Genomic DNA, 115,343 nt, shown 5'->3' with positions numbered 1-115,343 from the left:
TGTTTTTCCGACGCATAAAAAAATCGGTGGCGCACCATTGAATGTAGCATTACGACTTTCTTCACTTGGCATAAACGCTGAAATAATAAGCAGAATTGGAAATGATGAAATTGGAACGGAATTACTAACTTACGTTCAAAAAAATGGAATTAATCCTGTTTTTATCCAAATTGATCCTCATTTAGAAACAGGGCAAGTACTCGTAAAATTAGACGATAAAGGATCTGCTTCTTATACCATTAAATATCCGGTCGCCTGGGATAAAATACGATGCAATCCCGAAATAGAAAATGCTGTAAAAAGAGCGGATGCATTTGTCTTTGGCAGTCTTGTTTGTAGAGATGTAACTTCTTGCAACACCTTGTTAGAGTTAATAAATTATGCAACCTACAAAATATTTGACGTCAATTTACGCTCTCCTTTTTACACAAAAAAAATACTAATTAGATTAATGTTACAGTCTGATTTCATAAAATTTAATGACGATGAGTTGTTTGAAATTTGCGCTTTCCTTCATTCACCGTATCATTCACTAGAACAAAACATTATTTTTATTGCAGAGCAAACAAATACAAAACACATCTGCGTAACCAAAGGTAGCCATGGAGCAGTTTTATATTACAACGAAAAAATGTATTATAATAGTGGTTATAAAATTGAGGTCATGGATACAGTAGGTTCTGGCGATTCGTTTTTAGCCGCATTACTTTATAAATTATTAAGCAATGAAGAACCCCAAAATGCAATTGATTTTGCTTGTGCCATGGGTGCTTTGGTAGCAAAAAACGAAGGCGCAAACCCAAAAATAACAGACAAAGTGATTCATACATTTATGAACCCGATAAAAAAATAATAAAAAATAATCCTGATATCAATAATAAAAAAAACATGAAACCTATTATCAAATCATTCTTATTTTCAGCTATGATACTATTCACAGCTGAAAATACTATAGCACAAAACATGTCTGTGAAAATGACTCAAAAAAATGACCCAAAATGGTGGAAAGAAGCCGTTGTATATCAAATATATCCTAGAAGTTTCAAGGATAGTGATGGTGATGGAGTTGGAGATTTAAAGGGAATCATATCTAAATTAGATTATGTTAAAAGCCTAGGAATAGATGCTGTTTGGCTTAATCCTATTTATACGTCTCCAAATGATGATAACGGCTATGACATTAGTAATTATCGTGAAATAATGAAGGATTTTGGAACTATGGAAGATTTTGATCTTTTATTGAAAGAAATGCACAAGCGAGGCATCAAACTTGTTATGGATTTAGTGGTAAATCATAGCAGCGACGAACATGAATGGTTCAAACAATCCAGAAGTTCTAGAGATAATAAATATAGAGATTATTACCATTGGTGGCCAGCCGAAAAAGGCAAACCACCTTATCGTTGGAGCTTTTTTGACGTGAATAGTGATGCTTGGAAATATGATGGGCAAACGAATTCCTATTACCTTCATTATTTTTCACAAAAACAACCCGATTTAAATTGGGAGAACCCAAAAGTCAGATATGAAGTGTATGACATGATGAAATTTTGGTTAGACAAAGGCATTGATGGTTTTAGAATGGATGCATTTCAGTTTGCTTCAAAAGACACAACTTGGCCAGAATTGCCAAAAGGATATGAAAAAAACATCATAAAATACTATGGAGTAGGTCCTCACTTACATGAATATTTACAAGAAATGAATAGAGAAGTATTTAGTAAATATGACATCATGACCGTTGCTGAAGGTGCTGGTAGCTCTCCTGAAGACGCCATGCAATTTGTAGATCCAGACCGAAAAGAATTAAACATGGCGTACCATTTTGAAAGTGTTGATATTGGTAAACATTTAAAAGATTTTGGCCTTGTAAAATATAAAGAAATTTTTTCTCGTTATGATGAAGCCTTTAAAAACAAAGGTTGGCTTTCTATTTTTCTAGCTAATCACGATCAACCCAGAATGGTCAGCAAGTTTGGTAATGATACTCCTGAATTTAGAGAAATTTCATCAAAAATGCTTTCGACTTTTGTGATGACAATGCGAGGAACTCCTTATTATTATTATGGAGATGAATTAGGAATGGACAACATCCGTTTCAATTCAATTGAAGACTATAAAGATGTGGACACCCGTAATAAATACATTGGTCTGAAAAACAAGGGCGGAGATCTTCAAGCTTTTTTAGAACAACAAAAACAAACTTCTAGAGAAAACGGAAGAACACCATTTCAATGGGACACAACTCAAAATGCGGGTTTTACTACTGGAACACCATGGCTGAAGGTAAATCCAAACTACAAAACTGTAAATGCTGAGGCACAAGAAAAAGACCCCAATTCTACATTAAACTATTTTAGAAAATTGGTAAAATTACGCAAACAGGAACCTGCATTTGTTTATGGAAAATACACGTTATTAGACAAGGAAAATCCAAACATATATGCTTACACAAGAGACCTAAATGGTAAAAAATTTCTTGTTTTATTGAATTTTTCTGATAAAGATGCAAATTATAATATTGGTTTTTCAACCCATAAGTCAAAAATTATTTTAGGTAATTATAAAAGTAGGAAAGGTATCAAAGCGAATATATTGCAACCTTATGAGGCGCAAATAATAGAACTAAAATAATGGTCCTACAATATTTAAATAGTAAAAAAAGAATTTAACTATCAATAGATATAAATAATTAAAGCTAAACTGTTTCTTGAAAATCGATTTACAATAATTAAATTGTAAGTTTGTTTTCAGGAAACAGTTTTATTATTTAAAAATTAGGCAATCATGAAAGAAACCACGCTTAAGCAAATTGCCACAGAACTTGGAATTTCTATTACAACAGTTTCAAAGGCGTTAAAAAATTATCCTGATGTTAGTGAATCTACTAAAAAAGCCGTTAAAGATTTAGCGATAGCATTGCACTACACCCCTAATAGCTTTGCCGTTAATCTAAGAACCAAAGAATCTAAAACCATAGGTCTAATACTCCCAACTGTTTTACACGATTTTTTTTCAAATGTGATCGATGGAATTCTTGAAGAAGCAGAAAAAAGAAATTATCTGGTTATTATTTTACAATCTAATGAAAAATATGAACTTGAAAAAAAACAAATTGATTTACTATTAAGTAAAAGAGTTGATGGAATATTACTTTCCTTATCTAATGAAACGGGAGAATTCCATCACCTCAAAACTGTTTTTGAACACAATACTCCCTTAGTACTTTTTGATAAAATTGCAAAAATAATCAACTGTTCAAAAGTTAGCATAAATGATAAAAAAGCGGCTTATGATGCTGTCACTTATCTTATAAAAAAAGGATATAAGAAAATTGCACATTTCAGAGGTTCGTACATGCCTCAAAATTCCATCGATCGTTTTTTAGGTTATAAAAAAGCACTCGAAGACCACGATATCACCTATGATTCATCATTAGTTTTTGTATGCGATAACAACACGGATTTCGAAGATGGATATGAAAATGCCAGAAAAGCAATGGCCGAGCAACCGGAGATTGATGCTGTTTTTGCAGTGACAGATTTGGTTGCAATTGGCGCAATCAAATATTTTAACGAAATGGGTATCAAAATCCCACAACAGATTGCCATTTTCGGCTTTAGTAATTGGTTTATGTCTTCCCTTATTACCCCAAAACTCAGTACCGTTGACCAACCCGGGTTTGAAATCGGAAGAACAGCAGCAGCAATTTTATTTGATGAAATCTATTCAAAAAAAAACAATCTACCAATAGTTTTTCAATCAATTGAATTAGAAACAAGCATAATCGAAAGGCAGTCAACATAAAAACAACAACCTAATCTGCTATTTATTTAATTTAACTAATCATTATTAATTTGTTTATTTTGCTAAAAACATAAAAAATTAGATTAAAATTAATATCTTGGTGACGAATATTTTATGTTGTTATACTACCCATCGACATAAAGTAAGATAAATATGTATAGCATTCACGTAGAATAATTTTGCTAAAAAATATTTTTCTAAACTAAAATAAGTACAAAATAGATTCATGAAAGATATTACCCTTAAAGAAATTGCGACTAAATTGGGAATTTCGATTACCACAGTTTCAAAAGCTTTGAAAAACTATCCAGATGTCAGTGCCAAAACAAAAAAAGCGGTAATTGATCTTGCGCAAACGCTACATTACACACCAAATAGTTTTGCAGTAAATTTAAGAACAAAAGAATCAAAAACAATTGGTTTAATTATTCCTGAAGTAGTACACCATTTTTTTTCGAATGTAGTTAACGCAATTATTGATGAAGCTGAAAAAAACGGTTATCTAGTCATCATCCTGCAATCCAACGAGTCTTTAGAACTAGAGAAAAAACAAGTTGAACTACTTATTAATAAGCGCGTTGATGGCATCATCATGTCCCTTTCAAACGAATCGAATAATGATGACCATATTAAGGAAATAATCAGGAGGAACATTCCTTTTGTTATGTTTGACAAAATCAATAAACTGACGACCTGCTCAAAAGTAATAATTAATGACCAAAAGGCGGCTTTTAATGCGGTCCAACACTTAATAGATACTGGTTGTAAAAGAATCGTTCATATCCGAGGTCCCTTAAACCCTCAAAATTCAATTGACCGATATATTGGCTATAAAAAAGCATTAGAAAAAAATCATATTCCTTTTGATGCTAAATTGGTTTATACTTGCGAAAAAGTTGCTTTTGAAGAAGGGTTCGCTTTTGCCAGACAGATAATAACGGAGCATCCTGACGTGGACGGAATCTTTGCAATTACAGATTTAGTAGCCGTTGGTGTTTTAACTTATTTTAACGATAACGACATTAAAATCCCTGAGCAAGTGGCCATAATCGGTTTCAGTAATTGGTTTATGTCTCAAGTTCTTACACCAAAATTAAGCAGTGTAGAACAACCCAGCCACGAAATGGGAGTTCAATCATTCGCTTTGCTATTGGAAGAAATGATTTGTCATAAAGAAGGTTTACACTATACGCCAAGAACTGTTGAGCTACAAACTTGTAATATAATCAGAGAATCTACGGTTAAACCATAGTCATTATTAATTTATTATAATCAAATACAGATTCACATAATCAGTACCTACTTTTTAGTGCAAAAAATCAATATTCCTTTTCAATCCTTTAAATTTTGCTCTTTTTAAAGGTGAATCTTTAAAAACGATCTTAAAAGTTTCTTCTGTAATTTCTTTCCAGTCTTTTTTGGTCATAGAAAGCAGTTCAGGATTTGGGTTAAATAAAGGTTCGTTATTCGCTTTTGAAAATTTATTCCATGGGCAAACATCTTGACAAACATCACATCCAAAAACCCAATCATCAAACTTTCCTTTCATCTCCTGAGGGATATTTTCTTTAAGTTCAATAGTAAAATAAGAAATACACTTGCTTCCGTCAACAATGTATGGAGCTACTATTGCTTGTGTAGGACAAGCATCTATACATGACGTACAAGTTCCACAATGATCTGTTGTAGCATTATCATATTCTAAATTTAAATCAACAATTAGTTCCGCAATGAAGTAAAAGGACCCTACTTTTTGCGTTAACAAATTACTGTTTTTACCTATCCATCCTAAACCACTTTTCGCAGCCCATGCTTTGTCCAGCACTGGCGCCGAGTCTACAAATGCACGCCCAGAAACATCACCGATAGAGGACTGGATCGCAAAAAGTAATTCTTTCAACTTTTCCTTGATGACAAAATGATAATCGTGCCCGTAAGCATACTTTGAGATTTTATAAGCATCTGTCGCAACGATTTGTGATTGCAATGTATCAGGATAATAATTCAGTAACAGTGAAATCACACTCCTAGCATCATCAACAAGTAACGTGGGGTCTAACCTTTTATCGAAATGATTTTCCATGTATGACATTTCACCATTTCGATTCTTGTTTAACCAATTTTCTAACCTAGGCGCTTCCTGTACTAAAAACTCAGCTTTCGAGATACCACAAGATAGAAAACCAAGGCGCTTTGCTTCGGATTTAATAAATTCTGTATATTTAGATTTATGAATTATAATAAAAAGATTAAGTTGCCACTCTACTTACTAGGACTAATTACTTCTCTTAACTTCTATTTTTATATGTGTTACGTGAACTTCGTTTGAAGCGATATCCTATCTTGCTTTTTGAAAAAAACGCTTTAGCGGATAGCAGGAAATAGCTTCAAAAACTAGAATAAACCTCTTTGAATATTGGTATTTATTTTTCCTAAATGCTTATACGCTTTATCTGTGACTTCCCTTCCTCGTGGTGTTCTCATAATGAAACCTTCTTGTATTAAGAAAGGCTCATAGACTTCCTCAATAGTTTCACTGCTTTCGGATACGGCTGTAGCCAAAGTTGATAAGCCAACCGGCCCACCTTTAAATTTATCAATGATTGTTAACAGTATTTTATTGTCCATTTCATCTAACCCGTGAGCGTCAACATTCAGCGCTTTTAAGGCATAACGAGCAATTTCAATATCAATTGTGCCATTCCCTTTAATTTGAGCAAAATCGCGCACTCTACGTAACAAAGCGTTAGCTATACGCGGAGTTCCCCTACTCCTGCCCGCAATTTCGATAGCCGCCTCCATCGATATTGGCATTTTGAATATACTGGCGCTTCTTTCTACAATGGATGTCAATAATTCAGTTGTATAGTATTGTAGACGGGAAGCAATCCCGAAACGAGCTCGCATAGGAGCCGTTAATAAACCGGATCGAGTTGTTGCTCCAATTAAGGTAAAGGGATTTAGATTAATTTGAACAGTTCTAGCATTCGGTCCCGATTCTATCATTATATCAATCTTAAAATCCTCCATCGCTGAATATAAATATTCCTCAACAATAGGACTTAAACGATGGATTTCATCTATAAACAATACATCTCTTTCTTCAAGATTAGTAAGCAAACCCGCTAAATCTCCCGGTTTGTCTAATACAGGTCCGGAAGTAATTTTAATTCCTACATTTAATTCATTGGCAAGAATATTAGCCAATGTTGTTTTCCCCAAACCCGGAGGACCATGAAAAAGTGTATGGTCAAGCGCTTCATTCCTTTGGTTAGCAGCCTGAACAAAAACTTTTAAGTTTTCTAATATTTGGTCTTGGCCGGCAAAATCATCAAAAGAGAGCGGTCTTAACCTTTTCTCCAGATCAATTTCTTCGGAATTATAACCATTCGTTGTTGGGTCTAAATTTTCATTCATTTAACAAAGATAGCAAAGCAATATTAAAATCTAAATTATAAACACCAAATGCAGAAAAAATTAAAAGAGGCAGTATAAAAAAAGGCGACACAAACAATAAACAATAGAAAAAGCCCATAAAAAAAGCCTCTACTTACGCAGAGGCTTGATCAAATATCTTTAATGATGTAAAACTTCTTCACCTTCTTTCATAGGGACATTTTGAGGTACAAAATCCACATCATGTGCAGGATTACTGTAGTCATAAGGCCAACGGTGTACTTCAGGAATCTCACCAGGCCAGTTACCATGAATATGTTCAACTGGCGCAGTCCATTCTAGAGTAGTAGATTTCCAAGGATTCTGTACTGACTTTTTACCGTAGAAAATACTGCTGAAAAAGTTGTACAAGAACACCAATTGAAAAACACCACCTATTAAAGCGAATGTCGTTATAAGAACGTTTACGTTTTGTAAATCATCAAATAATGGAAAATTAGTATTTGTATAATAACGTCTTGGCAATCCAGCTAAACCTATAAAGTGCATTGGAAAAAACACACCATAAGCACAAATTGCTGACACCCAAAAGTGAACATATCCTAAATTTTTATTAAGCATTCTTCCGTATAATCTAGGGAACCAGTGGTATACCCCAGCAAACATACCGTACAGTGCCGAAATCCCCATTACTAAGTGAAAGTGAGCTACAACAAAATAAGTATCATGCACGTTGATATCTAAAGTACTGTCTCCCAGAATAATTCCTGTCAATCCACCAGTAATAAAAGTAGAAACCATACCAATTGAAAATAACATTGCAGGATTCAATTGCAGGTTACCTTTCCATAGCGTTGTGATCCAGTTAAATGCTTTCACTGCAGAAGGAATGGCAATCAATAAAGTAGTAAAAGTAAATACAGAACCTAAAAACGGATTCATTCCTGAAATAAACATATGGTGACCCCAAACAATTGTCGATAGAAATGCGATAGCCAAAACTGACATAATCATAGCTCTGTAACCAAATATTGGTTTGCGTGAATTTGTCGCCATAACTTCAGAGACAATACCCATTGCCGGTAAAATTACGATATAAACTTCAGGGTGACCTAAGAACCAGAATAAGTGTTCAAACAATACCGGTGAACCACCTTGATAATGCAATACTTCCCCAGCAATATAAATATCAGACAAGAAGAAAGAAGTACCAAAACTTCTATCAAAAATCAATAACAAAGCAGCTGACAACAATACTGGAAATGAAATAACCCCAATAATAGCGGTTACAAAGAAACACCAAATTGTCAATGGCAATCTCGTCATTGTCATTCCTTTCGTTCTCAAATTAATAACTGTAACAATATAATTTAATGATCCCATTAAAGAAGATGCAATAAATATTGCCATAGAAACTAACCAAAGTGTCATTCCCATACCTGAACCTGGAATAGCTTGAGGCAATGCACTTAAAGGAGGATAGATTGTCCATCCCGACGATGCAGGACCCGCTTCAACGAATAAAGAACATAACATAATTACAGCTGACAAAAAGAACAACCAATACGATATCATATTCATGAATCCTGAAGCCATATCTCTGGCGCCAATTTGAAGCGGAATTAATAAGTTACTAAAGGTTCCACTTAGACCGGCGGTCAATACAAAGAAAACCATTATGGTTCCATGTATGGTGACTAATGCTAAATAAATATCATTGGCCATAACTCCGTCAGGAGCAAATTTATCACCTAATAATACATTAAATATTTTGAAAGATTCTTCAGGCCAAGCTAATTGCATTCTAAAAAGCATTGACATCCCCACACCAATAACACCCATGATAATACCAGTAATTAGGTATTGCTTGGAAATCATTTTATGATCGATACTAAATATATATTTAGTAATAAAAGTCTCTTTATGATGGTGTTCGTGTTCTAGATCGTGTCCGTGATCGTGAGCTTCTGCTGACATATACGTTTACTTTAAATTTTCTTAATAATTATTTCATTGCCATTTTAACAACAGCTGCCGCGGTATCCATACCTTTAGTAGAATCCATTCCTTTAACACCATCAACAGGACCTGTTGGAGTTTTCGCTGTTTTTACTTCTTGTACTATTGTAGCTTTATCCTGCAACCACTTTTTATAATCTTCTGGAGTGTCAACGATTATTTTCATTTGCATGTTGTAATGTGAAGCACCGCATATTTTATTACAAAGCAATAAATAATCAAAAGTATAAGGATCCAATGCTGTTTGTCCTTTTGCAACAAGCTCAATACTTTTCTTAGTTCTTATAGCATTAATATTCGCCACTTTTTCTACCATGTAAGGCAATTCTCTATACTCGTCGGTAGTATAGATCGGTGTAAAAGCGAATTCAGTTACCATACCTGGCACACAGTTCATTTGCGCTCTAAAATACGGCATATATGCAGAATGCAATACATCTTGCGAACGCATTTTGAAATGAATTTTTTTGCCTTTTGGTATATGCAACTCATTAATTACAATATCATCTTGTGCATAAGGATCCGATAAATCAACACCTAGTGTATTAACACCTTCTATTAATCTAACATTAGCTTTACCTAACACATTGTCAGGACCAGCGTACCTAGCCGTCCATTTAAATTGTTGCGCATATAATTCAATAACAACTGTATCCTCTTCATCATCGATGAACATAATATTTGTCCACGCATAAAGACCATAAAGAATTAAACCTGCAAGAACAACCGCTGGAATAACACTCCAAAGTGCTTCTAATCTATTGTTATCAGCAAAATACAATGCCTTTTGCCCTTTTTTACCCCTGTATTTAAAAGCAAAATAATGCAATAAAACCTGCGTTATAGCTTGGACTATAAATAAAAGTACCCACGAAATATTCATCAAACTATCCACTAAAGAGCCATGTTCTGAAGCGGGTGTATGAAGAACTAATGGCCCCCATTTAAACAAACCGTATATTGAGAATATATATAGGAATGCTAAGAAACCAAACATTAAATAACCCTGAACATTATTATCATCATCTGAGGCTACTTGTGAATCATCCGAATTTGCTCCCACTTGAGTAAGGTCAAATATTTTCGTCAATTGCCATAAAGCAACGGCTAATAAAACTAAAACTATAATTACCAACAAACTTGTCATCTGTTTACTTATTTTAAATATTAATAATGAAAATGTTTACTCTCTTCTATAAATGGATTTCTTTTTGGTAACAAAGGAGATTTAGTTAATGCTGAGAAAACAACATAAATAAATAATCCAAGGAAGAAAAGAACAGATGCAATTTCTGAAATACCAATGAACCATCTGTCTCCTACTGTTCCAGGCATAATCATATTAAAGAAATCTATATAATGTCCTAATAAAATTACAGTACCAGCCATTACTAAAATCCATGTAATCCTTTTGAAATCAGTATTAACTAATATTAAAATTGGAAAAACAAAATTCATAACTACCGCTCCAAAAAATGGAATATTATACAATTGAATTCTTGTTACGAAATAAGTAATCTCTTCTGGAATATTGGCATACCAAATCAACATGAATTGTGAAAACCATAAATAAGTCCAGAAAACACTGAATCCAAACATGAATTTAGCTAAATCATGAATATGACTTGTATTAACGTATTCTAAATATCCTTTTGACTTCAAATATAAAGATACTAAAGCTATCGTTGTAATCCCACTAACAAAGAAACTGGCAAAAACATACCACCCGAATAGCGTACTAGACCAATGAGGGTCGATTGACATAATCCAATCCCAAGACATTATAGATTCAGTAACTATGAAGAAAACTAGAAATGCCGCTGACATTTTGAAGTTCTTTTTATAGTTAAGATCATCAGAAGCTTGATCTTGAGCCAAACAGTTTTTTGCTGAAAAATAACGATATAAATTCCAACCAATCAAAAAGATTGCTGCTCTAATTATCCAAAAAGGAAAATTCAAATATCCTGATTTATTAGCAATGATTTTATCATGCGCAACAACTTCCGGATCTAACCATATAAATAAACTATTTGAGTGGAAAATATTTAATCCACAAACAACAAGTATTATAAAAAATATAACAGAACCTATTGGTAAATACGCTGTTATTCCTTGCATAACTCTAAATAAAACAGGAGACCAACCTGCTTGTGCAACTTGTTGTATGGCATAAAAAGCCAAAACTCCCATTGATAATAGCATAAAGAAAATACAAGCCACGTATAATGAGGCCCATGGCTTATTTTGCAATTGGTGCAAAACATGTTCGGCATGCGCTTTATGTTCAGCAGCTTCTTTAACTTCATTTATTTTTCCCATTTCAGCGTGAGCTTCTTCTGCAGGAATTGAAACTTCATGTTTTGCCTCACCATGACCACCATGAGTTTCTGAAGCAAGAATTTTTTCAACTTCTTGAATATCTTTTGGTGCAGTTAAAAAACCATATCCAATTCCCAATAGACCAACAGCCATTAAGACAAAAGAAAATGTTTTTAATTTACTTGAAAATGTATACATATCTATTACGATCAGTTTGTTCAACAATTATAATTTAGCTTTCAGATTAATAACATAAGATGATACTAACCAACGTTCATGTGAATTCAATTGGTTCGCATACGCTCCCATTGAATTTAAACCGTAAGTTTGAACATGAAAAACACTTCCTTCAGTTATAATCCTATCCTTATAGCTAGGAACACCAAGAAATTTACCTTGCGTAACTAATTTTCCTTTACCATTACCTTCGACACCATGACAAATAGCACAATAAATATCAAATAATTCTTTAGATTTTTCTACATCTTTTTCAGATATACTATCTAGAGGAGATTTTAAATTTAATTTAGCTAAATCATACCCTGCAGTAGAATTTTCATATTCATAAGGCTCGAAACCTCTATTTATTGTTCCTTCTGGAGGAAGCTGACCTTCCTTACCGTTCTTAAATGCACTAGATTCCTCATAAGTTTCATAACTTACTGGCTCATACATATTAGGCATGTATTGGTAATTAGGTTTCGAATTATTATGGCAAGACGAAACTAAAATAGTAATACAAATTAAAAATGTTATTTTATATAGACTTTTCATATCGACAATTAATTCTTTACAATTACTTTAACTTCTACCGCTCCTGTACTTTCAAAAAAGGAAATCAATTCATCCTCATTATCATTTACAGCAACCTCCATCAAAAAATGATCATCTGTAGTTCTTACATCTGGATTTTCAGCAACTTTAAAAGGCCATAATTTACTTCTCATATAAAAAGTAATAACCATTAAGTGAGCGGCGAAAAATACAGTTTCTTCAAACATAATTGGCACGAAAGCCGGCATGTTATCAATATAACTAAAACTTGGTTTACCACCAATATCTTGAGGCCAATCTTGAATCATTATATAGTTCATCATCCATGTTCCAAATGATAAACCTATTAATCCGTAGATAAAAGCGCAAATGGCTAATCTTGTAGGAGCAAGTCCCATCGCTTTATCCAAACCGTGAACAGGGAATGGGGAAAAAACTTCTTCAATATGATGATGAGCTGCTCTAGTTTTCTTAACCGCATCCATCAAAATATCATCGTCATTATAAATGGCGTATATTACTTTATTACTCATGATGTAAATCTTTATTAGCTTCTCTTTCTCTTTTGTAATTATCTCCAGTCCCTTTTAAAATTGTTTTTACTTCCGCTTGAGCTATCACTGGGAACGTTCTAGAATATAATAAAAACAAAACAAAGAAGAAACCTATTGTTCCAATGAAAATTCCAATATCAACAAACGTCGGCGAAAACATTGTCCATGAAGAAGGTAAATAATCTCTATGCAACGAAGTTACAATAATTACAAACCTTTCAAACCACATCCCAATATTTACAACAATTGAAATAATGAAAGAGAACATGATACTTGTTCTTAATTTTTTGAACCACATAAATTGCGGAGAAAAAACATTGCAAGTCATCATCGACCAATATGCCCACCAGTAAGGTCCGGTTGCTCTGTTCAAGAATGCATATTGCTCATATTCTACTCCTGAATACCAAGCTATGAAAAGCTCCGTAATATAGGCAACCCCAACAATAGAACCCGTAATCATGATTACAATGTTCATTAATTCTATATGCTGAATGGTAATATAAGCTTCAAGATTAGATACTTTTCTCATAATGATAAGCAAAGTGTTTACCATTGCAAATCCAGAGAAAACGGCTCCAGCAACAAAATAAGGAGGAAAAATTGTGGTATGCCATCCTGGAATTACTGAAGTAGCAAAATCCATCGACACGATAGTGTGTACAGAAAGTACAAGTGGAGTTGCTAAACCTGCTAGAACCAAAGAAACTTCTTCAAAACGTTGCCAGTCTTTTGCTCTACCACTCCATCCAAAACTCAATATAGAATATACTCTTTTATTAAAAGGAGTAATCGCTCTATCTCTCAACATCGCAAAATCCGGTAACAAACCAGTCCACCAGAAAACTAATGAAACAGAAAGATAAGTAGAAATTGCAAAAACGTCCCAAAGTAAAGGAGAGTTAAAATTCACCCATAAAGAACCAAATTGGTTCGGAATTGGTAAAACCCAATAGGCTAACCATGGACGTCCCATGTGGATAATTGGAAATAAACCCGCTTGTATTACAGAAAATATGGTCATTGCCTCCGCAGAACGGTTAATTGCCATTCTCCATCTTTGACGGAAAAGCAATAATACGGCTGAAATTAATGTTCCTGCGTGACCGATACCTACCCACCAAACGAAGTTAGTGATATCCCAAGCCCAGCCTACAGTTTTATTTAATCCCCATGTTCCAATACCCGTAGATACAGTATAAATAATACAACCTAATCCCCAAAGGAAGGCTATTAATGCAATTGAAAATACAATCCACCAATGTTTGTTTGCTTTACCTTCAACAGGCGCAGCTACATCTACAGTTACATCGTGATAAGATTTATCACCTATAACTAAGGGTTTTCTAATGGTTGCTTCGTAGTGAGACGACATAATCCTTTATATTGATTCTTAATTAATTATTTTTTGTACTAGGTATTTCTAACTTTAACATGATAAATCACATTTGGTTTTGTTCCAACATGCTCCAATAAATGATACATTCTATCGTCAGCAGCTAATTTAGTTACTTCGGCTTCTTTATCATTTACATCTCCAAATTTCATTGCCCCGGTAGAACAAGCATTTGAACAAGCGGTTTGGAATTCTCCATCTACGATTACTCTTCCTTCTCTTTTTGCATTTAAAATTGTTGCCTGTGTCATTTGAATACACATAGAACATTTTTCCATAACTCCACGAGAACGAACATTAACATCTGGGTTTAATACCATACGTCCTAAATCATCATTCATATGATAATCGAATTCACTGTTTTTGTTATATAAGAACCAGTTAAAACGACGTACTTTATAAGGACAGTTATTAGCACAGTAACGCGTACCAACACATCTGTTATAAGCCATTTGATTTTGACCTTGACGACCATGAGATGTTGCAGCAACTGGACAAACCGTTTCACAAGGTGCGTGATTACAATGCTGACACATTACCGGCTGGAAAGAAACTTGAGGATTATCTCCCGCTTTTTCCATTTCATTAAATGTAGATAATGAACTTGATAAACCAGCAATATTTTCTTTTCTTTCGTTATCTCCTGCAAATGTACTCTCAGAAGAATAATATCTGTCAATACGCAACCAGTGCATATCACGACTTCTTCTAACTTCTGCTTTTCCAACAACTGGAACGTTGTTTTCAGCATGACAAGCAATTACACAAGAACCACATCCGGTACAAGCATTCAAATCAATAGAAAGATTAAAGTGATGTCCTGTAGAACGATCAAATGAATCCCATAAATCTACTGATGTAGCCGCCACTTCTTTGTGATCTAAAGATACCATTGGTTGTTCATTCCAAAATTCAGCATCTTTAGTATTAAATATCTCTAAAGTAGTTTCTTTAATAATATCCCCTCTTCCCATTAATGTTTTTTGACCTTGAACACAAGCAAATTCGTGTTCTCCATCCGCTTTAACTAATGATACAGATTGCACATCATTAAAGCCTTTATATAATGAGTAAGCATTTAAACCTACTTGCATTTCTTCTTTTAGAGCCGCCTTACGTCCATAACCTAAAGCTAAACCTATAGTCCCCACAGCTTGTCCTGGCTGAACAATTACTGGAACATTTTCTAGTTTTACACCATCAACTGTTGTAATAGTAGCGTAACTACCATTCAAACCACCATTTGCAACGATTTCATTTGACAATCCTAATTTCTTAGCATCAGCATTCGAAACAGTAACGTAATTATCCCAAGAAACTCTTGTAATTGGATCCGGTAACTCTTGTAACCATGGGTTATTCGCTTGTTGTCCATCACCCAAACCTGTTTTAGTATACAATACTAATTCAAAAGCCTGTGCCGGTTTTGCCTGAGCCAATGCATTAGCAGCAGCAGAATAATCAGCTGAACCACCAGACACTGATGATGCAACACCAACATAAACACCGTCATGTAACACTTTATTCCAAGTAGAACCTAAAACGATTGTTGAAGCATTCGCTTTTACAAAATCGTAGTAAGAACCCGCAACACCATTCAAAGACAATAAAACTTCTTGAAATTGTTTAGTATTAAATAAAGGACGAATTGTCGGTTGTGTAATACTATAAGAGCCTTTTGTTAAACTCAAATCACCCCAAGACTCTAAATAATGTGGAGCCGGAGCTGCAATTGTGGAAAGTAAAGCAGTCTCATCCTCTTTCAAAGAGAAAGCAACCGATGTTTTTACTTTTTTAAGTGCTTCAACAAATGTTTTACTATCTGCTAAAGTATAAACTGGATTAACGCCACTCATAATTAAAGTATGAACACTTCCCGCCTTCATCTCCTTGATTAACTGAGCAACTTTTTCGTTAGAACCTTTTCTAATTTGTCTGGTACCTGAAATAGTGAACGCCTCACTAGTCAAAACTTGATTGATAGCTAAAACTAATAACTGCGCATTTTTATCTTGAATCCCAGAAACTAAAACTCCTTTAGAACCAGCCGCTTTCAACTGCTGAGCCGCTTTAGTAACTTCAGCCTTAAATTTATCATCTAAACTAACCGCTGCAGACGAACCAGTAATAATATTGTATATAAGCACTAATGCTTGCTTTTGATTAGCACTTGACATTGCAAAACGCTTGTCAGCAGCAGCACCAGATAAAGTCATATTTGATTCTAACTGAAAATGACGAGACATCTTTCCATTTTTAGGAATTCTGCCTTGAGCATAACCTGAATCATATCCACCACCTTGCCAATCTCCAAGAAAATCCGCACCAACCGAAACGATTAGTGAAACTTTTGAAAAATCATAATCAACCAAAGCCCTTTCACCATAAACACTCTCAAAAGCATCCAAAGCTTCAGACGAAGAAACCGCATCGTAAACAACATGCTTAGCATTTGGGTTTTTACCAATAAATTGCGCAATTAATGCCTCTGTCGAAGGACTTGCTAAAGTATTTGTCAGCAACACGACCTGACCGCCTTTTACTTTCGCATCAGCGATACTTGATTTAATTGTAGCATCAACAGCTGACCAAGTTGAATTTTTACCTTTAATTTTTGGTTCTTTCAAACGCATACTATCATACAATGACAATATTGACGCATGAATTCTAGCATTGGCAGAAAATTTTGCCCCCGCAATAGTGTTATTATCTATTTTAATAGGACGCCCTTCACGTGTTTTTACTAATAAATTAGCAAAATCAAAACCATCAAAAACAGAAGTTGCATAATAATCCGCTACCCCCGGAATGATCTGTTCTGGTTGCAACACATAAGGAATTGACTTGTGTACCGGACCTTCACAAGCTGCTAGCGTAGCTGCTGCAGTACTAAACCCAACGTACTTTAAAAAGTCACGACGTGATGTTGATGAAGATGACAAAGCATCATTATTTCCTAAAAATTCATCAGTAGGAATTTCTTCAACAAATTCGTTATTTTTAAGCGCCTCAACAATAGAACTATTTTCGTCTAGTTCTTCAACACTTTTCCAGTATTTTTTGTTTGATGACATATATAAATATTAAAATCTTAATAATTTGATTAATAGTGGCATTTACCACATTCTAAACCTCCCATTTGCGCTGCAGTCAATTTGTCTACACCGTATTTTTTAGAAAGTTCCTCATGAATTTTGGTGTAATATTCATTGCCTTCCATTTTAACTTCCGTTTTTCTGTGACAATTAATACACCAACCCATTGTAAGTGGAGAAAATTGTTTCATCACTTCATAAGTCTGCACAGGCCCATGACAGGTTTGACATTCAATACCAGCTACAGTTACGTGTTGCGAATGATTAAAGTAAACGAAATCTGGCAAATTGTGAATACGAATCCATTTTACAGGTTCGGTTTTTCCAGTATATTTTTGAGTAGATTGATCCCAACCTACTGCTTTATATAATTTTTGAATTTCACCATCATAAAAAGCCTTAGAATGATCTGGAGTTGCAGTTGTATCAGAAACCTCTGCAATGTTTTTATGACAATTCATACAAACATTTAAGGAAGGTATTCCCGAATGCTTACTAACTCTAGCAGAAGAGTGACAATACTTACAACTTATTCCGTTGCTGCCAGCATGTATTCTGTGAGAATAATGAATTGGCTGTATTGGCTCGTAATCTTGATCAACCCCAACCTGCATCAAGAAACCATATACCAGATATGCTCCTGTCAACAGTAAAAATATTGAAGACACCAAAACTAAAAATTGATTTTTCGCGAATGCTCTCCAAATTGGCATAGTAGGCTCTTTTGGAGCAACCACTATTCCATTTGCTTTTGCTACTTTCGACAATACTTTATTCACTAAGAACAACATCACAACTAACATAGCCATAACTAATCCTAATGCACCAAGAATGACATTGTTTGAAATAGCATTTTCTGGAGCAGCAGTTCCCGGAACTCCAGCAGTTCCAGTAGGCGGAGCAGTAGCTTCCACTTTTGGCTCTGAAGTATAAGCAATAATATTATCAATGTCAGCTGTTGATAATTGAGGAAAAGCGGTCATAACCGACTTGTTATTTTCTTCATACACTTTTACAGCAGCAGCATCCCCTGACTTTATCAGTTCAGAGCTATTGTGAATCCACTTGTAAAGCCATGCCATTTCATGCTTTGCAGATATACCTCTCAACATAGGTCCTGTTGCTTTAGCATCCAATTTATGACATGCTGCGCAATTTGCATTAAAAAGTTCTTTTCCCTTTACAGGGTCACCACCTGACGCAGCAACAGCATCTGCTGGAACTGGTGTTGCTGCTTCCGGAGCCGCAACTTGTGCAATTGATGTTAAGGAGAAAACTAAAGTAAGCCCTAAGCTTAAATATAATTTTCTTGTGATCGAATTATGGTTACCCACCTTTTTCATATAGTATAATGATTATCTACTAAAATTGGTACGGTTTTTTCTATTAATACTTTTAGAAAAAACTAATACATTCTTTAAAACTTGCACAAAAATACGACTTAAGAACTATTCACAAAACCTTAAAATAGTCTTAAATTCAATTTATATTAATTCTAAATAATATTTAATATTATGTTTCATTCTATAAATACTATTTTTGCATAAAAACAATCACATTATGAGAATTTTAGCTCCCAAACAAGTTATTTTTTACACTCTAAGTTTAATAATTACTTCATCCTGCATATATGCTCAAGACGCAAAACTTAGACTGAGTCAAGACCCTAAATTTGAGCAATTGTTAAACGAAAAGCGAAAATTAAATGTTTCAACCTCTGTAAATGACCGTTATAAAATTCAAATTTCTAGCGGGGACAGCGAAAATGCAAAAAAGATATTGCGGACCTTCAAGCAAGAATTTACTGATATAGACGGAACAATAGTATTTAACACCCCTAATTATAAAGTTTGGGTTGGTAATTTTAAAACCCGCATTGATGCGGAACGAAATTTAATCGATATTAGAAAAAAATACAAAAATGTACTTCTGATAAAACCAAGCAAATAATATCGGAATACTATTTAGTATAGAAAAGCACTTATAATTCTTTCAAAGAAAAGCAACCCAAATAAAGCTGTTTTATTTTTGATCTTTGAACATATTTAAGGGTGAAAAATCAGAGACATTTGCGCAGTATTCCCGACGAATACATAGGAGATCGGGGACTTTTCAGCAGCCTCCAATTATGAGTTGATTTTTTTGTTTGAGTAAAGTAGTCGCCCATCGTTGTAGGCGCAAAGTCAGAGACATTTGCGCAGCCTATATAACAACTTTTCTTCTTCGAAGAGCTGGACAAATGAGACTTATCCTGCAACTCGAAGAAGACGACAAACAAACCATCTTTAAACTCATTGATAAGATGCTCACCAATAAAAAAATTAAAGACTTTTTTGCTAAAAATGTAGCGACATTATAAAATAAGAAAACCTCGCAAAATTGCGAGGTTTTTTATTGACTTGACTTGTTTTATTTGCTCAACTTTGCGGGCACAGATTACAAATCTGCGCTATCGTTGCCGAGATATACGAACCATCAGGGTTTATCATCTTTAAGCTTAATAACGAAATCTTGATATACAACTGTACCTTTTACAATTTTACCATTAGATAGTTTTCTCTTATACGAGTTGTTTTTAAATTCGATAGTACTATTTTGAGAAGTATAATCTTCTTCATATTCCATCCTATATTTACCATTTAATTGTGACTGTTGTTGAATTAAAAAGGACGACAAAATTGATATAAAAATTAATAATTTCATTTCTTATATTTTATTAAATGATTTTTAAAATTTCACTTACAATGCCATAAATACCTATTAACTTAAAAGTATTCCGCTTAAAAAAAGTTTTAGTTCAGCAGGAAAAAACCCAGCATTTGCTAGGTTTTTTATGACTATTTGTGTTTATAGGTACGGTTGTAAAACCGCACAACCAGAAGTGCATTAGCCACCATTTGTTTTTTGAAAAAGATAAATAATAAATGAAATTATTATAATAACTACAATTCCTATTAATCTGTAGGAAAAAGAATTGTCATATAAATCATAAATATTTTTAACCTTTTTTATTGGATCATTTTTAATACTTATTACTGTAAGTATTAAAAATGCCATTAAAATTAAAATTGTTATTATCATTATTTTTTATTTAGTTTATCCATCCCTTTTCCCACTTCGTTAACACCGTTTTCAAACATAATTTTTTTAACACTATCGTCTCCAGAAACCCCTTTTAATACTTATTTAAAAAAAATGAACCTGTCTGAATAGCAGCGTTTTTAAGATCAAATTTACCTTCAACAGCATCATTAAGTATTGCTCCACCAGCTCCAATAGCAGACATCGTGCCTCCAACTGTTGCCAATCCTGCTGCTACTGGTTCCGCTCCACTCAACGCTGCAACACCTGCGCCCTTTGTCCTTGCATCACCTCCTTTTTGTAATGCTCCTGGTCCAAAATCTCCAATAGCGTCTATTACCCCTTTGTTTTCGCCAATATAAGTTCCTCCTTTTGTAGTGTAACTCGTATCGTCTAGATTCAATGGTTTTCCTCCATTTACTAAATAAGTCCCGTCTTTTTGAAAATTAACTACTTCACCAGTCTTTTCAGACCTTCCTGTTCCTGCTTCAAAAACTTGTTTTACATTGGAGTATTTTGCTTCTGCTTGTGCTTTTGTCTTTACATTAGAATGGTATATAATTTGTTGCTGTCCGTTTTTACCAGTAAAATTAATCCAGTCATCAGGAGCACGTCCATCAGGGTTATTTCCTTATTTTGAAAATATTTTGATTAAATAAGATATTAACCCTATTAAAACACCAAATAGAACAACTCCTAAAAATACTTTGAACATAATTTCTAAATTATCATAGATAATTCCGATTACGGCAAATGCTATCACACCAATTATTATATAAATAAATTCAGGGTTTTTATCTATAAAGAGTTTAATTTTTTTCATTTATTGTTTCTTTTTCTTTTCTTCTAATTTTGCAGCAGCAGTTGATGCAGCTCCAGATGAAACAGCAGCTGATGCAGTTGCTCTTATTCCTGCGTAAGTTTCCAGTTTCTTTATTGCTCCTTTTACGTCTGCTTTATTTTTAGGTATAAGATTAGATTTACCTCTAGCTATATTTTTTTCTGCATTAACTGCCGCTGCCATTCTTTTACCTGTTGATGAGTTTAACACTTTTTTCTCAACCATTCCACCGACGCCTGTCGCAATTCCTCCTGCTGCAACATCAATAGCAGTATCTTTTAAAGTAACTTTTCCGTTTTTAATACCTTGACTTGCTACACTTATTCCTGTATCTGTTGCCATTCCAATGCCAATTTTAGCAATAGTACCTGCATTTTTAACTTGTTTTAATGATGATATACCTCCACTCAAAGCTCCTGCTCCTGCTGAAACAGCAATAGAGGTTAAACTTACATTAGTCCAAGCATCAGAACCAGATTTCCCTTCAGCATAATTAACAGCAACTTGTAGACCATAATCTACACCAGCGCCTATTATCGCTCCCCATATACAAGAGGGACATCTACCATCAGGATCATCAAAAGAAACAGGATTATTGTAGCCGTATCCGTATGGATTTAAATTATCTGTATTATAAATTGCTCCACCAAGTTCAAGGTCATTGATGATAGACATATAAACTTCCTGTTGGTCGTCTTCATCAACTTTGCTATTATCGTTAGCAAATTTAAGGTCGTTAAATAAAGGATCTATTTGAGACCAACGTCCAATGTCTGGCATATAATTACGCCATCCATAATCATACATGTTAAGCCCCAACTCGTCTTGGTATTCTTTCCCGTTGTACTTATACTTCTAATTCTAGCTAAAATAAAAAAAATCCCGATTTCTCGGGATTTTAATTTTTAAAATATTAAAATTTTATTTTAATTTCTTTTTAACTGCTACTTCATGGTAAGATTCAATAACATCTCTTTCTTCAATGTCGTTATAACCTTTTACTTGAATACCACAATCGTATCCTTTAGCAACATCTCTAACATCATCTTTAAATCGTTTCAACGCTAATAACTCCCCAGTAAATACAACAACACCATCTCTGATAATTCTCATTTTGGCGTTTTTAACAATTTTACCGTCCATAACCATACTACCAGCAATAGAACCAACTTTAGAAATTTTGAATATTTCTCTAATTTCAGCTGTACCCAGAATTTCTTCTTTCATCTCTGGCGCAAGCATTCCTTCCATTGCATCTTTCAAGTCATCGATAGCGGCATAGATAATAGAATAATAACGAATATCAATTTCTTCTTTGTCTGCTAATTGTCTTGCATTTCCAGCAGGACGAACATTAAATCCGATAATGATCGCATCAGAAGCAGAGGCCAACATAACGTCAGTTTCTGTAATTGCCCCAACACCTTTATGGATAATATTGATTTGAATTTCTTCAGTAGATAATTTAGAGAACGAATCTGACAAGGCTTCAACAGAACCATCAACATCTCCTTTAAGGATGATGTTCAATTCTTTGAATTGACCCAATGCAATTCTACGTCCAATTTCGTCTAAGGTGATATGTCTTTGTGTACGTACGGACTGCTCACGCATTAATTGAGAACGTTTAGATGCAATTTGTTTTGCTTCTTTTTCGTCTTCAAAGATATTAAATTTATCACCTGCAGTTGCTGCACCATCTAAACCAAGAACAGAAACCGGAGTCGACGGACCCGCAACAGAAACGATATTTCCTCTCTCATCATGCATGGCTTTAATCTTACCATGATGTTTCCCAGCCAACATATAATCTCCAATTCTCAAAGTTCCATGCTGTACTAATATGGTAGAAACATATCCTTTTCCTTTATCTAAGAAAGCTTCAACAACAGTACCAGAAGCTGCTTTATTAGGATTAGATTTTAAATCTAAAAGTTCTGCCTCTAACAATACTTTTTCCAACAATTCTTTGACACCTGTTCCTACTTTTGCAGAGATATCATGGGACTGAATCTTTCCTCCCCAATCTTCAACAAGTAAGTTCATTCCTGCTAATTTTTCCTTGATTTTCTCAGGATTAGAATTTGGCTTATCTACTTTATTTATCGCAAAAATAATTGGCACACCTGCTGCTTGAGCATGGCTGATCGCTTCTTTTGTTTGTGGCATGATGTCATCATCAGCTGCAATTACAATAATAGCGATATCTGTAACTTGAGCACCACGCGCACGCATCGCTGTAAACGCTTCGTGACCTGGTGTATCTAAAAATGCAATTTTTTGTCCGTTATCTAATGTTACTCCGTAGGCACCAATATGTTGTGTAATTCCTCCAGATTCACCAGCAATAACATTCTCTTTACGAATATAATCCAGCAAAGATGTTTTACCGTGATCGACGTGACCCATTACAGTAACGATAGGTGCTCTAAAGACTAAGTCTTCTTCTTTATCAGCAACTACTTGAATTGCTTCTTCGATATCAACAGTTATAAATTCAACTTCGTAGCCAAATTCATCAGCTACAATAGTCAATGTTTCTGCATCAAGACGTTGGTTCATGGTAACCATGATTCCAAGCGACATACAAGTTCCAATAACTTTGGTAATTGGCACATCCATCATGATTGCAATTTCACCTACTGTAACAAACTCGGTAACTTTAATCGTTTTACTTCCTTCGTCAATAGCTCTTTGCTCATCATCTGATTTCTGACGGTGCGTATCTCTTTTGTCTCTTCTATATTTAGCCGCCTTAGATTTACCACCTTTTCCTTGTAGTTTTTCTAAAGTCTCTCTAATCTGATTTTTAACTTCCTCCTCTGTAGGCTCCACTTTTGCAACAATTGCAGGTCTGTTTCCTTTTACAAAACCAGGTCTTGCGCTTCTGTTTGCATTGAAACCTCCACCACCTACATTAGGTGTAATCTTGTTAGGATTTGGAGCACCGGGAACTCCCGGTGTTGCAGGCGGTCTTGGAGCACCTGGTTTAGGAGCAATCCTTTTACGCTTGTTTTTATTTGCATTAGCTGCAGCCGAACCTGGAGCACCCGGTTTATTCGGAGTGATTTTTGGTTCTTCTTTTTTCTTTTTGGGTTTATTGAATTGAGACAAATCAATTATTTGACCCGTCAATGTAGTCCCAGAAAGTTTTTGATATTGCGTTGTAATGGTTTCATCAACTGGCGCTTCATCCACTTTTTCAACTTTTACAGGTTCCGAAACAACCTCTTTCACGGGTTCTTTCTTCACTTCTTTTATTCCAATAATAGGCTTAACTTCTTTTTTGTCTGAAACAGGTTTTTCTTGCAACGGTTCTTTTGGAGCAGGTGCTTTTTCAACAGCCTCCTTTACAACAGGCTTTTCTTCTGTAACTTTTACAACAGGAACTTCAATCTTCTCTACGGCTTTCGGAGTTGGTACCGTAACAGGTTTTTTTGGATTAAGATCGATTTTACCAACTTGCACAGGTCCACTTATAACCGCTCTCGCTTTTATAACCTCTTGTTGTTTCAATCGCTCTTCATCCAGCTTACGCTTGTCCTCGATTTCTTTCTCTCGCTCCACACGTAAAGCTTCCTTTTCTTTTCTTTTCTCTTCCCCTACTTCTTTCGAAGCCTCTTTATTCCCTTTGTCACCAGCAAACTGACCGCACAAGACATTGTATACATCATCAGAAATTTTTGTGTTTGGATTTGCTTCTATGGCAATCCCTTTATCTTTTAGATAATCCACAGCTCTTTCTAAAGAAATATTCAACTCCCTTAAAACTTTGTTTATTCTAATAATTCTCTCTTCAGACATAAAACCTTTTTATTATTACCTTTTGTTGTGTTTCTTGACTGAACCCTAACTGCTTATAGGGAAAATAAAATCAAGATTTATTTTTTAAAAGAATTCAAGATTAACTCTCGAATTCTTCTTTCAATATTCTCATTACTTCCTGAATTGTTTCCTCTTCAAGATCTGTTCTTCTTACTAAATCTTCCACATCTTGTTTCAAAATACTTTTTGCAGTATCTAAACCAATTTTTGCAAATTCTTCAATAACCCAGCTTTCAATTTCATCTGAAAACTCTGTTAATTCAACATCATCATCATCAGTGGCTGCACCAGCAACATCACCTTCTCTGATAACATCTAATTCATATCCAGTTAACAAACCAGCTAACTTTATGTTATGCCCACCTCTACCAATTGCTTTAGAAACTTCTTCCAGTTTTAAGAACACTTCTGCTCTTTTTGTTTCTTCATTAATTTTGATAGAAGAAACTTTAGCTGGACTTAACGCTCTCGTTATAAACAATTGAATATTACTGGTATAGTTGATAACATCAATATTTTCATTTCCTAATTCACGAACGATGCCGTGAATACGAGAACCTTTCATACCTACACATGCTCCAACTGGGTCAATTCTGTCATCATAAGAATCTACGGCTACTTTTGCTTTTTCACCTGGAATTCTTACCACCTTTTTAACCATAATTAATCCGTCAAAAACCTCAGGAATTTCCTGTTCAAATAATTTTTCTAAAAACTTCTCTGAAGTTCTGGACATAATAATTTGAGGTTTATTCCCTTTCAATTCAACACTTTCAATTATACCTCGAACATTATCTCCTTTGCGGAAAAAATCTGAAGGTATTTGTTTTTCTTTTGGCAAAATGATTTCATTTCCTTCATCATCAACCAAAATTACAACTCTTGGACGTACATGATGCACTTCCGCTGTATAAATATCTCCAATTAAATCTTTAAATTGCTTGTAAAGATTCGTATTATCGTGTTCGTGAATTTTTGAAATTAAGTTTTGGCGTAAAGCTAAAATAGCTCTTCTTCCTAGATCAATTAATTTTACTTCCTCAGAAACTTCTTCGCCAATTTCAAAATCCGCTTCAATTTTTCTTGCTTCAGTCAAAGTAATCTCTTCGTTTTCAAAATCTAGATCCTCGTCAGCAACGATTACTCTTCTTCTCCAAATTTCCATATCTCCTTTATCAGGATTTATAATAATATCGAAATTATCATCTGAACCGTATTTTTTCTTCAATGCATTTCTAAATACATCTTCCAAAATTGCCATAAGCGTTACACGATCAATAAGTTTATCATCTTTAAACTCTGAGAATGAATCGATTAATGCTAAATTTTCCATGCGAATTCTTTAATTAAAATGTTACTGTAACAATTGCTTCTTTTATATCTGCGTAAGGTAATTTAAGTTCTTTTTGAACCGTTTCTTTCCCTTTTCCTAACTTTTTCGGTTCTCTCGCTTTCCACGACAAAATTACAAAATCATCATTAGCTTCTACTAATTCTGCCTCAATAATTTCTGACCCAGTCTTAACAATCAATGTTCTACCAATATTCTTCTTGTATTGACGTACAAATTTTAGAGCCGAACCAACTCCTACCGAAGCTACTTCTAAAGAAAAATCTTGTTCTTCCCTATCAATATTACTCTCTATTGCACGACTAAGGTCTATACAATCTTGTAAAACTACTCCATTATCGCCATCTATGGTCACAATTACCTTAAAAGCATCTGTAATAATTAAGTCAACTAGAAAAACCGAAGGCTTCTCTAAAAGGGCTTCCGCCAGCACTGTATTTACTTTTTCTTTAAATGTCATATTTTTTATAAAAAGAGGGGACACTTAGTCCCCTCATTATCTAGATTTTAATAAATAACGGTGCAAATATAGTGTTTTTTTTTATAAAAATAAATAATCAATTGCTGTTAAAATATTTCTTATCTTTATTAAGTCATAAAATAATAGTTTTTTTCCGATAATTTAAACATTTTACTTATGAAACGAATTTTAGTACCAACTGATTTTTCCAAACACGCAGAAGATGCTTTAAAGCTAGCAGCCCAAATCGCAAAAAAAACCAAATGTGAAATTTTCTTATTGCACATGTTGGAATTACCTGGTCAAATGAGCGATGCAATTTCAGGCGGTAGTGGTATCCCCGAAGTTATGTTGTTTATCAAAAAAGCAAACGAAACGCTGCAAAAAGTCAAGGAAAGCACATTATTGGACGGGATTTCGGTAACTGAAACGGTTCAATTTGAAAGAGCTTCACACGGTATATTATCATTCAGCAAAAAAAACAAAATCGATTTGATTATCATGGGCTCCCATGGATCTTCAGGAGTTGAAGAAATACTCATTGGCTCCAATACCGAAAAAGTGGTACGCCTTTCTGAGATTCCTGTTTTAGTCATTAAAAAAGATCCCGGAAAATTTGAAGCTAAGAATTTCGTCTTTGCCTCTGACTTCTCTCAGGAAATAAAAAAACCTTTTAAAAAAATGATTGAATTTACCAAGAATTTTGATGCAAATCTATTTTTAGTAATGATATGCACCCCTAATAGCTTCAAAACTACTATTGCCGCAGAAAAAATCATGAATGATTTTACCAAAGATTTTGACATAAAAAACTACTCTATGCACATTTTCAACGATGCAAATATTGAAAAAGGAATACTCAATTTTGCTAATTCTACTAATGCTGATTTAATCGGGCTCTGCACACATGGAAGAACTGGATTGGCGCATTTTTTTAACGGAAGTATTAGTGAAGACCTCGTAAATCATACTGTCAAACCCGTAATCACCTTCAAAATTTAGTTTTTTTTCAAAAAAAGGAAAAACCTAAAATACCTATACAATAAAAAAGCCTCTCAAAAAATGAGAGGCTTTTGTTGGTCTACAAGGACTCGAACCTTGAACGACTGCACCAAAAACAGTTGTGTTACCATTACACCATAGACCAATTCCAGTGCTGTTAAGCGAGTGCAAATTTAATACAAATTTTAAGCTACACAAATTTTTTAATGCGTTTTTTTCAAAAAATTTTCATTCTCTTCAACTCCAATCGAATATTATTTTAAAAACAACTAAAAACCAATCGATTACCAAAGTCTATTTTTTTTTTGAAAATTTTGTTAATGCTCGCATCATTCGACAAAAAAACATTTTCTTTGTAACTCAAAAAATTTAACTAAAATTTTAGTCTAAAATATGGTAACATTCAATTTCAATAAATGGAATACGATTATAGGTTGGTTTACATTTGTAATAGCATTAGTAACTTATACACTAACTGTTGAGCCTACCATGAGTTTTTGGGATTGTGGAGAATATATTGCAACTGCCGCCAAACTAGAGGTAGGACATCCACCGGGAGCTCCTTTATTCCAAATGATTGGAGCCTTTTTCGCCATGTTTGCCACGGATGATAAACATATTGCATTAATGGTCAACATGATGTCCGTTTTTTCAAGTGCCTTTACCATCTTATTTATGTATTGGTCTTCCACAATGGTTTTGAAAAAGCTAATTGCTAGATTTTCTGAAATAAACAAAGACAATGCGATCGTTATTCTTGGAAGTTCATTTGTAGGAGCGTTAGCCTATACATTCTCCGATAGTTTTTGGTTTAACGCAGTAGAAGCCGAAGTTTATGCTATGGCTTCTTTATTTATTTCCTTACTTTTTTGGCTGGGATTGCGTTGGGAACAAGACATGGATACGCCAAGAGGAAATAAATGGTTACTAATCATTTCTCTAGTTGTTGGACTTTCGTTTGGAGTTCACTTTATGGCTTTATTAACTATACCTGCTATAGGTTTTCTTTATTTTTTTAAACATTATAAAGAAGTTACTGTCAAAAATTTTATAATTGCCAATATTGTCGTTATTGCCATCTTATTATTTATCTTCAAGTTATTGCTCCCGTTGACTATGGCTTTCTTTGCAAAGACAGAAGTTTTCATGGTGAATGAATTAGGAATGCCATTTAATTCCGGAAGTATTTTTGTGGCACTACTTTTTATCGCTTTCTTTTACTTTGGTTTAAAATATACCAAGCAAAAAGGTTTGATCTTTTACAACACTATCATTCTTTGTATTTTGTTTATTTTAATTGGGTTCTCCACTTGGATGATGTTACCAATCAGAGCAAATGCCAATACCGTAATTAACGAAAATAAACCATCGGATGCAGCAGAAGTTCTGGCGTATTACAACAGAGAACAATATGGTGTAAATCCATTGTTTTACGGGCCTCAATACACGGAAACCTTTACTGGCCTTGACAAAGAACATCCTTACTTAGACAAAGCACCTAACTACGAAAGAGATTTAAAAACCGGTAAATACATTATTACAAATAATTTTAAAAATGCCGAGCAAAATAGTGACGACCATCAAAAAACTATTTTACCTCGAATGTGGAGTACCGAGCATGTAGCGAATTACATGAATTTCACCAGTCCTCCTGTATTCAAAATCAATCCGGATTATCCTTATGAGGATGATTTATCAAAATATGGTATTGATCCAAGCAAATTAACTGAAGAGGAATACAATAAAGCCATTGCACAGTTAAAAAATGAAGTTGAAAAAACGGTAAATGAATTCAGACAAGCGTATGCCCAAAAACAAATTGACAATGACGGTTATGTTTCTTTTCTAAAAAGTTACGGAGATTATTTAATTATTGAAAAACCAACAACTGTTGATAATTTAAGCTTCATGTTCGAATATCAATTTGGGTATATGTATTGGAGATATTTGATGTGGAATTTTGTTGGACGTCAAAGTGATGTGCAAGGAAAATACGATAATTTAGACGGAAATTGGATCAGTGGAATTAAATTCATTGATAATTTACATGTAGGTTCGCAAGATAATTTACCATCAGATGTACTAAATAATAAAGGTCGAAATGTATATTTCTTTTTACCATTTATACTTGGGCTAATCGGTTTGATGTATCATGCCAATAAAGATTTAAAGAGCTTTTATGTTTTACTTGCACTGTTCCTATTTACTGGAATTGCGTTAAAAATTTATTTGAACGAAAGGCCTTTCGAACCTCGTGAAAGAGATTATGCCTTAGTCGGATCGTTCTATGTATTTGCCATATGGATAGGATTTGGCGTCTATGCGCTCTACGAAAGTGCCCAGAAATACTTAGCGCCTAAAATTGCTGGCCCCTTACTTATTGCAGCGAGTTTATTAGCAGCTCCTGTCTTGATGGCTTCTCAAAACTGGGACGATCATGACCGTTCTAATAGATATACAGCGGTAGCAATGGCAAAAGCCTATTTAAAGTCTTGCGATAAGGATGCCATATTATTTACTATTGGCGATAATGATACCTTCCCTTTATGGTATGCCCAAGAAATAGAAAAGATAAGGACAGACGTAAAAATCGTAAACACGAGTCTTTTTATGACGGATTGGTATATTGATCAAATGAAAACTAAAACATATGAATCTGATCCCCTACCTATTTCCTTTACACACGACCAATATGTGGGCGACAAACTGGACTATGTAGCTCATATCCCAAAAGTGGAAAGCAGATGGGAAATAAAGGATTTTATCACGTTTATTAAAAATCCGAAATCTACTGTTGAAATGCAGAATGGGCAGACAATCCATTTTTATCCGACAAATAAAATTAGAATTCCTGTTGACAAAAACAGGATCATCAAGAACAAAGTTGTTTCAGCTAAATACAATGATTCTATTGTTCCTTACATAGATATTGACATAAAAGGAAATGCATTGTATAAAAACAGGCTAATGATGCTTGATATCGTTGCTAATAACAACTGGAAAAGACCAATCTATTTCAGCGGTGGAGCATTTGACAACGAAGATTACATATGGATGAAAGAATATCTTCAGCTAGACGGAATGGTTTATAAATTAGTTCCTATTAGAACGAAACTAAAAAAAGACGATGGACAAATGGACATGGGTCAAATTGACTCGGATAAAATGTACGCCAATGTTATGAAATGGGATTGGGGAAATAGTGATAGCCTCACCATATATCATGATCCTGAAACTAGAAGAAACAGTATCACTTATAGAATGAATCTTGCCCGATTGATGGATCAGTTAATTGCCGAAGGAAAGAAAGACAAAGCTAAAAACATCATCAATTTAGCCATGACCAAAATGCCATTGGATAAATTTGGATATTATTCACTAGTTGAACCATTTCCAAAAGGATATTATGCTATTGGCGAAAAAGCAAAAGCGCAACAACTTCTCGAAAAATTAATATCGAAATACAAAGAAAACCTTAATTACTACGGCAACTTGAGCGCATCTGAGCAAACAAGTATTGCAATTGACATTATAACTGATATCGAACGCTATAGAGGTTTGCTACAAGTAATGAAAGAAAGTGGAGACACCGCATTTTACAATCAGAACAGAACCTCTTTCAATACCTATATTAAAATGTTCGAACGTTTTGGTCGTGAGAAAGAGTAAATTCAAGTAAATATCATAATTATAAATTATAGCGATATTGAAAAATGTCGCTATTTTTTTTTACTTTTAAAATAAAAAAGATGAACTTTCTTTGGGTAAAAACGAATTGGACTATAAAGAAATTGTTTTCAAGCTATGTTTGGAATATACCCAATACTGCAAATAAAATATACCTAACGTTTGACGATGGGCCCATACCTGAAATTACCGAATGGGTTTTAGAAGAATTAAAAAAACACAAGGTTAAAGCAACTTTTTTCTGTATTGGAGATAATATTGAGAAACATCCCGAAATATTCGAAAAAGTAATTGGTGAAGGCCATACTATTGGAAATCACACTTTCAATCATTTGAATGGTTGGAAAACAGTAACCGAATCGTACATCAAAAATTTCCAACGATGCGAGGACACTATTCGAAAATTTGCAATCAACGATCTTATTTGTAAAATATTTCGTCCACCATATGGCAAAATAACAAGATCACAAGCAAAAACGATACAACAATCAGGTTATAAAATAATAATGTGGGATGTTCTAAGTGTAGATTTTGATTCCGCTTTATCTCGCGAAAAATGCTTAGAAAATGTACTTTCCAATGTAAGATCTGGGAGTATAATTGTTTTTCATGACAGCATAAAAGCCTTCAAAAACCTTGAATATGTACTACCCAAAACCTTAATATACTTAAAAGAAAATAATTTTGTCTGTGAAGTTTTAAAATAGCCGTAACAAAGAACTACAACTGCTCTTGAACAAGATTAATGATCGTATTGGCATCTAACTCCCCAGATTGTCTCCAGATCATTAAGCCTTCTTTATAAATCATCAACGTAGGAAGTCCTTTTATACGTAAAGCTTCTGCTAATTCCTGATTTTTATCCACATCAATTTTTATGACCTTTGCTTTATCGCCAAGAGCAGCCGCAACATCTCTGATTACAGGGTGCATCGAAACTGATGATTCATTCCAATCCGTATAAAAGTCAATCAACACAGGTATTTGTGCGTTTATAAGTTCTCCAAATTTTGACATAAAACCAAAAATTTAATTTTCTAAATTTACTAAAAAGAGATAATTATTATACAAATGTAACAATTTTAACGAATTAAGCTATCGCCTTACCCTTTTTTAGTTCAATGACGGTAATTTCAGGCATAATTCCTACTCTTCCCGGATACGCATGAAAGCCAAACCCTCTATTTACATAAACATATCTTCCTACATTCTCATACAAACCGGCCCATTGCGTATAAACGTATTGCGCCAAACTCCATTTGAAATAACCTGGAATTTCTATTCCAAATTGCATTCCATGTGTATGTCCGGATAAGGTAAGATGGAAGTTCTTATCGTGATTTTTGATTTCATAATCCCAATGGCTTGGATCGTGACTCATTAAAATTTTAAAATCCTCTTTATTTAATTGCTCAGAAGCTTTATTAATATCACCCGCTTTTTTAAAATTTTGTCCCCAATTCTCGACTCCAACTAATGCAATTTTATCGGTTCCTTTTTCAATAAAAGTATGCTCATTCAACATTAATTTGAAACCAATTTGTCCGTAAAGATTTTTTATGTCTTGAAAATTTTTCTCTTTGGCTGCCTCTGAAGGCCACGTCACATATTCGCCATAATCATGATTCCCTAAAACCGAATATTTACCATACTCATGTTTTTTGATTCGGTTAAAAGTTTCTATCCAAGGATGCATTTCCTTCGCATCTGTGTTGACAATATCACCGGTAAACAAAATCATATCCGAATTCTGTTCGTTAACTAAATCTATAGCATAATTTATCTTCTCGGGATTGTCAAAACTTCCGCTGTGAACATCCGATATTTGAGTAATGGTAAAGCCATCAAAAGCATCCGGCAGATCAGGAAAAAATACCTGCTGTCTGATAACCTTATAATTGTATTTACCCACCGTGACTCCATATATTAAAGACAAAAAAGGAACTGCCGCTAATGCTAATCCAACCTGACTTACAAATTTTCTTCTTGAAGCAAAAAAAGTGGTTTTATCATTATTCTCAATAAAATAATTCACTGAACCAGCTCCCACTCTAAAAACATCTTCTCCAAGTAATACAAGAGCCAAAACCATTTTAGGCACGTATACTAGAAGCACCAAACCCATAGTAAACATGGTTTGCTTCGTTTGACCCACTGAACGGTCAAATTGCATGAACGAATAAATAATAAATATAAAAAGCAGAAAACTAATAATTTGATAAGAGACCAAAACCCATTTCAATTTTATTAAAGTTCGTAATGCCTGAAATGTATAAAGCTCAATAACAACGAGGACAATACATAATAAAAGTATTCGAAGAATCATTTCTATAAAATTTTACACAAAATAACAAATTAAGAAAACAGTATGCGTTTTTATTAATCTAAATTTAACTAAAATTACACCAAATAAATATAAAACGGCTTTTTTATAAAAAAAGCTGATAAATTACTTTATCAGCTTTCCTTAAATTAAAACTATTGTTTTTCTAACTACCTTTTATAACCACTTTTCAGTTTAGGTTAGTAAAATAAAAGTATCAATTATTTTTTTGCTTTTGTAGCTTCCATTTTAGCCGGTTCCGCTTTCGTAATTTTAGCTGCTTTCTCTGCTTTTTTTGCTGCTCTAACTTCTTTCGCAGGAGTTGTTTTTGCAGGCGCCGTTTGCGCATTTACCATAACTGTTGTTCCTAAAACCATTGCAACTAACATCAATACTTTTTTCATGATTGTGATTTTTTTATTACTAATTTGTTTTTATTTATAGATCAAATGTAGTGTCACTAAATGAAGATTGAATGAAGATTTAGTGGTGCAAAAAACTTTAACTATTTATTAAGTTTTTCCTTATTTCCGAATCGCAACAGGAATGTTGTTCCTTCGTTTGGCTCTGAAGTAACTTCTATAATTATATGGTGAAAAATCGCAATACTTTCAGCAATGGCAAGTCCTAAACCGTGTCCATCCTCAGTAGAATTAATTCTTGTAAAACGATTAAATATTTGCTCAATCTGATTTTCTGTCATTCCAATTCCAGTATCCGAAATAGATAAGAAATAATTAGAATGAGAAAACCCATCAACAATAGTAACAATTCCATTGCTTTTATTGTATTTAATAGCATTTACTGTTAAATTATACAAAAGAATATGAATTAGCGTTTTATTCCCAACAAACTCATAGTTATGATGGATATCGATGTTTACAATTATTCCTTTTTCATCAATACGATCTTGCAAATCCTCATGCAAATCCTCAACTATTTCCCGTAAATTTATAACCTCGTTAGATTCGTACTGATGGTTCTCTATTCTTGAGATGAGTAATAAATTATTAATTACTTTTTTCAGCATATCGAGTGTTTTCAAAGATCCCGCGATTTTATCAACTGCGTTATCATCTAATGAATCATTTTGTAGGAGGTTTTCAAATTTATTTTTAAGCAAAGCTATTGGTGTCAAAAGCTCGTGAGAAACATTGGCAATGAACTGTTTTTCTTTTTTAAAAAGGTCACTGATTCTATTCATCATTTGGTTTAAAACTACATCTAACTCTTGAAAATCTGAAGAATGTGAAGTGATAGGAGTATGATCAAAAGTATCGGGTTCATTTATACGACGAATTTTTGTATCAATAATTTTATAAAATGGTTTCAAGAGATATTCTATGTAAAACGTATCTATCAAAAATGTAACAATTATCGTACTCAATAATACAATTAAAACAAAAAGCTTAATGATAAAAGTCAGTTCCTCGATTTCACTTAGACTACTCCCAATTTCAAGTTGATATCGCATTTTGCCGTAAAGAAATTGATAATGCAAAATCCTATAATCATCTTGCTCTCCCTCAATAATTCTAGACTCATTAATAAAAACCGTCTTATCTAGTTCTGAATTTTGAGGCAATCTGGATAATTGTAGAAATTCACTATGCAATGTGGAAAAACTAGCATAAGTTTCAGTGGTATCTTTTCTAATGATAAAATCGTTAATTTCTTCCTTATCTAAATGTTCTATAAATTTTTGCTTTTTTTCCAGTAAACTTCTATTGATATGCTTGTAAATTACTCGTTCTACTAAAACAGGAAGCATTAACCATAAGATCAGAATTACTAATAATCTAGTTATAGCATTGAAAATGGTTAACTGGTGTTTAATTTTCACTCCTAAATATTTAATCGTTTATTCTGTATCCTACACTCCTCACAGTCTCAAACCATTCTATGACCGCATGTTTATCTAATTTTTTCCTGAGATTACGCACATGAACATCAATAAAATTTGAATCAGAATTAACTTCTAAAATATCTCCCCAAATATGTTCAGTTAATTGCAATCTGGTAATAACTCGGTTTTTATTTAATACTAAATATTGAAAAATATCATATTCCTTCTTAGTAAGTTTAATTGGAATTCCACCATAATGCAATTTGTAATCTTGCAACTGCAAACTAAAACCATGAATATCCAGATTATTGGCCGTAAAACCATGAATCCGTCTAATAATTGCAAATAAACGAGCACCTAATTCTGTCAGAGCAAAAGGTTTCGTGAGATAATCATCTGCACCAAGCTGCAATCCGTTTATTCGATCTTCTAGTTCTCCACGAGCAGTAATGATAACAACGGCAATCTTTGACTGTGTTTTCCGAACAGATTTTAACACCTCAAAGCCACTACCATCAGGCAAACCTAGATCTAACAACATAATATCATAATCATTACTACAAATTTCGTCTAATGCTGTTTCGCAATTTTTAGAAATTCTGCAAACATATCCGCTAAACGAAAGATAATCTTTCAACTCAATGGCTAATTCAGGATTGTCTTCAACAATAAGAATATTCATAAATAATTGTATTATAATACTATTCAAAGTAACAAAATAATCCGAATGCAATTGTCTTAATAATTTAAAAAAAAACTCAAAATTGGTATAAAAAAAACTGATAAATAATTTTACCAGCTTTTTCATAATTAACCATTCTGTTTTGCAGACTTAGACATAAACCTTTTTTTATTTCTTTTGAAAGCAAAATAGAAACATCAGTTATTTTTTTTCTTTAGAACTCTCCATGGCTGGAGCCGCTACCTTTTTAGCTGCTTTGATTTTTTTGTGTTTTGGGTGTTTTACCAATTTCACTTCTTTAACCGGAACGGTTTTTGCTGGAAGTGTTCTAGCATTTACCATAACACTTGTTCCTAATAATACTGCAACTAACATCAATACTTTTTTCATGATTTCTAAATTTAATATTAATAATTTGTTATTTATAGATCAAATGTACTAGTGATAAATGAAGATAAAATGAAGATTTACTTTCATAGAAAAGTTTAACTTATTATTAAGTTTTGTAAAATATCCGTGAGCTACTTTTTTTTTGAAATAAAAGTCAGATTGAATTATCAAAAAAAAAAAAATGTCTTAATAAAAAAATGGTTGCCAAATAATATATTGACAACCAAAATAAAATTAAAACGACTAACAAAATAATACGATTCAATTATAAATTTTAAATAAATTAATTAACAACTAAATTCAAAGAAACTGTCAGCACATTCCCAGTTCCCGAAAACCTTGAAACCCAAGCTTCAAGATAATCATTAGTTGACATATCTACTTTTGTCAAAATAGTTCCACTATCAATATCACTTAAATTCACACCGCAATACACTTTAGACTGGTTGATGACAACCCCATTTTTAGCAACATAAAAAATGAATACTCCGTCCGTGGCAACTGATGACTGAAAAGAAAATATAGCGGCGGCAAGAAAATATCTTCTTTTTGATCCTTTATATATTAATTTATTATTCGTAGCTCCATCGGCAAATCTGTATAGAGTACCTGAAGTAGTTGTACCTGCTAATTTTACAGGAGTATTTAAACCTGTAATTGTTGTAGACGCTCCGGAACCAACATCATAATTAAAATTTACATCTCCTGAAGCGACGGCATCACCCTCAACAGGAATCCCTGAACTTCGCACATTCCATCGATCATTAAAAGAAAAACCCTTATAACTCCCAATTGTGTATCCTTTTACATATCCACTGGTATTTGTCCCTGTAAAAACTACCATTTCAAGTAGTGCATCGCCAGTTATTGTTGGATTTGAAGAAACGTCTAATCCGACACTAGTTCCATTCACTTCCGTGAAACCTCCACCTTTTTGAATTAATCCAAAAGTTCCTTGCAGTGTTTCGTAAGTCCCTGAATTATTCCCGAACCATCCAGCATTAGAAATCAATAATTTACTTACATCCTTATAAATAATTCCAGTTGTATTTGCTGTGTATTGAACAATACTAACAAAAACTAAGGAAAATCCATCAATTACACCAACACTCGAAGAACTAGCAACAATCGCATCTCTAAAAACTAAATTTTGCGTGCCGCCTCCGGTAATATTAAATACTTTTCCTGCCGCGGCTGTTAAAGTCAGCACTCTTACTGATCCACCAGTTGTACCTGTAAAAAGATCGCCAGACGCTTTAACTAACTTGTCCTCACTACTATCCTGACCAATAAGATACGCGTTATTTAATTCTATTGGAAAATCAAGATTAATTGTCCCGTTAATTTCATACAATGTACCAGTATCCAAAAGATATTTACTTCCGCCTCCTGCGGTTTTTTCTGCTGCTAAAACAGTTGCCAAAACATCAGTAGATTTTACACGTTTAAATTTAATCCTTCCATAGTTACCATCACTGTTAAGTTTATTCCAAGTCGAAAGACTATTGTCATAATGAAAAAACGATTTCAAATTTGTGTCATACACCATCAATCCGTCCGCCGGGGACACAATACCCATTCTTTCTACAGTAGTCATCCTAGGCGTTAGAAGTCCTTGAGTTGAAGATGTTAAGTCTAGAATCGAACTCGCATTTGGAGTAGTCGTTCCAATACCCACTTGGCCAAACATATTTGTCGTTATTATCATGAAAAATAAGAGACAGGCCTGCAATACCTTTTTTGTAGAGTAATTTTTTTTCATAATAAACGATTAAATAAAAGAACCGAAATCGGCATCCGAAATTTTAATGCAAAAATAAGAATTACATCGACTAAATACACATTTAATCGATGTAATTCTTATTATTTTTTAAAATACATTTAATTTCTTACAAATAAGAATTACTAATTTGTACAATAAATCATTAACTATATTTTTCTTATAAATAAACGATATCAATGATTTTCAATTAAATAATTTTAAATTTATTTAGACCTGCTTTTTTGCAATAGTCGTGTTTAAAAAAGTAACTGCAAAATAAGAATAAGGAAGAAATATTTCAATCTGTCACTCCTTTATCTGACAAGTTTTGTACTTTTGAAAACTTTACAAAATCACAATCATGTCACAACAAAAACGCCTTTTCCTTCTTGATGCTTATGCTTTAATCTTTCGCGGTTATTACGCTTTTATAAAAAACCCCCGAATTAACTCGAAAGGAATGGATACATCCGCCATTATGGGATTCATGAATTCATTGATGGATGTAATAAAAAGAGAAAAACCAGATCATTTAGCAGTTGCTTTTGATAATGGAGGCAGCCAATTACGAAATGACATATTCCCTGAATACAAAGCCCATCGTGATGCAACGCCAGAGGCAATAAAAATTGCTATTCCGTATATTCAAGATTTATTAAAAGCCATGCATATTCCCATTATTGAAGTTAAGGGTTATGAAGCCGATGATTTAATTGGAACCATTGCAAAACAGGCGGAAAAGCAGAACTACACAGTTTTTATGGTAACCCCCGACAAAGATTTTGCACAGTTGGTTTCTGAAAACATATTTATGTACAAACCCGCAAGAATGGGTAATGGAATTGAAATATGGGGTATACCGGAAGTATTGGCAAAATTTGAAATCGAAAGACCTGATCAAGTAATTGATTTTCTTGGGATGATGGGCGATACAGCAGATAATATTCCCGGATTGCCTGGCGTAGGCGAAGTTACCGCTAAAAAATTATTAAAGGAATTTGGCACCATGGAAAACCTTTTAGCTAATACAGACAAGCTAAAAGGAAAAATGAAAGAAAACATTGAGGCCAATAAAGAGAAAGGTTTATTATCTAAAACTTTGGCAACCATATTACTGGATTGTCCTGTAGTTTTTGATGAAACGGATTATGAATTATCAACTCCTGATGTAGAAAAAACAGATGCACTTTTCAATGAACTGGAATTCCGAAGAATGGCGGAACAATTTGACGCGATATTTAAAAAGGGTGGAACAGCAACAACAAGTGGCACGGTGGACGATGCAAAATTATATAAAAAGCCTCAACCAAAAAACGAGGAACAATTCAATCTTTTTGGCAGCACTATTCCCGATGACACATCAGAAGAAACACGTCATCAGTTTTATAATACATTAGAAAACACGGAGCATTCCTATCAGATAATTAAAGGTGATTTAGGAATTAAATTACTGCTTAAAAATTTGCTAAGCCAATCATCCGTTTGTTTTGATACGGAAACTACCGGACTTGATGCCTTGCATGCCGAATTAGTTGGAATTTCATTTTCCTATGAAAAAGGAAAAGGATTCTATGTTCCGTTTCCTGAAAACCAAGCAGAAGCACAAACTTTAATTGAGAAATTTATTCCGTTTTTTGAAAATGAAAACATCGAGAAAATTGGACAGAATTTAAAATATGATTTGAAAATTCTTTCTAACTACAATGTTACCGTAAAAGGAAAACTATTTGACACTATGATTGCGCATTACCTGATCAATCCGGATATGCGTCATAATATGGATATTTTATCCGAGACATATTTAAAATATTCTCCTCAATCTATTGAAGCTTTAATTGGAAAAAAAGGAAAGAACCAGAAATCAATGCGAGATATTGAACTGGAAGAAATCAAAGAATATGCCGTTGAAGATGCCGATGTCACATTGCAACTCAAGGAAATATTCACCCTGGAATTAGATAAAACGGGCACCAAAAAACTATTTGAAGACATTGAAATTCCATTAGTGAAAGTTTTGGCTGATATGGAAAAAGAAGGAATTCGGGTTGACGTTGACTTCCTAAAATCCCTTTCCAAAACACTAGATGACGATATTAAAATATTAGAAGCAAACATATTTGAAACTGCTGGCGAGACATTTAATTTGGCTTCGCCAAAACAGCTCGGTGACATTTTGTTTGATAAATTAAAAATTGGAAGACTTAAACAAAAGAAAACCAAAACAGGTCAATATGCTACAGGCGAAGAAATATTAAGTTATTTAGCAGCTGAAAATCCTATTGTAAAAGATATTCTGGATTGGCGACAATTGGTTAAGTTACAAAACACCTATGTGGAGGCTTTACCCAATCAAGTAGATAAGATTACGAATCGCATTCATACTGATTATATGCAAACCGTAGCAGCAACCGGACGTTTGAGTTCCAATAATCCGAATTTGCAAAATATTCCAATTCGTACGGAAAGAGGAAGACAAATTAGAAAAGCATTTGTAGCCCGAGATGAAAACTACACAATCGTTTCTGCCGATTATTCCCAAATAGAGCTCCGAATTATTGCGGCTTTAAGCGGTGAGGAAAATATGATAAAAGCGTTCCAGAATCATGAAGATATTCATAAATCTACGGCTTCAAAAGTGTTCAATGTTCCTTTGGAAGAAGTAACACGAGAACAACGTAGTCATGCGAAAACGGTGAATTTTGGAATTATATACGGAGTTTCTGCCTTCGGACTTAGTAATCAAACCTCACTTTCACGTTCTGAAAGTAAAGATTTAATTGACGCTTATTACAAAACGTATCCAAGACTGAAATCATACATACACGAGCAAGTAGAATTTGCAAGAGAGAATGGCTATGTTCAAACTATTCTTGGACGTCGTCGTTATTTAAAAGACATAAATTCCCAAAATGCAATTGTTCGAGGAGGTGCGGAACGAAATGCTACAAATGCGCCAATTCAGGGAAGCGCAGCGGATATCATCAAAATTGCGATGATCAATATTCATGAAAAATTAATTTCGGGTAATTGGAAAAGTAAAATGCTTTTGCAAGTTCATGATGAGCTTGTTTTTGATGTTCACAATAGTGAATTAGAAAAAATAAAACCAATGATAAAACACGAAATGGAAAATGCCTTTAAGCTTGATGTACCTTTGGATGTCGATTTAGGAGCGGGGAAAGATTGGCTGGAAGCGCATTAATATTTGAGTATTGTAACGTCCTAAAACAAGCTTAACTCTATAGCCAACTTGTTTTAGGATAATTCAATATTTAAAAAACATACACAATTCCAACCCCTAACATTTGTTTTAGTTGTGCTTTGGGCCCTTGGGTAACCTGAGTGCCATCCACTTCTTTTTTAGATTTTATATCGTCATCATAAACGATACGGGTGCCAATATTTGCTTTTACATATTGGTTTACAACCAAATCTAATAATAATTCGCAGTCCACATCGATATTCCCAAAATTATTGATGTAATCAGAATATAAACTTAATCGGTTTTCCAGATTGATATTTTTAAAAATTTCCTTCTTATAAAAACTGGTCATCAAAAAACCAAGTTCCGTTTTAGTTCTTTTCCCTTTCGTAATTAAAACGCCATTTGCATCATAAACGGCTTTAGTAACACCAAAAGCCCCTTGATTAGCCAGTCTTTGATCTAAAACTAAGGTTTTCTTAAATGTAAAAGGCGAAATATAAAACGTTCTCTTCTTTTCCTTATTTATATTTTCAGCTCCTACTCCTAAGAAAATATATGCAGGCGCAAATGGTTTTGATATGGCAATTTCTGTATTTGGATACGAGTAACCATTTGTAAACTGAGAGTTAAAATTAAACTTAGCCGAATGATACCAATTGGAAAGGGTATCTTGTCTGTAGCCAAATGTAGAATTAAATTGTAAGGCATCATCTGTTTTTCTGACTTCAATTCCGTCTTGTTTATTTAGGCCATAGCGAACAATAAGTTCATTTGACCATTTATAATTTTCTCTTGTATATACTTTTGAAAAATCTCCTTTTACCAAACCTGATATAGAACTTGTACCACCCGCACTCCAATTAACAAAGGCAATTTCAGAGATATAAAAGCCTAAAGTGTGTTTTTTTATCCAATGAGATAAAGGAATAAATGATCTTGTTGGTTGTATATCTAATGCCACTGTTAATGGTTCATCTGCAGTTACTTTTACAAGCGTTGTTACAGGCATAAGTTCCAGTATTATTGTCACTTGGGAAAAACTATTTGTGGCGATTGAGAATATAAATAAAAGAAGAGTGTAGGGCAGTAATTTCATTATGAGGCGGTTAAATTTAAGGGTGCAAAATAATTATTTTAATAATTTGAAAAAAGTATTTCTAGACTTTTAACGTCAATTTTGCAGTATTGTTGTAGTTCATCAACAGTTCCTTGTTCGATAAATTCATCCGGAATACCCAATATTTTTATTTTTGAAGTGTAATTATGTGAACAAGCAAACTCCACAATAGCACCACCAAACCCACCTTTAATAACACCGTCCTCTATTGTGATTACGGTTTCGAATTTTGCAAAAATAACATGTAACAAACTTTCATCTAATGGTTTGACAAAAGAAAAATCATAGTGCGCAATTGTTTCTGGATGCTGCATCTTGGCTATTGCCAAAGTAACATTGTTCCCAGTAGTCCCATTAGATAGAACAGCTACTTTCGATCCTTTCTGGAGACAAATAGCCTTGCCAATTTCTATTTTGTCATATTTTCCAAAATTTTTAGACTGCCAATCGGCAACCACACCACGACCACGAGGATATCTAATAAAAATAGGGTTATTTACTCCTAATTGTGCGGTATATAAAATATTTTGCAATCCAATTTCATTCAACGGGGAATAAATAATAATATTTGGAATGCAGCGCAAATAAGCTAAATCAAAAACCCCGTGATGCGTTGCACCATCTTCTCCCACTAATCCTGCCCTGTCCAAACAAAAAATAACGGGTAAATTTTGCAAAGCTACATCGTGTATGACTTGGTCGTAGGCTCTTTGCAAAAAAGTGGAATAGATATTACAAAAAACAACCATGCCTTGCGTCGCCATTCCTGCGGCTAATGTAACGGCGTGTTGTTCTGCAATTCCCACATCAAAAGCGCGTTTCGGTAGTGCGTCCATCATGAATTTGAGAGAACTTCCCGAAGGCATTGCAGGTGTGATTCCTATAATTTTTTTATTTTTTTTAGCCAAATCCAATACGGTCAAACCAAAAACATCCTGATATTTTGGAGGTAAATTCTCTTCGGATTTTATATGAATTTCACCCGTAATTGCGTCAAATTTCCCTGGAGCATGATATTTAACCTGATTTTCTTCCGCTTGTTGCAGTCCTTTGCCTTTGGTGGTAATGATATGAAGAAATTTTGGTCCTTTTACTTTTTGCAAACGTTTCAGTTCTTTGATAACGGCAAAGATGTCATGACCGTTGATAGGACCCGAATAATCAAAATTCAATGATTTGATCATGTTATTTTGCCTTGGGTTTTTTCCTTCTTTTACGGCAGTAAGATACTTTTTTAATGCACCAACACTTGGATCAATACCGATGGCGTTATCGTTAAGAATGACCAATAAATTAGTATTCGTAACTCCGGCATGATTTAATCCTTCAAAAGCCATTCCTGATGCGATAGAGGCATCTCCAATCACCGCAATATGTTGTTTATCGTAATCGCCTTTCAAATTAGAAGCAATTGCCATTCCTAACGCTGCTGAAATTGAAGTAGAAGAATGTCCTACGCCAAAAGCATCGTAAATACTTTCACTCCTTTTTGGGAAACCAGAAATACCACCGAGTTGCCTGTTAGTATGAAAATTTTCTCTTCTGCCCGTGAGTATTTTATGTCCGTAAGCCTGATGGCCTACGTCCCAAATCAATAAATCGTTTGGAGTGTCAAAAACATAATGCAAAGCAATAGTAAGTTCTACAACGCCTAAACTGGCTCCGAGGTGTCCTTCTTTAACAGATACAATATCGATAATAAAATTACGTAATTCCTGAGCAACTTGTGGAAGTTGGGCTTCGTCGAGCAGGCGTAAATCGGTTGGGTTATTTATGTTTGAAAGTAAATTATCTGACATAAAGCAAATGTACGAATTGAATTCTTATTTTTGTCGTTATGATAAATCCTTTCACCGACGAATATTTTATGAAAAAAGCTTTGCAGGAAGCAGAAATGGCTTTTGACAAAGATGAAATTCCTGTTGGTGCCATAATCGTAATTGATAATAAAGTCATTGCCAGAGGTCATAATTTAACTGAATTACTCAACGATGTTACAGCTCATGCCGAAATGCAATCCATCACTGCAGCAGCTAATTATCTTGGAGGGAAATATTTAATAGGATGCACCCTTTACGTAACACTGGAACCTTGCCAGATGTGTGCCGGCGCTTTGTATTGGAGTCAGATTTCAAAAATTGTTTTTGGTACTACCGATGAAAATCGCGGTTTTACAAAAATGGGAACACAATTGCATCCTAAAACTACTGTTGTTTCTGGAGTTCTTGCAAATGAAGCGTCGGAGCTAATGAAGCGATTTTTTGCTGCGAAAAGAAAATAAGTCTATTAACCCCAAATCCCTAGCCCAGATTACTTCACTTAATGTTTGTTTTCATAGGAGCTCAGTGAAGTTTGTTTGAAGTGAAAATCCTTTTATCCCAATTTTTAGAGATAAAAGATTATAACGCATAGCTGGAAATAGCTCCTAAAAAAAAAGACATAAAAAAACCGCCAATCTTGCGAAAGGCGGTTTTGATTTATTCAATAATAGCATTTTCCTTTTTATCGTAAAAATGATATTCTAAGTACGTGTAAGCGTCACGAGGTATGATTTTCACCCACTTTTTATGTTCAAGAAACCATTTTGAACGTAATGATGGAAAACCTTTGGTAAGGTATGCGGCCACAAATGGATGTACATTAAGTACCACTTCTTTGTGATTTTTTAAAAATCTTTCTAAATCGGAAGCAATTTTATCAATGATTAATATTGGCGCTTCAATTTCGCCATTTTCATTGTTTGGATCTTCTTCTCTAGTTTTAATATTTACTTCTGGTCTTACCCTCTGTCTTGTAATCTGGACTAATCCAAATTTGCTCGGAGGTAAGATTTTATGTTTTGCTTTATCATCGCTCATTTCTTCCCTTAGGAACTCGAACAAAACTTTACGATTTTCTGGATTAGACATATCGATAAAATCAACTACAATGATACCACCCATATCACGAAGACGTAATTGTCTAGCGATTTCGGCAGCAGCGATCATATTTACTTCCATTGCGGTGTCTTCCTGATTAGTGGCCTTATTAGAACGGTTTCCGCTGTTTACGTCTATAACGTGTAAAGCTTCAGTGTGTTCGATAATAAGATAAGCCCCTTTACTCATGGAAACTGTTTTCCCAAAGGATGTTTTGATTTGTCTCTCTATGTTGTATTTCTCAAAAATAGGCGTGTCATTTGATTGATAAAACTTAACAATTGATTGTTTTGAAGGTGCAATTTCTTGCAAATAATCCTTCGTTTGGTTGTACAACTCTTCATCATCAATTTGAATACCACTAAAGGTATCATTAAACACGTCTCTTAATATCGAAGAGGCTCTGTTGAGTTCTCCTAATACTTTTGACGGATGATGAGCAGTCGGTAATTTTTTACACATTGCAGTCCATCTGCTAAGCAGGTTCTGCAAATCTTTTTCTAATTCGGCTGTATTTTTGCCTTCGGCTACTGTGCGAACAATAACACCAAATCCTTTTGGCTTGATGGATTGTACTAATCGTTTCAAACGGTCTTTTTCTTTTTTGTCTTCTATTTTTTGTGAAATAGAAACGCGGTCAGAAAAGGGAACCAGAACAATAAAACGTCCGGCAAGAGAAAGCTCTGCGCTAATTCTAGGTCCTTTGGTAGATATTGGTTCTTTGACGACTTGTACTAAAACAGATTGATTGGCACTTAATACATCCGTAATAGTACCATCTTTGTCTATTTCTTTTTCAAACTGAAAGTTTTTTAGGGAGAAATCTTTTAATTTACCTGCGCTTACAAGTTTTATGAATTTCAATTGGGAAGCTAAATTTGGTCCTAAGTCATGATAATGTAAAAAGGCATCTTTTTCGAAGCCTACATTTACAAAAGCAGCGTTAAGTCCGGCAACTGGTTTTCGTATTTTGGCAATAAAAATATCGCCTACTTGAAAGTTGCTTTTTTCTTCCTGTTTGTGTAATTCAATTAGTTTTCCATCTTTTAATAAGGCAAAATCTACGGCTTCAGAACTGGATCGGATGATTAATTCTTTATTCACGCTGTAAATTTTTTATCTATTCGCCAAAGCGAACAAATGGATTAAACAATATTTTAACAGGTATTGAACCCGGGGAAAATTAGCTGGCAGCTTGCAGTGTTGCGTTTGCAGTTAACTGCATACTAAAACCTGAATACTGATTACTAACTTTCGATTTCAATGAACTTTTAAAAAGAAAAAAGTAGTTTAAAACTACTTTTTCTTTTTGTGACGGTTAGCTCTCGCTCTTTTTTTACGTTTGTGAGTCGCTACCTTATGTCTCTTTCTTTTTTTACCGCTTGGCATATCTTGAAGATTTTATGATTAATTAATTATGTTATTTTGCTTCGTTATTTATTTTCACTCCTTCAACAAAAACTTTTGCCGGTTTAAATGCAGGAATATTGTGTGCAGGAATTTTTATTGTTGTATTTTTTGAGATATTTCTACCCGTTTTTTCTGCTCTAGTTTTTACAATAAAACTTCCAAAACCTCTTAAATAAACATTATCTCCAGTTTCTAATGAGTTTTTTACTTCATTCATAAAAGTCTCTACAGTTGCCTGAACATCTCCTTTTTCAAGACCTAGTTTTTCTGAAATTTTTGCTACGATATCTGCTTTCGTCATTTTCTTTCCTATTTTATTATGTTGTACTATTTTTTTGAGTTTGCAAATATAGGAATTTAAAAAACAAATATTCAAGCTAATTCATTAAATTTTAATCACATAAACTTTTACTTTTGCAGTCTAATATATAAAGATGAATTTTTCTAACGTGCTGATAAAGTGGTATTTACAAAATAAACGTGATTTACCATGGAGAAATACCACCAATCCATACCCAATTTGGCTCTCCGAAATCATGTTGCAACAGACGCGAGTGGCACAAGGAATGCCCTATTTTTTATCTTTTACAACCGCTTTTCCTACTGTTTTTGATTTAGCTACAGCCAATGAAGAACAGGTTTTGAAACTATGGCAAGGATTAGGGTATTATTCCAGAGCCCGTAACTTGCATAAAACGGCTCAATATGTGGCCTCAGATTTAGGGGGAATATTTCCGGATAACTACGCTGATTTATTAAAATTAAAGGGGATTGGGGAATATACCGCTGCGGCCATTGCATCTTTTTCCTATAATGAAGCGGTTCCGGTTGTTGATGGGAATGTATTTCGGGTTTTGTCTCGTTATTTTGATATTGAAACAGATATTGCTCAGGCTTCCGCCAAAAAAGAATTCGCTGCTTTGGCTTTCGAATTAATGCCAAAAGACAATCCGGCAACATTCAATCAGGCCATTATGGAGTTTGGTGCTTTGCAATGTGTGCCTAAAAGTCCCAATTGTGGTATTTGCGTTTTTAACGAAAGTTGCACCGCATTGCAAAAAAAGAAAGTCGATCAATTACCTGTAAAGTCGAAAAAGGTAAAAGTTCGCAACCGATACTTTAATTATCTTGTGGTTGCAGATGAAAATGACAACACCATAATTCAAAAACGAACCGATAAAGGGATATGGCATAATCTATATGAATTCCCTTTGATCGAAACAGAAAAAGAAGAAGACTTTAATTTTATTACGGGGCAAATACAATCTGATTATTTTAAAGAAAATATTATTATGAGCATTCTAGAAGACAACGATAAAAGTATCATCCATAAACTCTCACACCAGCATTTGCATATCAAATTTTGGAAAGTCAACCTAAACGGAAGTATTGAAAACGGAATAAATAAAGCCCTTTTAAGAACATTCCCCTTCCCTATTGTGATTTATAATTTTATAGAAAAGGAATAAAATAAGATTGCAAAATAATGTATCTTTGATTGAAATAGGATTTTAATATCATGAATGGAACTTTAAATAAGGTTATGCTAATAGGGCATTTGGGTGATGAAGTCAAAATGCATTATTTTGACGGAGGCAACTGTATCGGTAGGTTTCAATTAGCCACCAATGAAATTTACATTAATAAAACTACTAATGAAAAGATCACTTCAACAGAGTGGCATAATTTAGTGGTACGCAATAAAGCGGCTGAACTTTGTGAAAAATACCTTTCCAAAGGTGACAAAATATATGTTGAAGGACGATTAAAATCCCGTCAGTGGCAAGCTGAGGATGGATCTACTAAATATACGACCGAAATTCAAGTTACAGAGTTTACTTTTTTGTCTACGAAGAAGGATAACGATAGCAACAAACAAATTCAAAGTTCGGAATCCACAAAAAACACTAACTTTGACCCAGAAAAAAACGATTTACCTATCAATGATTTACCGTTTTGATTGTTTAACTAATCTTATTTAATTTGGACCCAGAGCCCAGTTTATTCTTTTCCTATACCATTGATACTGATTTAGTATTTGGTTTTATTGGGATATTTGCTTTATTATTTTGTTCTGCTTTAGTTTCAGGAGCAGAAGTAGCCTTATTTTCATTGTCACAAAAAGACATCGACATAACACTACAAGAAAATGTTTCCAAAGGAAAAATCATAGCAGAACTTCTGGAAAAACCAAAAAAACTGTTAGCCACACTTCTCGTCGCTAATAATTTCATCAACATTGGCGTTGTAATCCTGTTTTCATTTGTTGGAAAAAATTTATTTGCCGCTGTAACTTCACCCGTTTTAAAATTCATTCTCGAAGTAATCGTCGTTACCTTTTTATTGTTGTTATTTGGCGAAGTTTTACCAAAAGTGTATGCGAGCAGAAACAACATCAAGTTTGCCAAGCTGATTGCCTATCCTACTGCAGCCCTTGATAAATTACTTTCGCCTTTAAGTTTGCCAATGCGAGCAGCAACTATATATTTGCATAACAAATTGGGAAAACAAAAGACAAATTTTTCAGTAAATCAATTGTCACAAGCACTAGAGCTTACCGACTCGGACGAAACCTCATCTGAAGAGCAAAAAATATTAGAAGGAATTGTGAGTTTTGGGAATACAGACACCAAACAAGTAATGAGTCCTAGAATAGATATTTTCGCTTTAGAAATAGAAGAATCTTTTGCTGTTATTTGTCCCAAAATTATAGAAAAAGGATATTCGAGAATTCCTGTTTACCGCGATAATATTGACCAGATTGAAGGCGTTTTGTTTGTCAAAGATTTATTACCGTATATAAACACCAATGAATTTGACTGGAAGACCTTATTAAGAGAACCATTTTTTGTTCCGGAAAATAAAAAACTGGACAATTTGCTGAAAGATTTTCAAAGTATGAAAAGCCATTTGGCTATTGTTGTTGATGAATACGGAGGAACTTCCGGTTTGGTTTCTCTTGAAGATGTAATCGAAGAAATTGTGGGGGACATCAGTGATGAATTTGATGATGAAAGCCTCAATTTTTCTCAGATTGATGATAAAAATTATATTTTTGAAGGAAAAACAAACCTCAAAGATTTCTATAGAATTATTGCCGTTGAGGAAGAGTTATTCGAAATTAAAAAAGGAGAAGCGGAGACATTAGCCGGATTTATTCTTGAGATTTTAGGAAATTTTCCCAAAAAAGATCAGAAAATCTCTTTTGAAAACTGCCAATTTACGGTAGAAGCGGTTGATAAAAAAAGAATTAAACAAATAAAAGTAACGATTGAATAATTAAAAATGTTTAAAAAAATAATCACTTTTTCAATACTACTACTATCATTATTGAGCATTAGCTGTAAAGACGATGTTTTGCCAAAACCATCAAGCCATTTACGATTGGATTATCCAGAAGCAAAATATGTAAATTTCGAAAATGGCTGTCCATTTGCTTTCGAAATGAATTCAGAAGCTGTTATCAAAGGGGAAAAAGATTGTGGATTTACCATTACGTATCCAAAAATGAAAGCCACTATTTATCTCACTTATAAACCAGTAAATAATGATATTAATAAATTGTTGCGTGACGCTCAAAAACTAACTTACGAACATGTCATAAAAGCAGATGATATATTGGAGCAACCTTATTTAAATCCTCAAAAAAAGGTATATGGAATGTTTTACCAAGTGGATGGGAATGCGGCGACAAACTCTCAATTCTACGCAACAGATAGTACCAAACATTTTGTAACGGGTTCTGTTTATTTCTATGCAAAACCTAATTTTGATTCTATCATGCCGGCAGCGAGTTATGTCAAAAATGATATGCAAAGGTTAATGGAGACCTTGAAGTGGAAATAATATTTCGTAAAAAAAACTTCTCAATTGAGAAGCTTTTTTTATATAATAATTTCGATTACGATTTCATGTCCGAAACCTTGTATGTTTTTCCATCCCCCGTAGCTTGAACTACTTTAGTCAGGCTTTGCGGATTTTGAACGGTTTTGTCAAAAGTTACCGTGGCTAATTTTTTATCAAAATCTACTGTGGCTTTTTGTACGCCATCCAGATCGGATAATTCACTTTCTATTGTTTTTGCACAACCAATCGCACAAGTCATCCCGTCTACTTTGAAACTGGCTGTCTGCAAATTAGCGGCTGCAATTTCTTTTTTAACTTTCGGAACAGTAGCTTCTGTTGAAGCTATTGTGGTTTTAGTAGCTTCTTCAGTGTTTTTTTTGCAACTTACAAATAGAAAACCCGCAAGGGCTATCGCTGCTATTGATTTTGTGAAATTCATTTTTATTTGGACTTAAAGTAAAGGTCTAATTATCAGTTGCAAAATTAATAAAAAAAAAGAAGCTCTAATTCATAAAATTATTACAATTTTGGGGCAAAATTAGATTTATGAATGCAAGACAATTGAAATGGGTTTACTTGATAATTCTTGCCTTAATCTGGGGAAGTTCATTTATATTAATAAAAAAGGGATTAGTGGGTTTAACTGCTTTACAATTAGGCTCTTTGCGAATCTTGTTTGCGGCGATTTTTTTGTTAGTGATAGGTTTTAAAAGTTTAGCCAAAATTCCGAAAGAAAAATGGAAATATATCGCACTTACCTCGTTGTTTGGTACATTCACACCTGCGTACCTTTTTGCCATTGCCGAAACTGAAATTGATAGTTCTATAACCGCTATTCTTAATTCCTTGACTCCCTTAAATACTTTGATTTTGGGAGCGATGGCTTTTGGGATAAATTTTAAAAAAAGTCAGGTTTGGGGCGTTTTTATAGGTCTTATAGGTAGTTTGCTTTTAGTTTTTAACGGTGCCATAAATCATCCAGAGCAAAATTATTATTACGCTATTTTGGTTATAGTCGCTTCTGTTTGCTATGCCATAAATGTCAATTTATTAAAAAAATATTTGCATGATTTGAGTCCGTTGAGTATTACTACTGGGAATTTTGCTTTTCTGTTGTTTCCAACATTGCTTATTTTATTTTTCTCTGGTTTTTTTGATGTAATTCATGTTGATGCCGTACAGCATTCAGTTTTGTTTATTATGATTTTGGGAGTAGTAGGAACTGGAATTGCTAATATTCTTTTCTTTAAATTAATACAGATGTCTTCGCCGGTTTTTGCTACTTCGGTAACGTACCTAATTCCAATAGTTGCTTTCTTTTGGGGATTATTAGACAATGAAATGTTGACCTCAGTTCAGTTCTTCGGTGCATTTATTATTTTGATTGGAGTTTATTTATCAGCGAAGAAGAGTAATAATTAGATAACAAAGAAGGCTATCTTTTTGGATAGCCTTCTTTGTTATAAGTAATAGAAAATAGAAATTATTAGTAAATTGGTCTTTCTACAGGATTTCCATAATTGTCAAAATAAAATATAGGGATATTTAATTTTTCTAATCCTGGAAGTACTTCCGATCCTTTTCCGGCAATTATAATTCGGGTATTGTCTAGAAGGAAATACTTATCGGCTGCACGAAGAATGTCTTCTGGCGTTACGGCGTTTATGGTTTTGATGTAATTTTCATAGAAATCAGCAGGAAGATCTTCGGTTTCTATGTTTAAGGCGTATCGTGCTATTGCCTGAGGTTTTTCTACTTGCATTACAAACCGACCTATATATCCGGCTTTTACACTTTTAAGTAATTCAGGAGATACTTTCTCGGTTCTTATTTTTTTAATTTCTTTGATGAATTCCACAACGGCACTATCAGTAACGGTGCTTTTTACAGAGGAGGCTGACTTTATTTTTGTTACGTATTTTCCAGAGCCAATGATTGCATTTGCACCATAAGTCCAGCCGTTTTTTTCTCTTAAATTCATATTGAGGTAACTATTGAAATCTCCGCCAAGAATATAAGTTGCAATAACTGCGGGGAAGAAATCAGGATCGCTCATTTTTAAATTCACGATATTCACTAACGAAATTTCTGATTGAACGGCATTAGGGACATCAATAAAATTGATTTGGGTAAAAGGTACATTTTGGGGAGCAGTATAGGTCAGTTTTGGAGTGCTTCTTTTTTCCCATGAACTAAAAAGTCTTTCAACGATAGGTTTTACATCGTTATATTTAATGTCTCCAATAATTACCAAATAGCCATTTTCGGGAACGAAGTAGTTTTGATAATTGGATTCCACATCCGCAAGCGTGACGTTTTTAATGGTTTCTTCGGTCATGTATTCGCCGGAAGGATGGTTTTTTCCAAAGGCAAGCGCATCAACCACTCTGTTCGCAATTGCAGGAACGCTTTTTTCCTGTGCTTTGAGGCCTTCTAGTAATTTGGCTTTTTCTTTATCGAATTCTTCTTGGGTGAATTTTGGATGCAATGCTCCGGAAGCCATGAGCTCTAATATTCTCCCTGAATATTTAGAAAGGGAGCTGGCATAAGCGCCTTGTGAACTAAAGTTGATATTGGCACCCAAAAAATCAATTTCTTCATTGAAAGCATCTTTTGCAATTTTTACACTTCCGTTTCCGATCAGGTTATTACATAATTCATCAACACCTTTTTTATTGCCTTCTGCAAATGGAGCGTTGTCTAATGCAAGATTAAAAGTTACTCGGGGTAGTTTGTGATTTTCTACAATCATTACTTTTAAGCCATTGTCTAAAATAAAGGTTTGTGGCTTTTTTATATTTACGACCGGAGAAGCTCCAGGTTTTGGTTGTGGACGATTTTGTGCTTGCATGATTCCTGTTATGAACAAAATGAATAATAGAATAGTTGTTTTTTTCATGATTGAAAAGGTCTTAATTTTGAGCCTCCGCTTTTGAAGGAACATAATCCAAAATAAGTCTTTGATTTGGATTTAAGTATTTGTTGGCTACCGCTCTAATTTCTTCACGCGTTATGGAATGAAACAGGTCAATCTCTGTGTTAATCAAATTCACATCGCCATAAAGCAAATAGTAAGTTGCTAAATTTTCGGCGATTCCTTCTAAGTTTCCATTCTTATTCACAAAACGATTGTCAAACGTGTTTTTCAATTTTTGAAAATCTTTTTCAGAAATCAATTCGGTCTGGATTTTTACAATTTCCTCGTCAACTTCTTTAATTAAATCAGCAGAAGTGTGTGTTCCCATTGGTAAGCCATACAAAATATACATACCATAATCTTCTTGACTAAAACCAACAGCGTCTATTTGTAACGCCATTTTTTTCTCATCTACAATTTTCTTGTATAGTTTAGAGCTTTTTCCATCGCTCAAGTAGGACGAAATTAAATCCAATACTCTGGCATCTCTCGTTTTCATCGAAGGAGTTCTATAAGTAGCCACAACCATTGGAATCTGGATATTTGAATCCTCGTAGATTGCTCTAATAGTTTGTGTAATAGGTTCTTCGGTAAAAGTTTGTTTTTTTATTGCTGCCCCTTTTTGGATTGATCCAAAATATTTCTGAATCCATTCTTTAGCCTTGTTTTTTTCGAAATCTCCTGCGACTACCAAAACTGCGTTGTTCGGAATGTAAAACTTTTTATTAAAAGCCTGAAATTCTTCTAAAGTAGCGGCGTCTAAATGTTGCATCGAGCCAATTGTGGTCCAACGATACGGATGGTTCTTAAACATATTTTCCTTTACGGCTCCAATAATATTTCCATAAGGCTGATTATCATAACGACTTCTCTTCTCTTCTTTTATCACCCCGTTTTGAGTGTCAACGCCAATTTTATTAATTACAGGATGCATTAATCTTTCGGATTCCATCCAAATTGCTAATTCTAAGTTGTTTGATGGAAATACTTCATAATAATAAGTGCGATCATCTGAGGTGTTTGCGTTATTTATCCCTCCATTTGACGTCACGATTTTAAACCATTCGCCACGTTTAATGTTTTCCGTTCCTTCGAATAAAAGATGTTCAAAAAAATGAGCAAATCCAGTTCTGTCCGGTGTTTCATCTTTCGAACCTACATGGTACATTACAGAAGTTACTACAACGGGTGCCGATGGGTCGTTATGTAATATGACATGCATGCCATTATCTAAATCATATTCTTCGAAAGCTATTTTTTGAGCCGAAGCTATTCCTCCTAGCATAAGTGCAGTGCTTAACATTATTATTAATTTTTTCATACGGATTAATACATTTCTATTTACAATAGATAAAAACGAAAAATATTTATACTTCAAAAATACCTTTTTTTAATTATGATTGTCTGGTGATTTCAAATTTCGATGAATTTTAACAAATTTTGATGAAAAATCTGTTGCTGTAGAGGCGATAAAACGTTGAAAAACAAAGAATAAAATGATTAACTATTTTTTTGTTTAAGAGATTGCAGAATAAATATTTAATTGTATATTTGCAACCTTAAAAATTATTAAAACAATTCAGTATGTATGCAATCGTAGAGATAGCAGGGCAACAGTTCAAAGTAAGCAAAGACTTAAAGGTTTATGTTAACCGTTTGACTAATGAAGAAGGTTCAAAAGTTTCTTTTGACAAAGTTCTTTTATTAGATGATAACGGAACAATCACTTTAGGCGCCCCAGCTATAGAAGGTGCTTCAGTAGAAGCTAAAGTGTTACAACACTTAAAAGGAGATAAAGTTATCGTTTTCAAAAAGAAAAGAAGAAAAGGATACAAAAAGAGAAACGGTCACAGACAATATCTTACTCAAATTGTAATTGAAGGTATTACTGGTGTTGGTGCAAAGAAAGCAGCTCCTAAAAAAGAAGCAGTTGAAGCAACTACAGAAGAAGTTGAAGCTCCTAAGAAAAAGGTAGCTAAAGCTAAAAAAGAAGACACAAAAGAATAATAACAAAATAAAACTAATACGTCATGGCTCACAAGAAAGGTGTCGGTAGTTCTAAGAATGGTAGAGAATCAGAATCAAAACGTTTAGGCGTTAAGATATTTGGTGGTCAAGCTGCTATTGCTGGGAACATCATCGTAAGACAAAGAGGTTCAAAACATAATCCAGGTGAAAACGTTTACATCAGTAAAGATCACACACTACACGCAAGAGTAGATGGAGTTGTTTTCTTCCAAAAGAAAAGAGATAATAAATCTTATGTTTCTATCCTTCCATTTGAAGTTGAAGCATAATTGATTTACTCAATTATTTAAAAACCCGTTTTGAAAGAAACGGGTTTTTTGTTTTTAATATTTATGAAAAATTGATATTGTGATTAATATTGGAGGTTTAGACTGCAGATTTTTGATATCTAAATGGGCTTGTATATTCATTTAGATAGATGCTATAGAGTCATAGCTGTTTTATAAAACTCAATCGGATACAAATAAAAAATTAAACTTCTGATTGATTTATTCTAAGGTTCTGTATAAAATATAGAGATTCAACATAAAGTAGAAAAAGGCAGGTAAGGAAACCAATAAAGAATCTTTTATCTTTATTCTTACACACACGCCAAGCAACATCAACAAAGCTAATCCTCCTGAAGCAAGTATTAAAATAGTGTGGTTCTGGACACCAATAAACAAGCCTAGAGCACCTGTCAATTCCAAAATAGCGGTTAATGGACCAAACTTTTCTAGACCAAAGCGTTTGAATTCATTTTTCATATTTGTAGAAACAAAATATGCGATTCCATAGATGAGAAAAGAGGCTGCCGAAAAGAAAATAAGTACATTTAAAAAATTCATATTTTAATTATTTGGAAGCGCATAGTGCGACAAAAAGGGATAATGCCAAAAGGAATAAAGATGGATAATGTTTAGACCAAGGATTTTTTGCTTTGAAATGAAAAAATTGTGCGCTTATCATTAAAAAGGCCATTATGAGTGCCGGTATAAATACTAATTCAGGATACCAGATTCCTGTTATTAACAAGGTTGATAAGGCTATTTTTGTGGCTCCAACGATATTTCTTGTCAAATCCGGTAGGCCGTATTGTTTAAATTCGTTAACAATATTATCAAACCTAAAAATCCAAACATAACCTACAGACAGTGCGATTACAAGTTGAGCAATAATAGAATAAGTATTCATGGTTTTATAGTTTAGGTTGTTCTTTTCTTCGGTTTTATGAATAGGTTTTTTCAGTAGGTTTAATTTGCTGAAAAGAAATAATTTACTCAAATATACACAAACTTAAATTATAATGATTCCGTTACGGATTTATTAGTAAATAATAAACAACGTTTCTATTGGTATGGCTAACTGAACTTTTGTCTGTTAATAATAGTTGATTAGATTTAGAATGGCGCTTTCAAACGGGAGATAAGTGGGTAGCGTTGGTGTGAATTATTAAAAGTGGTTCAATGATGTTATGTTCAAAAACAAGAAACCCTCGCATTGCTGCAAGGGTTCTAAAAATCCAATACTCTAAAAATTAAATTTCAGACTAGTATCTGTAATATTCTGGTTTGAATGGACCTTCAACTGGAACACCAATATAATCAGCTTGATCAACTCGTAACGTTTCTAATTCAACACCTAATTTAGCTAAGTGCAACATTGCTACTTTCTCATCTAAATGTTTTGGTAACATATACACGTCATTGTTGTATGCCGCGCTGTTTTTCCACAATTCGATTTGCGCTAGCGTTTGATTAGTAAATGAGTTACTCATTACAAAACTTGGGTGACCTGTAGCACAACCAAGGTTTACCAAACGACCTTCAGCAAGGATAAGGATGTCTTTTCCTGCAATCGTATATTTGTCCACTTGTGGTTTGATTTCGATTTTTGATGCACCGTGGTTTGTGTTCAACCAAGCCATATCAATTTCGTTATCAAAATGTCCAATGTTACAAACGATAGTTTTGTCTTTCATTTTTTCGAAATGAGAACCCAAAACGATATCTTTATTTCCAGTAGTCGTAATGATAATATCAGCAGTAGCAATAACAGTATCTAATTTCTTTACTTCAAAACCATCCATTGCAGCTTGAAGCGCACAAATTGGGTCAATTTCAGTAACCGTAACAATGGAACCAGCACCTCTAAAAGAAGCTGCAGTTCCTTTACCTACGTCACCGTAACCACAAACGATTACTCTTTTTGCAGCTAGCATAATATCAGTTGCACGACGAACCGCATCAACTGCAGATTCTTTACAACCATATTTGTTATCAAATTTCGATTTAGTAACCGAGTCATTTACGTTAATTGCAGGCATTGGCAACGTTCCGGCTTTTACTCTTTCGTACAATCTGTGAACTCCTGTTGTAGTTTCTTCAGATAATCCTTTGATTCCAGCAACCAATTCCGGAAAACGGTCAATAACCATATTTGTCAAATCTCCACCGTCATCAAGAATCATATTCAATGGTTTTCTGTCTTCACCAAAGAATAATGTTTGCTCAATACACCAGTCAAAATCTTCCTCGTTCAACCCTTTCCAAGCATAAACTTGAATCCCTGCAGCAGCAATCGCCGCAGCAGCTTGATCTTGAGTAGAGAAAATGTTACAAGAACTCCAAGTCACTTCAGCACCAAGAGCGATTAAAGTTTCAATCAAAACCGCAGTCTGGATTGTCATGTGCAAACATCCTGCAATACGAGAACCAGCAAGTGGTTGTTCGTTTTTGTATTCAGCACGAAGCGCCATTAAACCTGGCATTTCAGCTTCTGCTAGTTCAATTTCTTTTCTTCCCCAAGCCGCTAGAGAAATGTCTTTAACTTTGAAAGCCACAAAAGGCATAGTTGTAGTACTCATTTATAGTATATTTGTAATTACTTCGTCCGTTCGCCTTTAGGCTCGGGCGTAAAATTTTTTTGCAAATTTACGGAATAACTTTAGAATTTAACTGTTTTCTAAAAGATTTATGAATTGTTTAATTCGCTAATCTTTTGAACATTAACTAAATAATTTCATTAAGCTGGACTTGTTTCAGTTTCTGGAGCTATTTCCCGTTATTCGCTATATCTTTTTCCACGCAAAAAAGCCTGAAAAAAGGATGCCGCTGCTACCGGGGCTAAAAAACGAAACTAAAAAAACGATGCCGCTTTTCAAAACCATAAACTTCAATTCCACGACCCAAATTCTCGTTTGGAAAGTAACTGAATCCTTTACAGAACTATTTGAACAAGTCGTCTTAAATGATAGCAATCGCATGCGCCTTGACGGAATGAAATCCGAAATGCACCGGCGCGCTTTTCTTAGTGTTCGCAAGTTGTTACAGGAAACAGGCCACAGCGATTTAGATTTGTATTATGACGAATTCGGCAAACCGCATCTTCATGGCGAGAAGCATATTTCGATAACACATTCCCATAATTTTTCGGCAATTATTATCAGTCACGAAACCGTAGGTATCGACATCGAATTGCAAAGAGACAAAATCATCCGAATCGCAGATAAATTCTGTGACTCAGAATTTCACTTCTTATCGCCAAGCTTTGGGCCCGAAAAAAAACAAGATTACATTCGGAAATTGACTGTAATTTGGGGAGCCAAAGAAGCCATTTTTAAAATCCGAAACGAAAAAGGAATTAGTTTCAAAGACCATATAGTTGTCGAGGATTTTCAGATTAACGTTAAACAAATGACAGCTAAACTTCATTTTAATAATTTGGTTAAAGATTTCAATATTTATTTCGAAGAAATAGAGGATTTCACTTTAGTTTATGCCTTCGAAAATTAGTATTCAATTAAATAATCCGAGTAAAATTAAAATTCCCATTACCTACGTGCCAAAAATGATAAATATTTATAACGAAATCATCCAGTCGAAAGTCGAAAACCAAAAATTGTTGGCGATTCTTCTTGATCCTGATAAAGTGGTTTTGGAAAACCTTGGTCTTTTAATTTCAAAAATCAGTCATTCACCAGCCACCCATATTTTCATTGGCGGAAGCCTTGTTCTAACTACTATTCTTGAGGAGTTAATTGTACAAATTAAACAAAATTGTGATTTGCCAATTGTTCTTTTTCCTGGAAATCCATCTCAGATTTCAGATAAAGCAGATGCGATTTTATTCCTGTCGCTAATCTCAGGAAGAAATCCCGATTATTTAATAGAACATCAGGTAAATGCGGTTCCGGTTTTGAAACAAACAGATTTAGAAATAATCTCGACTGGTTATATTTTAATCGAAAGTGGAAATGAAACTGCAGTAGGACGCGTTAGTAAAACCAAGCCTTTAGACCGGAATAATATTGATTATGTAATTCAAACCGCACAAGCAGGAGAAATGTTAGGAAATAAATTGATTTATCTTGAAGCTGGAAGCGGTGCAAAACATGCTGTTCCTTTTGAAATGATTAAAAAAGTTTCTCAAAATATTGAAATTCCATTAGTTGTTGGAGGTGGAATTGTAGATTTGCAAGGAATTCAAAAGGCGTACAATGCAGGAGCCGATTTGGTGGTAATAGGAACGGCTTTTGAAAATGACATGAATTTTTTCAATCAATAATTTAAAAGATCTAATGATAGAATATTTTTTTTCTCAATATAGAGATTACCCAACATTCGACATTATTCTGGAAATTGTAGCGGTAATTTTTGGACTATTTAGTGTTTGGTATGCTAAAAAAGATAATATTTTGGTTTTTCCTACAGGGATTGTAAGTACCTTAATATTCGTTTATTTGCTTTGGAAATGGACTTTATGGGGTGATATGATGATTAATGGATATTATTTTGTGATGAGTATTTATGGTTGGTACCATTGGACCAGAAAAAAAGAGGATACGGTTGAGTTCCCAATTTCAAAAATTTCGAGATCTGAAAAACGAATTGCGATAATTCTTTTTATATTTACGGTCGCATTTGTGGTTTCAGTTTATCACTATTTTCATAAATTTACTACTTGGTATGCTTATGTTGATACCTTTATAACGGGTATTTTCTTTATCGGAATGTGGCTTATGGCCAAAAGGAAAATTGAAAATTGGATATTTTGGATTATAGGCGATGTAATTTCCATTCCACTGTATTTTATAAAAGGTTTTACTTTTACAAGTTTTCAGTATCTAGTATTTACAATTGTTGCCGTTTACGGCTATTTAGAATGGAAGAAAACCTTAAACAGTTCCCCAAAAATGGAACTACAGAAATCATAAAAATTGCTCTTTTTGGTCCTGAAAGTACGGGCAAAACTACTTTAGCAAAGCAACTCGCCGAATACTATAATACGGAATGGGTTCCTGAGTTCGCACGAGATTATCTTCAAGAAAAATGGAATAAAAATCAACTTATTTGTGATATTGATGACATGTTGCCTATCGCATATGGTCAAACCCAATTAGAAAATAAAAGTCTTTTAATCGCTAATAAATATCTTTTTTGTGATACAAATTTGATGGTGACAAAGGTATTCTCTGAAGTGTATTATAATTATTGTGATCCACTATTAGGGGAAGCGGCTCTTGAACATAAATACGATTTATTTTTCCTGACTGATATAGATTTTCCTTGGGAAAAAGATGATTTGAGAGATAGTCCGGAAAAAAGAGAATCTGTATTTGCAGTTTTTAAACAATCTTTAATTGATAATAAAAAGCCATTTATAACGCTTTCGGGAGACAAGAATTTACGATTAAACAAAGCCATTTCAATAATTGATGACTTGACAGAGGCTAAGAAAATGGGTTTTTCTCCCGCTGATTTTGTGCAAGTTTACGAACAAGGAGTTCCATTAGAAAATATCAAACAACAATTGAGTTTTTTTAGAAACGGAATAGAAAAGAGTAATCTTGTTGGACCCGCAACTTTGTTTAACGGTATTTTAAAATTATCTGAAAAAAATTTTCAAGAAAAAGCAATATTTTTTGATAAAAACAAAACAAATTTAAAATTAGAAAAATTCGTTCCTGCATCGGGAGCAGCAAGTAGAATGTTTCAATTTTTGATTGCTTTTCTAAATGAGTTTGATGTTGAAAATGAAAGTATTAACGCTTATATAAACAGGAAAAAAGATACGGAACTGTCTATATTTATAGTTGGCTTAGAAAAATTTCCATTTTTTGAAGCAATTGATGAAAAGTTGAGAAAAGAATTCCCTGACTTTGAGTCGCTTAATAGAGATTATAAAAACTATTATTTTATAAAGTTGCTTTTAGCTAAAGATTTCTTTGATTTTTCAAGTAAACCTAAGGGAGTCCTTCCTTTTCATAAATACAAGATCCATACAGCAACGGCTTTAGAAGAACATTTGTATGAATGTGCTTATTATTCAAGTTCAAATGATAATGCCCATTTGCATTTTACGGTTTCAGAAGTCCATCAAAATCAATTTGAAAGTATAATTGATACTGTAAAAAAATCAATTGAAAACCAATCAGGCACAACAATAAAAGTTAGTTATTCCTATCAAAATAAGAATACAGATACTCTTGCAGTTGATTTTGAAAACAAGCCCTTTAGGGATGAAAATGGAAGATTATTTTTTAGACCAGGTGGTCATGGTGCTTTGATAGATAATTTAAATAACCGGGATGCCGATATTGTTTTTATAAAAAATATTGACAACGTAAGTCAAAATCACATTCAAAAAAATGTTCTGTATAAAAAAGCATTGGCAGGAATTTTATTAGAAATACAACAACGTTTATTTAAGTATTTGTACGCAATAGATGCTGAAGAAATTCAACAAGATTATATTGATGAAATTTTGCTTTTTTTGGAAGAAAAATTAAATATTAGAACTCCCGACGATTTTTACGAACTTAGTTTTGAGAATAAAATTATCGAACTTAAAGTTCTTTTAAACAAACCCGTCAGAGTCTGTGGAATGGTAAAAAATGAGGGGGAACCTGGTGGAGGACCATTCTGGGTGAAAGATGAAAAAGGCGCAGTCTCGTTGCAAATTGTAGAAAGCTCTCAAGCGGATTTGTCAAATGAAAGTCAAAAGAAAATCCTTGATAACGCTACTCATTTCAATCCTGTTGATTTAGTTTGTGGGCTTAAAAATTATAAAAAAGAGAAGTTTGACCTAAGGAAGTTTGTGGATCATAACAGTGGATTTATTGTAGAGAAAAACACATTAGGAAAAACTATCAAATCATATGAATTGCCTGGTTTATGGAATGGTGCTATGGCAAATTGGATTACCATATTTGTTCAAGTACCTTTAATTACCTTTAATCCAGTAAAAAGCGTAAATGATTTATTAAAATCGGCACACCAGTCTCAATAAAATTGGAAAAAGAAAAAATCATATCAGAATTAACGTTGAAAGCCGTTCGAAGTAGTGGTGCTGGCGGACAAAATGTAAATAAAGTTTCTTCTAAAGTGGTTTTGACTTTTGATTTGAAAAAGTCACAGTCATTAACCGAAGAGGAGAAACTGCTGCTGGAAACTAAATTATCATCCAGATTAACGACTGAATTAGTTTTAATTTTGAACTGTGATGAAGATCGAAGTCAGCTTAAAAACAAGGAAATTGTTATCAAACGATTTTTGGAAATAATCAAAAATGGATTAATTATTCCTAAAGAAAGAAGAGCAACTAAAATTCCCAAATCGGTTATTAGAAAGCGAATAAAGAATAAAAAAAATATTTCTGAAGTTAAAAAAAACAGGAAAAAACCTAATTTAGATTAGGTCATTTTCACTTTTTTTTCTAAAACTTTAAACTTTGAACAAAAAAAACTACTTTTGCACCGTCTCAAAGGGGTGCTCTAAATAACGAGCTGAGATTATACCCAAAGAACCTGGACAAGTAATGTTGTCAAGGGAAAAAATGACAAAAAGATAGCGTGCACACTACCGATTTGTCATAGGAAACAATCATTTTAATTTAACAAAAGAATAATTCCCCCTTTTATTCGTACTCTTTTTACGGATGAATACATTATTTTATTTTATTGGCCTCAAAGGCACAAAGACACAAAGTTCAAAATTCTTGTTGTCAGTTATCTTTTCTCTATTATCTGTTTATTCCTTTTCACAAGTCAAAGACACAACCAAAGTAAACCAACTCGATGAAATATTGGTTTCGGCAGTTCGTGTTACTTCAAAAACTCCGGTTAGTTTCAGCAATTTAGATAAAAAAGAACTCAAATTTAGAAACTTGGGACAGGACATTCCTATTTTAATGAATTATTTACCGTCAGTTGTAACCACTTCCGATGCTGGAAATGGAGTAGGATACACTGGAATACGTGTTCGTGGTAGCGATGCAACCAGGGTAAATGTCACCATTAACGGAATTCCTTTTAATGATTCTGAAAGTCATGGAACTTATTGGGTGAATATGCCAGATTTCGCTTCTTCGGTCGAGAGTTTACAATTGCAACGCGGTGTAGGAACTTCAACAAATGGAGCTGGTGCTTTTGGTGCGAGTTTAAACATGTTGACGGATAGTTATGCTGCAGTAAGTAATGGTGAAATTTCTAATTCTTTTGGAAGTTTTAATACTCAAAAACATACTGTAAAATTCAGTACGGGTTTAATGAATGACCATTTTGAAATTGCAGGTCGTTTGTCAGCTTTAAAATCGGATGGTTATGTTGACAGAGGCGCTTCTGACTTGAAATCTTATTTTCTTCAAGGAACTTATGTGGGGAAAACTACTTTGATCAAAGCGTTGGCTTTTGGCGGAAAAGAAAAAACCTACCAATCCTGGAATGGAATTGACGAAGCAACTTTAAACAGTGACAGAACGTTCAATTCATCTGGAATCTTTACAGACGAATTTGGAAAAACAAGGTTTTATGACAATGAAACCGATAATTACCAACAAGACCATTATCAATTACATTGGAACGAAAAAGTTTCCAATAATTGGAGTACGAACTTAGCTTTTCATTATACTAAAGGAAAAGGATATTATGAGAATTATAAAGAAGATGCGAAGTTTTCAAGTTATGGTTTGACTCCAATCGTTATTAATGGGGCAACAATAAAGAAAACTGATTTAATCCGCCAAAAATGGTTGGATAATGATTTTTACGGAACCACATTTTCTGCGAATTATAAGAGTGATAAACTGGACGTCATTTTTGGTGGTGGTTATAACAAATATGAAGGAAATCATTTTGGGAAAGTAATTTGGGCTCGTTTCGCTTCTCAAAGTGAATTGGGAGATCATTATTATGATGATTATGCTACAAAAACCGATGGAAATATTTTTGCAAAAGCAAATTATCAAATCGCAGCAAAAATAAGCCTATTTGGAGATTTACAGCTTAGAAACGTACACTATAAAGTCAATAGTTATGAAACAGGTCTGGTAAATGATACCTTTAATTTCTTCAACCCGAAGGCAGGTTTGAATTACGATATTAATACTAATAATAAGCTGTATTTTTCCTACGCAAGAGCTAATCGGGAACCTAACAGAACGGATTATGAAGGCGGAAATGCGAAACCAGAAAAGTTGAATGACTTTGAAATGGGTTGGAGATATGATGCTGATAAAGTACAATTCAATTCGAATGTGTATTATATGGCATACAAAGATCAATTGATCTTAACTGGAAAACTAGATGACGTAGGAAGTCCGATTCGCTCTAACAGCGAAAAAAGTTACCGTTTAGGATTAGAGGTTGACGCTACGATTGCTTTATCAAAACAATTTATTATTCGTCCTAATTTCACTTTAAGTGCCAATAAGAATATTGATTTAGCTGTTGAAGGGGAGTATTACGGAACTACTGATATCGCGTATTCACCAGCTGTTATAGTGGGCAATATTATTGTTTATAAACCTTTAGAAAACCTTCAGATTTCATGGTTACAAAAATTTTTAGGCGAACAATATATGAACAATATTGAATTGCCGGCAGCAAAGTTGGCTAATTATTTTGTGAATGATTTGAATATCGCTTATGAAATCAAACCGAAATCAGTTTTCAAATCAATTGTAATTACAGGTTTGGTTAATAACATTCTTGATAAGAAATACGTCTCAAATGGGTACATGTACGACGTTTATCCGTATTATTATCCACAAGCCGGAATCAACTTCTTGGCTGGTTTGATATTGAAGTTTTAGAAAAATATCAACTGAAATTTTAGAAATCCTGACGGTTTGACTGTCAGGATTTTTTTTGTTTAATTATACACCCGGAGCAGCTTTCCATTTACTTCTACACGATATTGCTTCAAAGGATATTGTGCCCCTCCTTGGGCTTGCCCCGTAAATAAACTATATTCTTTGCTGTCGCAAGCGCAAACAATATTAATCCCTTTTAGAGTCATGGTAGAACAAGAGCTCAAAGCTTGATTGGGACAGGCTGCGTCGAATGCATTATAACCACTTCCGGTGTTGAATACAAAAATTCCTTTGGCTCCAACTCCAGAATAATAGATTGCATTGCTGGGATACTGAAGACTAGAATAGGCGGGCAAATTCATATTGAGATCTATGGTAAAAGTATAATTAGGCAGGTAAGGATTTTTATTGGTAAAACCATTGTCACTGCAGGAAAAGAATATGGATAAAAAAGGCAATAGTAGAATGAATTTATTCATTTTCTAAAATTTTGTAAAAGAATTAGTGAAACAAATTTAATTTATTTAACTTTGAATTATATATGATTAACATATATTTATAGACAAAAAAAATTAATAATATCTTTGTGGAAAGAAATCCCGTCCTGATGGGATTTTTTCTATTTATATAAACGATGAAGTTATGAGTACAGTATCTTATTACACGGCAGAAGGATTAAAAAAATTAAGAGAAGAATTAGATTATTTAAAAAGTGTAATGCGTCCAAAAGCATCCGCAGATATAGCTGAGGCAAGAGACAAAGGTGACTTGTCTGAAAATGCCGAGTATGATGCAGCCAAAGAAGCACAAGGAATGCTCGAAATGCGTATTGCTAAGATGGAAGAAGTACATTCTAATGCCAGATTAATTGACGAGTCTCATTTAGATCTTTCTAAAGTATTGGTTTTATCTAACGTAAAAATCAAAAACCAAACCAACGGAATGGAAATGACTTATACATTAGTTGCCGAAAGTGAAGCCGATCTGAAAACAGGAAAAATATCTGTAACCTCACCAATTGGTAAAGGTTTATTGGGGAAATCAGTAGGAGAATTTGCAGAAATAACAGTCCCAAACGGAGTTTTGAAATTTGAGATTTTAGAAATTTCGCGCGACTAAAGCTAATGTCTGTTTTCAGTAGCAGTATTTAGTCTCCTCTGTAAACGGATTAGTATCTTTCATCGAATTTCTATTATTTTAAAAGTCATACTTATGAGTTCCATATTTACAAAAATTATAAAAGGAGAAATTCCTTGTTATAAAATCGCTGAAGACGATAATTTTTTGGCTTTTTTGGATGTGAATCCAAACGCCAAAGGACATACACTTTGCATTCCAAAACTGGAAATTGATAAGATTTTTGATATCGAAGATGACTTGTATATTGGGCTGATGCAGTTTTCCAAAAAAATTGCTGTTGCACTAGAAAAAGCAGTTCCTTGTAAAAGAATAGGAATGGCGGTTATAGGACTCGAAGTTCCTCATGCTCACGTTCACCTTATTCCTTTGAATGAAATGGACGAAATGCGTTTTCAAAATAAAGTATTACTTTCAAAAGAACAATTTGAAGCATTGACACTACGTATTAAAGCCTATTTATAATGTTTTTACAAATAAAATAAATTGGTACGATTTTCGTTTAGAAAGGGAATAGGTGAAAACGTATTCCCTTTCTAATTTTTGAACCAGTTTACATGTTGAAAAATATTTATATACTTCTCTCTTTATTTTTATCCATTCTAAGTTTTGGCCAGAGCCAAACAGACGATATGTTAGTTGATGTACAAATCTCTAAAATCCCTAATAGCGCCACTTTTTCAACTAAAGATATTGCGAATTACATCAATTCAAATTTTAAAACAGACAACGACAAAATTCGAGCGATTTTTTATTGGACAGCCTCCAATATAAGCTATGATATGGGGAATAGGTTAACTTTAAATAGTAAAGAAACTTCTGAAAATAAAATAAAAAACATTCTCCAAACCAGAAAGGGAGTTTGTGGTGATTACACAGAAATTTTTAATGATTTGGCGAAAAAAGTGGGTGTAAAATCAGTAATCATAAGCGGCTATACAAAACAAAATGGGGTAATTGATACAATTTCTCATGCTTGGTGTGCTGCAAAAATAAACAACAAATGGTATTTATTTGATCCAACCTGGGGTTCAGGTTATGCAAATAACGGTCGTTTCTTTAAAAAAATAGACAATTCTTATTTTAAAGTTAACCCTTTACAATCTATCTCGTCCCACATTCCCTTTGATTATTTATGGCAGTTTCTACATTATCCAATCACAAACCAAGAGTTTTATCAGGGAAGAACGCAAATTAATAAATCAAAGAAATACTTCGATTTTGAAAATGAAATTGCAAGATACGAATCATCATCAGAAATCGATAGATTATACGACTCGGCTGAAAGAATCGAAAAAAATGGAGTAGAAAATAACCTGATTTTAGAACGATTAAAAAATAAAGACAAAAACATAAGTTATCTACGTCAAAAAACAAATGTCGAAAAATTGAATATAATTACTATCAATTGCAATCAGGCCATCACCTTGTTAAATGACTTCATTAATTACAGAAACAAAAGATTCAGTCCTACTCTGCCAGATAAAGAAATTAAAAACATGGTTACCACACCAAAACAAAAATTAATTGAATGCCAAAATGCACTTTATGATATGGGTTACGTTGGAAATGGAAATTCATCCAGTTTAGCTTCTCTAAAAAAATCCGTGGATAATGCTTTGGCACAAACGGAAGGACATTTACTTTTTGTTCAAAACTATTTAAGCAAAAATAATATAGCCAGAAAAGGGATGTTTACTAAAACAATTTGGTACTGATTTAATTCGTTAATCAAGATATTTTTTTAAAAATAACTTGCATTGTCGTTCCTTTTCCTAATTCTGAATTTAAGACTTTTATGGTTCCTTTATGATATTCTTCGACAATTCTTCTAGTCAAAGAAAGTCCCAAGCCCCAACCTCTTTTCTTGGTGGTAAATCCCGGTTCAAAAATGGATTTAAATTGTTTTTTTTGAATCCCGCTTCCTGTATCTGTAACATTTATTTTCACATGCCCAGCATCTTGTTCTATTTCTAACAACAATTTACCTCTCCCTTTCATCGCATCAATAGCATTTTTTACCAAATTTTCGATAGTCCAACTGTGTAATGTTGGGTTTAGTGACACCATTATTGGGGATTTAGGTGCTTTAAAAGAAAATTCAATTTGCTTTGAGAAACGCGACTTCAGATAATCGTAGGATTGCATCGTTTCTTCTATAATGTCTTTGATTTCTAGTTTTGGCTCGGAGCCTATTTTTGAAAAGCGATCCGTAATTGTTTGTAATCGTTCAATGTCTTTCTCTATTTCGAATATGGTGCTTTCATCTACATTTTCAGATTTCAATAGTTCGATCCAACCAATTAATGAAGAAAGTGGTGTGCCAATTTGATGCGCGGTTTCCTTTGCCATTCCTGCCCAAAGTTTGTTTTGAGTGGCCATTTTGTTGCTCCGGTAAAAATTGTAAACTACACCACCAAATAGTACTATGATTAACATCAAGGCAATAGGATAATATTTAAGTTTGTTAAGTAAGGCTGAGTTTCCATAATATAGTTTTTGAAACTTTTTTGGTACGTATTCGATTACAATGGGTTCGTTTTCATTTCGTAAATCAGATAAAAAAGCCTTGGCCTTAATTTTATCTTTTACGATTTCTTCGTCGATATTAACGGTATTTATGATGCTGTCATTCTCAGTAAGAATAATAGGAATAGAAGTGTTGTTACTGAATATTTGAAGAGGAAGCTCTACATCAGTATTTTCATCAGCATTTTTTAATGTCTTTTGTGCATTTGCCCAAAGGTTCATTTTAAGACGCTCTTCATTTTTGAAGATTTGAAAAAAGGTATAGGTGTTCCACAGAATTAGAGAAATGATAAAGAATGAAGCAAAAATGATTACCCAGCGGGTTGTATTTTTTTTATCAGAAAACTGCATAAATTAAATTTTGAGGTATAAATATAACGAAATACTCGCATTATTATTTTAGTTTTTGTTTTAAGAACCTTTTTAGTGACAGAAAATATTTATTTAATTTTAAATCCGCAAACCTCCTTTCTAAATTTAAACAGTTTAGTTACTTTTGTCTGTTAGCAAACCTTACTCATCGCAAACTATATCATCATGATTACTATTGATCCAAAAAGTATTGAAACCGCAAAGCTACAAGCCTACTTACAAAGTTCCGTGGGACCAAGACCTATAGCATTTGCCAGTACTATTGACTCTAAAGGAAATCCAAATTTATCTCCTTTTAGTTTCTTTAATGTGTTTAGTGCTAATCCGCCAATTCTTATTTTCTCACCTGCCAGACGTGTACGAGATAATTCTATAAAGCATACTTTAATTAATGCTGAATCTACTGGAGAAGTGGTGATAAATGTGGTTAATTTTGATATGGTGCAACAAACGTCTCTTGCGAGTACAGAATATGCTGAGGGCGTAAATGAGTTTATAAAATCGGGGTTTACATCAATTCCTTCTGAGGTAGTAAAACCTTTTAGAGTAAAAGAATCACCAGTTCAATTTGAATGTAAAGTAACTCAGATTATCCCTTTAGGAAGTGAAGGCGGCGCGGGTAATTTAATCCTTTGTGAAGTGCTGAGAATTCATATTGACGAACTTATTTTAGACGAAAATGGGGCTATTGACCAATATAAAATAGACTTAGTTTCAAGATTAGGCGGCAACTGGTATTCCAGGTCAAATCAGGGACTTTTTGAAGTGCCAAAACCACTGACAACACTGGGAATTGGAGTTGATGCTATACCTGATTTTATAAAAGAAAGTACTGTTTTTGATGGAAATGATTTAGGGACGTTGGGTAATATTGAGGCCTTGCCTACTTTAGAAGAAGTTAGTATATTTGTAAAACAGAATTTTGCTGTAAAAGGAGTTTTAAGCTCCGATGATCAGGAAAAAGTGCATCTCGAGGCTAAAAAATACTTAAATGAAAAAGATGTTTTATCTGCTTGGAAAGTGCTTTTAGCTAAAAAAAATTAATTCAAAACAATAACAAAAAATAACGAAGATGGAAGTTACAGGAAAAATTAAAATGCTTGGAGAAGCTAAAAATGTAGGAAATGGAAGTTTCTTAAAAAGAGAACTAGTTGTAACGACAGAGGAACAATATCCACAACATATTTTAGTGGAATTTGTACAGGACAAATGTGATTTATTGAATAGTTTTAAAGTAGGTGAAGCGGTAAAAGTTTCTATCAATTTAAGAGGTCGCGAATGGGTAGATCCACAAGGCGTAACTAAATATTTCAATGCAATCCAAGGTTGGAGAGTAGAAAGAGTAGCGGCTGATACACCTAATGCGCAAATGCCTCCAATGCCAGCGGCTGAAGCTTTTGCTCCAGCTACAAATTTAAACGAAGAAGAAGCAGACGATTTGCCATTTTAATCATTTGATCTTTATTGATTTTATAAAACAAACCCGGCAGCTATTTAATTAATTGTCGGGTTTTATAGTACTATAAAAGATGTATTATTTAACTGCAACACTATTTTTTCCTCCTGTCACGCTGACCAATTCTACAGGTATTCTTGCCCTTGGCGGTGATTTATCGCCTGAAAGACTGCACCTCGCTTATAAAAGTGGTATTTTCCCTTGGTTCGAAGATGGCGAACCCATAACCTGGTGGTCCCCTAATCCCAGAATGGTTTTATTTTTGGATGAATTGTTAATTTCCAAAAGTATGCGGAACATTCTCAATAGAAATGTCTTTACTGTCACTTTCAATCAAAACTTCAGAGATGTAATTTCGAACTGTCAAGATATAAAACGAGACGGTCAAAACGGAACTTGGATCACTAACGACATGATTGAAGCGTATTGTAAACTACACGAATTAGGAATGGCAAAATCGGTTGAGGTTTGGCAAAATGAGAAATTAGTCGGTGGTTTATACGGAATCGATTTAGGTCATGTTTTTTGTGGTGAAAGTATGTTTTCCTTAGTGTCAAATGCTTCAAAAGTAGCTTTTGTCGCATTGGTAAACCAGTTAAAGACTGCCAATTATAAATTGTTAGATTGCCAGGTTTATAATCCTCATCTCGAAAGCTTGGGCTGCAGGGAAATTGACAGAAAAGAGTTTATGAGTATTTTGAATGTTTCTAAAAAATAAGTATCATTGTCTTACTTTGATTCTAGAATTTGAAAAATAAGTATTTTTATAGCCAATTAAATTTTAAAATGTAATGGACAATCCTCTTTTTATTAGCGAAATCTATATCTATCCCATTAAAAGTTTAGGCGGAATCAATTGCCAAAGTGCCAAGGCAGAGGAAATGGGTTTTGAAAATGACAGAAGATGGATGTTGATTGATGACAACAATCAATTTATAAGCCAAAGAGAGCATCCTATTCTAAGTAAATTTCAACCTCAAATTTCTGATGGTAAAATTGAGATAACGTATCAAGGTAAAAAACACACTTTTTTTATAAGTGAAAGTATAAACAGCCCAATTTTAGCGCCTATTTGGGATGATCAAAGCGCAGTTTTCGAAGTTAATAAAACGACTTCCGATTGGTTTAGTGAATGTCTCGGTTTTACCTGTAAATTGGTGAAAATTATTAAAATTGGTGATCGAAAGCATAAAAGCAAGGCATTGAATGTTACTTTCAATGTTAGCCTAGCCGATGGTTATCCGTATTTATTAGTAGGTAGCAAAAGTTTAGACCACCTAAATGAAAAATTAGAAGAAAAAATTACGGTCGCTAGATTTAGACCCAATATCGTTATTAATACAACACTCACCCATGAAGAGGATCACTTTGGAATTATAAAAATAGGAGATGTTACCTTCCGAAATGTAAAACCTTGCGGCAGATGCATAATGGTCAATAACGATCCAATGAAAAGTGTTATAGCGAAAGAACCTTTGAAAACATTAAGCAAATACCGAAAAGTGGACAACAGTGTTCTTTTTGGAACTAATTTAGTATGTCTTGAAAAAGGGATTGTTAGCGTAGGAGATATTTTGAGTTTTTAGAATTTAAGTTTGTTAAAATTCCAATCCAAGCTGTTAAATAGTACCAATTCATTCTCTAAAGTTGGTAAATCCATAATCAGTTTCAACGTTTCATGCGCCATCATGGTTCCTATAATTCCGGGAAGTGTGCCCAATATACCGTTTAAATCACAATTGGGAACGTCTTTTGGATTTGGGGATTCAGGGAATAAGTCACGAAGATTTTTATTTCCATTATGATTGAAAACAGCCATTTGTCCCTCAAATTTTAAGATGCTGCCATAGATCAATGGTTTTCCTAACGTTACACAAGTATCATTTACTAAATAGCGGGTTGCAAAATTATCACAACCGTCAACAACGACATCAAAATTCATGATGATTTGCGCGGCGTTTTCAACAGTTAGTTTTTCTTCAAAAGCTATAATATCAATCAATGGATTTAAAGTTTCCAAAACCGACTTTGCAGTAATTGCTTTTGATTGACTAACGTGCTCCTCAGTATATAGAATTTGGCGATGTAAGTTGTGTAATTCTATTGTGTCAAAATCTACAATTCCGATAGTTCCTACTCCAGCCGTTGCTATATATTGTAAAATAGGACACCCTAATCCGCCAGCTCCAATCACTAAAACTCTAGCTTTCTTGAGTTTTTCTTGTCCCGAATCACCTATTTCCGGTAACATCATTTGTCGGTTGTACCGTAAAAAATCTTGAATAATACTCATTTTTTTTAGTCTTAAAGTTGAAAGTCATAAAGTTATAAAGTTGAAAGTCTTAAAGTCAAAAGTCATAAAGTTGAAAAGTCAAAGTTGAAAAACATGTCAGTTCGAGCGCAGTAGAGAACTTTTTTAAAGTTGGTTGCTATTAGTAATAAATATAAGGTGTGGACCCATGTCGCTTTCTAAACTTTTAGACTCTTTACTCTTGTCTCTTTACTTTCGACATTCGACTAAAACTTCTGTCCCAGTCTTTCCAGACGGGTTCGTATCCTTTGCTGGAAATAATTTTTGCAATCTCGGCGGCAGAACGTTCGTCACTGATCTCAAATTGCTCCAAGGATTGTGGATCAACGGCATAACCGCCGGGATTAGTTTTAGAACCGGCACTCATACTGGTAATTCCAATAGGAATAATATTGTCCCGAAATTTTTCGTTCTCCCGGGTAGACAGGGAGATTTCTAAGTCTTCATTCCACAAGCGATAGGCACAAATGAGTTGGGTCAAATCGGCATCATCCATGATAAAGTTGGGCGCAATCACTCCTTCTGCTGGTCGTAATCTGGGGAAAGAAACCGCATATTTAGTTTGCCAATAGGTTTTTTGTAAATAATCTAAATGCAAGGCATTAAAAAAACTGTCCGTACGCCAATCTTCCAATCCCAATAAGACACCCAAGCCTATTTTATGAATGCCCGCAGTTCCTACTCGATCTGGTGTTTCTAAACGAAAATCAAAATTAGATTTCTTCCCTTTAGTATGGTACTGTTTGTAAACATCACGGTGGTAGGTTTCCTGATAGACTAAAATCGAATAGACACCCGCTTCGTGTAATTGTTCATATTCTGCTGTAGAAAGCGGTTGTACTTCGGCTGAAATGGTGGAGAAATCATTTTTTATTTGCGCAATTGCCTTTAGAAAATAATGAATATTTACAGTGTGATTGGCTTCGCCAGTAACCAACAAAACATGATCAAATCCCGCTTTTTTTAAGACCTCAATTTCTTGCGTAATTTCATTTTCGGTAAGTGTTTTTCGTTTGATTTTGTTGTCTAAACTAAAACCACAATAAGTGCAAATGTTTTGACATTCGTTGCTTAAATACAAAGGGGCATACATTTGAATCGTTTTGCCAAATCTTTTTTTGGTTGATTCCTGTGTGAGCTGTGCCATTTGCTCTAAGTAAGGTTTGGCAGCTGGTGAAACTAATACCAAAAAATCATCGAGATTGCGTTTGCTTTTGGCTAAAGCCTCTTCAACTTCCCGTGTTGTTGTGTCGTATATTTTGGATTTAATAGTATCCCAATCGTAGGTATCAAAAACCGATTTAAATGTTTTCATTTATTAGATAATGAGTTCGTTTTACTTTGCTCCATGTTTTTATACGGCTATGTCTCCCTCTCCTTCAGAGAGGGCTGGGGACAGGTTACTCATACAAAAACGCTGTCAAAGGACTTGAAGCTATTGCGCGATTAACCTTTTGTGCTAATTGTGCTTCGTAGGCTTTTCGACCTGCAATTACGGCTTCTTTAAAAGCTTCGGCCATCAATATAGGATTTCCGGCTACGGCTATTGCTGTGTTTACCAAAACGGCATCAGCCCCAAGTTCCATCGCTTTTGCAGCGTCGGATGGCGCGCCAATTCCGGCATCTATAATCACGGGAACTTTGCTCTGTTCGATTATTATTTCTAAAAAATCGATGGTTTTTAATCCTTTGTTGCTACCAATTGGAGAGCCCAAAGGCATCACTGCCGAAGTTCCGGCGTCTTCGAGTCGTTTGCACAAAACGGGATCGGCATGTATGTAAGGCAAAATGATAAAACCCAATTTAGCTAAAGCTTCTGTAGCTTTTAAGGTTTCGATAGCATCGGGCATTAAATATTTTGGATCGGGATGAATTTCCAGTTTAAGCCAATTGGTCTCCAAGGCTTCTCGTGCTAATTGTGCCGCAAAAATGGCTTCTTTGGCATTTCGTGCGCCAGAAGTATTGGGCAGCAAATTAATTAGCGGGTGTTTGAGATGGGATAAAATGGCATCGGTTTCGGTTTCTAAATCGATACGTTTTAGTGCCACGGTTACTAACTCGGTTCCAGAGGCTAAAATGGCTTCTTCCATTTGTTGATTGGAACCGAATTTTCCTGTGCCTAAAAACAAGCGGGATTGAAAGATTCTGTCTTCTATTTTAAAGGATGCCATATAATTTGTCGTTAAGTTGCGCAATAAGTTGTTCCGGATTTTTGCTTTGTGTAATCAAGCCAGAAATAGCAACGCCTTGAATTCCAGTTTCCATTAGGCTATCGACGTTTTCTAGCGTGATCCCTCCAATGGCATAAATGGGAATTTGGATGTTTTTTATTTTCATTTGTTCGGTAATCAATCGGTACCCTTGAAGTCCTAAAATGGGACTTAAGTTTTGTTTGGTTGTTGTAAATTGAAACGGACCCAAACCAATATAATCACACTTTTCGGCTGTTCTTTGGAGCACATCTTCAAAAGTATTTGCAGTGCCTCCAATGATTTTTGTTTTCCCTAAAAGCACGCGGGCCTCTTCGACCTTCATGTCACTCAACCCTAAATGAACGCCATCGGCATCCAATTGCTTTGCTAAATGGACGTTGTCATTGATGATAAAAGTGGCCAAATATTCGTTACATGCTATTTTTACGGCTTCCGCCAAAGTGAAAATTTCACGTGCGTTTTGGTTTTTGAATCGCAATTGTATCCAATCACAACCATTGTCCAGTGCTTTGTGAATGCTATACAATTGTTCTTGGATTGTATTTCCCTGCGAAATGTATTGTAATTGATTATACATGATGGTATCCTAATTTAGTTGGGTTAGAGTCTAAGTACGTTTCTATATATATTTTTGCATTGATACAAGCTGTTTTCAGGTCTAGTCCCAGCGCTAAATTGGCTGTAATCGCGGATGATAATACACAGCCGGAGCCGTGTTTTTCGAAAACCAAAGTATTATTTGGCGCAAGCGGGAAGATTTCCTTTCCTAAATATAAACAATCAACACCAATTGCCAGAGGATTGTGGCCGCCTTTTAGTAATACAGCGCAATGTTTTGACAGCTCGTGAGCAATTAAATTCGGATTTTTTTCTGCTTTGGAAAACTGCAATATTTCATTGTAATTGGGTGTTATCAGATCTATTTGTTCTAATATGTCTATCAAAACAGCTTGGTTGTCTATAGTTATAAAAGAGAATTCGGTTGTAGATTTTAAAACGGTATCCCAAACGATCTTTGTTTTTGGCGAAAGCCTTTTTACCAATAAAACAATTTTCTTTAAATAATCGATTGAAGGAACAATTCCAATTTTTACGGCTTTGATGCTATAATTTTCAAACAATTTATCCAGTGATCTCAAAACAAAAGCTTGGTCAGTCCAGTGCATTTCGAAGAACTCCTTTTCGGTTTGAATGGTGTTGCCAGTATTGACAGCAAAACCATACACATGATGTTGTTCGAATGTCTTGATGTCTGCTAAAACGCCTGCACCTCCAGTAGGATCAAAGCCGGCAATTGTTACTGCGAAAGGTCTGTTTTCTTGCATTGTTTAAAATTTTCTATTGGATGGTTACTGTTCCAAAGGGTGCCTAAAAGTGCCACATCATCAAAGCCATATTCTAATGCCGTTTTGATTTTGTCAGGAGTAATTCCTCCAAGTGCAATTAATGCTGTTTTGTTATTTTTTCGGTGGTATAATTCTTTTTCAAAATCAATATCAGAAGCATAATTTGGTTTAGAAATACTTTCGAAAACTGGCCCGAAAAAAGCATAGTCAAAAACATTGGATAGTTGTTCAAAATCGATCATGTTATGAATCGAAGTAGAGAGTTTAAATCCACTTTCTTTCCAGTTTTTTAAACTTTCTTCAGCCATTTCGATTCTCCTTTTTTCTGAAAAATGAATCCGATGTATTCCAGAACCTAAAGCCAGCTGGTGGTGACTGTGCAATGAAATTTGCTTACTAAATTCCCGTCCAATTCCAGCAATAAAATTTTTCATTTCGAGTTCCGTAAATTCTGGTTTCCGAATATGCAGTAACTCCAGTCCATTCTCAAAAAGTGAATGAATGGTGTCAATTTCATTGGGTATAGGAATTGGATTCGTGATTGCGATCATAATTTTTCTTCTAGTTTCGAGTCTCTTTCTTCTTGCCTTCTTGCCTCTTTCTTCTTGCCTCTAGCTTCTTTCTTCTCACCTCTAGCTTCTCACCTCTTAAATATAAATTTCCTTTCCGCTTTTCACAAATTCTTCCGACTTCTCTTTCATGCCTTTTTCGGCTTCAGCGACATCACGAATTTCCTGGGAGATTTTCATAGAACAAAATTTAGGACCACACATCGAACAAAAATGAGCTACTTTGGCGCCATCTGCCGGTAATGTTTCATCATGAAATTCACGGGCTGTATCGGGATCTAAAGACAAGTTGAATTGGTCTTCCCAACGGAATTCAAAACGGGCTTTGCTCAAGGCATTGTCACGGTATTGCGATCCGGGATGGCCTTTGGCCAAATCAGCGGCATGAGCCGAAATTTTATAGGTGATGACACCGTCTTTTACATCTTTTTTGTTGGGTAATCCAAGGTGTTCTTTTGGAGTCACATAACACAACATCGCACAGCCATACCAGCCAATCATTGCAGCTCCAATGGCAGAAGTGATGTGGTCATAGCCCGGGGCAATATCGGTTGTTAATGGTCCCAAAGTATAAAAAGGAGCTTCGTCACAGTGTTCTAATTGTTTGTCCATGTTTTCCTTTATCATGTGCATCGGTACGTGACCGGGGCCTTCAATAAACACTTGTACATCGTGTTTCCAAGCGATTTTTGTCAGTTCACCGAGTGTTTCTAATTCGGCAAACTGAGCGGCATCATTCGCATCGGCAATAGAACCGGGGCGCAAACCGTCTCCTAATGAAAACGCTACGTCATATTGTTTCATGATTTCGCAAATTTCCTCAAAATGGGTGTAAAGAAAGTTTTCCTGATGGTGAAACAAACACCATTTTGCCATAATTGAACCGCCACGGGAAACAATTCCGGTAACACGTTCCGCAGTCAAATGAATGTAACGCAATAAAACACCGGCATGAATTGTAAAATAGGAAACACCTTGTTCTGCTTGTTCGATTAATGTGTCCCGATAAACTTCCCAAGTCAGGTCTTCGGCCACGCCATTTACTTTTTCTAGCGCTTGGTAAATAGGTACCGTTCCTATCGGTACGGGGGAATTTCGGATAATCCATTCTCTGGTTTCGTGAATATTCTTCCCAGTTGATAAATCCATAATCGTATCAGCTCCCCAGCGGCAAGCCCAAACTGCTTTTTCTACTTCCTCTTCGATCGTTGAGGTTACGGCGCTGTTCCCAATATTAGCATTAATTTTTACCAAGAAATTGCGTCCCACAATCATTGGTTCGCTTTCGGGATGGTTGATGTTATTTGGGATAATGGCGCGGCCTCTGGCTACTTCGCTTCGGACAAATTCAGGGGTGATTTTCCCCACTCCGGCCCGGCCTGAAGGGGAGGGAGTGTTTGCACCCCAACTATTCCCTTCGTGTTGCTGTTGCATGGCCTTGGTTTGATCGTTTATCAACTCCAAGCGTTGGTTTTCACGAATGGCAATGTATTCCATTTCGGGAGTGATGATTCCTTGTTTTGCATAATACAATTGGGAAACGTTGGCTCCTTTTTTGGCGCGCATGGGTTTGTGTAAATATTCAAAACGCAATTCGTTTAGTTTTTCGTCATTCAAACGCTTTTGTCCATATTCAGATGAGATTTCAGTTAATTCTTCGACATCATTACGATCCAGAATCCATTGTTCCCGTATGCGGGGCAATCCTTTTCGAATGTCAATTTCGATATTTGGGTCGGTGAATGGACCCGAGGTATCGTAAACGGTAACGGGAAGGTTTTTTTCTATTTGCCCATTCGATAATTTAGTGTCTGCTAATGTGATTTCTCGCATCGCTACTTTTATGGGATGAAGGATTCCATCTACGTATATTTTTGTAGAATTAGGAAAAGGAATGGTTGATATTTTTTCTTCGGATTTCATTTGTGTGAATTTTATGACTTAAGGAGTGTTTTTCCTGCTAGGGATAGAAGTGGAAAGCCCGTAAAGTTGAAAGCCAAATAAAACAAGGATTAGTGATGCGACCGTAAGGAAGCTTTAACTAAGACTATGTTTTATAGGATTGCAACTGCGGACTTGAAATGGATAGCCCGCCCGAGCAGCCAAACTATCCTCCTTGAGTTGCAGAGATGATGAGAATGTCGTCGGTTTCTTGTATAGGATGGGAATTCCATTTGGATTTTGGAATAACGTTGTTGTTAATGGCTACAGCAATTCCATTTTGTTTTATGGGAATTTCCAAGTCAAGTAATGCCTGAACAGTAAGACCGTCCGTTGCAAATTGTTTCGTTTGATTGTTGATTTTGAGCTCCATTCCTTTATATTTTTAGAATATTGAAGAGATGCACTGCTGTGCGTCTCAACTTTAGGAATGGCTACAATGGCACATGAATGTGCGCGGAAGTCATCTTACTTTTCCCTACGCTAGTATGAACTAGATCAGGTTCAGAGGGTAATTCTCAGCCTACAATGTTGTAGACACCCCTAAAGTGTGCAGCAAAAATAGGATATTATTTAATACGTCATTCTTAAATTTTAAAAAAAATAAAACTTTTTGAATATGTTTTGTTATTGATTTTGAAAAAGTTACTGTTTTTTCCAGCAATCTTCTACGTGATCATCGACCATTCCCGTCGCTTGCATATGGGCATAAACTACGGTGGATCCTACAAATTTAAATCCGCGTTTTTTCAAATCTTTACTGATAGCGTCAGAAAGTGGAGTGGTGGCAGGAACTTCTTTTAAGGATTGGCGTTGATTCTGAATTTGGATTCCATTGGTAAAATTCCAAATATATTTGGAAAAACTGTTAAATTCATCTTGTACTTTCATGAAGGCAACCGCATTTGAAACTGCTGAGCGAATTTTTAACTGATTGCGAATAATACCTGAATCTTGCAGCAATTCCTGAATTTTATCTTCGTTATAAAGCGCTATTTTTTTATAATCGAAATCATCGAAAGCCAGTTTGAAGTTTTCTCTCTTTTTTAGGATTGTAATCCAGCTTAACCCCGCTTGAAAGGTTTCGAGGATTAAGAACTCAAATAATTTTTGGTCGTCATAAACGGGAACACCCCATTCTTCATCATGATATTTTTCATAAATAGCAATCCCAACACACCATTTACATCTTGTTTTTTCTTCCATAATTTATTCTGTTTCTTCTGATAAATATTTTTTTATCAAATGGTGTCCCAAATAAATTAGCGGTGTCAATAAAACTGCAATTCCTAATTTGAATGTATAACCAACTATTGCAGAGCTTAAAAAAGTGTCAAAGTTTATTTTTCCGGGTAACCAAAATGCAATTCCTAAAACAATAAAGGAATCGAATAATTGTGAAACTACTGTAGAACCGGTTGTTCGTAGCCATATTTTTCGTTCTCCTGTCCTGTTTTTAAAAAACCAGAATACGCTAACATCAATCAATTGGGAAACTAAAAATGCGATAATACTACCGGTAATAATCCACATACTTTGACCAAATACGGCATAAAACTGAGAATCATTTACAGGACTAATTCCTTTTGCCGCGGGAACAAGTATGGCTAAAAGTAAAATAATAAAGGCATAGGCAATTAAACAAGCTGTAATATAGGACAGCTTTTTCACTCCCTTTTCTCCAAAATATTCATTGATTAAATCAGTGGTGAGGAAAACTACTGGCCACGGCAAAATTCCGATACTCATAACGAAAGGTCCCACTTGTATCAATTTTCCACCGATTAATTCGGCTACAACTGCATTTGTGATGAAGATTCCGGCGAGAATAACAAACACCATATCTTTTTTGGATTTAAACATAAAAAATTATTAGTTTTTCAAATTTAGTATTTTAATTTCTCTTTAGAGAATAAAAAAATCCCATTTTGTTTTTACAACAAAATGGGATTTTATATTTGGTTTAGAAAACTTCTAAGATAAATTTAGAGATTCTGAAACGATTTTATAATGGTTATCCTAAAGCGGCTCTTTTGAAACCGGTAACGATAAGATCTTTATCTAAAGATTTCGCATAAGCAGCAACGCTCATTTTGTTGTCTTTGATATAATCTTGGTTTACTAAAGTATTGTCTTTAAAAAAACGAGCCAATTTACCTTTAGCGATATTGTCTAACATTGCTTCTGGTTTTCCTTCTTGACGTAGGATATCTTTGGCAATTTCGATTTCTTTAGCAATAGTATCAGCATCAACACCAGTTTCGTCTAAAGCGATTGGAGACATAGCTGCAGCTTGCATAGCAATGTTTCTTGCAACTTCATCAGCACCATCTAATTTTGCAGATAAACCAACTAAAGTAGCGATTTTGTTCCCAGAGTGAATGTAAGAACCGATAAAAGCACCCTCTAATTTTTCGAAAGTTCTGATTTCTAATTTTTCACCGATAACTCCAGTTTGCTCGATTAATTTATCAGCAACAGTCATTCCGTTGAAATCACTTGCTAAAAATTCTTCTTTAGTATTGAAGTTCAATGCTGAATTAGCCATTTCAGTAGCCATTTTCACAAAGTTTTCATTCATACCCACGAAGTCAGTCTCACAGTTTAATGTGATAACTACACCAGCAGTTTTGTCAGCATTTACAACAGCAATTGCAGCACCTTCAGTAGATTCTCTATCGGAACGGTTTGCAGCTACTTTTTGTCCTTTTTTACGTAAGTTTTCGATCGCTAAATCAAAATCTCCGTCTGCTTCAACCAAAGCTTTTTTGCAGTCCATCATTCCTGCACCAGTGATTGTTCTTAATTTATTTACGTCTGCAGCAGTAATTGTTGCCATATTGTATATTTTTTTAAGGTTAAAAGTAAAAAATTCCAAGTTTCAAATCCAGTTTCCAATTTTATTAAATTATCAACTTTAGGTTTCTAATTTTTTATGGAGAGGAATTAAAACTTGGAATTAAATGTTTATTTATTCTTCAGTTGCAGTTGGAGCAGCTGCTTCAACTGCAGGAGCAACCTCAGCTACTTCAGCAGGAGCTACTACTTCTGTAGTTGCTTCAACTGGAGCATCACCTTCTTTGTCAGAACCTCTATCAGAAAGTCCTTCAACAATTGCAGCTGTTACTAAAGATAAAATTTTATCAATTGATTTAGAAGCATCATCGTTAGATGGGATTACGAATTCAACCTCTCTTGGGTCAGAATTGGTATCCACCATAGCGAAAACTGGAATGTTTAATTTTTGAGCTTCTTTTATTGCGATGTGTTCCGCTTTGATATCAACTACGAACAATGCAGCTGGTAGTCTAGACATGTCAGCGATTGAACCTAAATTTTTCTCTAATTTAGCACGAAGACGATCAACTTGTAAACGCTCTTTTTTAGAAAGGGTCATGAATGTACCATCTTTCTTCATTTTATCAATAGTAGCCATTTTTTTAACAGCTTTACGGATAGTTACGAAGTTAGTTAGCATTCCACCAGGCCATCTTTCAGTGATGTAAGGCATGTTTGCAGCTTTTGCTTTTTCAGCAACGATGTCTTTTGCTTGTTTTTTGGTAGCAACGAATAATATTTTTCTACCTGATGCAGCGATTTTTTTCAAAGCTTCATTCGCTTCTTCAATTTTTGCCGCAGTTTTATATAGATTGATAATGTGAATACCATTACGCTCCATATAAATGTAAGGAGCCATGTTTGGATCCCATTTTCTAGTCATGTGTCCGAAGTGAACACCTGCTTCTAGTAATTCTTTTACTTCTACTTTGTTTGCCATTTTGTTCTAGTTTACGTTCTGTTGATTAGCAATGAATAAATGGCGATTTCTCGGCTTTATACATTTAGATGCTAAACTATTTCCTACCTCAGCAGGAGAGCAACAACAACTGTTTTTTTAAATTCAATAATAAATGAACGATGTCTTGTCCCATTTGAACAAGACAGGTAATATTAACGTTTAGAGAATTGGAATCTCTTACGAGCTTTCTTCTGACCGAATTTCTTACGTTCAACCATTCTTGGATCTCTTGTCAATAAACCTTCTGGTTTCAAGATAGCTCTGTTTTCAGCATTTACTTCACACATAACACGTGCTAATGCCATTCTTACAGCTTCTGCTTGACCAGTTGAACCACCTCCGTAAACGTTCACTTTTACATCAAAGTTGCTTACATTTTCTGTCATAGACATAGGTTGTAATACTTTGTACTGTAAAGTTGCAGTAGGGAAATAAGTTTCGAATGGTTTTTTGTTTACAACGATTACTCCTGTTCCTTCCGAAACGTATACACGTGCAACAGCGGTTTTTCTTCTACCGATTTTGTGAATTACTCCCATTACTTAAGATCGTTAAGGTTAACTGTTTTAGGTTTTTGAGCTCCTTGTTTGTGCTCTGCTCCTACAACAACATTTAAATTTCTAAAAAGCTCTGCCCCTAATTTATTTTTAGGTAACATCCCTTTTATTGCTTTTTCAACTAGTAATGCAGGGTTTTTAGCTTGCAATACTTTAGCAGTTAAAGTTCTTTGACCTCCAGGGTAACCAGTGTGACGGATGTATGTCTTTTCATCCATTTTGTTACCTGTAAGGTTAATTTTTTCTGAGTTGATAACGATTACGTTATCACCGCAGTCCACGTGTGGTGTGTAACTTGGCTTGTACTTACCTCTCAAAATCATAGCGACTTTTGAAGCAAGACGACCTAAGTTATGACCATCAGCATCTACAACAATCCACTCTTTTGTAACTGTGGCTTTGCTTGCTGATTGTGTCTTGTAGCTTAATGCGTCCATAATATTTTTTTAATTAAACATTCCATCCCCAATAAAGGGGTTGCAAAAGTACAATTATTTATTTTAAATACAAACACCTGTAAAAGATAATTTTAACGATACATCTGCAGATTATTGTTTGGGCGAAAGTAACAGATTAAATTTTATTAACAGGATGACAAATAAAGTCTTACATACAAAAAAAACCATCTGAATTTAGAATTCAAATGGTTTCAATATTAAGTGTATTTAATTTTACACAATAAATATATTTGCGATTGCTACCGCTTGAGCTGTAGTCAGTGGCTCGTCATAAGATTCTGAGCCTGCATCAGCTCCAAATAATGAAGCTGTATTGTATCCGGCTTGCACTGTAACTTCTTCACCGTCATATACGGCTTGTGTTGCTGGCGGCATACCTGCACCTCTTTGATTTCCTGTAATCCAGCCTTTTAACCCTCTTAACCTTCTTACTTCGGATGCATGTCGGGCTTCAACAGAGTGAATCCGTAGTGCCGCGGTTAATAAGTCGGGAGTTGAAATTAGATTTCCAGCCTGTCCTTTGTAAGCTCTTACTCCTGTGTCTTCGAAGGCTTGTGCCAGGGCAAGAAAGGTTGGGTAATTTGTAAAGGGACTAAAAGCGCCACCAACGGTGAAATCAAAAGTGGGTTTTGGGACAAAGTTTGCACTTGCAGTACCACCTAATCCTGCGATTAGAAAAGTCACATGGCTGTTTTCGTGTTTAGAAATCTGTTCAAAAACCTTTCTATCCCGTCCTGCATTTTCAGATGCAGGTATTACACCAGAATCTAAAGCCATCTGGTAAAATTCTTTTTCAAGATATTCTAGTGTTAAGGCAAGCTGTAAAGCCCCAATTGGCGTACTCGGAGTTGGCGAAATATCTGCTGCATAGGCAGAAGTTGATATTGATGCCAACCCGAATGGAACAGCTGCTAATGCTAAATTTTTTCCTAATTTACTGAATTGGCCTAAACTTTCTCTTCTGGAGCCTTTAGCTTGCATTACACTTTCATCTGCAAGTGACTCTATAAATTTTAATATGTTCATAATTTCTAAGTTTAAAAGTTTAAGGTAAATACTGAGCCGTAAATTTTGTGGTGATAAATCCGCCAGCTATCGGAATTACTTGCGATGGAGTTTTTTCAACATCTAATCCAGTAGTGACATCTACGACATCATCGCCGGCAAAATCTTTTGAATTTGGATTTATTAAACTTCTGATAGCCGATGCATGTCTTGCTTCAACAGAAACTATTTTCCCCGCTAATAATAGGTAGTCAGGACTGATTAAAAATTTTCCGGCACCGTTATAAGCTGCTACTCCTGTATCTTCCAGGGCTTTTGCCGTAGCTAGAACTTGTGTACGGTTGCTGAAATCTAGGCTTCCATAATTAAAAGCTAAGTTAGGAAGCAACTGCGTGTTAGCGTCAGGTAAAGCACCTGTTAACGCTGTCTTAAAAAATTCTCTGTGAATTACTTCATGACGATACAAATCAGTAAGAACTGCCTGATCTTGCGCTGTGAAATTCGTTGTGAATCCTGAAGCGTTTACCACTTTAGTATAAAAATCGGCTTCTAATTGTTCTAGTGCATACGCATAGGTTAAGATACCAAAATCTCCGCCACCTAAATCAAAAACTCCGTTTCGCAGTCCAGGAAACTTACTTACCGGATCATTCCCACCATTCCCATCATCGTCATTATTACAGCCCGCTAATAACAAACTGGTGCTCACAAGTGTGAGGCCACTAATTTTCAGGAAGCTCCTTCTGTTTGTGAAAGATGGTTTTACTTCTTGAATCGAAACTACATTTTTCATAACTTAATTTCTTTAAAGGTTATTAATAGTAATTATATGTTTAATAGATAAACGAAATTTTTAGGACTTCAGTTTTAGATTTTTAGAAATTTTTTATTAATTATATAAAAAAAATTAATTATTGAAATTTTCGGGCAGCTTAGGATTAGTTTTTAGCCTTACTTTTTGAATTGAAACTACATTTTCATACTCTAAAGCATTACAGGTTAATAGTTGAATTCTTTCTGATTAGTGATTTAATATGTATATTTGCATTCGATGAATTTTTATCACAAAGATAATAATAAAAATTCACGCCTTATGTATTGATTTTCAATTAACTATAATGTAAAGTTGGTTTAATTTTAATGGTTATTATTATAAAATTGTTTGAATAGTTTGTATAATTACCATATAGTCTCCTCTTCCCGTTAATATTTTTAAACTTATGAAAGCTAAAGCTACCTTAAAACAAATTGCAAAAGAACTTAACGTCTCTGTTTCTACTGTTTCAAAAGCGCTTAATGACAGCCCGGAGATTAGTGAAATGACAAAAATTAAAATTAAAGAATACGCAAAACTTAAAAACTATAAGCCAAACATCATTGGTTTGAATCTTAAAAACAGAAAAACAAAAACGATTGGTGTGATAATACCCAATATTCTAAATTCTTTTTTCGCCAAAGTATTTAGCGGCATAGAAAAAGTCGCAGATAAAAAAGGATACAATGTTATAATGTGTATTTCAAACGAATCTTTAGAAAAAGAAGCCCACACGCTTGAAATGCTTAGTAATGGAACTATCGATGGGTTTATTTTATCTGTTTCTGAAGAAGCGCAAAAACTTCATGAATACAATCATTTTAAAGAAATTATTAATGATGGCACTCCTATAGTTATGTTTGACCGAATTGCCGAAGGGGTAGATTGCGATAAAGTTATTGTCGATGATTTTGATTCTGCTTTAAACTCCACGCAACGTTTAATAGATTTAGGATGTAAGAATATTGCCTTATTTTCTTCGATAGATAATTTAAGTGTGGGTAAGCTCAGAGCTGAAGGCTACCTCAAGGCATTAGAGAATAATAACATAACCATTAATCCGAATCTAATCTTGAGAACAGATTCCGAAGATGATTTAAACGAGAAAATTGAGAAGATTCTTGATAGCGATACAATTGACGGAATTTTTGCTTTAGAAGAAAGCGACTCCGTTGCAGCATTGAAATTTGGTCTTAAAAAAGGAAATAAAATTCCAGAAGAGCTCTCAATTATAGGCTTTGCTGATGGAATTCTCGCTTCCAGAAGATTGTCACCCAGTTTGACCACGGTAAGCCAGCACGGTATAGAAATTGGCGAAGTAGCAGCTAAATTGCTTATCGAAAGATTAGAATCAAAAGAAGAGCATCTGCCTTATGAGACGGTGGTAATCAAAACTAAATTGAAAGAACGGGAGTCAACAAGGAAATTATAACATAAAAAAATCCATCAGTTCGCTAAAACTGATGGCTTTTTTAATTAAACTGATATGCATTCAATGCCTTATAATTCTTCGAAATTATTACCGAACTTTTTTATTTGAAATTTAATTCAAAATAATTTTTTCAGTAAATTCAAGATCATCACCGTTAACTTTCAAAATATAAACTCCTTTTTGAAGACGGGATAAATCAATTGTTTTTAGATTATTGAATTCTTCGTTTTTTAATTTAAAAACTACTCTTCCGTTAATATCAATTATTTGAATAGTGATTTTCCCCAAATATTGCTCCGTATGAAGATTCACTTGACCAGTAGAAGGATTAGGATAGACATTCATTCCTCTACCGCTTTCAAAATCTTGAACCATAAGAACACAATTTGGTCCAGTCGCAGGAGTTGCAAAATCTTCTACCTGATCATTACCTATATTCCCATCACCAGCTGACGCATTTACGCCTAAACCTCGAGCCGCAAATACCCCCCATATCATACAATAATCTTTACCACCGGTAATTGCCTGATCAGCTGCTATAATCGCATCTCTTGCACTAACAAAAGTTGGACTACAAGGCATCAACTTAATGCCATCTAATATAATTCGCATTAGTTTATTGTTCCCACCAATACCAGTATACTTATTGTCATCATATCCATATTTATTGATATATTCCCATGTCAAATCCCATAAAACGGTCGTCCATACAGAACCCGTCCCATGAATTTCAGTCTGCGCAACACCATCTTTATCTACATATTGATACTTATTCGTTTGTGCATAAGTCATAGGATTTATAGTCTTATCGGTAGAATATGGATAATCTCTTATTCCTACACCGTCTGTTGGTTGCATCGATACAAATGTCCCAATACCTCGCTTTGATGCGCCAACGTCACCAGTCTTAATTTGTAACATAAGAGCAAACCAGTCAGACCAGCCCTCTCCCATTTGGTCTGTATTTTGAAGACAACTGGAATTATTTCGCCCCCCAGCTAAACGAGTTGAAATCCCATGGCCATATTCATGTGCAATTATTCCATTATCAAAGTCTCCATCTGAATTTACAAACGGAGAGTTTTCCACCTGTAAGTTGACATTCACATTTTGTGTTTGCATTTGCGCTATGAGAGATTCTCCAACAGCCTGCGTTACACTTATAGCAGGAATCTTAATAGACACATCAGCTCCCGACATAGTTATTGCACCGTCAACATTATTAACAATAATTACAGCTACCGCACCTGCATTTTGAGCGGCCTTCACTTTTATTGCAAAAGTACAAGAGCCTCGCCTTATTACCACAATTTTCTTATTCATAGCAGCCTCATTAGATGGCGCAACACAAGCATCACTAGTTCCTCCTGTACTATCTAAATACAAAACTAAATCGGATTGAATAAAATTAGGCACTACAGGTAAATCAACTCGTCCAGGGTTAAAAGAATTTTGCTTAGCCACGTAACTTCCTGTAATATTTTTTGGAGAATTAACGATTATAGGCTTGATTTCAGGGCCGTAATTCCATAAAAACATTTGCATTCTAGGCTTACCCCCATCTATAGGCGTTGAAAAATTTGCGTTGTTTGCGCTCTGGGGATCTGCCATAGATCCGTCTTGAGCATCCGCATTAACAAAATCATTTTCCTTTCCTCCACGAAAATAATTATTCTCTTGAAAATTCCCGCTGGCTTCATTAAAACCATATTGATACCAAATGTCATGCATCACATTATTCATATAGAACAAATTAGTTGTCGCGGCATTAATGTATGAAGCTGCTTCTACTCCCGTACCATTATAAGGAAAATCAAAAACTAAACCCGCTCCCCCATCAGGACCATTTCCTACAACAATGTTATCACCGAGGAAGTCTTCTTTTGCCCAAACATTATTACCTCTTGTAACGGTAAATTCTGCACCATCAAAGCCATCGATATCATGCCAGCCGTATGGGGAGGCTGTAGCATTTGCCGGATTTGATACTAACCTTCTTGCACTGTGATTCGGACTTTCGTAATTAAAAGGAATGACATTATATGAGCCGCCTCCCACATACGTGGGTGCCGCAGAAAATAATTGTTTATAACTCGCTTTAGTTGGTTTATTCGAGAATTTATTTGCAGAAGGGTAAAATCTATTTACATCAAAACTACACGAAATATTTAAATCCTTTTTTTCTAATATTTCGCCATTCAAAGCATCAATTCTAACGCTCCAAATATGATTGTGATCGGGTGTGTTTATAGTAAAATCCCAAGCTAATTTCAAAGTACTTTCTTTAGTTAAATGATACACTAAATTTGCACCAACAGGCTCTTCTATAAACAGACCGTTTGAAATTTTAAATTTATACTGACCTGTTTTTTCCAGAATCGTAAATGGTGCAGTGGCCGTAATACCTAACTTAAGATACGTCTTTGCCAAAGCATTAAGTACAGGAAGCGAAGGCTTTGTCGTATTTACTTTTTGAGACAAATTTGCTACAAAACGGTTACCTACATTAATCACTTGACCCTCTTTTATCGAGAAATTAGAAAGTGCTCTAAATACCTCGATGCCCTGATAACGCTGTAAAACATAACAGTTGTTTATATTAGTTGTCGTAGAGTTTCCTTCACTTTCAATTATCCAATCTTTAACATCAGCATTGGACACATCCAATTTAGCAGTTTTGCTATTCAGATATCTTTGAATTGTTTCAGCATTAGATTGTGAAAAACTAATAATAGGGATAAAAAATAAAATTAACAGAATACTTTTTTTCATAAATTTAGTTAAATTCAAACAGGGTTAATTATTAGCACAAACTTAATTTTTTTTATTTGATTTAACAATTAACTGCTAGATTGTTGGTAATTTAACTTTTAACTGCTGTAATTGTTTTATAAAATAGCAAAGCATTACCATCGGTAAGCAAAGAAATAAAATGACAAATATGGAGTAATCTTCCGTAAAGGTCTTCTTTCTCCAAGTGATGCTTCTCCGGTAACATTTTAAGAATTAAGGCATCATAATTAGAATCATTCCCGTTGTATTTATTATTAAAAGCAGTTATGAATTTATCTAATAAGGTTTGAATAATCTGATAACCCACAATTTCTTTCTCAATCACTTCCCTACTTTGGTAAATATTATTAACACTAATCTTGATAATATCATCCATTTGTGCTTTATACTTACTTTTATCCATGATCGCAAAAGGAAATTTACCTTCCAGAATTAATGATTCATTTTCGATAAATACTTTTACGGCATCACTGATTAAACTACCAATAGCCAAGGCACGTAAATAACTGATTCGATCTTCTTTGGTGGTTAGCGTTTTATATTTGGAAGTGTCTATGCTGTCTTTTACCAATTTTATCAAATATTCTAAAGCAAAGTCTTCGGAAACTAATCCTAAGTTTATTCCGTCTTCAAAATCAATAATCGTATAACAAATATCATCGGCTGCTTCCACTAAATAAGCCAAAGGATGCCTTTCGAAACCTATATCATCTCCCGATTTATTTGGAATCAATCCCATCTCAGAAGCTACATTTTGAAAAAAGGCTTTGTCGGTTTGAAAGAAACCGTATTTTTTATCGGCAATATTTTGTGTCGGCTTTTTTGGTAAACTTTCTTTTGGGTATTTCGTAAATGCACCCAATGTTGCGTATGAAAGTCGAATTCCTCCTTCTACTCCTGGTCTTGAACTGTTTAAAACTGAAAATCCATTCGCATTTCCTTCAAAATCAATTAAATCCTGCCATTCTTTGGCAGTAAGCTGATTTTTATATTTTTGTCCGTTTCCAATGGAGAAATATTCTCCTATAGCTTTCTCCCCGGAATGTCCAAAAGGCGGATTGCCAATATCATGCGCCAAAGATGCGGCGGCAACAATAGCCCCAAAATCATTCATATGATAGCCATGAACTTCTTTCAGATGCGGATATTTTTCTATGATTTTTTTTCCAACCAATCGTCCTAAAGAACGCCCCACAACTGAAACTTCTAAACTATGTGTCAATCTGGTGTGAACAAAATCAGTTTTTGACAACGGAATAACCTGTGTTTTATCCTGCAAACTTCTAAAAGCCGCCGAGAAGATAATACGATCGTAATCAACCTCAAAACCAAGTCGTGTATCATCTTGTTCTATACGTAATCTTTTGCCTTTGTCTCCCTGACGTTTTAGTGATAAAAGTTGTTCCCAGTTCATTGTGATTTATAGTTTCAGATTAACGAATTTTGATTTCAAATTTAAAAAAATCAAAAATACATTTTATTTTAAGATTTTACCCAGCAATTAAAATTCTCTCCAATCAAAAACTCCAATAAATTGCCTCCGCATTATCAAATAGCCAATGCCGTACTGTGTTTGATTTCTCCCATTACAAAAACGCTTTGAGTATTCCCGATATTCTCAATAGTGGATAATTTATTCATTACAAAATCCTGATAGCTTGACATATCTTCGACCAATATTTTCAACATAAAGTCATAGTCGCCTGCAATATTGTAACATTCTATAATTTCCGGAAGAGCAACAATATCTTTTACAAAATTACTCCCCACATTTTTCGCATGTTCCTTTAGCCTAACATTACAAAAAACAGTCATCCCAAGATTCATTTTTTTCTTGTTCAACAGGGCTACATATTTCATAATATAGCCGTCCCGTTCCAGTCTTTTTATACGTTCATAAACAGGTGTCACAGTAAGAAATAATTTACTGGCTAACTCTTTAGTATTGATATTTGAGTTTTCCTGCAAATGCTTTAAGATTTGCAAATCAATGTTATCTATATTTTCCATAGTATTTTTTACTGTTAAAAATCATTTTCAAAGTTTCATTCAGAACTAAAACCTACCATACATCTATATAATACTTTTATTCACTGAAACAGTAGGCTAATTTAAGTTTAAATATCCAATACAATAACTTTGCATAGTAAAAAACACTGTATATAATGAAAACAAACAATCTAGGTTATCCAAGAATTGGTAGCAACAGAGAATTAAAAAAAGCCTGCGAATCGTATTGGGCAGGAAAAATTTCAGTAGACGAACTTTTAACTGTAGGCGCCACTATCCGCAAGCAAAACTGGCAATTACAAGCCAAAGCCGGAATCGATTTGATCCCTTCCAATGACTTTTCCTTTTACGATCAAGTACTGGATTTATCGCTTACTTTGGGAGTTATTCCAAAGCGGTATCAAGAATTAGCCAAAACAAACTCCACTATTGATTTGTATTTTGCGATGGCCAGAGGTTCGCAAAAAGATGGACAAGATGTGGTTGCCATGGAAATGACAAAATGGTTTGATACTAACTACCATTACATTGTTCCAGAATTCACAAAAGATCAAGAATTCAAATTATTCTCCGAAAAAATAATCGACGAGTTCAAAGAAGCCAATGCTTTAGGAATCGTTACAAAACCAGTTCTAATAGGACCCGTTACTTATTTACTTCTTGGAAAAGAAAAAGAAGTAGGTTTCCATAGAATCGATCTTATCGACAAATTACTTCCGGTATATTTTGAAATCCTTCAAAAACTGGAAAATGAAAATGTGGAATGGATCCAATTTGACGAGCCATTTTTGGCTTTGAATCTAACTGATAAAGAAAGAAATGCCATAACTTATGTTTATAATGAAATCAACAAGCGTTTCCCTAAAATCAAATTAATTCTAGCGAACTATTTTGATTGTTTCGGAGAAAATCTTGAAACCGTTCTTGCTTTGCCTGTTGATACTTTGCATTTAGATTTAGTGCGTTGTCATTCGCAATTAGATGACATCTTAGAATCAGGAAAACTATCCAGTACGGTAAATCTTTCTCTTGGCGTTGTTGATGGTAGAAATATTTGGAAAAATGATTTCAAAAAATCGTTAGCCCTCATTCAGAAAGCCACGGACGCACTTGGCGAAAACAGAATCCTAATTGCGCCATCGTGCTCCCTGATTCATTCGCCTTGTGATTTAGATTTAGAAACCAATGATACTACGCTGACTCCCGAAATCAAACAATGGCTGGCTTTCGCCAAACAAAAAATAGAAGAAATAGTACTGCTACAAAATTTCGCTTCAGGTGAGATAACGCTCGTTGATTCTGTCCTATTTCAAGAGAACACAACCGCCAACGAAAACCGAAAAACATCAAAGTTAATCCATAATGATGCGGTGAAAAATCGGGTTGCCAGCATTGCAACTGCTGATGATCAAAGAGAAAATCCGTTTTCAGTCCGTAGAAAAAAACAAATAGACGTATTGAATCTTCCGTTATTTCCAACTACCACTATCGGTTCATTTCCGCAAACTACCGAAGTCCGAAACTGGAGAGCGAAGTTTAAAAAAGGAGAACTAAGCCAACAACAATATGATGATTTACTCCAAAAAGAAACGGAAGAAACGATTCGCTTTCAGGAAGAAACAGGCATAGACGTATTGGTTCACGGAGAATTTGAACGCAACGACATGGTGGAATATTTTGGAGAGCAATTAGACGGATTTACCTTTACCAAAAACGGCTGGGTACAAAGTTACGGTAGCCGCTGCGTGAAGCCTCCCGTTATTTATGGTGATGTATCGCGTCCCAACCCAATGACTGTGCAATGGTCGGCCTTTGCACAATCGCTTACGCCAAAATGGGTAAAAGGAATGCTAACCGGTCCCGTGACTATTTTGCAGTGGTCTTTTGTCCGTAACGATCAACCTCGCTCAGAAACCTGTACCCAAATTGCATTGGCGATTAGAGATGAAGTAATCGACTTAGAAAAGGCAGGAATTAAGATTATTCAAATTGATGAACCCGCCATTCGAGAAGGATTGCCTTTACGCAAAGAAGAATGGGCAACCTATTTGGATTGGGCAGTAAAAGCGTTTAGAATTTCGGCGAGTGGTGTAAAAGATGATACCCAAATTCATACCCACATGTGCTACAGTGAGTTTAACGACATTATTCAAAATATTGCAGATATGGATGCCGATGTTATCACCATAGAATGCTCGCGTTCGCAAATGGAATTATTGGATGCTTTTGCCGATTTTAATTATCCTAACGAGATAGGACCTGGCGTGTATGACATTCACTCGCCTCGTGTTCCTTCTAGTTCCGAAATGGTGAAATTATTAGAAAAAGCGTCGGCAGTGATTCCTGTAGATCAGCTTTGGGTAAATCCGGACTGTGGCTTAAAAACCCGTCATTGGGACGAAACCAAAAAAGCACTAATCGAAATGGTAGCCGCAGCTCAAGAAATGAGAATTGCTGTCGCAAACATTGCAATCGTTTAACAACCTGACTTCAGGTAAGCACTAAAATAAAAACCTAGTAGATGCTCGATTTACTAGGTTTTGTTTTAAAAAAACAATCGAGTTCTATTTAAACAAATTATCCAAAAGCGAAAACATTAGTTGATTATTTTCTTTAATAAATGTAGTATTACTTACGATCTCGTCATATGTTTGAACATACGTGTCTTTTACTAATTCTGATTGCTCATGAAAAGCCATTTGTTTCATAGCCTCATCCGTTACTTCTAAATGGAATTGAAGTCCCAATACTTTATCATTATATAAAAAAGCTTGATTTGCGCAGGCTTCTGATTCCATTAAGCGAATGGCATTTTCAGGAATTGAAAACGTTTCTCCGTGCCAGTGAAAAACAGAAAATGATTTTGGATAACCATTCAGTATCGCAACATTTGAATCTAAAATTGAAACAGGAAACCAGCCAATTTCTTTTTGTTCATTATCCGTAATTTTTCCTCCTAACACATTTGAAATTAATTGCGCTCCCAGACAGATTCCAATTATTTTTTTTCGCCGGTCAATTGCGGACTTGACGAATACTTTTTCGTCTTTTAGCCAAGGGAATTTGGCTTCGTCATGAATACTCATGGGACCGCCCAAGATAATCAGAGCGTCTATCGTATCAAGATCCGGAAATTTAGGATTGTGGTATAATGTGGTATACGAAAGGGAATGCCCGTGCTCTTGAATCCAATTCTCTATACAACCCAGACCTTCAAAAGGAACGTGCTGTAAGCAATGGATATTTAATTTTTTACTCATACTGTCTTGTGCAGGTTTTCTACAAAATTAATGAATCGTTACCTTCAGAAATAGTATTATACTCCAATTTCATCCACTGAAACAAACATTTTCATTTTCTCGACAAACTCGTGCTTTTTCACCACATACGTTGCGGATAAAGTATCATGCAAACCTCTTTCTGCTTTACCCAGAAATGAAAAAGGGTCCATAGGATTAAGGCGGGATACTGCTCGTATCATAAAGTTTTTGGTATTGGGTTTAGATCCATCAACTCGTACTACAATAGTTTTGGTGAAATACTTAGCGAAGGTTCTGGAGAAGTACATTTCCGTAAATGCATAGTAAAAAAACAGGATTACAAGCCCAAAAAAGACCTTTTCAATTAAACTCAATAATGTAACCCAATTTGAGGCCTCATAACTATGGGTCAAGTCTCCAATTATAGTTATGGTAGTGCCAATAGTAATTCCGATAATATAAACAATCAATATATCAATAAGGAAATTCAGGAAACGCTGGCTTTTGGAAGCTAATAAATCATCTGTAACAGTAAATTTTTTATTTTCCATTTTTAATATTTTTGATTATCATAAAAGGCTTTAAGGCTAATAACTATCTCAAATATAGTGAATTGTTTACAAATGTTACTATTAAATCTTGGTGTTTTAGCCCCGATTACTTCACTTAACTTTTATTTTATTTGGAGTTCAGTGAACTTTGTTTGAAGTGGAAATCCTTTTTATATTTTCCTTTAAAAGTAAAAAAATCACAACGGAAAGCGAGAAATAGCTCTATAAAACAAAGGCTTTCTAATTATTTTTATGTTTTAAAAGAACTTTAATATATAATCCATAGCCACAGACTGCAACTTTTTGCTAAATATTAATTTATTTATTACAAATTTGTAATATCTTTGCATAAGAATTACATATCATTTGATGTAAATATAATAGGATTGGGGTGTCCCCGGTCGACAAAAAAGGCTGATTTAATCAGCCTTTTTGTTTTATGGAAAAACTTTCAAACCATAGCGTTTACCATTTTTCGTGTAAAATTTTTCTTTGATTAATTCAAATGATATATTAACTCCTTCTGGAGTAATTATTTTTCTAGCTATTGGATATGCCAATAAATCCGAGATCTGTAAACCATTACTATTTTCTTTCTTACCAAGAAATTTATATTTAATTGCATACTTTTTCATCCTTTCTACATCCACATAATAAGTCCCAATTTGACTTAATTTGTGTAAATGACTAGATAGTTTCAAATCTTCTTTCCTACCTCTCTTTTCGATTATTATCTCTAAAGATTTACAATCTTTCATCTCATCAAGACAGAAAATTGTTCTTTCTAAGATAAAGGATAAAGCAATTTCATAAACATCATCTTCTAATTTTCCATATTTTTTAATAAATGCAATTTTATCAATCGCAGAACTAATAATATTGTAATTACTTGAAGTAAGAATATGATTTATATCTTCATAAAATCTTTCTTTTATCGTTAAATCAAATAAAATTTTAAATTCATTATTACATTTTCGTATATCCCGCGAATGTAAAATCACATTAGTATTGTTCCAGTATTTTATTTTCAAACTATTTACAACTGAATTAATATTAAAATATTCAACTTCAGAAACTAAAACGCCACAAAGCAAAAACACTGGAAAACCTTCATCAATAGTCTTCAAACCATGATCTCCACTTTCATCAATAAATAAATAATATTTCAATTATTATTTATTAACTCCCACACATTTCACAATCGTCAGGACCTGCATTTTTAGATAATTCAAGCATAGCTCTGTATTCATCCGAAGTCATTTCTACTGCTTCAGCAACTGCAGGAACAACGATTGATTGCTCTTTAATTTCGATTGGCTCTGCTTTTTTATCATTGTTTAATGTAAATTTAATCGCATCCACCGCAGCTTTTGTTCTCAAATAATACATTCCCGTTTTCAATCCGGATTGCCAAGCATAGAAATGCATCGATGTCAATTTAGAATAATTGGCATTTTGCATAAACAAGTTCAACGATTGCGATTGATCCACAAAATAACCACGTTGACGGGACATATCGATAATGTCTTTCATAGACATTTCCCAAACTGTTTTGTACAATTCTTTCAAGTCTTGCGGAATATTCAGGTCTTGAACCGAACCGTTATTTCGCATTAATTCTTGTTTCAATGTTTCGTTCCACAAACCACGCTCCACTAAATCGTGCAACAAGTGTTTGTTTACCACAATAAATTCTCCCGAAAGGACTCTTCTGGTGTAAATATTAGAAGTATATGGTTCGAATGCTTCGTTGTTCCCCAAAATTTGTGAAGTCGATGCCGTTGGCATTGGCGCCACTAACAACGAGTTCCTCACTCCGTGTTCCATCACTTCTTTTCGTAATGAAGCCCAGTCCCAACGACCAGATAATTCCTCATCTTTCATTCCCCACAAATTGTATTGAAATTCTCCTTGAGATATTGGCGAGCCTTTAAATGTCGAATAAGGCCCTTCTTCTTTGGCCATTTCCATCGATGCGGTTACCGCTGCAAAGTATAATGTTTCAAAAATTTCTTGATTCAGTTTTTTAGCCTCATCGCTCGTAAACGGCATACGCAACATAATAAAAGCATCGGCTAATCCTTGTACTCCAAGACCAATTGGCCTGTGGCGTTTATTCGAATTTTCTCCTTCAATTACCGGATAATAATTTCTGTCGATTACTTTATTTAAGTTTCTAGTTACTCGTTTTGTAACGGTATACATTAATTCATGATCAAACTTTCCATTAGAAACAAACATTGGCAAGGAAAGAGAGGCTAGATTACAGACTGCAATTTCATCTTTGGATGTGAATTCCATAATCTCGGTACACAAATTCGAAGAACGAATCGTACCCAGATTTTTCTGGTTTGATTTTCTATTAACTGCATCTTTATACAACATGTAAGGCGTTCCGGTTTCGATTTGCGATTCTAGAATTTTCTCCCAAAGTTCATGCGCTTTAATGGTTTTTCTACCTTTTCCACGTTTCTCATAATCAATATACATGGCTTCAAATTCTTCGCCATAAACATCGTACAGTCCTGGACATTCATTAGGACACATCAACGTCCAATAACTGTCTTCTTGAACTCGTTTCATAAATAAATCAGACGTCCACATGGCGAAGAATAAATCTCTGGCACGCATTTCTTCTTTTCCGGTATTCTTTTTCAAATCTAAGAATTCAAAAATATCCGCATGCCAAGTTTCGATATAAATAGCAAAACTTCCTTTACGTTTTCCACCACCTTGATCTACATAACGTGCCGTATCATTAAAAACACGCAACATTGGAACAATTCCGTTTGACGTTCCGTTTGTCCCACGTATGTAAGAACCAGTTGCTCTTACATTGTGAATAGAAAGCCCAACACCACCTGCTGACTGAGAGATTTTTGCCGTTTGTTTCAACGTATCATAAATCCCGTCAATACTGTCGTCTTGCATCGCCAGAAGGAAACAAGAAGACATTTGAGGTTTTGGAGTACCCGCATTGAATAATGTAGGGGTTGCATGCGTAAAGAATTTTTTCGACATTAAGTCGTACGTCTCAATCACCGAATCTAAATCATCTAAGTGAATCCCAACCGAAACACGCATCAACATGTGTTGCGGACGCTCCACTATTTTGCCGTTTATTTTAAGTAAATAAGACCGTTCCAGCGTTTTAAAACCAAAATAATCATAATTAAAATCTCTGTTATATATCACATGTGAATCCAAAAATTCAGCATTTTTCATAATCACCTGGTGCACTTCTTCAGATAACAAAGGTGCATCTTGTCCATTTCTCGGGTTTACATAATGAAACATATCGTTCATTGTTTCCGAAAATGATTTTTTAGTATTGGAATGCAAATTCGAAATTGCAATCCGCGCCGCCAATTGTGCATAATCAGGATGCGCAATAGTCATTGACGCCGCAGTTTCGGCTGCTAAATTATCTAATTCCGACGTAGAAACTCCATCATAAAGCCCTTCAATTACTCGCATAGCAACTTTCACGGCATCAACCAAATCATTCAAACCATAACATAGTTTTTTAATTCTATCTGTGATTTTGTCGAACATTACAGGCTCTTTACGCCCGTCTCTTTTTACTACGTACATACTTTTGTTTGTTTTCAAAACAGAAAATCCCTTTGCTGTTTTTCGTTATTTGTATTATTTTTTTGGAGCTATTTCCAGCTATCCATTGCAATCTTTCTAGTCCTGAACTTGTTTCAGGATCCTGAAGCAAGTTCAGGACCAGAAAGGATTTTCATTACTATCTGGGCTATTAGAACAGAAGTACGAAGAAATATAGTATAATTCGAGAGGAAAAAATAAATCTAAGGATTCAAGAACTCAAATTTTAAAAATCGGCGTCAAAAGATATTTTTTGAGCATCCCCATCAGTATTCATCACACCCGCTTTTTGATATTCAGCCACTTTCTTTTCAAAGAAATTAGTTTTCCCTTGAAGCGAAATCATATCCATAAAGTCAAAAGGATTCGCAGTATTATACTCTCTGTCGCAACCTAATTCCACTAATAATCTGTCAGCAACAAATTCTAAATACTGTGTCATTAACACCGCATTCATTCCTATCAAACTCACAGGAAGTGACTCCGTAATAAATTCTCTCTCTATATTTAAAGCATCAACAATAATACTTCTAATTCTTTCTTTTGGCACTTTATTTACCAAGTGGTGGTTGTGCAAATGCACTGCAAAATCACAATGAACTCCTTCATCACGAGAGATCAGTTCGTTAGAAAATGTCAACCCAGGCATTAATCCTCGTTTTTTCAACCAATAAATAGAGCAAAAAGCTCCCGAAAAGAAAATTCCTTCCACAGCTGCAAAAGCTATCAAACGCTCAGCAAACGAATCGGACTCGATCCATTGCAAAGCCCAGTCCGCCTTTTTCTTAATCGCTGGAAAAACTTCTAAAGCATTGAACAATTCATCTTTCTCCGCTTCATCCTTTACATAGGTATCAATTAATAACGAATAGGTTTCGCTGTGAATGTTTTCCATCATGATTTGAAAACCGTAAAAGAATTTTGCTTCCGCATATTGCACTTCGTTGACAAAATTTTCAGCCAGATTCTCGTTTACAATTCCGTCAGAAGCAGCAAAAAAAGCAAGAATATGTTTTACAAAATAGCGTTCCTCATCAGAAAGTTTGTTATTCCAGTCATTTAAATCTTGTGATAAATCAATTTCTTCAGCAGTCCAGAAACTGGCTTCCATACTTTTATAAAATTCCCAAATATCATGGTGTTTGATAGGGAAAATTACGAAACGATTTTTATTTTCTTGTAAAATTGGTTCAACTTGCGCCATTATAATTGTTTGTTTTTTTGAAAATTTAACGAAATTTTATGCATTTAGTGGATTACAAAGATTGTGAAATATTGCCGAATTTAAAAGCCAAACTTATTCACAATCGGACTTAGTTTTTAACAAATGAGATAAACCGGAATACTTTTGATTCTTTTTTCAAAAAACTGAATATCAGTACATTGAAAAACAAAAAAAGCACGTAAAGCACCGTAAAATATAGGATTATAAAAATAAAAAACAAGAACTTTTTTAATTACTTTGAAATTACTTTTTCATGTCCAGCGCCACTTTCTCAAGCTCTGCATACCAGTCTTCTCCAAATTTTCTAACCAATGCTTCTTTAACAAATTTGTAAACAGGAACTTCCAATTCCTGACCTAAAGAACAGGCTGGGTCGCAAATATCCCATTTGTCATAATTGACAGAGGCAAACTCAGTAAAGTCTTTTACTCGAATTGGGTACAGATGACAGGAAACAGGTTTTTTCCAGTCAATTATTCCTTGATTATAGGCTTGCTCGATACCACAAAGACCCGTTTTACCGTCAAAAATCACGTAAGCACAATCTTTATTATCAATTAATGGTGTTTCAAGATCACCATCCGTACCATTAACCCAAGTTCCTTGCGCTTCGATAGCTGCAATTCCTTGTTTACGAAGAAACGGTTTTACCTTAGGATAAATTGCTTCTAATATCTTAGTTTCCTCAACGCTCAATGGAGCTCCGGCATCGCCATCAACACAACAAGCCCCTTTACAGGCTGATAAATTGCAAACAAAATCTTTTTCGAGTATGTCTTCTGAGACGATGGTTTTTCCTAATTGAAACATTATTTTGGAGTACTGTGATTATAAAGTGCAAAGATAGTTAAAGTATATGGTAATTTTTTAGTCAAAACCAACTTTAACCTTCTGCCCATCTTGAATAATCCATCTTTAAAATCAGAATCAAAATAAATTTTAATACAAAAAACAATAATTCATTTGTTTAAAAAAAATACTTAAAAATATCGCAATACCGCTATATTTTAACTAATAATTTGCCGAAAAGTTTAACTTTGCCATCAAAAAAGATATGATAGGATTCGATATAAGAGAAATTGTAACCGTAAGCATGGTCCTTTTTGCAGTAATTGACATTATTGGTACTATTCCCATTATCATCGATTTACGGGCAAAATTTGGGCATATCGAATCAGAAAAAGCAACCTTAGCGTCAGGAGCAATTATGATTGTCTTTCTTTTTATAGGGGAGGAATTCTTAAAGCTAATTGGAATCGATGTTCATTCTTTTGCTGTTGCAGGATCTTTTGTTTTATTTTTCTTAGCACTAGAAATGATATTAGGTATCCGATTGTATCGCGATGAAGCAGCCAGCTCGGCATCAATAGTTCCAATCGCGTTCCCACTTGTTGCTGGGGCCGGAACTATGACCACTTTATTATCCTTGAAAGCGGAATTTCAAACTATTAATATTGTCATTGCCATAATTCTGAATATCATACTCGTATACATTGTTTTGAAATCATCTGCAAGAATCGAAAAATTGTTAGGTGAGAACGGACTTGGAGTCATTAGGAAGACTTTTGGAGTGGTTCTTCTTGCCATCGCTGTTAAATTATTCGCTGCGAATGTTAAAGGTTTGTTTGTGTAGAATAAATTTTCATAAATTTACCCCATAACGCAACAATCTATAAAAATATTTGATTTTTATTAAAATTAATTTTTAATTAAATAATCTTAAATTTTTCATTAAAAAACAAAAAAAAATATCATGAAAATCTTCACTAACATACTCGTGTTTTTAGCCATAGCTTTAATCATATTTAATGTTACTTTACTTGATTTTAGCCATCCTTTTCAAGGTAATAGTCTATATGCTATTATAGGGGTTGCAGCTTCTTTATGTGCCGTATTAATTCTTCTAATCTTTAGAATGTCTAAAAAAATTGAAGAAAAAATGAATGGTAAATTCTAACATGTTTGACATTTTAATTGTTGGGGGTGGAGTATCCGGAATGTCATGTGCGCTTGTTTTAGGATCAGCCAAAAACAAACTCTTTGCCATTGATAAAAAAATTGGCGTTTTTACCCATCAAAAAACATCCTCACTTCAAGAAGCTCTTTTTAATAATGCTTATGGAATAACTCCAGGTACTTTAGGGTCCGATTTATTGGTGAAGAGCCTTCAACATCTTTCCAAAACGTATCCCCATGTAATGCAAATTCCAAATGAAAAAGTGTTAAAAATAGAGGGAGCTTTTCCTGAATTTATAGTTACTACAAATAAGAACAGTTATAAAACAAAAAATGTCGTTATAGGTATTAGTTCGGCAAATACTTTTGAGATTGAAGGTTTGATGCAATACATCGAACCACACCAAAAATCACTTCCAGAAAAACAAAGAATTCAGCTGAGAAACAGTGACCATAAAGTTGCTGATGGAATTTATGTTGTAGGAACTTTAGCTGGCTGGAGAAGCCAACTAGCCATTGCTGCTGGAAGCGGTGCTGCTGTTGCTACCGATATTCTTACTTTATGGAATGGCGGTGTGCAAACTCATTCTCACGACAGCATTAGATAAAACGTTTATCGTTTAATCTAAAATTTTTAGATACCTATCAGCTCTAAACTATTAATTATTTCAAAAATAGATTCTTCATTTAATTCAACCTTCTTTAGAATAGATTTGATTCCTTCAATATCTTTTTGCTTCAGACAATTGTCAAAATCATGTATAAGACCTCCGACACATAATCGTTCATTAAGCGTCATTCCAGAAAATTTATTTTCCATACTGTAAAATGTATTGATTATTTTTTTTCGAAAACTGCTTTAATCATTGCATCTTCTTTCAATATAATTTCATAATAATACTTTTCACCATATAATTGTCTCGCAAACTCAGCGACAAGGTATCGTTTTACCAACGACTTGCTTTTTCCAAATTTCAAATCCAATCCGTTCTGGAAAATATACTTCTGAAAAGAATTAAAATACAAATCGGACGCATTCATTTTAGTTATAAATTGTTGAAAAGCCAATCCTTTGAATGCATTTCTATTTTTATCTAATTGTTCGAAAACAAAATGACCAACAATACCTGATTGCAATAAATAAGGTGTGCTTTCTCTGCCATGTTCCACTTCAAGCGGCACAAAAACATCAGGAACAATTCCACCGCCACCATATACAATTTTACCTTTTTTAGTTTTAAACTTTAAAGTGTCCGAAATTTTTATACTGTCTTTATTGTACAATTCACCGTTTTCAAATCTTTCGTCCGATTCTTTAAAATAAGCTTCATTCCCTTTAGAATATGGTTTTTGAATCGAGCGACCGGTTGGTGTGTAATATCTTGCAATGGTTAAACGAACTGCCGAACCATCGTCAAAATCCATTTCACGTTGTACCAATCCTTTACCAAAAGAACGTCGACCAACAATAGTTCCTCGGTCATTATCCTGAATGGCTCCTGCTAAAATTTCACTGGCAGATGCACTGTTTTCATTAATTAATACAAATACATTTCCGTTTTCAAAACTCCCTCTTTCTGTTGCAAATGTTTTATCTATTTTACCTTTTTTGTTTTTCGTAAAAACAATTAATTGTTTGTCTTTCAATAATTCGTCGGCGATGGCAATTGCTTCCTCCATATAACCTCCGCCATTATCCCGAACATCGATAATTAATGATTTTGCACCTTGTTGTTTAAGACCTAATAGACCTGATTTGAATTCACTATACGTAGTTTCTGCAAAGCGATTTATTTTTATATAGCCGGTTTCATTATTCAAAAGCATCGAAACATCGACACTTTTTAATGGAATAACATCTCGTTTTACTTTTAGTTTAATTTTCTTACCTTCTGATTTTCTGTAAACAGTAAGCTCAATCTCGGATCCTACAGTCCCTTTTAATTTAGCAAACAAACTGTCATTAGGCAATTTTCGACCGTATAATTTTGTTTTATCAACATACAAAATTCGATCTCCGGGTTTTATTCCAGCTTTTGCAGAAGGGCCATTTTCGACCGGTTTTATTATAGCCACAGAATCATTGTACATATAGAAATTTACGCCAATACCTACAAAATCACCTTTCATACTTTCAATAACTTCCGCTTGTTCACTTGGTGGTATATATACAGAATGAGGATCCAGTTTTGCCAGAATATTGTCAACCGTAAGATTTACAATTGAATCCGTATTTACATTATCGACATATTCGTTATCGATAAAATCAATAAGTTTATTTAACTTATTTTTAGAATTGTTTTTTGCAAAAAACTGATTTTGGTTGCGGAAATTTAATGCACTACCCAGAACAACTCCTAAAGCAAGAGTCACACCAATAATGATAGGCAAGTATTTATTATCGATTTTCATTTAAGCTAGATTGTCAATTAATGGTATTATGCCCACGTGTATTATATCAAATTAGACCTTTAAAAAACATAAAATTAAACAATAGAATACCGTCAATTTCATTAATTGTCTAATTATTAACAACAAAAAACAAAATTTAAATCACATCAGTATTTAAAATCCTCGAAACTATCTGGTCAATGACTTTAATGTGCATTTCTATTGCTTAACTAGTCAAGCCATTTACCGTTTATACAATTTTATTATTCTTCTAATATTGGAATATGCGCTACTTCTACTCCTGCTTTTATTAAAAACTGAATTCCGGAATCATCGCGATATCCATTGTGATACACCACTCTTTTTATCCCCGACTGATGAATTAATTTGCTGCATTCTTTACAAGGCGAAAGCGTAATATACAACGTCGCCCCTTCACAAGATTGTGTCGACCTGGCGACTTTCAAAATAGCATTTGCTTCTGCGTGTAAAACATCCCAGCGCGTCAAGCCTTCAGCATCTTCGCAACAGTTTTCAAAACCAGAGGGAGTTCCATTATATCCATCAGATATTATCATTCTATCTCTTACAATGATTGCACCCACTTGCTTTCTTTTACAATAGGATAAAAGTCCCCATTCTGTTGCAATCCTAAGATAGGCTTTATCGTATTTATTTAATTTTATTGCTTCCATTTTTTTATCTAATCCAAATTTTACTTTCTACAATCAGTGGTAAAACTACTCCAATTATAAATGCTGACATAACCAAAGTCCAGTCTCTTTTAGAAAATCGAAAAACAGTTTGAACAATATAAGAGAGAACCAAAACTACAAAAACCACTACAATTTGAGCTGCTTCAATTCCTAATGCAAATTCTCCTAAGGGTATTAATTTCGAGCTGGGAGATCCACCTAGAATTGATTTGAAATAATTTGAAAATCCCAAACCATGAATTATTCCGAAAAAAAGCGTAATAAAAAATACCAAATTTACGCTCTCTTTTTTACTTGATTTCCCGGCAGTAAATAGATTAAACAAAGCCGTTATTAAAATGGTTGTAGGAATTAATAACTCTACCACATTTACTTTTATGGCAATTATTCCAAATATAGATAATAATAAAGCCAAAGTATGCCCTATTGTGAACATAGACACCAGCAAAACTATCTGTTTCCAATCCTTGAAAGAGAAAGGAACGGCTAAAGCTATTAAAAACAAAACATGATCATAAGCATGAATATCCAAAACATGTTTTAATCCGATTTGAAAATAAATCCAAAATTCTGACATAGGTAAATAATTAGATTGGGGTTGGGGTTGTAAACTTACGATTAATTTTGAAAATGATTGTTTTGAAGAAATAAATCATCCCACAAAAAGTACAATTTCATAAAACAAAATTAATAAGAAAATTAAAATCAAAAAATTTAAAAATAGATTTATCTTTGTAAGATAAAAAATTATAATTATGTCATTTTCAGATTTATTTGATAGCGAATTTAAACAAAGAAATAAAGGTCACTTTTCAGCTATTGTCCGTGTGGCACTTGCCGACGGAAAATTTGCTCCAGAAGAAAAAGCGTTTTTAGACAAACTAGCTTTAAGACTAGAAATTTCCCCTGCAGAATATGCAGAAATATTAGAAAACCCATTAAAATATCCGATCAATCCTCCTTATTTGCAAGAGCAAAGGGTGGAGCGTTTATTCGATTTAGCTCGAATGGTTCATGTAGATCACCATTTAGGAGACGCACAAGATTTGTTGCTTAGAAAAATTGGATTAGCGTTAGGTTTTACTCCTGAAAATGTAGACTACATTATCGAAAAAGCAATGATCTTGGTAGATGAAAAAGTAGATTTAGACACTTTTGTTTCGGAAATGATGAAACATTCATAAATAAAAAAGCTTCCGCCATAGCGGAAGCTTTTTTTATACTTCTTACTTTAGTATTTGCTTAATTTTGCTTTTTGCATGAACTCTTCCGCCTTTTCTACCATATTATAACTTCCACAGAAAAAAGGAACTCGTTGATGCAATTCCGTTGGCATTATTTCCATGATACTTCCAAAACCATCAGAAGCTTTTCCGCCCGCTTGCTCTACAATAAAAGCCATTGGATTACATTCGTACAACAAACGCAATTTCCCTTTTGGAGCTTTAGAACTTGTTGGATAAATATATATCCCGCCTTTTATCATATTTCTATGAATATCCGAGACTAAACTTCCTATATAACGGGAAGTGTATGGTCTATCCTCTTCTTCCAGCTGACAATACTTAATATAATCTTTTACACCTTGTGGAAAGTGAACATAATTACCTTCATTGATGGAATAGATATTTCCATCTTTAGAAAACTGCATATTCGGGTGAGACAAATAAAATGTCCCAATTGCCGGGTTTAACGTAAACCCATTTACCCCATGTCCAGTAGTATAAACCAACATTGTTGACGTTCCATAAATTACATATCCAGCAGCCACTTGATTAATTCCTGGTTGTAAAAAATCTTCAATTGTAACCGGCGTACCTATTGGCGTTACTCTTCTATAAACAGAAAATATCGTTCCTACAGATACATTTACATCAATATTTGATGAGCCGTCAAGCGGATCCATTAAAACCACATATTTATTATTATGGCTTTTGTCGCTTCCTTCTACAGTGATAAAATCATCATTTTCTTCGGAAGCGATACCACAAACAATTTCTCTATTGATTAAAGTTTGGATAAAAACTTCATTGGCATAAACGTCCAATTTTTGTTGGTCTTCTCCTTGAATATTTTGTTCCCCTGCAGCCCCAACAATATCAACCAATCCAGCTTTGTTCACTTTATAGTTGACCACCTTTGCAGCCAAACGGATTGAATTGATAATTCGTGATAATTCACCTGACGAATATTGAAAAGCATTTTGGTTTTCGATGATAAACTCCCCTAGTGTTTTGTTGCGTTCTTCCATTACGAAATCGTTGTAGTTATTTTGAAGTCACAAATATCGGTTTTTTTGTGAAAATGATTTGAATAAAATTTAGTTACTTTATCACTATTGTATATTTGCTCAAAAAATCGCTGAATTTTGAGTAAAATAGCTTTATTTTGATCAATTGAAAACATTAAAAAGAAGAATTTATGAAATGCGCATTTTAGGGATTTAGTACAAACACCAATCATATTATGCAAATTCATATTTAAATAATAGTAAATCAAATATACTTATGAATATTAGAAAAGGAACTCCTGAAGACATGCCAGCTGTTTTAGGACTTATTCAAGAATTAGCGGAATTCGAGAAAGAACCAAATGCTGTTCTTGTTACCGTAGATGATTTAGTTCGCGATGGTTTTGGCACAACTCCCCTATTCCATGTTTTTGTTGCAGAATTGGAATCTGAAATCGTGGGTATTGCTTTGTACTATTATCGTTATTCTACCTGGAAAGGAAAAATAATTCACCTGGAAGATCTTGTGGTAAAAGATAAGATGAGAGGCACTGGATTAGGCTATGCTTTGTATTCAGAAATTATCAAACAAGGGAAGCGAGATAATGTTCGAAGAATTGACTGGCATGTTTTGGACTGGAACACTCCTGCAATCGAATTCTATGAAAAATCTGGCGCAAAAGTGCTTAAAGACTGGTCGGTGGTGCAAATGAATGAAGATGGAATCAACTATTTTATCGATAATAGATTAAAATAAAATTAGAAAACATTTTGTTGAAAAAAGTATGAGAGTATTCAAATTTGGCGGCGCTTCTGTTAAAGATGCCGAAGGGATTAAAAATGTTTATGACGTTTTACAAAAAGTGGGCTATGAAGATGTATTGTTAGTTGTCTCTGCCATGGGGAAAACTACAAATGCATTAGAAGCGGTTATTAAAAATTATTTCGAACAATCGGCTGAATTAAATTCTTCTGTTCAAGAAGTGAAAAAATACCACAATCAAATCCTACTGGATTTGTTTGACGACGAAAAAAACGCAGTTTTTAATGCTGTAAACATTCAATTTTCTGATTTAGAATATTTTTTGGCTCATAATAAATCTCCAAATTATAATTTCGTTTACGACCAAATTGTGAGTTATGGTGAATTAATTTCGACAACTATTCTCAGTCATTTTATGAATTTCATGGCAATAAAAACACAATGGCTGGATGTGCGTAATTTCATAAAAACAGATGCAAATTATAGAGATGCAGAAGTGGATTGGGAATTGACACAGAAAAATATTGCCAAAAACGTAAAAAGAAAAACACTGAACATCACTCAAGGTTTCTTGGGTTCAGATGAGAATAATTTCACCACCACTTTAGGTCGTGAAGGTTCTGATTATACTGCTGCTATTTTTGCTTATTGCTTGAATGCCGAAAGTGTAACGATCTGGAAAGATGTTCCGGGAGTTATGAATGCGGATCCAAGATATTTTGAAAATGCAAGTTTGCTGAATCAAATTTCGTATCGTGAGGCCATCGAATTAGCGTTTTACGGGGCTACCGTTATTCACCCAAAAACCTTACAACCTTTACAAAAAAAAGAAATTCCTTTGTTCGTAAAATCGTTTATTAATCCTTTGTTACCGGGGACTCGTGTTGCTAAAGGCGCAGATTTAGAACCTTATTTACCTTGTTTTATTGTCAAAAGAAACCAACTCTTGATTTCGCTTTCCTCTATAGATTTCTCTTTCATAATGGAAGAAAACATCAGCGAAATCTTCTCTTTATTTCACCAATTCAAAATCAAAGTAAACTTAATTCAGAACTCTGCCATTAGCTTTTCTGTCTGTGTTGAAGATAAATTTGATAATTTTAAGGACTTAAATGCGATTTTATCTAAAAAATTTAAAGTTGATTTTGATAAAAATGTCACTTTATATACGATTAGACATTTCAATGATAATGCCACACAAACCGTTGAAAAAGACAAAATAGTTTTATTGAAACAAGTGAGTCGAGAAACCATGCAAGTTATTACCAAAGAATAAGTTATCTAATTTTAACCTTTAAAATGGAAGTCCTATTACGGCTTCCATTTTTTATTTATATACCTTCCCAAAAATCACTTTCTACCTTTCAAAATCAAAAAAATTACAACGGCCTATTTAAACAATTATAAATACTACTTTTGACACTTTCGAGCTCCTGAATTTATGTTGAAAAAATTACTTTTCTGGCTGGTCATCGGTTGTTTTTCTGGACTGCAAGCCCAGGAAACGAATTCATTATACAAAACAAAAAAAATTAGCGCTACTCGCGATACAATCTATCTTGAAAAAGAAGGCATAAATTCTAATTTTTTTAAAGTGCTCGACACCAATGGAAAACCAATTGACACTTCATTTTACAAAATAAACTTTCAAAAATCCACCTTATTCCTTAACGAAAATTATCCAGCTTTTTCTGATTCCATAACAATTAACTATCTCAAACTACCTGAAATTCTGACTAAAGAATATCGTATTTACGATCCAAGCCGAGTCGTGAGTAACGAAGCCACTTCAGGAAAATTATATAAAATTGAGCCAGAAGCGGAGAAAAAAAACATTCCTTTTGACGGATTAAATACTTCCGGAAGTATAACGCGTGGAGTAACTATTGGCAACAATCAAAACACCGTTTTAAATTCAAATTTAGATTTACAAATCACAGGAAAAATATCCGAAAAAGTGAGCCTTAGAGCCTCCCTGCAAGACAACAATATCCCTTTACAAGACGGAGGTTATTCCCAAAAATTAGATCAATTCGACAATGTTTTCATGGAGTTATTCAGTGACAAATGGAATATTAGAGCCGGAGATATTTTTCTCGAAAATAAAAAAACACAATTCCTGAATTTTAATAAAAAAGTACAAGGGCTCGCAACCCATTTCGACTTTGGAACGAAAGACAGTAAAACTAATGTTTTTGCATCAGCGGCGCTTGTAAAAGGGCAATATGCCAAAAGTAATTTTAAAGGACAAGAAGGCAATCAGGGTCCTTATAAATTAAAAGGACAAAATGGTGAATTATATGTTCTTGTCATATCTGGTTCAGAACGGGTATATGTTAATGGAAATCTATTGAAACGAGGCGAAAACAATGATTACACCATTGATTATAATGCCGGAGAAATTATTTTTACCCCACTTTTTACCATTACTTCTGAAATGCGAATTGCAATAGAATATCAATATTCAGATAGAAATTACACCCGATTTGTCACTTATGCGGGAACCACTCAGGAAAATGAAAAGTGGAGTTTTGGAACCTATTTATACTCAGAAAATGATTTGAAAAACCAACCTTTACAACAAAATCTCACTAAAGAACAAGCTCAAATACTCGTAAATTCAGGAGATAATCCAGATTTGATGGTCGCACCTTCTGCTTATGCTGACATCTATCCAGAAAACAAAGTACTTTACAAAAAAACCATTGTCAATAATCAAGAAATATTCGAATATTCTAATAGTCCTCAAGACGAATTATTCAACGTTCGGTTTAGTTTTGTGGGAACAAATAAGGGCAATTATATCCTGATAAATTCATCTGCAAATGGCAGAATTTATGAATACATTGAACCAAATGGCTTTCCGCAAGGGAATTACGAACCGGTGATTCAATTAGTGGCACCTACGAAAATCCAAGTAGCCACCTTCTTAGGGAAATACAAACCGACCGAAAAAACAGCTGTCGATTTTGAAATCGGAATTAGCAACAACGACAAGAATTTATTCTCGGACATAGATGATTCCAATAATAAAGGTCTTGCAGGTAAAGTAAACATGAAACAACGTTTGTATTCCAAAAAATGGAACGTTGATGCCTTTGCCAATTATCAATTTGTCCAGAAAGATTTCAGGTCCGTTGAACGCTTTTACACCATTGAATTTGATAGAGATTGGAATCTGGGAATTACTACAACCGGTAATCAAAGCTTCCTAGTTTCAGGATTAAATTTTATTTTAAATGAAAAAGAGGAAACACAAAATAAAGGAGTGCTGACGTATCAATTTGAAAAACTAGATTTTTCTCAAAATTTCTCAGGTAGTCGACACATCCTAAATGGTTTACTACGTTTGAAAAATTGGTCGTTGCAAAATCAAGGAAGTTTTCTAAAAAGTGATGGAATGATATCCTCATCCAAATTCATTAGAAATCAAACCCAAACTCGTTATCATTTTAATAAAAATTGGATTGGAAGCAGTTTACAATTGGAGGATAATCAAGAAAAAAATAAAACAACAAATCAATTTTTGGCTTTGAGCCAAAGATTCACACAATACAGTTTTTTCGCCGGCCGTGGTGACAGTACTAAAGTTTTCGTTGAATTGGGCTATTTAAACCGAAAGAATGATAGTTTGCAATCCAGAAGCGTCGGGAATATTTTACAAAGAGTAAATAGCTCACATACTTATTTTTTGAAGTCTAAATTGATCCAAACCAACAAAAGCGATTTGTTCATTTATATTAATTACAGAAACTTAGATTTTGTAGACGCGACAAAAAAAAGAGAGTCTTCATTGAATTCAAGAATAATATATAGCGACCGATTTTTTAATCAATTAATTCAAAGTACAACCGTTTATGAAACAATATCAGGAAGCATTCCACAACAAGAATTTACTTATCTGGAAGTTCCTGCAGGTCAAGGAGTGTATACCTGGAACGATTATAATGCTAATGGAATTCAGGAATTACAAGAGTTTGAAATAGCGCCATTTATCGATCAGGCAAAATACATTAGAATTTTCCTGCCCAACCGAATTTACATAAAAACGCATCAAAATAAGTTTTCGCAGTCTCTGACTGTTAATCTAAATCAGTGGCAGAATGATCATGGCTTAAAAAAATTGCTGTCTTATTTTTATAATCAAACCTCCTTTTTAATCGACCGAAAAACAAAAAGCGACGGTGATAATTTCCAATTAAATCCTTTTAACTCTTCGGACGGGAATGTATTAGGATTGAATTCCAGTTTTAGAAATAGTTTGTATTATAATCGTGGCAAACAAAATCATTCTATTACCTATTCTTACCTGCAAAATCAAGCAAAAAATTTATTGTCAATAGGTTCTCAAGAAGCCAAAAACAGCTCCCATCAACTACAATATACCCATTTGTACAAGAAAGGTTGGTTGTTCAGTTTTTTCGCAAAAACTATTGAAACTTTCGTTACGTCAGAAAACTTTCCTGAAAAAAATTATGACTTAACTGGATATCAATTGGCTCCTAAAATCAGTTATTTATTTTCTAAAAATACCAGTTGGAATTTATTTTATGAATTGCAAAACAAAGAAAACGAAAATGGAAAATTAGAAACTTTATTACAAAATCGCTTGGGTACTTCCTTCTCTTATACTAGTAATAAACAATTAACGATGAACGGTGAGATATCATTTTATCAGAATAAATTTACTGGAAATGAATTTTCTTCTGTTGGTTTTCAAATGTTGGAGGGACTTCAAACTGGGCAAAACTTGACTTGGAGATTCCTCATACAAAAAAATTTGACGCAATTTTTAGATATAAATGTAAATTATCAAGGGCGAAAAAGTGAATCAAGTAAAACTATCCATACGGGAAATATTCAGTTAAGAGCTTATTTTTAATACTTTAGCTTAATAATTCAACATAAAATTGTTAAATTTAATAAAAATTAGGCTCTATAATTCTAACTTTAAAAATAACAGGTCATGAAAAAATTAGTATTATTATGTTTTGTATTTATTTTATCAGCAAATTTTTACGGACAAGAAACGGCTGCTCAGAAAAAAGAAGCTAAAGCTAGGACAGAAAAAATAGCTAAAGATAAAGCCGCAGCAAAAGCAAAAACAACGAAAGCAGAAAGTAAAGCTAAAGCAGCAAAAGAGAAAATTGCTAAAGCAAAAAGCGATTTAAAAGCTAAGGATCAAGCCGCTAAAACAAAAAACAATGCAACAGCTACGACTGCCAAAGCTGAAAGTGACGCTAAAGCAGCAAAAATGAAAGTGACTAAAGCAAGAAGTGATGCAAAAGCTAATGCTAAAGAAGAAGAAAAGAAGGTCGCTAAAGCGAAAAGTAATATAAAAGATAGAGCTACAGAAAGCAAAGAAAAAGCAGCAAAAATAAAAAATGACGCAAAAGTAAAAGCTGCAGAGGTCAATGAAAAGGCTATTATGACCGAAAAGAAGTCCGAAAAAATACAAAAATCAACTACAACTGCCAAAACTAAAAAACCTGCAGCAGAAGTTAAAGAGACGAATGAAAAAGCTCCGAAAGTACCAGACAGAGTCACAGGAGAATACAATGGCAAAAAAGTTTATACGGGACCAAGAGGTGGAAAATACTATATCAATGCAAACGGAAATAAAACGTATATACAAGAGTAAACTTGTATCGAAAAGACACTATCCCGTAAAGTGTGTAAGTTAAAAATATAGGGGTTTGACTTTTTAATTAAAGTTGAACCCTTTTTTCAAAAATAGTTAAGAACTGATTTAGTATTAGCCCCCAGTTTTGG

The 115,343-nt window shown here is 34.2% G+C and carries 104 protein-coding genes, 1 tRNA gene, 1 pseudogene and 1 riboswitch (1 of these 107 running past the window's edge); of the genes and pseudogenes, 40 read left to right on the top strand and 66 right to left on the bottom strand.

Features of this window, described 5'->3' with window-relative positions:
• The 4 genes from ACFX5D_RS00530 to ACFX5D_RS00515 all read left to right on the top strand — a co-directional run.
• Positions 1 to 853, top strand: the 3' portion of a protein-coding gene (locus ACFX5D_RS00530; RefSeq protein WP_379856332.1) for a carbohydrate kinase family protein. Its footprint begins 56 nt before the window's first position; the window shows 853 of its 909 coding nt (coding positions 57-909); its start codon lies off the left edge, out of view; its stop codon occupies positions 851 to 853.
• A 35-nt stretch (positions 854 to 888) separates the two neighbouring features.
• Entirely contained in the window at positions 889 to 2,634 is a 1,746-nt protein-coding gene (locus ACFX5D_RS00525; protein WP_379856331.1) for a glycoside hydrolase family 13 protein, read from the top strand.
• 153 nt (positions 2,635 to 2,787) lie between these two features.
• A complete protein-coding gene (locus tag ACFX5D_RS00520; RefSeq protein WP_379856330.1) occupies positions 2,788 to 3,807 on the top strand; it encodes a LacI family DNA-binding transcriptional regulator in 1,020 nt (339 codons plus the stop codon).
• Between the two features lie 226 nt (positions 3,808 to 4,033).
• On the top strand, positions 4,034 to 5,059 hold the full coding sequence (locus tag ACFX5D_RS00515) for a LacI family DNA-binding transcriptional regulator (protein WP_379856329.1): 1,026 nt from the start codon (positions 4,034 to 4,036) through the stop codon (positions 5,057 to 5,059).
• A gap of 54 nt (positions 5,060 to 5,113) precedes the next feature.
• On the opposite strand, the gene queG is transcribed toward ACFX5D_RS00515, so the two are convergent.
• The 10 genes from queG to ACFX5D_RS00465 form a co-directional block, all read right to left on the bottom strand.
• Entirely contained in the window at positions 5,114 to 6,049 is a 936-nt protein-coding gene (queG, locus tag ACFX5D_RS00510) for a tRNA epoxyqueuosine(34) reductase QueG (RefSeq protein ID WP_379856751.1), read from the bottom strand.
• 152 nt (positions 6,050 to 6,201) lie between these two features.
• Positions 6,202 to 7,224: a Holliday junction branch migration DNA helicase RuvB gene (gene ruvB / locus ACFX5D_RS00505; RefSeq protein WP_379856328.1), complete on the bottom strand. Its 1,023-nt coding sequence runs from the start codon at positions 7,222 to 7,224 to the stop codon at positions 6,202 to 6,204.
• A 159-nt stretch (positions 7,225 to 7,383) separates the two neighbouring features.
• The gene (locus ACFX5D_RS00500; RefSeq protein WP_379856327.1) at positions 7,384 to 9,180 is read right to left on the bottom strand and encodes a cytochrome c oxidase subunit I; all 1,797 of its coding nucleotides are present in this window, start codon (positions 9,178 to 9,180) and stop codon (positions 7,384 to 7,386) included.
• Positions 9,181 to 9,208: 28 nt separating this feature from the next.
• Positions 9,209 to 10,369 (bottom strand): cytochrome c oxidase subunit II, encoded by a 1,161-nt coding sequence (locus ACFX5D_RS00495; RefSeq protein ID WP_379856326.1) that lies wholly within the window; start codon positions 10,367 to 10,369, stop codon positions 9,209 to 9,211.
• 20 nt (positions 10,370 to 10,389) lie between these two features.
• Positions 10,390 to 11,742 carry a quinol:cytochrome C oxidoreductase gene (locus tag ACFX5D_RS00490; protein ID WP_379856325.1) on the bottom strand — a complete coding sequence of 451 codons (1,353 nt, stop codon included), beginning with the start codon at positions 11,740 to 11,742 and terminating at the stop codon, positions 10,390 to 10,392.
• Positions 11,743 to 11,769: 27 nt separating this feature from the next.
• Complete coding sequence (locus ACFX5D_RS00485) at positions 11,770 to 12,318, bottom strand: c-type cytochrome (protein WP_379856324.1); 549 nt, start codon at positions 12,316 to 12,318, stop codon at positions 11,770 to 11,772.
• Positions 12,319 to 12,326: 8 nt separating this feature from the next.
• Positions 12,327 to 12,851, bottom strand: coding sequence for a DUF3341 domain-containing protein (locus ACFX5D_RS00480; RefSeq protein ID WP_379856323.1), 525 nt, complete (start codon positions 12,849 to 12,851; stop codon positions 12,327 to 12,329).
• Positions 12,844 to 14,247, bottom strand: a complete 1,404-nt coding sequence (gene nrfD / locus ACFX5D_RS00475) for an NrfD/PsrC family molybdoenzyme membrane anchor subunit (protein ID WP_073204459.1) — start codon at positions 14,245 to 14,247, stop codon at positions 12,844 to 12,846. The genes ACFX5D_RS00480 and nrfD overlap by 8 nt, the downstream gene beginning before the upstream one ends.
• A gap of 38 nt (positions 14,248 to 14,285) precedes the next feature.
• Complete coding sequence (locus ACFX5D_RS00470) at positions 14,286 to 17,342, bottom strand: TAT-variant-translocated molybdopterin oxidoreductase (protein WP_379856322.1); 3,057 nt, start codon at positions 17,340 to 17,342, stop codon at positions 14,286 to 14,288.
• Positions 17,343 to 17,371: 29 nt separating this feature from the next.
• On the bottom strand, positions 17,372 to 18,706 hold the full coding sequence (locus ACFX5D_RS00465; RefSeq protein WP_379856321.1) for a c-type cytochrome: 1,335 nt from the start codon (positions 18,704 to 18,706) through the stop codon (positions 17,372 to 17,374).
• A gap of 217 nt (positions 18,707 to 18,923) precedes the next feature.
• Here ACFX5D_RS00465 and ACFX5D_RS00460 point away from each other — a divergent pair, with 217 nt between their 5' ends.
• Positions 18,924 to 19,313 carry an SPOR domain-containing protein gene (locus tag ACFX5D_RS00460; protein WP_379856320.1) on the top strand — a complete coding sequence of 130 codons (390 nt, stop codon included), beginning with the start codon at positions 18,924 to 18,926 and terminating at the stop codon, positions 19,311 to 19,313.
• Between the two features lie 1,225 nt (positions 19,314 to 20,538).
• On the opposite strand, the gene ACFX5D_RS00455 is transcribed toward ACFX5D_RS00460, so the two are convergent.
• The 6 genes and pseudogenes from ACFX5D_RS00455 to rimP all read right to left on the bottom strand — a co-directional run bounded on the left by ACFX5D_RS00455 (position 20,539) and on the right by rimP (position 26,921).
• A complete protein-coding gene (locus ACFX5D_RS00455; protein WP_379856318.1) occupies positions 20,539 to 20,847 on the bottom strand; it encodes a hypothetical protein in 309 nt (102 codons plus the stop codon).
• Positions 20,848 to 21,075: 228 nt separating this feature from the next.
• Positions 21,076 to 21,267, bottom strand: a complete 192-nt coding sequence (locus ACFX5D_RS00450; RefSeq protein WP_379856317.1) for a hypothetical protein — start codon at positions 21,265 to 21,267, stop codon at positions 21,076 to 21,078.
• Positions 21,268 to 22,125, bottom strand: a pseudogene (locus ACFX5D_RS00445) (RHS repeat domain-containing protein); the annotation flags it as partial. It abuts the gene before it with no gap.
• Positions 22,126 to 22,206: 81 nt separating this feature from the next.
• Positions 22,207 to 25,089, bottom strand: coding sequence for a translation initiation factor IF-2 (gene infB, locus ACFX5D_RS00440; RefSeq protein WP_379856316.1), 2,883 nt, complete (start codon positions 25,087 to 25,089; stop codon positions 22,207 to 22,209).
• A 100-nt stretch (positions 25,090 to 25,189) separates the two neighbouring features.
• Complete coding sequence (gene nusA / locus ACFX5D_RS00435) at positions 25,190 to 26,443, bottom strand: transcription termination factor NusA (RefSeq protein ID WP_073204480.1); 1,254 nt, start codon at positions 26,441 to 26,443, stop codon at positions 25,190 to 25,192.
• 13 nt (positions 26,444 to 26,456) lie between these two features.
• Complete coding sequence (gene rimP / locus ACFX5D_RS00430; RefSeq protein WP_379849201.1) at positions 26,457 to 26,921, bottom strand: ribosome assembly cofactor RimP; 465 nt, start codon at positions 26,919 to 26,921, stop codon at positions 26,457 to 26,459.
• A gap of 177 nt (positions 26,922 to 27,098) precedes the next feature.
• On the opposite strand from rimP, the gene ACFX5D_RS00425 reads away from it, so the two are divergent.
• Positions 27,099 to 27,923, top strand: a complete 825-nt coding sequence (locus ACFX5D_RS00425; protein WP_379856314.1) for a universal stress protein — start codon at positions 27,099 to 27,101, stop codon at positions 27,921 to 27,923.
• A gap of 74 nt (positions 27,924 to 27,997) precedes the next feature.
• Here ACFX5D_RS00425 and ACFX5D_RS00420 read toward each other — a convergent pair.
• Positions 27,998 to 28,068: transfer RNA gene (locus tag ACFX5D_RS00420), tRNA-Gln, on the bottom strand.
• Positions 28,069 to 28,316: 248 nt separating this feature from the next.
• On the opposite strand from ACFX5D_RS00420, the gene ACFX5D_RS00415 reads away from it, so the two are divergent.
• Together ACFX5D_RS00415 and ACFX5D_RS00410 are read left to right on the top strand one after the other, a co-directional pair.
• The gene (locus tag ACFX5D_RS00415; RefSeq protein WP_379856313.1) at positions 28,317 to 31,592 is read left to right on the top strand and encodes a glycosyltransferase family 117 protein; all 3,276 of its coding nucleotides are present in this window, start codon (positions 28,317 to 28,319) and stop codon (positions 31,590 to 31,592) included.
• Between the two features lie 80 nt (positions 31,593 to 31,672).
• Complete coding sequence (locus tag ACFX5D_RS00410; protein WP_379856312.1) at positions 31,673 to 32,317, top strand: polysaccharide deacetylase family protein; 645 nt, start codon at positions 31,673 to 31,675, stop codon at positions 32,315 to 32,317.
• A 13-nt stretch (positions 32,318 to 32,330) separates the two neighbouring features.
• Here the strand turns inward: ACFX5D_RS00410 and ACFX5D_RS00405 are convergent, their stop codons facing one another.
• The 7 genes from ACFX5D_RS00405 to ACFX5D_RS00375 all read right to left on the bottom strand — a co-directional run bounded on the left by ACFX5D_RS00405 (position 32,331) and on the right by ACFX5D_RS00375 (position 38,613).
• Positions 32,331 to 32,627 (bottom strand): thioredoxin family protein, encoded by a 297-nt coding sequence (locus tag ACFX5D_RS00405; protein ID WP_073204514.1) that lies wholly within the window; start codon positions 32,625 to 32,627, stop codon positions 32,331 to 32,333.
• Between the two features lie 73 nt (positions 32,628 to 32,700).
• Positions 32,701 to 33,936, bottom strand: a complete 1,236-nt coding sequence (locus tag ACFX5D_RS00400) for a metallophosphoesterase (protein ID WP_379856310.1) — start codon at positions 33,934 to 33,936, stop codon at positions 32,701 to 32,703.
• A 218-nt stretch (positions 33,937 to 34,154) separates the two neighbouring features.
• Entirely contained in the window at positions 34,155 to 34,337 is a 183-nt protein-coding gene (locus ACFX5D_RS00395) for a hypothetical protein (RefSeq protein WP_379849181.1), read from the bottom strand.
• Positions 34,338 to 34,438: 101 nt separating this feature from the next.
• Complete coding sequence (locus ACFX5D_RS00390; RefSeq protein WP_379856309.1) at positions 34,439 to 35,776, bottom strand: sensor histidine kinase; 1,338 nt, start codon at positions 35,774 to 35,776, stop codon at positions 34,439 to 34,441.
• Positions 35,777 to 35,786: 10 nt separating this feature from the next.
• Entirely contained in the window at positions 35,787 to 36,461 is a 675-nt protein-coding gene (locus ACFX5D_RS00385) for a response regulator transcription factor (RefSeq protein ID WP_379856308.1), read from the bottom strand.
• Between the two features lie 201 nt (positions 36,462 to 36,662).
• Positions 36,663 to 36,851 (bottom strand): hypothetical protein, encoded by a 189-nt coding sequence (locus ACFX5D_RS00380; protein WP_379856306.1) that lies wholly within the window; start codon positions 36,849 to 36,851, stop codon positions 36,663 to 36,665.
• 283 nt (positions 36,852 to 37,134) lie between these two features.
• Positions 37,135 to 38,613 (bottom strand): hypothetical protein, encoded by a 1,479-nt coding sequence (locus ACFX5D_RS00375; RefSeq protein WP_379856305.1) that lies wholly within the window; start codon positions 38,611 to 38,613, stop codon positions 37,135 to 37,137.
• 361 nt (positions 38,614 to 38,974) lie between these two features.
• Here ACFX5D_RS00375 and polA point away from each other — a divergent pair, with 361 nt between their 5' ends.
• On the top strand, positions 38,975 to 41,815 hold the full coding sequence (gene polA / locus ACFX5D_RS00370; protein ID WP_379856303.1) for a DNA polymerase I: 2,841 nt from the start codon (positions 38,975 to 38,977) through the stop codon (positions 41,813 to 41,815).
• Positions 41,816 to 41,885: 70 nt separating this feature from the next.
• Here polA and ACFX5D_RS00365 read toward each other — a convergent pair whose 3' ends face one another.
• Both ACFX5D_RS00365 and ACFX5D_RS00360 read right to left on the bottom strand, forming a co-directional pair.
• The gene (locus tag ACFX5D_RS00365; RefSeq protein ID WP_379856302.1) at positions 41,886 to 42,914 is read right to left on the bottom strand and encodes a DUF3078 domain-containing protein; all 1,029 of its coding nucleotides are present in this window, start codon (positions 42,912 to 42,914) and stop codon (positions 41,886 to 41,888) included.
• Positions 42,915 to 42,952: 38 nt separating this feature from the next.
• A complete protein-coding gene (locus tag ACFX5D_RS00360) occupies positions 42,953 to 44,734 on the bottom strand; it encodes a 1-deoxy-D-xylulose-5-phosphate synthase (protein ID WP_379856301.1) in 1,782 nt (593 codons plus the stop codon).
• Between the two features lie 38 nt (positions 44,735 to 44,772).
• Here ACFX5D_RS00360 and ACFX5D_RS00355 point away from each other — a divergent pair, with 38 nt between their 5' ends.
• Positions 44,773 to 45,216, top strand: coding sequence for a nucleoside deaminase (locus ACFX5D_RS00355; protein WP_379856300.1), 444 nt, complete (start codon positions 44,773 to 44,775; stop codon positions 45,214 to 45,216).
• Positions 45,217 to 45,412: 196 nt separating this feature from the next.
• On the opposite strand, the gene ACFX5D_RS00350 is transcribed toward ACFX5D_RS00355, so the two are convergent.
• Together ACFX5D_RS00350 and ACFX5D_RS00345 are read right to left on the bottom strand one after the other, a co-directional pair.
• Positions 45,413 to 46,957 (bottom strand): Rne/Rng family ribonuclease, encoded by a 1,545-nt coding sequence (locus ACFX5D_RS00350; RefSeq protein ID WP_379856299.1) that lies wholly within the window; start codon positions 46,955 to 46,957, stop codon positions 45,413 to 45,415.
• 316 nt (positions 46,958 to 47,273) lie between these two features.
• The gene (locus tag ACFX5D_RS00345; RefSeq protein WP_465254609.1) at positions 47,274 to 47,576 is read right to left on the bottom strand and encodes an HU family DNA-binding protein; all 303 of its coding nucleotides are present in this window, start codon (positions 47,574 to 47,576) and stop codon (positions 47,274 to 47,276) included.
• A 121-nt stretch (positions 47,577 to 47,697) separates the two neighbouring features.
• Here ACFX5D_RS00345 and mutY point away from each other — a divergent pair, with 121 nt between their 5' ends.
• The 4 genes from mutY to gldD are packed head-to-tail and all read left to right on the top strand — an operon-like array spanning position 47,698 to position 51,109.
• Positions 47,698 to 48,732 (top strand): A/G-specific adenine glycosylase, encoded by a 1,035-nt coding sequence (gene mutY, locus ACFX5D_RS00340; RefSeq protein WP_379856298.1) that lies wholly within the window; start codon positions 47,698 to 47,700, stop codon positions 48,730 to 48,732.
• Between the two features lie 50 nt (positions 48,733 to 48,782).
• Complete coding sequence (locus ACFX5D_RS00335; protein ID WP_379856297.1) at positions 48,783 to 49,223, top strand: single-stranded DNA-binding protein; 441 nt, start codon at positions 48,783 to 48,785, stop codon at positions 49,221 to 49,223.
• A 23-nt stretch (positions 49,224 to 49,246) separates the two neighbouring features.
• A complete protein-coding gene (locus ACFX5D_RS00330) occupies positions 49,247 to 50,542 on the top strand; it encodes a gliding motility-associated protein GldE (protein WP_379856296.1) in 1,296 nt (431 codons plus the stop codon).
• A gap of 6 nt (positions 50,543 to 50,548) precedes the next feature.
• Positions 50,549 to 51,109, top strand: coding sequence for a gliding motility lipoprotein GldD (gene gldD / locus ACFX5D_RS00325; protein WP_379856295.1), 561 nt, complete (start codon positions 50,549 to 50,551; stop codon positions 51,107 to 51,109).
• Positions 51,110 to 51,164: 55 nt separating this feature from the next.
• Here gldD and ACFX5D_RS00320 read toward each other — a convergent pair whose 3' ends face one another.
• On the bottom strand, positions 51,165 to 51,548 hold the full coding sequence (locus tag ACFX5D_RS00320; protein WP_379856294.1) for a heavy-metal-associated domain-containing protein: 384 nt from the start codon (positions 51,546 to 51,548) through the stop codon (positions 51,165 to 51,167).
• A 107-nt stretch (positions 51,549 to 51,655) separates the two neighbouring features.
• On the opposite strand from ACFX5D_RS00320, the gene ACFX5D_RS00315 reads away from it, so the two are divergent.
• Complete coding sequence (locus ACFX5D_RS00315; RefSeq protein ID WP_379856292.1) at positions 51,656 to 52,531, top strand: DMT family transporter; 876 nt, start codon at positions 51,656 to 51,658, stop codon at positions 52,529 to 52,531.
• A gap of 64 nt (positions 52,532 to 52,595) precedes the next feature.
• On the opposite strand, the gene ACFX5D_RS00310 is transcribed toward ACFX5D_RS00315, so the two are convergent.
• Both ACFX5D_RS00310 and ACFX5D_RS00305 read right to left on the bottom strand, forming a co-directional pair.
• Positions 52,596 to 54,008, bottom strand: coding sequence for a M16 family metallopeptidase (locus tag ACFX5D_RS00310; RefSeq protein ID WP_379856291.1), 1,413 nt, complete (start codon positions 54,006 to 54,008; stop codon positions 52,596 to 52,598).
• Positions 54,009 to 54,021: 13 nt separating this feature from the next.
• On the bottom strand, positions 54,022 to 55,347 hold the full coding sequence (locus ACFX5D_RS00305; RefSeq protein ID WP_379856290.1) for a M16 family metallopeptidase: 1,326 nt from the start codon (positions 55,345 to 55,347) through the stop codon (positions 54,022 to 54,024).
• Between the two features lie 263 nt (positions 55,348 to 55,610).
• Between ACFX5D_RS00305 and rplU the strand changes: the two genes are divergently transcribed.
• Together rplU and rpmA are read left to right on the top strand one after the other, a co-directional pair.
• Positions 55,611 to 56,033: a 50S ribosomal protein L21 gene (rplU, locus tag ACFX5D_RS00300; protein WP_379856289.1), complete on the top strand. Its 423-nt coding sequence runs from the start codon at positions 55,611 to 55,613 to the stop codon at positions 56,031 to 56,033.
• A gap of 23 nt (positions 56,034 to 56,056) precedes the next feature.
• Complete coding sequence (rpmA, locus tag ACFX5D_RS00295; protein WP_035669638.1) at positions 56,057 to 56,323, top strand: 50S ribosomal protein L27; 267 nt, start codon at positions 56,057 to 56,059, stop codon at positions 56,321 to 56,323.
• 219 nt (positions 56,324 to 56,542) lie between these two features.
• On the opposite strand, the gene ACFX5D_RS00290 is transcribed toward rpmA, so the two are convergent.
• The 3 genes from ACFX5D_RS00290 to ahcY form a co-directional block, all read right to left on the bottom strand.
• Positions 56,543 to 56,881, bottom strand: coding sequence for a DoxX family protein (locus tag ACFX5D_RS00290; protein ID WP_379856288.1), 339 nt, complete (start codon positions 56,879 to 56,881; stop codon positions 56,543 to 56,545).
• A 7-nt stretch (positions 56,882 to 56,888) separates the two neighbouring features.
• Positions 56,889 to 57,227, bottom strand: coding sequence for a DoxX family protein (locus ACFX5D_RS00285; RefSeq protein WP_379856287.1), 339 nt, complete (start codon positions 57,225 to 57,227; stop codon positions 56,889 to 56,891).
• A 355-nt stretch (positions 57,228 to 57,582) separates the two neighbouring features.
• Positions 57,583 to 58,899: an adenosylhomocysteinase gene (ahcY, locus tag ACFX5D_RS00280; protein WP_379856286.1), complete on the bottom strand. Its 1,317-nt coding sequence runs from the start codon at positions 58,897 to 58,899 to the stop codon at positions 57,583 to 57,585.
• Positions 58,900 to 59,182: 283 nt separating this feature from the next.
• Between ahcY and ACFX5D_RS00275 the strand changes: the two genes are divergently transcribed.
• The 6 genes from ACFX5D_RS00275 to ACFX5D_RS00250 all read left to right on the top strand — a co-directional run bounded on the left by ACFX5D_RS00275 (position 59,183) and on the right by ACFX5D_RS00250 (position 66,125).
• Entirely contained in the window at positions 59,183 to 59,827 is a 645-nt protein-coding gene (locus tag ACFX5D_RS00275; protein ID WP_379856750.1) for a 4'-phosphopantetheinyl transferase family protein, read from the top strand.
• Between the two features lie 55 nt (positions 59,828 to 59,882).
• Positions 59,883 to 60,599 carry a phosphoglycerol geranylgeranyltransferase gene (locus tag ACFX5D_RS00270; protein ID WP_379856285.1) on the top strand — a complete coding sequence of 239 codons (717 nt, stop codon included), beginning with the start codon at positions 59,883 to 59,885 and terminating at the stop codon, positions 60,597 to 60,599.
• A gap of 13 nt (positions 60,600 to 60,612) precedes the next feature.
• On the top strand, positions 60,613 to 61,248 hold the full coding sequence (gene pnuC, locus ACFX5D_RS00265) for a nicotinamide riboside transporter PnuC (protein WP_379856283.1): 636 nt from the start codon (positions 60,613 to 60,615) through the stop codon (positions 61,246 to 61,248).
• Entirely contained in the window at positions 61,197 to 63,323 is a 2,127-nt protein-coding gene (locus ACFX5D_RS00260; RefSeq protein ID WP_379856282.1) for a DUF4301 family protein, read from the top strand. The genes pnuC and ACFX5D_RS00260 overlap by 52 nt, the downstream gene beginning before the upstream one ends.
• A gap of 2 nt (positions 63,324 to 63,325) precedes the next feature.
• Positions 63,326 to 63,730, top strand: coding sequence for an alternative ribosome rescue aminoacyl-tRNA hydrolase ArfB (gene arfB, locus ACFX5D_RS00255; RefSeq protein WP_379856281.1), 405 nt, complete (start codon positions 63,326 to 63,328; stop codon positions 63,728 to 63,730).
• A gap of 241 nt (positions 63,731 to 63,971) precedes the next feature.
• Positions 63,972 to 66,125 carry a TonB-dependent receptor gene (locus tag ACFX5D_RS00250; RefSeq protein ID WP_379856280.1) on the top strand — a complete coding sequence of 718 codons (2,154 nt, stop codon included), beginning with the start codon at positions 63,972 to 63,974 and terminating at the stop codon, positions 66,123 to 66,125.
• 59 nt (positions 66,126 to 66,184) lie between these two features.
• On the opposite strand, the gene ACFX5D_RS00245 is transcribed toward ACFX5D_RS00250, so the two are convergent.
• On the bottom strand, positions 66,185 to 66,604 hold the full coding sequence (locus tag ACFX5D_RS00245; RefSeq protein ID WP_379856279.1) for a Rieske (2Fe-2S) protein: 420 nt from the start codon (positions 66,602 to 66,604) through the stop codon (positions 66,185 to 66,187).
• A 163-nt stretch (positions 66,605 to 66,767) separates the two neighbouring features.
• On the opposite strand from ACFX5D_RS00245, the gene greA reads away from it, so the two are divergent.
• From greA to ACFX5D_RS00230, 3 genes are all read left to right on the top strand, one after another.
• Positions 66,768 to 67,244, top strand: a complete 477-nt coding sequence (greA, locus tag ACFX5D_RS00240; RefSeq protein ID WP_073204618.1) for a transcription elongation factor GreA — start codon at positions 66,768 to 66,770, stop codon at positions 67,242 to 67,244.
• A 93-nt stretch (positions 67,245 to 67,337) separates the two neighbouring features.
• On the top strand, positions 67,338 to 67,727 hold the full coding sequence (locus tag ACFX5D_RS00235; RefSeq protein WP_379856277.1) for an HIT family protein: 390 nt from the start codon (positions 67,338 to 67,340) through the stop codon (positions 67,725 to 67,727).
• A 92-nt stretch (positions 67,728 to 67,819) separates the two neighbouring features.
• On the top strand, positions 67,820 to 68,980 hold the full coding sequence (locus ACFX5D_RS00230; RefSeq protein WP_379856276.1) for a transglutaminase domain-containing protein: 1,161 nt from the start codon (positions 67,820 to 67,822) through the stop codon (positions 68,978 to 68,980).
• 13 nt (positions 68,981 to 68,993) lie between these two features.
• Here ACFX5D_RS00230 and ACFX5D_RS00225 read toward each other — a convergent pair whose 3' ends face one another.
• On the bottom strand, positions 68,994 to 70,142 hold the full coding sequence (locus ACFX5D_RS00225; RefSeq protein WP_379856275.1) for a sensor histidine kinase: 1,149 nt from the start codon (positions 70,140 to 70,142) through the stop codon (positions 68,994 to 68,996).
• Between the two features lie 186 nt (positions 70,143 to 70,328).
• Here ACFX5D_RS00225 and ACFX5D_RS00220 point away from each other — a divergent pair, with 186 nt between their 5' ends.
• From ACFX5D_RS00220 to ACFX5D_RS00205, 4 genes are all read left to right on the top strand, one after another.
• Positions 70,329 to 71,207 carry a flavin reductase family protein gene (locus ACFX5D_RS00220; RefSeq protein WP_379856274.1) on the top strand — a complete coding sequence of 293 codons (879 nt, stop codon included), beginning with the start codon at positions 70,329 to 70,331 and terminating at the stop codon, positions 71,205 to 71,207.
• Positions 71,208 to 71,235: 28 nt separating this feature from the next.
• On the top strand, positions 71,236 to 71,613 hold the full coding sequence (locus ACFX5D_RS00215; protein ID WP_379856272.1) for a DUF3127 domain-containing protein: 378 nt from the start codon (positions 71,236 to 71,238) through the stop codon (positions 71,611 to 71,613).
• A gap of 79 nt (positions 71,614 to 71,692) precedes the next feature.
• On the top strand, positions 71,693 to 72,337 hold the full coding sequence (gene aat / locus ACFX5D_RS00210; RefSeq protein WP_379856271.1) for a leucyl/phenylalanyl-tRNA--protein transferase: 645 nt from the start codon (positions 71,693 to 71,695) through the stop codon (positions 72,335 to 72,337).
• 73 nt (positions 72,338 to 72,410) lie between these two features.
• Complete coding sequence (locus ACFX5D_RS00205; RefSeq protein ID WP_379856269.1) at positions 72,411 to 73,205, top strand: MOSC domain-containing protein; 795 nt, start codon at positions 72,411 to 72,413, stop codon at positions 73,203 to 73,205.
• Here the strand turns inward: ACFX5D_RS00205 and ACFX5D_RS00200 are convergent.
• The 16 genes from ACFX5D_RS00200 to ACFX5D_RS00125 all read right to left on the bottom strand — a co-directional run bounded on the left by ACFX5D_RS00200 (position 73,202) and on the right by ACFX5D_RS00125 (position 86,611).
• Positions 73,202 to 73,912: a HesA/MoeB/ThiF family protein gene (locus ACFX5D_RS00200; RefSeq protein ID WP_379856268.1), complete on the bottom strand. Its 711-nt coding sequence runs from the start codon at positions 73,910 to 73,912 to the stop codon at positions 73,202 to 73,204. The genes ACFX5D_RS00205 and ACFX5D_RS00200 overlap by 4 nt on opposite strands.
• 193 nt (positions 73,913 to 74,105) lie before the next feature.
• Positions 74,106 to 75,245, bottom strand: coding sequence for a 2-iminoacetate synthase ThiH (thiH, locus tag ACFX5D_RS00195; RefSeq protein WP_379856266.1), 1,140 nt, complete (start codon positions 75,243 to 75,245; stop codon positions 74,106 to 74,108).
• A gap of 85 nt (positions 75,246 to 75,330) precedes the next feature.
• Positions 75,331 to 76,101: a thiazole synthase gene (locus tag ACFX5D_RS00190; protein ID WP_379856264.1), complete on the bottom strand. Its 771-nt coding sequence runs from the start codon at positions 76,099 to 76,101 to the stop codon at positions 75,331 to 75,333.
• Positions 76,088 to 76,720, bottom strand: a complete 633-nt coding sequence (locus tag ACFX5D_RS00185; RefSeq protein WP_379856263.1) for a thiamine phosphate synthase — start codon at positions 76,718 to 76,720, stop codon at positions 76,088 to 76,090. The genes ACFX5D_RS00190 and ACFX5D_RS00185 overlap by 14 nt, the downstream gene beginning before the upstream one ends.
• Positions 76,713 to 77,468, bottom strand: coding sequence for a hydroxymethylpyrimidine/phosphomethylpyrimidine kinase (locus ACFX5D_RS00180; protein ID WP_379856261.1), 756 nt, complete (start codon positions 77,466 to 77,468; stop codon positions 76,713 to 76,715). Before ACFX5D_RS00180 ends, ACFX5D_RS00185 begins: the two co-directional genes overlap by 8 nt.
• The gene (locus ACFX5D_RS00175) at positions 77,441 to 78,040 is read right to left on the bottom strand and encodes a thiamine phosphate synthase (protein ID WP_379856260.1); all 600 of its coding nucleotides are present in this window, start codon (positions 78,038 to 78,040) and stop codon (positions 77,441 to 77,443) included. The genes ACFX5D_RS00180 and ACFX5D_RS00175 overlap by 28 nt, the downstream gene beginning before the upstream one ends.
• Before the next feature lie 96 nt (positions 78,041 to 78,136).
• Complete coding sequence (gene thiC / locus ACFX5D_RS00170; protein ID WP_379856259.1) at positions 78,137 to 79,981, bottom strand: phosphomethylpyrimidine synthase ThiC; 1,845 nt, start codon at positions 79,979 to 79,981, stop codon at positions 78,137 to 78,139.
• A gap of 184 nt (positions 79,982 to 80,165) precedes the next feature.
• A complete protein-coding gene (gene thiS, locus ACFX5D_RS00165; RefSeq protein WP_379856258.1) occupies positions 80,166 to 80,372 on the bottom strand; it encodes a sulfur carrier protein ThiS in 207 nt (68 codons plus the stop codon).
• 85 nt (positions 80,373 to 80,457) lie between these two features.
• Positions 80,458 to 80,554: riboswitch (TPP riboswitch) on the bottom strand.
• Positions 80,555 to 80,644: 90 nt separating this feature from the next.
• Positions 80,645 to 81,205, bottom strand: a complete 561-nt coding sequence (locus ACFX5D_RS00160; protein ID WP_379856257.1) for a DNA-3-methyladenine glycosylase I — start codon at positions 81,203 to 81,205, stop codon at positions 80,645 to 80,647.
• Between the two features lie 3 nt (positions 81,206 to 81,208).
• On the bottom strand, positions 81,209 to 81,862 hold the full coding sequence (locus ACFX5D_RS00155) for a queuosine precursor transporter (protein ID WP_379856256.1): 654 nt from the start codon (positions 81,860 to 81,862) through the stop codon (positions 81,209 to 81,211).
• A 151-nt stretch (positions 81,863 to 82,013) separates the two neighbouring features.
• Positions 82,014 to 82,838, bottom strand: a complete 825-nt coding sequence (gene tsf / locus ACFX5D_RS00150) for a translation elongation factor Ts (RefSeq protein WP_103999017.1) — start codon at positions 82,836 to 82,838, stop codon at positions 82,014 to 82,016.
• A gap of 132 nt (positions 82,839 to 82,970) precedes the next feature.
• Positions 82,971 to 83,777, bottom strand: a complete 807-nt coding sequence (gene rpsB / locus ACFX5D_RS00145) for a 30S ribosomal protein S2 (RefSeq protein WP_379856255.1) — start codon at positions 83,775 to 83,777, stop codon at positions 82,971 to 82,973.
• Positions 83,778 to 83,950: 173 nt separating this feature from the next.
• Positions 83,951 to 84,337, bottom strand: coding sequence for a 30S ribosomal protein S9 (gene rpsI, locus ACFX5D_RS00140; protein ID WP_073204671.1), 387 nt, complete (start codon positions 84,335 to 84,337; stop codon positions 83,951 to 83,953).
• A complete protein-coding gene (gene rplM, locus ACFX5D_RS00135) occupies positions 84,337 to 84,792 on the bottom strand; it encodes a 50S ribosomal protein L13 (protein ID WP_379856254.1) in 456 nt (151 codons plus the stop codon). Before rplM ends, rpsI begins: the two co-directional genes overlap by 1 nt.
• A gap of 234 nt (positions 84,793 to 85,026) precedes the next feature.
• The gene (locus tag ACFX5D_RS00130; RefSeq protein WP_379856253.1) at positions 85,027 to 85,839 is read right to left on the bottom strand and encodes a ferritin-like domain-containing protein; all 813 of its coding nucleotides are present in this window, start codon (positions 85,837 to 85,839) and stop codon (positions 85,027 to 85,029) included.
• Between the two features lie 19 nt (positions 85,840 to 85,858).
• Positions 85,859 to 86,611 (bottom strand): ferritin-like domain-containing protein, encoded by a 753-nt coding sequence (locus tag ACFX5D_RS00125; RefSeq protein ID WP_379856251.1) that lies wholly within the window; start codon positions 86,609 to 86,611, stop codon positions 85,859 to 85,861.
• 427 nt (positions 86,612 to 87,038) lie between these two features.
• On the opposite strand from ACFX5D_RS00125, the gene ACFX5D_RS00120 reads away from it, so the two are divergent.
• Positions 87,039 to 88,064 (top strand): LacI family DNA-binding transcriptional regulator, encoded by a 1,026-nt coding sequence (locus ACFX5D_RS00120; protein WP_379856250.1) that lies wholly within the window; start codon positions 87,039 to 87,041, stop codon positions 88,062 to 88,064.
• Positions 88,065 to 88,175: 111 nt separating this feature from the next.
• On the opposite strand, the gene ACFX5D_RS00115 is transcribed toward ACFX5D_RS00120, so the two are convergent.
• The 3 genes from ACFX5D_RS00115 to ACFX5D_RS00105 form a co-directional block, all read right to left on the bottom strand.
• Positions 88,176 to 90,836: a T9SS-dependent M36 family metallopeptidase gene (locus tag ACFX5D_RS00115; RefSeq protein ID WP_379856248.1), complete on the bottom strand. Its 2,661-nt coding sequence runs from the start codon at positions 90,834 to 90,836 to the stop codon at positions 88,176 to 88,178.
• 91 nt (positions 90,837 to 90,927) lie between these two features.
• Positions 90,928 to 92,271, bottom strand: coding sequence for a dGTP triphosphohydrolase (gene dgt, locus ACFX5D_RS00110; RefSeq protein ID WP_379856247.1), 1,344 nt, complete (start codon positions 92,269 to 92,271; stop codon positions 90,928 to 90,930).
• A gap of 134 nt (positions 92,272 to 92,405) precedes the next feature.
• Entirely contained in the window at positions 92,406 to 92,867 is a 462-nt protein-coding gene (locus tag ACFX5D_RS00105; RefSeq protein WP_379856245.1) for an Lrp/AsnC family transcriptional regulator, read from the bottom strand.
• A gap of 155 nt (positions 92,868 to 93,022) precedes the next feature.
• Here ACFX5D_RS00105 and metE point away from each other — a divergent pair, with 155 nt between their 5' ends.
• Positions 93,023 to 95,347, top strand: a complete 2,325-nt coding sequence (gene metE / locus ACFX5D_RS00100) for a 5-methyltetrahydropteroyltriglutamate--homocysteine S-methyltransferase (RefSeq protein WP_379856244.1) — start codon at positions 93,023 to 93,025, stop codon at positions 95,345 to 95,347.
• 84 nt (positions 95,348 to 95,431) lie between these two features.
• Here metE and ACFX5D_RS00095 read toward each other — a convergent pair whose 3' ends face one another.
• The 6 genes from ACFX5D_RS00095 to ACFX5D_RS00070 form a co-directional block, all read right to left on the bottom strand.
• On the bottom strand, positions 95,432 to 96,127 hold the full coding sequence (locus tag ACFX5D_RS00095) for a type 1 glutamine amidotransferase (protein ID WP_379856243.1): 696 nt from the start codon (positions 96,125 to 96,127) through the stop codon (positions 95,432 to 95,434).
• 56 nt (positions 96,128 to 96,183) lie between these two features.
• On the bottom strand, positions 96,184 to 96,678 hold the full coding sequence (locus ACFX5D_RS00090; protein ID WP_379856242.1) for an RDD family protein: 495 nt from the start codon (positions 96,676 to 96,678) through the stop codon (positions 96,184 to 96,186).
• A 437-nt stretch (positions 96,679 to 97,115) separates the two neighbouring features.
• A complete protein-coding gene (locus tag ACFX5D_RS00085) occupies positions 97,116 to 97,847 on the bottom strand; it encodes a DUF3800 domain-containing protein (RefSeq protein WP_379856241.1) in 732 nt (243 codons plus the stop codon).
• Positions 97,848 to 97,857: 10 nt separating this feature from the next.
• On the bottom strand, positions 97,858 to 100,272 hold the full coding sequence (locus tag ACFX5D_RS00080; RefSeq protein WP_379856240.1) for a ribonucleoside-diphosphate reductase subunit alpha: 2,415 nt from the start codon (positions 100,270 to 100,272) through the stop codon (positions 97,858 to 97,860).
• Positions 100,273 to 100,516: 244 nt separating this feature from the next.
• Complete coding sequence (locus ACFX5D_RS00075) at positions 100,517 to 101,494, bottom strand: ribonucleotide-diphosphate reductase subunit beta (RefSeq protein ID WP_379856239.1); 978 nt, start codon at positions 101,492 to 101,494, stop codon at positions 100,517 to 100,519.
• Between the two features lie 264 nt (positions 101,495 to 101,758).
• A complete protein-coding gene (locus ACFX5D_RS00070; protein ID WP_379856237.1) occupies positions 101,759 to 102,325 on the bottom strand; it encodes a DUF3109 family protein in 567 nt (188 codons plus the stop codon).
• A 244-nt stretch (positions 102,326 to 102,569) separates the two neighbouring features.
• Here ACFX5D_RS00070 and ACFX5D_RS00065 point away from each other — a divergent pair, with 244 nt between their 5' ends.
• The 3 genes from ACFX5D_RS00065 (at position 102,570) to ACFX5D_RS00055 (ending at position 104,079) form a co-directional block, all read left to right on the top strand.
• Positions 102,570 to 103,148 (top strand): MarC family protein, encoded by a 579-nt coding sequence (locus ACFX5D_RS00065; protein ID WP_379856236.1) that lies wholly within the window; start codon positions 102,570 to 102,572, stop codon positions 103,146 to 103,148.
• Positions 103,149 to 103,268: 120 nt separating this feature from the next.
• Positions 103,269 to 103,472 carry a hypothetical protein gene (locus ACFX5D_RS00060; RefSeq protein WP_379856234.1) on the top strand — a complete coding sequence of 68 codons (204 nt, stop codon included), beginning with the start codon at positions 103,269 to 103,271 and terminating at the stop codon, positions 103,470 to 103,472.
• Between the two features lies 1 nt (position 103,473).
• A complete protein-coding gene (locus ACFX5D_RS00055) occupies positions 103,474 to 104,079 on the top strand; it encodes an FAD-dependent oxidoreductase (RefSeq protein ID WP_379856233.1) in 606 nt (201 codons plus the stop codon).
• Between the two features lie 26 nt (positions 104,080 to 104,105).
• Here the strand turns inward: ACFX5D_RS00055 and ACFX5D_RS00050 are convergent, their stop codons facing one another.
• The 4 genes from ACFX5D_RS00050 to ACFX5D_RS00035 form a co-directional block, all read right to left on the bottom strand.
• Positions 104,106 to 104,270, bottom strand: a complete 165-nt coding sequence (locus ACFX5D_RS00050) for a hypothetical protein (RefSeq protein WP_379856231.1) — start codon at positions 104,268 to 104,270, stop codon at positions 104,106 to 104,108.
• Positions 104,271 to 104,308: 38 nt separating this feature from the next.
• Complete coding sequence (locus ACFX5D_RS00045) at positions 104,309 to 105,883, bottom strand: S41 family peptidase (protein ID WP_379856229.1); 1,575 nt, start codon at positions 105,881 to 105,883, stop codon at positions 104,309 to 104,311.
• Between the two features lie 242 nt (positions 105,884 to 106,125).
• Positions 106,126 to 106,557: a deoxycytidylate deaminase gene (locus ACFX5D_RS00040; protein WP_379856228.1), complete on the bottom strand. Its 432-nt coding sequence runs from the start codon at positions 106,555 to 106,557 to the stop codon at positions 106,126 to 106,128.
• Positions 106,558 to 106,561: 4 nt separating this feature from the next.
• On the bottom strand, positions 106,562 to 107,155 hold the full coding sequence (locus tag ACFX5D_RS00035; protein WP_379856227.1) for a HupE/UreJ family protein: 594 nt from the start codon (positions 107,153 to 107,155) through the stop codon (positions 106,562 to 106,564).
• Positions 107,156 to 107,333: 178 nt separating this feature from the next.
• On the opposite strand from ACFX5D_RS00035, the gene ACFX5D_RS00030 reads away from it, so the two are divergent.
• Positions 107,334 to 107,762 carry a TerB family tellurite resistance protein gene (locus ACFX5D_RS00030; protein WP_379856226.1) on the top strand — a complete coding sequence of 143 codons (429 nt, stop codon included), beginning with the start codon at positions 107,334 to 107,336 and terminating at the stop codon, positions 107,760 to 107,762.
• 47 nt (positions 107,763 to 107,809) lie between these two features.
• Here ACFX5D_RS00030 and fbp read toward each other — a convergent pair whose 3' ends face one another.
• Complete coding sequence (gene fbp, locus ACFX5D_RS00025; RefSeq protein WP_379856225.1) at positions 107,810 to 108,829, bottom strand: class 1 fructose-bisphosphatase; 1,020 nt, start codon at positions 108,827 to 108,829, stop codon at positions 107,810 to 107,812.
• A 256-nt stretch (positions 108,830 to 109,085) separates the two neighbouring features.
• Between fbp and ACFX5D_RS00020 the strand changes: the two genes are divergently transcribed.
• The 4 genes from ACFX5D_RS00020 (at position 109,086) to ACFX5D_RS00005 (ending at position 115,212) form a co-directional block, all read left to right on the top strand.
• Complete coding sequence (locus ACFX5D_RS00020) at positions 109,086 to 109,565, top strand: GNAT family N-acetyltransferase (protein WP_379856224.1); 480 nt, start codon at positions 109,086 to 109,088, stop codon at positions 109,563 to 109,565.
• Between the two features lie 28 nt (positions 109,566 to 109,593).
• On the top strand, positions 109,594 to 110,847 hold the full coding sequence (locus tag ACFX5D_RS00015) for an aspartate kinase (protein ID WP_379856223.1): 1,254 nt from the start codon (positions 109,594 to 109,596) through the stop codon (positions 110,845 to 110,847).
• 165 nt (positions 110,848 to 111,012) lie between these two features.
• Entirely contained in the window at positions 111,013 to 114,453 is a 3,441-nt protein-coding gene (locus ACFX5D_RS00010; protein WP_379856222.1) for a hypothetical protein, read from the top strand.
• 84 nt (positions 114,454 to 114,537) lie between these two features.
• Positions 114,538 to 115,212, top strand: coding sequence for a hypothetical protein (locus tag ACFX5D_RS00005; RefSeq protein WP_379856221.1), 675 nt, complete (start codon positions 114,538 to 114,540; stop codon positions 115,210 to 115,212).
• The last annotated feature ends 131 nt before the right edge of the window (positions 115,213 to 115,343 follow it).

It is taken from the genome of Flavobacterium fructosi, from assembly GCF_042787335.1.
GTDB classification, from domain to species: Bacteria; Bacteroidota; Bacteroidia; order Flavobacteriales; family Flavobacteriaceae; genus Flavobacterium; species Flavobacterium fructosi.
Note: the sequence above shows the minus strand (reverse complement) of the source record. Positions and strands in the feature narration are given on the sequence as shown.

Bases quoted from the DNA above. Each gene is read 5' to 3' on its own strand.
- ACFX5D_RS00525 (WP_379856331.1), top strand. From the start codon at position 889: ATGAAACCTATTATCAAATCATTCTTATTTTCAGCTATGATACTATTC.
- ACFX5D_RS00010 (WP_379856222.1), top strand. From the start codon at position 111,013: ATGTTGAAAAAATTACTTTTCTGGCTGGTCATCGGTTGTTTTTCTGGA.
- ACFX5D_RS00355 (WP_379856300.1), top strand. From the start codon at position 44,773: ATGATAAATCCTTTCACCGACGAATATTTTATGAAAAAAGCTTTGCAG.
- ACFX5D_RS00245 (WP_379856279.1), bottom strand. From the start codon at position 66,604: ATGAATAAATTCATTCTACTATTGCCTTTTTTATCCATATTCTTTTCC.
- ACFX5D_RS00130 (WP_379856253.1), bottom strand. From the start codon at position 85,839: ATGAACATATTAAAATTTATAGAGTCACTTGCAGATGAAAGTGTAATG.
- ACFX5D_RS00190 (WP_379856264.1), bottom strand. From the start codon at position 76,101: ATGGCATCCTTTAAAATAGAAGACAGAATCTTTCAATCCCGCTTGTTT.
- ACFX5D_RS00450 (WP_379856317.1), bottom strand. From the start codon at position 21,267: ATGAAAAAAATTAAACTCTTTATAGATAAAAACCCTGAATTTATTTAT.
- ahcY (WP_379856286.1), bottom strand. From the start codon at position 58,899: ATGAGTACTACAACTATGCCTTTTGTGGCTTTCAAAGTTAAAGACATT.
- rplU (WP_379856289.1), top strand. From the start codon at position 55,611: ATGTATGCAATCGTAGAGATAGCAGGGCAACAGTTCAAAGTAAGCAAA.
- ACFX5D_RS00005 (WP_379856221.1), top strand. From the start codon at position 114,538: ATGAAAAAATTAGTATTATTATGTTTTGTATTTATTTTATCAGCAAAT.
- infB (WP_379856316.1), bottom strand. From the start codon at position 25,089: ATGTCTGAAGAGAGAATTATTAGAATAAACAAAGTTTTAAGGGAGTTG.
- ACFX5D_RS00250 (WP_379856280.1), top strand. From the start codon at position 63,972: ATGAATACATTATTTTATTTTATTGGCCTCAAAGGCACAAAGACACAA.
- ACFX5D_RS00485 (WP_379856324.1), bottom strand. From the start codon at position 12,318: ATGAAAAGTCTATATAAAATAACATTTTTAATTTGTATTACTATTTTA.
- ACFX5D_RS00375 (WP_379856305.1), bottom strand. From the start codon at position 38,613: ATGAAAAAAAATTACTCTACAAAAAAGGTATTGCAGGCCTGTCTCTTA.
- fbp (WP_379856225.1), bottom strand. From the start codon at position 108,829: ATGGAAGAACGCAACAAAACACTAGGGGAGTTTATCATCGAAAACCAA.
- ruvB (WP_379856328.1), bottom strand. From the start codon at position 7,224: ATGAATGAAAATTTAGACCCAACAACGAATGGTTATAATTCCGAAGAA.
- pnuC (WP_379856283.1), top strand. From the start codon at position 60,613: ATGATAGAATATTTTTTTTCTCAATATAGAGATTACCCAACATTCGAC.
- ACFX5D_RS00400 (WP_379856310.1), bottom strand. From the start codon at position 33,936: ATGATTCTTCGAATACTTTTATTATGTATTGTCCTCGTTGTTATTGAG.
- ACFX5D_RS00410 (WP_379856312.1), top strand. From the start codon at position 31,673: ATGAACTTTCTTTGGGTAAAAACGAATTGGACTATAAAGAAATTGTTT.
- ACFX5D_RS00285 (WP_379856287.1), bottom strand. From the start codon at position 57,227: ATGAATACTTATTCTATTATTGCTCAACTTGTAATCGCACTGTCTGTA.
- ACFX5D_RS00415 (WP_379856313.1), top strand. From the start codon at position 28,317: ATGGTAACATTCAATTTCAATAAATGGAATACGATTATAGGTTGGTTT.
- ACFX5D_RS00305 (WP_379856290.1), bottom strand. From the start codon at position 55,347: ATGAAAAAATTAATAATAATGTTAAGCACTGCACTTATGCTAGGAGGA.
- ACFX5D_RS00480 (WP_379856323.1), bottom strand. From the start codon at position 12,851: ATGAGTAATAAAGTAATATACGCCATTTATAATGACGATGATATTTTG.
- rpsI (WP_073204671.1), bottom strand. From the start codon at position 84,337: ATGGGAGTAATTCACAAAATCGGTAGAAGAAAAACCGCTGTTGCACGT.
- rimP (WP_379849201.1), bottom strand. From the start codon at position 26,921: ATGACATTTAAAGAAAAAGTAAATACAGTGCTGGCGGAAGCCCTTTTA.
- ACFX5D_RS00465 (WP_379856321.1), bottom strand. From the start codon at position 18,706: ATGAAAAAGGTGGGTAACCATAATTCGATCACAAGAAAATTATATTTA.
- ACFX5D_RS00520 (WP_379856330.1), top strand. From the start codon at position 2,788: ATGAAAGAAACCACGCTTAAGCAAATTGCCACAGAACTTGGAATTTCT.
- ACFX5D_RS00335 (WP_379856297.1), top strand. From the start codon at position 48,783: ATGAATGGAACTTTAAATAAGGTTATGCTAATAGGGCATTTGGGTGAT.
- ACFX5D_RS00380 (WP_379856306.1), bottom strand. From the start codon at position 36,851: ATGAAAAAAGTATTGATGTTAGTTGCAGTATTATTAGGAACAAGTGTT.
- rpsB (WP_379856255.1), bottom strand. From the start codon at position 83,777: ATGGCAAACAAAGTAGAAGTAAAAGAATTACTAGAAGCAGGTGTTCAC.
- ACFX5D_RS00205 (WP_379856269.1), top strand. From the start codon at position 72,411: ATGGACAATCCTCTTTTTATTAGCGAAATCTATATCTATCCCATTAAA.
- thiS (WP_379856258.1), bottom strand. From the start codon at position 80,372: ATGGAGCTCAAAATCAACAATCAAACGAAACAATTTGCAACGGACGGT.
- gldD (WP_379856295.1), top strand. From the start codon at position 50,549: ATGTTTAAAAAAATAATCACTTTTTCAATACTACTACTATCATTATTG.
- thiH (WP_379856266.1), bottom strand. From the start codon at position 75,245: ATGAAAACATTTAAATCGGTTTTTGATACCTACGATTGGGATACTATT.
- ACFX5D_RS00065 (WP_379856236.1), top strand. From the start codon at position 102,570: ATGATAGGATTCGATATAAGAGAAATTGTAACCGTAAGCATGGTCCTT.
- ACFX5D_RS00495 (WP_379856326.1), bottom strand. From the start codon at position 10,369: ATGACAAGTTTGTTGGTAATTATAGTTTTAGTTTTATTAGCCGTTGCT.
- ACFX5D_RS00175 (WP_379856260.1), bottom strand. From the start codon at position 78,040: ATGATCGCAATCACGAATCCAATTCCTATACCCAATGAAATTGACACC.
- ACFX5D_RS00045 (WP_379856229.1), bottom strand. From the start codon at position 105,883: ATGAAAATCGATAATAAATACTTGCCTATCATTATTGGTGTGACTCTT.
- ACFX5D_RS00060 (WP_379856234.1), top strand. From the start codon at position 103,269: ATGAAAATCTTCACTAACATACTCGTGTTTTTAGCCATAGCTTTAATC.
- ACFX5D_RS00320 (WP_379856294.1), bottom strand. From the start codon at position 51,548: ATGAATTTCACAAAATCAATAGCAGCGATAGCCCTTGCGGGTTTTCTA.
- ACFX5D_RS00315 (WP_379856292.1), top strand. From the start codon at position 51,656: ATGAATGCAAGACAATTGAAATGGGTTTACTTGATAATTCTTGCCTTA.
- ACFX5D_RS00015 (WP_379856223.1), top strand. From the start codon at position 109,594: ATGAGAGTATTCAAATTTGGCGGCGCTTCTGTTAAAGATGCCGAAGGG.
- ACFX5D_RS00030 (WP_379856226.1), top strand. From the start codon at position 107,334: ATGTCATTTTCAGATTTATTTGATAGCGAATTTAAACAAAGAAATAAA.
- ACFX5D_RS00185 (WP_379856263.1), bottom strand. From the start codon at position 76,720: ATGTATAATCAATTACAATACATTTCGCAGGGAAATACAATCCAAGAA.
- ACFX5D_RS00125 (WP_379856251.1), bottom strand. From the start codon at position 86,611: ATGAAAAATGTAGTTTCGATTCAAGAAGTAAAACCATCTTTCACAAAC.
- ACFX5D_RS00120 (WP_379856250.1), top strand. From the start codon at position 87,039: ATGAAAGCTAAAGCTACCTTAAAACAAATTGCAAAAGAACTTAACGTC.
- ACFX5D_RS00360 (WP_379856301.1), bottom strand. From the start codon at position 44,734: ATGTCAGATAATTTACTTTCAAACATAAATAACCCAACCGATTTACGC.
- ACFX5D_RS00275 (WP_379856750.1), top strand. From the start codon at position 59,183: ATGCCGCTTTTCAAAACCATAAACTTCAATTCCACGACCCAAATTCTC.
- ACFX5D_RS00115 (WP_379856248.1), bottom strand. From the start codon at position 90,836: ATGAAAAAAAGTATTCTGTTAATTTTATTTTTTATCCCTATTATTAGT.
- metE (WP_379856244.1), top strand. From the start codon at position 93,023: ATGAAAACAAACAATCTAGGTTATCCAAGAATTGGTAGCAACAGAGAA.
- ACFX5D_RS00105 (WP_379856245.1), bottom strand. From the start codon at position 92,867: ATGGAAAATATAGATAACATTGATTTGCAAATCTTAAAGCATTTGCAG.
- nrfD (WP_073204459.1), bottom strand. From the start codon at position 14,247: ATGTCGTCTCACTACGAAGCAACCATTAGAAAACCCTTAGTTATAGGT.
- ACFX5D_RS00080 (WP_379856240.1), bottom strand. From the start codon at position 100,272: ATGTACGTAGTAAAAAGAGACGGGCGTAAAGAGCCTGTAATGTTCGAC.
- ACFX5D_RS00235 (WP_379856277.1), top strand. From the start codon at position 67,338: ATGAGTTCCATATTTACAAAAATTATAAAAGGAGAAATTCCTTGTTAT.
- ACFX5D_RS00075 (WP_379856239.1), bottom strand. From the start codon at position 101,494: ATGGCGCAAGTTGAACCAATTTTACAAGAAAATAAAAATCGTTTCGTA.
- ACFX5D_RS00055 (WP_379856233.1), top strand. From the start codon at position 103,474: ATGTTTGACATTTTAATTGTTGGGGGTGGAGTATCCGGAATGTCATGT.
- ACFX5D_RS00270 (WP_379856285.1), top strand. From the start codon at position 59,883: ATGATAAATATTTATAACGAAATCATCCAGTCGAAAGTCGAAAACCAA.
- ACFX5D_RS00385 (WP_379856308.1), bottom strand. From the start codon at position 36,461: ATGAATATTCTTATTGTTGAAGACAATCCTGAATTAGCCATTGAGTTG.
- ACFX5D_RS00220 (WP_379856274.1), top strand. From the start codon at position 70,329: ATGATTACTATTGATCCAAAAAGTATTGAAACCGCAAAGCTACAAGCC.
- ACFX5D_RS00225 (WP_379856275.1), bottom strand. From the start codon at position 70,142: ATGCAGTTTTCTGATAAAAAAAATACAACCCGCTGGGTAATCATTTTT.
- polA (WP_379856303.1), top strand. From the start codon at position 38,975: ATGTCACAACAAAAACGCCTTTTCCTTCTTGATGCTTATGCTTTAATC.
- ACFX5D_RS00260 (WP_379856282.1), top strand. From the start codon at position 61,197: ATGGAAGAAAACCTTAAACAGTTCCCCAAAAATGGAACTACAGAAATC.
- ACFX5D_RS00515 (WP_379856329.1), top strand. From the start codon at position 4,034: ATGAAAGATATTACCCTTAAAGAAATTGCGACTAAATTGGGAATTTCG.
- thiC (WP_379856259.1), bottom strand. From the start codon at position 79,981: ATGAAATCCGAAGAAAAAATATCAACCATTCCTTTTCCTAATTCTACA.
- ACFX5D_RS00155 (WP_379856256.1), bottom strand. From the start codon at position 81,862: ATGTTTAAATCCAAAAAAGATATGGTGTTTGTTATTCTCGCCGGAATC.
- ACFX5D_RS00230 (WP_379856276.1), top strand. From the start codon at position 67,820: ATGTTGAAAAATATTTATATACTTCTCTCTTTATTTTTATCCATTCTA.
- nusA (WP_073204480.1), bottom strand. From the start codon at position 26,443: ATGGAAAATTTAGCATTAATCGATTCATTCTCAGAGTTTAAAGATGAT.
- ACFX5D_RS00200 (WP_379856268.1), bottom strand. From the start codon at position 73,912: ATGAGTATTATTCAAGATTTTTTACGGTACAACCGACAAATGATGTTA.
- ACFX5D_RS00040 (WP_379856228.1), bottom strand. From the start codon at position 106,557: ATGGAAGCAATAAAATTAAATAAATACGATAAAGCCTATCTTAGGATT.
- ACFX5D_RS00310 (WP_379856291.1), bottom strand. From the start codon at position 54,008: ATGAAAAAAACAACTATTCTATTATTCATTTTGTTCATAACAGGAATC.
- aat (WP_379856271.1), top strand. From the start codon at position 71,693: ATGTATTATTTAACTGCAACACTATTTTTTCCTCCTGTCACGCTGACC.
- ACFX5D_RS00470 (WP_379856322.1), bottom strand. From the start codon at position 17,342: ATGTCATCAAACAAAAAATACTGGAAAAGTGTTGAAGAACTAGACGAA.
- rplM (WP_379856254.1), bottom strand. From the start codon at position 84,792: ATGGACGCATTAAGCTACAAGACACAATCAGCAAGCAAAGCCACAGTT.
- dgt (WP_379856247.1), bottom strand. From the start codon at position 92,271: ATGAACTGGGAACAACTTTTATCACTAAAACGTCAGGGAGACAAAGGC.
- ACFX5D_RS00090 (WP_379856242.1), bottom strand. From the start codon at position 96,678: ATGGAAAATAAAAAATTTACTGTTACAGATGATTTATTAGCTTCCAAA.
- ACFX5D_RS00070 (WP_379856237.1), bottom strand. From the start codon at position 102,325: ATGTTTCAATTAGGAAAAACCATCGTCTCAGAAGACATACTCGAAAAA.
- ACFX5D_RS00500 (WP_379856327.1), bottom strand. From the start codon at position 9,180: ATGTCAGCAGAAGCTCACGATCACGGACACGATCTAGAACACGAACAC.
- ACFX5D_RS00460 (WP_379856320.1), top strand. From the start codon at position 18,924: ATGAGAATTTTAGCTCCCAAACAAGTTATTTTTTACACTCTAAGTTTA.
- mutY (WP_379856298.1), top strand. From the start codon at position 47,698: ATGAATTTTTCTAACGTGCTGATAAAGTGGTATTTACAAAATAAACGT.
- ACFX5D_RS00180 (WP_379856261.1), bottom strand. From the start codon at position 77,468: ATGCAAGAAAACAGACCTTTCGCAGTAACAATTGCCGGCTTTGATCCT.
- ACFX5D_RS00405 (WP_073204514.1), bottom strand. From the start codon at position 32,627: ATGTCAAAATTTGGAGAACTTATAAACGCACAAATACCTGTGTTGATT.
- rpmA (WP_035669638.1), top strand. From the start codon at position 56,057: ATGGCTCACAAGAAAGGTGTCGGTAGTTCTAAGAATGGTAGAGAATCA.
- ACFX5D_RS00395 (WP_379849181.1), bottom strand. From the start codon at position 34,337: ATGAAAAAAGTATTGATGTTAGTTGCAATGGTTTTAGGAACAACAGTT.
- ACFX5D_RS00490 (WP_379856325.1), bottom strand. From the start codon at position 11,742: ATGTATACATTTTCAAGTAAATTAAAAACATTTTCTTTTGTCTTAATG.
- greA (WP_073204618.1), top strand. From the start codon at position 66,768: ATGAGTACAGTATCTTATTACACGGCAGAAGGATTAAAAAAATTAAGA.
- ACFX5D_RS00050 (WP_379856231.1), bottom strand. From the start codon at position 104,270: ATGACGCTTAATGAACGATTATGTGTCGGAGGTCTTATACATGATTTT.
- ACFX5D_RS00290 (WP_379856288.1), bottom strand. From the start codon at position 56,881: ATGAATTTTTTAAATGTACTTATTTTCTTTTCGGCAGCCTCTTTTCTC.
- ACFX5D_RS00160 (WP_379856257.1), bottom strand. From the start codon at position 81,205: ATGGAAGAAAAAACAAGATGTAAATGGTGTGTTGGGATTGCTATTTAT.
- ACFX5D_RS00095 (WP_379856243.1), bottom strand. From the start codon at position 96,127: ATGAGTAAAAAATTAAATATCCATTGCTTACAGCACGTTCCTTTTGAA.
- ACFX5D_RS00020 (WP_379856224.1), top strand. From the start codon at position 109,086: ATGAATATTAGAAAAGGAACTCCTGAAGACATGCCAGCTGTTTTAGGA.
- ACFX5D_RS00425 (WP_379856314.1), top strand. From the start codon at position 27,099: ATGAAACGAATTTTAGTACCAACTGATTTTTCCAAACACGCAGAAGAT.
- ACFX5D_RS00035 (WP_379856227.1), bottom strand. From the start codon at position 107,155: ATGTCAGAATTTTGGATTTATTTTCAAATCGGATTAAAACATGTTTTG.
- ACFX5D_RS00215 (WP_379856272.1), top strand. From the start codon at position 71,236: ATGGAAGTTACAGGAAAAATTAAAATGCTTGGAGAAGCTAAAAATGTA.
- tsf (WP_103999017.1), bottom strand. From the start codon at position 82,838: ATGGCAACAATTACTGCTGCAGACGTAAATAAATTAAGAACAATCACT.
- ACFX5D_RS00365 (WP_379856302.1), bottom strand. From the start codon at position 42,914: ATGAAATTACTGCCCTACACTCTTCTTTTATTTATATTCTCAATCGCC.